The organism is Cytobacillus sp. QJM3NY_8, assembly GCF_056173585.1.
Window position 1 is genome coordinate 450,344 of sequence record NZ_CM149681.1, and the last position, 112,898, is coordinate 563,241.

The 112,898-nt window shown below is 42.3% G+C and carries 113 protein-coding genes, 20 tRNA genes, 3 rRNA genes, 4 pseudogenes, 2 riboswitches and 1 other annotated feature (1 of these 143 cut by a window edge); of the genes and pseudogenes, 109 read left to right on the top strand and 31 right to left on the bottom strand.

The genetic code is table 11. From position 1 onward, the window contains the following. Window positions 1–5: 5 nt before the first annotated feature. The 8 genes from AC0VZ9_RS02335 (at window position 6) to AC0VZ9_RS02370 (ending at window position 9,648) form a co-directional block, all read left to right on the top strand. Window positions 6–1,553 (top strand): helix-turn-helix domain-containing protein, encoded by a 1,548-nt coding sequence (locus AC0VZ9_RS02335; RefSeq protein WP_254179263.1) that lies wholly within the window; start codon window positions 6–8, stop codon window positions 1,551–1,553. Between the two features lie 168 nt (window positions 1,554–1,721). After that, window positions 1,722–2,669 (top strand): ABC transporter substrate-binding protein, encoded by a 948-nt coding sequence (locus AC0VZ9_RS02340; protein WP_009335886.1) that lies wholly within the window; start codon window positions 1,722–1,724, stop codon window positions 2,667–2,669. Between the two features lie 143 nt (window positions 2,670–2,812). Then, the gene (locus AC0VZ9_RS02345; protein ID WP_071156449.1) at window positions 2,813–4,639 is read left to right on the top strand and encodes an IucA/IucC family protein; all 1,827 of its coding nucleotides are present in this window, start codon (window positions 2,813–2,815) and stop codon (window positions 4,637–4,639) included. Next, complete coding sequence (locus AC0VZ9_RS02350) at window positions 4,611–6,317, top strand: IucA/IucC family protein (protein ID WP_009335883.1); 1,707 nt, start codon at window positions 4,611–4,613, stop codon at window positions 6,315–6,317. Before AC0VZ9_RS02345 ends, AC0VZ9_RS02350 begins: the two co-directional genes overlap by 29 nt. A gap of 20 nt (window positions 6,318–6,337) precedes the next feature. Further along, a complete protein-coding gene (locus AC0VZ9_RS02355; RefSeq protein WP_251264848.1) occupies window positions 6,338–7,573 on the top strand; it encodes an AMP-binding protein in 1,236 nt (411 codons plus the stop codon). Further along, the gene (gene asbD, locus AC0VZ9_RS02360; protein ID WP_251175340.1) at window positions 7,570–7,848 is read left to right on the top strand and encodes a petrobactin biosynthesis protein AsbD; all 279 of its coding nucleotides are present in this window, start codon (window positions 7,570–7,572) and stop codon (window positions 7,846–7,848) included. The genes AC0VZ9_RS02355 and asbD overlap by 4 nt, the downstream gene beginning before the upstream one ends. Further along, window positions 7,841–8,824 (top strand): DUF6005 family protein, encoded by a 984-nt coding sequence (locus tag AC0VZ9_RS02365; RefSeq protein ID WP_019380072.1) that lies wholly within the window; start codon window positions 7,841–7,843, stop codon window positions 8,822–8,824. The genes asbD and AC0VZ9_RS02365 overlap by 8 nt, the downstream gene beginning before the upstream one ends. Then, complete coding sequence (locus AC0VZ9_RS02370; RefSeq protein ID WP_251175339.1) at window positions 8,821–9,648, top strand: sugar phosphate isomerase/epimerase family protein; 828 nt, start codon at window positions 8,821–8,823, stop codon at window positions 9,646–9,648. Before AC0VZ9_RS02365 ends, AC0VZ9_RS02370 begins: the two co-directional genes overlap by 4 nt. Before the next feature lie 146 nt (window positions 9,649–9,794). Here AC0VZ9_RS02370 and AC0VZ9_RS02375 read toward each other — a convergent pair whose 3' ends face one another. Further along, the gene (locus AC0VZ9_RS02375) at window positions 9,795–10,013 is read right to left on the bottom strand and encodes a hypothetical protein (protein ID WP_009335878.1); all 219 of its coding nucleotides are present in this window, start codon (window positions 10,011–10,013) and stop codon (window positions 9,795–9,797) included. Between the two features lie 180 nt (window positions 10,014–10,193). Then, window positions 10,194–11,927 carry an ABC transporter ATP-binding protein gene (locus AC0VZ9_RS02380; RefSeq protein WP_251175338.1) on the bottom strand — a complete coding sequence of 578 codons (1,734 nt, stop codon included), beginning with the start codon at window positions 11,925–11,927 and terminating at the stop codon, window positions 10,194–10,196. A gap of 125 nt (window positions 11,928–12,052) precedes the next feature. On the opposite strand from AC0VZ9_RS02380, the gene AC0VZ9_RS02385 reads away from it, so the two are divergent. The 4 genes from AC0VZ9_RS02385 (at window position 12,053) to AC0VZ9_RS02400 (ending at window position 16,682) form a co-directional block, all read left to right on the top strand. Next, window positions 12,053–12,670 (top strand): DUF3298 and DUF4163 domain-containing protein, encoded by a 618-nt coding sequence (locus AC0VZ9_RS02385; RefSeq protein WP_251175337.1) that lies wholly within the window; start codon window positions 12,053–12,055, stop codon window positions 12,668–12,670. A gap of 162 nt (window positions 12,671–12,832) precedes the next feature. Continuing rightward, window positions 12,833–13,633 (top strand): MurR/RpiR family transcriptional regulator, encoded by an 801-nt coding sequence (locus tag AC0VZ9_RS02390; RefSeq protein ID WP_019380068.1) that lies wholly within the window; start codon window positions 12,833–12,835, stop codon window positions 13,631–13,633. Between the two features lie 132 nt (window positions 13,634–13,765). Further along, window positions 13,766–15,337 carry a PTS transporter subunit EIIC gene (locus AC0VZ9_RS02395; protein ID WP_019380067.1) on the top strand — a complete coding sequence of 524 codons (1,572 nt, stop codon included), beginning with the start codon at window positions 13,766–13,768 and terminating at the stop codon, window positions 15,335–15,337. After that, window positions 15,324–16,682 carry a 6-phospho-alpha-glucosidase gene (locus tag AC0VZ9_RS02400; RefSeq protein WP_009335872.1) on the top strand — a complete coding sequence of 453 codons (1,359 nt, stop codon included), beginning with the start codon at window positions 15,324–15,326 and terminating at the stop codon, window positions 16,680–16,682. Before AC0VZ9_RS02395 ends, AC0VZ9_RS02400 begins: the two co-directional genes overlap by 14 nt. A 272-nt stretch (window positions 16,683–16,954) precedes the next feature. On the opposite strand, the gene ahpF is transcribed toward AC0VZ9_RS02400, so the two are convergent. After that, window positions 16,955–18,484, bottom strand: a complete 1,530-nt coding sequence (ahpF, locus tag AC0VZ9_RS02405) for an alkyl hydroperoxide reductase subunit F (protein ID WP_217027920.1) — start codon at window positions 18,482–18,484, stop codon at window positions 16,955–16,957. Window positions 18,485–18,498: 14 nt separating this feature from the next. Then, window positions 18,499–19,062, bottom strand: coding sequence for an alkyl hydroperoxide reductase subunit C (gene ahpC, locus AC0VZ9_RS02410; protein ID WP_475396995.1), 564 nt, complete (start codon window positions 19,060–19,062; stop codon window positions 18,499–18,501). Window positions 19,063–19,669: 607 nt separating this feature from the next. On the opposite strand from ahpC, the gene AC0VZ9_RS02415 reads away from it, so the two are divergent. The 4 genes from AC0VZ9_RS02415 to AC0VZ9_RS02430 all read left to right on the top strand — a co-directional run bounded on the left by AC0VZ9_RS02415 (window position 19,670) and on the right by AC0VZ9_RS02430 (window position 22,891). Then, window positions 19,670–20,023: a PadR family transcriptional regulator gene (locus AC0VZ9_RS02415; protein WP_009335869.1), complete on the top strand. Its 354-nt coding sequence runs from the start codon at window positions 19,670–19,672 to the stop codon at window positions 20,021–20,023. Continuing rightward, window positions 20,004–20,786, top strand: coding sequence for a hypothetical protein (locus tag AC0VZ9_RS02420; protein WP_009335868.1), 783 nt, complete (start codon window positions 20,004–20,006; stop codon window positions 20,784–20,786). Before AC0VZ9_RS02415 ends, AC0VZ9_RS02420 begins: the two co-directional genes overlap by 20 nt. After that, complete coding sequence (locus AC0VZ9_RS02425) at window positions 20,779–21,120, top strand: zinc ribbon domain-containing protein YjdM (protein WP_009335867.1); 342 nt, start codon at window positions 20,779–20,781, stop codon at window positions 21,118–21,120. Before AC0VZ9_RS02420 ends, AC0VZ9_RS02425 begins: the two co-directional genes overlap by 8 nt. A 139-nt stretch (window positions 21,121–21,259) precedes the next feature. Continuing rightward, a complete protein-coding gene (locus AC0VZ9_RS02430; protein WP_475396996.1) occupies window positions 21,260–22,891 on the top strand; it encodes an ATP-binding protein in 1,632 nt (543 codons plus the stop codon). A gap of 46 nt (window positions 22,892–22,937) precedes the next feature. Here AC0VZ9_RS02430 and AC0VZ9_RS02435 read toward each other — a convergent pair whose 3' ends face one another. Then, window positions 22,938–23,771 carry an aldo/keto reductase gene (locus AC0VZ9_RS02435; RefSeq protein WP_217027925.1) on the bottom strand — a complete coding sequence of 278 codons (834 nt, stop codon included), beginning with the start codon at window positions 23,769–23,771 and terminating at the stop codon, window positions 22,938–22,940. A 16-nt stretch (window positions 23,772–23,787) separates the two neighbouring features. Then, window positions 23,788–24,996, bottom strand: a complete 1,209-nt coding sequence (locus AC0VZ9_RS02440) for an MFS transporter (protein WP_019380062.1) — start codon at window positions 24,994–24,996, stop codon at window positions 23,788–23,790. A gap of 288 nt (window positions 24,997–25,284) precedes the next feature. Between AC0VZ9_RS02440 and AC0VZ9_RS02445 the strand changes: the two genes are divergently transcribed. Beyond that, entirely contained in the window at window positions 25,285–25,614 is a 330-nt protein-coding gene (locus AC0VZ9_RS02445) for a winged helix-turn-helix transcriptional regulator (protein ID WP_009335863.1), read from the top strand. Window positions 25,615–25,666: 52 nt separating this feature from the next. Here AC0VZ9_RS02445 and AC0VZ9_RS02450 read toward each other — a convergent pair whose 3' ends face one another. After that, complete coding sequence (locus AC0VZ9_RS02450; RefSeq protein WP_009335862.1) at window positions 25,667–25,990, bottom strand: hypothetical protein; 324 nt, start codon at window positions 25,988–25,990, stop codon at window positions 25,667–25,669. Window positions 25,991–26,117: 127 nt separating this feature from the next. On the opposite strand from AC0VZ9_RS02450, the gene AC0VZ9_RS02455 reads away from it, so the two are divergent. The 31 genes from AC0VZ9_RS02455 to AC0VZ9_RS02605 all read left to right on the top strand — a co-directional run bounded on the left by AC0VZ9_RS02455 (window position 26,118) and on the right by AC0VZ9_RS02605 (window position 40,953). Further along, window positions 26,118–27,056: an alpha/beta hydrolase gene (locus AC0VZ9_RS02455; protein ID WP_009335861.1), complete on the top strand. Its 939-nt coding sequence runs from the start codon at window positions 26,118–26,120 to the stop codon at window positions 27,054–27,056. A gap of 341 nt (window positions 27,057–27,397) precedes the next feature. Then, window positions 27,398–28,947 (top strand): 16S ribosomal RNA (locus AC0VZ9_RS02460). A gap of 300 nt (window positions 28,948–29,247) precedes the next feature. Continuing rightward, a 23S ribosomal RNA gene (locus tag AC0VZ9_RS02465) occupies window positions 29,248–32,183 on the top strand. Window positions 32,184–32,386: 203 nt separating this feature from the next. Beyond that, a 5S ribosomal RNA gene (rrf, locus tag AC0VZ9_RS02470) occupies window positions 32,387–32,503 on the top strand. Together the 16S, 23S and 5S rRNA genes with 20 tRNA genes alongside form the textbook arrangement of a ribosomal RNA operon. 23 nt (window positions 32,504–32,526) lie before the next feature. Next, window positions 32,527–32,601: transfer RNA gene (locus AC0VZ9_RS02475), tRNA-Glu, on the top strand. Window positions 32,602–32,605: 4 nt separating this feature from the next. Next, a tRNA-Val gene (locus AC0VZ9_RS02480) sits at window positions 32,606–32,681 on the top strand. A gap of 174 nt (window positions 32,682–32,855) precedes the next feature. Then, a tRNA-Lys gene (locus tag AC0VZ9_RS02485) sits at window positions 32,856–32,931 on the top strand. A 15-nt stretch (window positions 32,932–32,946) separates the two neighbouring features. After that, a tRNA-Leu gene (locus AC0VZ9_RS02490) sits at window positions 32,947–33,031 on the top strand. 6 nt (window positions 33,032–33,037) lie between these two features. Then, window positions 33,038–33,112, top strand: a tRNA-Gly gene (locus AC0VZ9_RS02495). A 7-nt stretch (window positions 33,113–33,119) separates the two neighbouring features. Next, window positions 33,120–33,196 (top strand) — tRNA-Arg (locus tag AC0VZ9_RS02500). Between the two features lie 5 nt (window positions 33,197–33,201). Beyond that, window positions 33,202–33,278 (top strand) — tRNA-Pro (locus AC0VZ9_RS02505). A 21-nt stretch (window positions 33,279–33,299) separates the two neighbouring features. Then, window positions 33,300–33,375: transfer RNA gene (locus tag AC0VZ9_RS02510), tRNA-Ala, on the top strand. Between the two features lie 18 nt (window positions 33,376–33,393). Further along, window positions 33,394–33,470, top strand: a tRNA-Met gene (locus AC0VZ9_RS02515). A gap of 23 nt (window positions 33,471–33,493) precedes the next feature. Continuing rightward, window positions 33,494–33,586: transfer RNA gene (locus tag AC0VZ9_RS02520), tRNA-Ser, on the top strand. 185 nt (window positions 33,587–33,771) lie between these two features. Beyond that, a tRNA-Met gene (locus AC0VZ9_RS02525) sits at window positions 33,772–33,845 on the top strand. Window positions 33,846–33,848: 3 nt separating this feature from the next. Then, a tRNA-Asp gene (locus AC0VZ9_RS02530) sits at window positions 33,849–33,925 on the top strand. Between the two features lie 25 nt (window positions 33,926–33,950). After that, window positions 33,951–34,026, top strand: a tRNA-Phe gene (locus AC0VZ9_RS02535). 22 nt (window positions 34,027–34,048) lie between these two features. Beyond that, a tRNA-Tyr gene (locus AC0VZ9_RS02540) sits at window positions 34,049–34,132 on the top strand. A gap of 7 nt (window positions 34,133–34,139) precedes the next feature. After that, window positions 34,140–34,213: transfer RNA gene (locus AC0VZ9_RS02545), tRNA-Trp, on the top strand. A gap of 11 nt (window positions 34,214–34,224) precedes the next feature. After that, window positions 34,225–34,300, top strand: a tRNA-His gene (locus tag AC0VZ9_RS02550). Window positions 34,301–34,325: 25 nt separating this feature from the next. After that, a tRNA-Gln gene (locus AC0VZ9_RS02555) sits at window positions 34,326–34,400 on the top strand. A 7-nt stretch (window positions 34,401–34,407) separates the two neighbouring features. Continuing rightward, a tRNA-Cys gene (locus tag AC0VZ9_RS02560) sits at window positions 34,408–34,481 on the top strand. Window positions 34,482–34,495: 14 nt separating this feature from the next. Next, window positions 34,496–34,569, top strand: a tRNA-Gly gene (locus AC0VZ9_RS02565). A gap of 6 nt (window positions 34,570–34,575) precedes the next feature. After that, window positions 34,576–34,652 (top strand) — tRNA-Ile (locus AC0VZ9_RS02570). Window positions 34,653–35,353: 701 nt separating this feature from the next. Next, window positions 35,354–35,494 carry a cytochrome c oxidase subunit 2A gene (locus AC0VZ9_RS02575; RefSeq protein WP_139266893.1) on the top strand — a complete coding sequence of 47 codons (141 nt, stop codon included), beginning with the start codon at window positions 35,354–35,356 and terminating at the stop codon, window positions 35,492–35,494. Between the two features lie 12 nt (window positions 35,495–35,506). Then, window positions 35,507–35,971, top strand: a complete 465-nt coding sequence (locus tag AC0VZ9_RS02580; RefSeq protein WP_475396997.1) for a cytochrome c oxidase subunit II — start codon at window positions 35,507–35,509, stop codon at window positions 35,969–35,971. Window positions 35,972–35,985: 14 nt separating this feature from the next. Beyond that, window positions 35,986–37,680 (top strand): cbb3-type cytochrome c oxidase subunit I, encoded by a 1,695-nt coding sequence (locus AC0VZ9_RS02585; RefSeq protein WP_019381136.1) that lies wholly within the window; start codon window positions 35,986–35,988, stop codon window positions 37,678–37,680. A gap of 60 nt (window positions 37,681–37,740) precedes the next feature. Further along, the gene (locus tag AC0VZ9_RS02590) at window positions 37,741–38,373 is read left to right on the top strand and encodes an SCO family protein (RefSeq protein ID WP_009335536.1); all 633 of its coding nucleotides are present in this window, start codon (window positions 37,741–37,743) and stop codon (window positions 38,371–38,373) included. After that, window positions 38,370–38,930 carry a hypothetical protein gene (locus AC0VZ9_RS02595; RefSeq protein ID WP_009335535.1) on the top strand — a complete coding sequence of 187 codons (561 nt, stop codon included), beginning with the start codon at window positions 38,370–38,372 and terminating at the stop codon, window positions 38,928–38,930. Before AC0VZ9_RS02590 ends, AC0VZ9_RS02595 begins: the two co-directional genes overlap by 4 nt. A 133-nt stretch (window positions 38,931–39,063) precedes the next feature. Then, a complete protein-coding gene (locus AC0VZ9_RS02600) occupies window positions 39,064–39,852 on the top strand; it encodes a DUF2935 domain-containing protein (protein ID WP_009335534.1) in 789 nt (262 codons plus the stop codon). Between the two features lie 231 nt (window positions 39,853–40,083). Beyond that, the gene (locus AC0VZ9_RS02605) at window positions 40,084–40,953 is read left to right on the top strand and encodes a cation diffusion facilitator family transporter (protein ID WP_009335533.1); all 870 of its coding nucleotides are present in this window, start codon (window positions 40,084–40,086) and stop codon (window positions 40,951–40,953) included. A 38-nt stretch (window positions 40,954–40,991) separates the two neighbouring features. Here AC0VZ9_RS02605 and AC0VZ9_RS02610 read toward each other — a convergent pair whose 3' ends face one another. Next, on the bottom strand, window positions 40,992–41,411 hold the full coding sequence (locus AC0VZ9_RS02610) for a hypothetical protein (protein WP_019381135.1): 420 nt from the start codon (window positions 41,409–41,411) through the stop codon (window positions 40,992–40,994). A gap of 251 nt (window positions 41,412–41,662) precedes the next feature. Here AC0VZ9_RS02610 and AC0VZ9_RS02615 point away from each other — a divergent pair, with 251 nt between their 5' ends. Further along, window positions 41,663–42,880 (top strand): MFS transporter, encoded by a 1,218-nt coding sequence (locus AC0VZ9_RS02615; RefSeq protein ID WP_475396999.1) that lies wholly within the window; start codon window positions 41,663–41,665, stop codon window positions 42,878–42,880. Window positions 42,881–42,978: 98 nt separating this feature from the next. Continuing rightward, complete coding sequence (locus tag AC0VZ9_RS02620) at window positions 42,979–43,515, top strand: DUF3267 domain-containing protein (RefSeq protein WP_475397000.1); 537 nt, start codon at window positions 42,979–42,981, stop codon at window positions 43,513–43,515. A gap of 16 nt (window positions 43,516–43,531) precedes the next feature. Here AC0VZ9_RS02620 and AC0VZ9_RS02625 read toward each other — a convergent pair whose 3' ends face one another. Together AC0VZ9_RS02625 and AC0VZ9_RS02630 are read right to left on the bottom strand one after the other, a co-directional pair. Next, window positions 43,532–43,768: a hypothetical protein gene (locus tag AC0VZ9_RS02625; RefSeq protein WP_019381133.1), complete on the bottom strand. Its 237-nt coding sequence runs from the start codon at window positions 43,766–43,768 to the stop codon at window positions 43,532–43,534. A gap of 104 nt (window positions 43,769–43,872) precedes the next feature. Next, complete coding sequence (locus tag AC0VZ9_RS02630; protein ID WP_034297475.1) at window positions 43,873–45,507, bottom strand: bifunctional metallophosphatase/5'-nucleotidase; 1,635 nt, start codon at window positions 45,505–45,507, stop codon at window positions 43,873–43,875. A gap of 153 nt (window positions 45,508–45,660) precedes the next feature. On the opposite strand from AC0VZ9_RS02630, the gene AC0VZ9_RS02635 reads away from it, so the two are divergent. The 9 genes from AC0VZ9_RS02635 (at window position 45,661) to AC0VZ9_RS02675 (ending at window position 53,778) form a co-directional block, all read left to right on the top strand. Beyond that, window positions 45,661–45,945 (top strand): hypothetical protein, encoded by a 285-nt coding sequence (locus AC0VZ9_RS02635; RefSeq protein ID WP_475397001.1) that lies wholly within the window; start codon window positions 45,661–45,663, stop codon window positions 45,943–45,945. 187 nt (window positions 45,946–46,132) lie between these two features. Beyond that, window positions 46,133–46,247: riboswitch (TPP riboswitch) on the top strand. A gap of 126 nt (window positions 46,248–46,373) precedes the next feature. Beyond that, the gene (gene thiC, locus AC0VZ9_RS02640; RefSeq protein WP_009335527.1) at window positions 46,374–48,158 is read left to right on the top strand and encodes a phosphomethylpyrimidine synthase ThiC; all 1,785 of its coding nucleotides are present in this window, start codon (window positions 46,374–46,376) and stop codon (window positions 48,156–48,158) included. 29 nt (window positions 48,159–48,187) lie between these two features. Next, window positions 48,188–48,293: riboswitch (TPP riboswitch) on the top strand. 87 nt (window positions 48,294–48,380) lie between these two features. Beyond that, a complete protein-coding gene (tenI, locus tag AC0VZ9_RS02645) occupies window positions 48,381–48,992 on the top strand; it encodes a thiazole tautomerase TenI (RefSeq protein WP_009335526.1) in 612 nt (203 codons plus the stop codon). Next, window positions 48,989–50,128: a glycine oxidase ThiO gene (thiO, locus tag AC0VZ9_RS02650; RefSeq protein WP_009335525.1), complete on the top strand. Its 1,140-nt coding sequence runs from the start codon at window positions 48,989–48,991 to the stop codon at window positions 50,126–50,128. The genes tenI and thiO overlap by 4 nt, the downstream gene beginning before the upstream one ends. After that, entirely contained in the window at window positions 50,125–50,328 is a 204-nt protein-coding gene (thiS, locus tag AC0VZ9_RS02655) for a sulfur carrier protein ThiS (protein ID WP_009335524.1), read from the top strand. The genes thiO and thiS overlap by 4 nt, the downstream gene beginning before the upstream one ends. Window position 50,329: 1 nt before the next feature. Beyond that, window positions 50,330–51,097, top strand: a complete 768-nt coding sequence (locus tag AC0VZ9_RS02660; RefSeq protein WP_009335523.1) for a thiazole synthase — start codon at window positions 50,330–50,332, stop codon at window positions 51,095–51,097. After that, on the top strand, window positions 51,094–52,113 hold the full coding sequence (locus AC0VZ9_RS02665) for a MoeB/ThiF family adenylyltransferase (protein WP_034297471.1): 1,020 nt from the start codon (window positions 51,094–51,096) through the stop codon (window positions 52,111–52,113). Before AC0VZ9_RS02660 ends, AC0VZ9_RS02665 begins: the two co-directional genes overlap by 4 nt. 127 nt (window positions 52,114–52,240) lie before the next feature. After that, on the top strand, window positions 52,241–52,696 hold the full coding sequence (locus tag AC0VZ9_RS02670; protein ID WP_009335521.1) for a VOC family protein: 456 nt from the start codon (window positions 52,241–52,243) through the stop codon (window positions 52,694–52,696). A gap of 221 nt (window positions 52,697–52,917) precedes the next feature. Next, window positions 52,918–53,778, top strand: a complete 861-nt coding sequence (locus AC0VZ9_RS02675) for a transporter substrate-binding domain-containing protein (protein ID WP_034297468.1) — start codon at window positions 52,918–52,920, stop codon at window positions 53,776–53,778. A 142-nt stretch (window positions 53,779–53,920) separates the two neighbouring features. On the opposite strand, the gene AC0VZ9_RS02680 is transcribed toward AC0VZ9_RS02675, so the two are convergent. The 3 genes from AC0VZ9_RS02680 to AC0VZ9_RS02690 all read right to left on the bottom strand — a co-directional run bounded on the left by AC0VZ9_RS02680 (window position 53,921) and on the right by AC0VZ9_RS02690 (window position 58,504). Continuing rightward, a complete protein-coding gene (locus AC0VZ9_RS02680; RefSeq protein WP_009335519.1) occupies window positions 53,921–55,261 on the bottom strand; it encodes an aspartate aminotransferase family protein in 1,341 nt (446 codons plus the stop codon). Between the two features lie 31 nt (window positions 55,262–55,292). Further along, the gene (locus AC0VZ9_RS02685) at window positions 55,293–56,750 is read right to left on the bottom strand and encodes a CoA-acylating methylmalonate-semialdehyde dehydrogenase (protein WP_009335518.1); all 1,458 of its coding nucleotides are present in this window, start codon (window positions 56,748–56,750) and stop codon (window positions 55,293–55,295) included. Between the two features lie 146 nt (window positions 56,751–56,896). Next, a complete protein-coding gene (locus AC0VZ9_RS02690; protein WP_034297465.1) occupies window positions 56,897–58,504 on the bottom strand; it encodes a PucR family transcriptional regulator in 1,608 nt (535 codons plus the stop codon). Between the two features lie 463 nt (window positions 58,505–58,967). Here AC0VZ9_RS02690 and AC0VZ9_RS02695 point away from each other — a divergent pair, with 463 nt between their 5' ends. The 8 genes from AC0VZ9_RS02695 to panF all read left to right on the top strand — a co-directional run bounded on the left by AC0VZ9_RS02695 (window position 58,968) and on the right by panF (window position 67,300). Next, window positions 58,968–60,050, top strand: coding sequence for a tartrate dehydrogenase (locus tag AC0VZ9_RS02695; RefSeq protein WP_009335516.1), 1,083 nt, complete (start codon window positions 58,968–58,970; stop codon window positions 60,048–60,050). Between the two features lie 2 nt (window positions 60,051–60,052). Further along, complete coding sequence (locus AC0VZ9_RS02700) at window positions 60,053–60,793, top strand: SDR family NAD(P)-dependent oxidoreductase (RefSeq protein ID WP_009335515.1); 741 nt, start codon at window positions 60,053–60,055, stop codon at window positions 60,791–60,793. A 2-nt stretch (window positions 60,794–60,795) separates the two neighbouring features. Then, on the top strand, window positions 60,796–62,253 hold the full coding sequence (locus tag AC0VZ9_RS02705) for an aldehyde dehydrogenase family protein (RefSeq protein ID WP_009335514.1): 1,458 nt from the start codon (window positions 60,796–60,798) through the stop codon (window positions 62,251–62,253). Window positions 62,254–62,389: 136 nt separating this feature from the next. Further along, window positions 62,390–63,877 (top strand): amidase, encoded by a 1,488-nt coding sequence (locus tag AC0VZ9_RS02710; protein WP_009335513.1) that lies wholly within the window; start codon window positions 62,390–62,392, stop codon window positions 63,875–63,877. A 998-nt stretch (window positions 63,878–64,875) separates the two neighbouring features. Further along, entirely contained in the window at window positions 64,876–65,154 is a 279-nt protein-coding gene (locus tag AC0VZ9_RS02715) for a hypothetical protein (RefSeq protein ID WP_034297462.1), read from the top strand. Then, window positions 65,130–65,366 carry an amidohydrolase family protein gene (locus tag AC0VZ9_RS02720; protein WP_226280805.1) on the top strand — a complete coding sequence of 79 codons (237 nt, stop codon included), beginning with the start codon at window positions 65,130–65,132 and terminating at the stop codon, window positions 65,364–65,366. The genes AC0VZ9_RS02715 and AC0VZ9_RS02720 overlap by 25 nt, the downstream gene beginning before the upstream one ends. A 154-nt stretch (window positions 65,367–65,520) precedes the next feature. Beyond that, on the top strand, window positions 65,521–65,823 hold the full coding sequence (locus AC0VZ9_RS02725) for a YhdT family protein (RefSeq protein WP_009335512.1): 303 nt from the start codon (window positions 65,521–65,523) through the stop codon (window positions 65,821–65,823). Then, complete coding sequence (gene panF, locus AC0VZ9_RS02730) at window positions 65,810–67,300, top strand: sodium/pantothenate symporter (protein ID WP_083805730.1); 1,491 nt, start codon at window positions 65,810–65,812, stop codon at window positions 67,298–67,300. The genes AC0VZ9_RS02725 and panF overlap by 14 nt, the downstream gene beginning before the upstream one ends. A 531-nt stretch (window positions 67,301–67,831) precedes the next feature. On the opposite strand, the pseudogene AC0VZ9_RS02735 reads toward panF, so the two are convergent. Both AC0VZ9_RS02735 and AC0VZ9_RS02740 read right to left on the bottom strand, forming a co-directional pair. Then, window positions 67,832–68,992: pseudogene (locus tag AC0VZ9_RS02735) on the bottom strand (IS3 family transposase). A gap of 434 nt (window positions 68,993–69,426) precedes the next feature. Beyond that, complete coding sequence (locus AC0VZ9_RS02740; protein ID WP_009335508.1) at window positions 69,427–69,804, bottom strand: VOC family protein; 378 nt, start codon at window positions 69,802–69,804, stop codon at window positions 69,427–69,429. A 141-nt stretch (window positions 69,805–69,945) separates the two neighbouring features. Between AC0VZ9_RS02740 and AC0VZ9_RS02745 the strand changes: the two genes are divergently transcribed. Next, window positions 69,946–70,305 (top strand): hypothetical protein, encoded by a 360-nt coding sequence (locus AC0VZ9_RS02745; RefSeq protein ID WP_009335507.1) that lies wholly within the window; start codon window positions 69,946–69,948, stop codon window positions 70,303–70,305. Between the two features lie 26 nt (window positions 70,306–70,331). Here the strand turns inward: AC0VZ9_RS02745 and AC0VZ9_RS02750 are convergent, their stop codons facing one another. The 3 genes from AC0VZ9_RS02750 to AC0VZ9_RS02760 form a co-directional block, all read right to left on the bottom strand. Then, a complete protein-coding gene (locus AC0VZ9_RS02750; RefSeq protein ID WP_019381124.1) occupies window positions 70,332–70,463 on the bottom strand; it encodes a hypothetical protein in 132 nt (43 codons plus the stop codon). 468 nt (window positions 70,464–70,931) lie between these two features. Continuing rightward, window positions 70,932–72,650, bottom strand: coding sequence for a sensor histidine kinase (locus AC0VZ9_RS02755; protein ID WP_009335505.1), 1,719 nt, complete (start codon window positions 72,648–72,650; stop codon window positions 70,932–70,934). Continuing rightward, a complete protein-coding gene (locus AC0VZ9_RS02760) occupies window positions 72,637–73,353 on the bottom strand; it encodes a response regulator transcription factor (protein WP_009335504.1) in 717 nt (238 codons plus the stop codon). The genes AC0VZ9_RS02755 and AC0VZ9_RS02760 overlap by 14 nt, the downstream gene beginning before the upstream one ends. A gap of 151 nt (window positions 73,354–73,504) precedes the next feature. Here AC0VZ9_RS02760 and AC0VZ9_RS02765 point away from each other — a divergent pair, with 151 nt between their 5' ends. From AC0VZ9_RS02765 to AC0VZ9_RS02790, 6 genes and pseudogenes are all read left to right on the top strand, one after another. Further along, complete coding sequence (locus AC0VZ9_RS02765; RefSeq protein WP_071159671.1) at window positions 73,505–74,194, top strand: ABC transporter permease; 690 nt, start codon at window positions 73,505–73,507, stop codon at window positions 74,192–74,194. Continuing rightward, a complete protein-coding gene (locus AC0VZ9_RS02770; protein WP_034297459.1) occupies window positions 74,194–75,099 on the top strand; it encodes an ABC transporter ATP-binding protein in 906 nt (301 codons plus the stop codon). The genes AC0VZ9_RS02765 and AC0VZ9_RS02770 overlap by 1 nt, the downstream gene beginning before the upstream one ends. Before the next feature lie 16 nt (window positions 75,100–75,115). Then, a pseudogene (locus AC0VZ9_RS02775) lies at window positions 75,116–75,609 on the top strand (PH domain-containing protein). Beyond that, window positions 75,606–77,060, top strand: coding sequence for a PH domain-containing protein (locus tag AC0VZ9_RS02780; protein WP_009335500.1), 1,455 nt, complete (start codon window positions 75,606–75,608; stop codon window positions 77,058–77,060). The pseudogene AC0VZ9_RS02775 and the gene AC0VZ9_RS02780 overlap by 4 nt, the downstream one beginning before the upstream one ends. An 80-nt stretch (window positions 77,061–77,140) precedes the next feature. Next, entirely contained in the window at window positions 77,141–77,437 is a 297-nt protein-coding gene (locus AC0VZ9_RS02785; RefSeq protein ID WP_198286735.1) for a hypothetical protein, read from the top strand. Further along, on the top strand, window positions 77,347–78,243 hold the full coding sequence (locus AC0VZ9_RS02790) for a serine hydrolase (RefSeq protein WP_009335499.1): 897 nt from the start codon (window positions 77,347–77,349) through the stop codon (window positions 78,241–78,243). The genes AC0VZ9_RS02785 and AC0VZ9_RS02790 overlap by 91 nt, the downstream gene beginning before the upstream one ends. An 86-nt stretch (window positions 78,244–78,329) precedes the next feature. On the opposite strand, the gene AC0VZ9_RS02795 is transcribed toward AC0VZ9_RS02790, so the two are convergent. Continuing rightward, window positions 78,330–78,512, bottom strand: a complete 183-nt coding sequence (locus AC0VZ9_RS02795) for a hypothetical protein (protein ID WP_034297457.1) — start codon at window positions 78,510–78,512, stop codon at window positions 78,330–78,332. A 234-nt stretch (window positions 78,513–78,746) separates the two neighbouring features. Here AC0VZ9_RS02795 and AC0VZ9_RS02800 point away from each other — a divergent pair, with 234 nt between their 5' ends. From AC0VZ9_RS02800 to AC0VZ9_RS02850, 11 genes are all read left to right on the top strand, one after another. Next, window positions 78,747–79,415 carry a response regulator transcription factor gene (locus AC0VZ9_RS02800; RefSeq protein WP_009335498.1) on the top strand — a complete coding sequence of 223 codons (669 nt, stop codon included), beginning with the start codon at window positions 78,747–78,749 and terminating at the stop codon, window positions 79,413–79,415. Beyond that, window positions 79,412–80,773 (top strand): sensor histidine kinase, encoded by a 1,362-nt coding sequence (locus AC0VZ9_RS02805; protein WP_251156686.1) that lies wholly within the window; start codon window positions 79,412–79,414, stop codon window positions 80,771–80,773. Before AC0VZ9_RS02800 ends, AC0VZ9_RS02805 begins: the two co-directional genes overlap by 4 nt. 333 nt (window positions 80,774–81,106) lie before the next feature. Next, entirely contained in the window at window positions 81,107–82,018 is a 912-nt protein-coding gene (locus AC0VZ9_RS02810) for an ABC transporter ATP-binding protein (RefSeq protein ID WP_251156687.1), read from the top strand. Continuing rightward, window positions 82,015–82,725: an ABC transporter permease gene (locus AC0VZ9_RS02815; RefSeq protein WP_009335495.1), complete on the top strand. Its 711-nt coding sequence runs from the start codon at window positions 82,015–82,017 to the stop codon at window positions 82,723–82,725. The genes AC0VZ9_RS02810 and AC0VZ9_RS02815 overlap by 4 nt, the downstream gene beginning before the upstream one ends. Further along, window positions 82,726–83,457, top strand: a complete 732-nt coding sequence (locus tag AC0VZ9_RS02820) for an ABC transporter permease (RefSeq protein WP_009335494.1) — start codon at window positions 82,726–82,728, stop codon at window positions 83,455–83,457. Window positions 83,458–83,582: 125 nt separating this feature from the next. Next, window positions 83,583–84,248, top strand: coding sequence for a YknW family membrane protein (gene yknW, locus AC0VZ9_RS02825; RefSeq protein WP_019381114.1), 666 nt, complete (start codon window positions 83,583–83,585; stop codon window positions 84,246–84,248). Continuing rightward, window positions 84,249–85,367 carry an efflux RND transporter periplasmic adaptor subunit gene (locus AC0VZ9_RS02830; RefSeq protein WP_019381113.1) on the top strand — a complete coding sequence of 373 codons (1,119 nt, stop codon included), beginning with the start codon at window positions 84,249–84,251 and terminating at the stop codon, window positions 85,365–85,367. Next, the gene (locus AC0VZ9_RS02835; protein WP_019381112.1) at window positions 85,364–86,056 is read left to right on the top strand and encodes an ABC transporter ATP-binding protein; all 693 of its coding nucleotides are present in this window, start codon (window positions 85,364–85,366) and stop codon (window positions 86,054–86,056) included. The genes AC0VZ9_RS02830 and AC0VZ9_RS02835 overlap by 4 nt, the downstream gene beginning before the upstream one ends. Further along, window positions 86,053–87,246, top strand: a complete 1,194-nt coding sequence (locus tag AC0VZ9_RS02840; protein ID WP_192908093.1) for an ABC transporter permease — start codon at window positions 86,053–86,055, stop codon at window positions 87,244–87,246. Before AC0VZ9_RS02835 ends, AC0VZ9_RS02840 begins: the two co-directional genes overlap by 4 nt. A 453-nt stretch (window positions 87,247–87,699) precedes the next feature. Beyond that, window positions 87,700–88,218, top strand: coding sequence for a GNAT family N-acetyltransferase (locus tag AC0VZ9_RS02845; RefSeq protein ID WP_252245831.1), 519 nt, complete (start codon window positions 87,700–87,702; stop codon window positions 88,216–88,218). 58 nt (window positions 88,219–88,276) lie between these two features. Further along, the gene (locus AC0VZ9_RS02850; protein ID WP_009335488.1) at window positions 88,277–88,432 is read left to right on the top strand and encodes a DUF1540 domain-containing protein; all 156 of its coding nucleotides are present in this window, start codon (window positions 88,277–88,279) and stop codon (window positions 88,430–88,432) included. 74 nt (window positions 88,433–88,506) lie between these two features. Here the strand turns inward: AC0VZ9_RS02850 and AC0VZ9_RS02855 are convergent, their stop codons facing one another. Next, on the bottom strand, window positions 88,507–88,776 hold the full coding sequence (locus AC0VZ9_RS02855) for a hypothetical protein (protein WP_009335487.1): 270 nt from the start codon (window positions 88,774–88,776) through the stop codon (window positions 88,507–88,509). A 254-nt stretch (window positions 88,777–89,030) separates the two neighbouring features. Between AC0VZ9_RS02855 and AC0VZ9_RS02860 the strand changes: the two genes are divergently transcribed. The 5 genes from AC0VZ9_RS02860 to AC0VZ9_RS02880 all read left to right on the top strand — a co-directional run bounded on the left by AC0VZ9_RS02860 (window position 89,031) and on the right by AC0VZ9_RS02880 (window position 90,638). Next, window positions 89,031–89,483, top strand: a complete 453-nt coding sequence (locus AC0VZ9_RS02860; protein WP_019381108.1) for a GNAT family N-acetyltransferase — start codon at window positions 89,031–89,033, stop codon at window positions 89,481–89,483. 23 nt (window positions 89,484–89,506) lie between these two features. Continuing rightward, window positions 89,507–89,674, top strand: coding sequence for a hypothetical protein (locus AC0VZ9_RS02865; protein ID WP_009335485.1), 168 nt, complete (start codon window positions 89,507–89,509; stop codon window positions 89,672–89,674). Between the two features lie 6 nt (window positions 89,675–89,680). Next, complete coding sequence (locus tag AC0VZ9_RS02870; protein ID WP_019381107.1) at window positions 89,681–89,842, top strand: hypothetical protein; 162 nt, start codon at window positions 89,681–89,683, stop codon at window positions 89,840–89,842. Window positions 89,843–89,924: 82 nt separating this feature from the next. Further along, window positions 89,925–90,065, top strand: coding sequence for a hypothetical protein (locus AC0VZ9_RS02875; protein WP_019381106.1), 141 nt, complete (start codon window positions 89,925–89,927; stop codon window positions 90,063–90,065). A 144-nt stretch (window positions 90,066–90,209) separates the two neighbouring features. Then, window positions 90,210–90,638: a DUF2798 domain-containing protein gene (locus AC0VZ9_RS02880; RefSeq protein WP_306219733.1), complete on the top strand. Its 429-nt coding sequence runs from the start codon at window positions 90,210–90,212 to the stop codon at window positions 90,636–90,638. Window positions 90,639–90,733: 95 nt separating this feature from the next. On the opposite strand, the gene AC0VZ9_RS02885 is transcribed toward AC0VZ9_RS02880, so the two are convergent. The 4 genes from AC0VZ9_RS02885 to AC0VZ9_RS02900 form a co-directional block, all read right to left on the bottom strand. Then, window positions 90,734–91,033: a putative quinol monooxygenase gene (locus AC0VZ9_RS02885; RefSeq protein WP_009335484.1), complete on the bottom strand. Its 300-nt coding sequence runs from the start codon at window positions 91,031–91,033 to the stop codon at window positions 90,734–90,736. A 21-nt stretch (window positions 91,034–91,054) separates the two neighbouring features. Continuing rightward, window positions 91,055–91,690 (bottom strand): nitroreductase family protein, encoded by a 636-nt coding sequence (locus tag AC0VZ9_RS02890; RefSeq protein WP_019381105.1) that lies wholly within the window; start codon window positions 91,688–91,690, stop codon window positions 91,055–91,057. Between the two features lie 36 nt (window positions 91,691–91,726). Continuing rightward, entirely contained in the window at window positions 91,727–92,155 is a 429-nt protein-coding gene (locus tag AC0VZ9_RS02895) for a MarR family winged helix-turn-helix transcriptional regulator (protein ID WP_009335482.1), read from the bottom strand. Window positions 92,156–92,313: 158 nt separating this feature from the next. Further along, a complete protein-coding gene (locus AC0VZ9_RS02900; RefSeq protein WP_009335481.1) occupies window positions 92,314–92,949 on the bottom strand; it encodes a class I SAM-dependent DNA methyltransferase in 636 nt (211 codons plus the stop codon). Window positions 92,950–93,197: 248 nt separating this feature from the next. On the opposite strand from AC0VZ9_RS02900, the gene AC0VZ9_RS02905 reads away from it, so the two are divergent. Beyond that, window positions 93,198–94,124, top strand: a complete 927-nt coding sequence (locus AC0VZ9_RS02905) for a PLP-dependent cysteine synthase family protein (protein WP_009335480.1) — start codon at window positions 93,198–93,200, stop codon at window positions 94,122–94,124. Then, window positions 94,121–95,248, top strand: coding sequence for a bifunctional cystathionine gamma-lyase/homocysteine desulfhydrase (locus tag AC0VZ9_RS02910; RefSeq protein WP_475397002.1), 1,128 nt, complete (start codon window positions 94,121–94,123; stop codon window positions 95,246–95,248). The genes AC0VZ9_RS02905 and AC0VZ9_RS02910 overlap by 4 nt, the downstream gene beginning before the upstream one ends. A 62-nt stretch (window positions 95,249–95,310) precedes the next feature. On the opposite strand, the pseudogene AC0VZ9_RS02915 reads toward AC0VZ9_RS02910, so the two are convergent. After that, window positions 95,311–95,415, bottom strand: a pseudogene (locus AC0VZ9_RS02915) (DUF1259 domain-containing protein); the annotation flags it as partial. Between the two features lie 484 nt (window positions 95,416–95,899). Here AC0VZ9_RS02915 and AC0VZ9_RS02920 point away from each other — a divergent pair. Next, the gene (locus AC0VZ9_RS02920) at window positions 95,900–96,073 is read left to right on the top strand and encodes a hypothetical protein (protein WP_475397003.1); all 174 of its coding nucleotides are present in this window, start codon (window positions 95,900–95,902) and stop codon (window positions 96,071–96,073) included. A 31-nt stretch (window positions 96,074–96,104) separates the two neighbouring features. Here AC0VZ9_RS02920 and AC0VZ9_RS02925 read toward each other — a convergent pair whose 3' ends face one another. From AC0VZ9_RS02925 to AC0VZ9_RS02935, 3 genes are all read right to left on the bottom strand, one after another. Beyond that, window positions 96,105–96,401: a 4a-hydroxytetrahydrobiopterin dehydratase gene (locus AC0VZ9_RS02925; RefSeq protein WP_009335477.1), complete on the bottom strand. Its 297-nt coding sequence runs from the start codon at window positions 96,399–96,401 to the stop codon at window positions 96,105–96,107. Then, complete coding sequence (locus AC0VZ9_RS02930; protein ID WP_009335476.1) at window positions 96,398–98,131, bottom strand: aromatic amino acid hydroxylase; 1,734 nt, start codon at window positions 98,129–98,131, stop codon at window positions 96,398–96,400. Before AC0VZ9_RS02930 ends, AC0VZ9_RS02925 begins: the two co-directional genes overlap by 4 nt. 91 nt (window positions 98,132–98,222) lie before the next feature. After that, window positions 98,223–98,430, bottom strand: a binding site (T-box leader). Window positions 98,431–98,530: 100 nt separating this feature from the next. Next, the gene (locus AC0VZ9_RS02935; protein WP_009335475.1) at window positions 98,531–98,785 is read right to left on the bottom strand and encodes a YiaA/YiaB family inner membrane protein; all 255 of its coding nucleotides are present in this window, start codon (window positions 98,783–98,785) and stop codon (window positions 98,531–98,533) included. A 392-nt stretch (window positions 98,786–99,177) separates the two neighbouring features. On the opposite strand from AC0VZ9_RS02935, the gene AC0VZ9_RS02940 reads away from it, so the two are divergent. The 5 genes and pseudogenes from AC0VZ9_RS02940 (at window position 99,178) to AC0VZ9_RS02960 (ending at window position 102,858) form a co-directional block, all read left to right on the top strand. Beyond that, entirely contained in the window at window positions 99,178–99,417 is a 240-nt protein-coding gene (locus AC0VZ9_RS02940; RefSeq protein ID WP_034297449.1) for a hypothetical protein, read from the top strand. Then, complete coding sequence (locus tag AC0VZ9_RS02945; protein WP_009335474.1) at window positions 99,392–100,162, top strand: class I SAM-dependent methyltransferase; 771 nt, start codon at window positions 99,392–99,394, stop codon at window positions 100,160–100,162. Before AC0VZ9_RS02940 ends, AC0VZ9_RS02945 begins: the two co-directional genes overlap by 26 nt. A gap of 417 nt (window positions 100,163–100,579) precedes the next feature. Beyond that, window positions 100,580–101,236: pseudogene (locus AC0VZ9_RS02950) on the top strand (DUF2268 domain-containing putative Zn-dependent protease). A 15-nt stretch (window positions 101,237–101,251) separates the two neighbouring features. Next, entirely contained in the window at window positions 101,252–101,593 is a 342-nt protein-coding gene (locus tag AC0VZ9_RS02955) for a hypothetical protein (RefSeq protein ID WP_009335472.1), read from the top strand. Window positions 101,594–102,150: 557 nt separating this feature from the next. Then, window positions 102,151–102,858 carry a DNA alkylation repair protein gene (locus AC0VZ9_RS02960; protein ID WP_009335471.1) on the top strand — a complete coding sequence of 236 codons (708 nt, stop codon included), beginning with the start codon at window positions 102,151–102,153 and terminating at the stop codon, window positions 102,856–102,858. 47 nt (window positions 102,859–102,905) lie between these two features. On the opposite strand, the gene AC0VZ9_RS02965 is transcribed toward AC0VZ9_RS02960, so the two are convergent. Beyond that, window positions 102,906–103,517, bottom strand: coding sequence for a cupin domain-containing protein (locus AC0VZ9_RS02965; protein ID WP_475397004.1), 612 nt, complete (start codon window positions 103,515–103,517; stop codon window positions 102,906–102,908). Window positions 103,518–104,001: 484 nt separating this feature from the next. Here AC0VZ9_RS02965 and AC0VZ9_RS02970 point away from each other — a divergent pair, with 484 nt between their 5' ends. Then, window positions 104,002–105,456 (top strand): serine hydrolase domain-containing protein, encoded by a 1,455-nt coding sequence (locus tag AC0VZ9_RS02970; RefSeq protein ID WP_009335469.1) that lies wholly within the window; start codon window positions 104,002–104,004, stop codon window positions 105,454–105,456. A 38-nt stretch (window positions 105,457–105,494) separates the two neighbouring features. Here the strand turns inward: AC0VZ9_RS02970 and AC0VZ9_RS02975 are convergent, their stop codons facing one another. Further along, window positions 105,495–105,971: a VanZ family protein gene (locus AC0VZ9_RS02975; protein ID WP_034297444.1), complete on the bottom strand. Its 477-nt coding sequence runs from the start codon at window positions 105,969–105,971 to the stop codon at window positions 105,495–105,497. Between the two features lie 119 nt (window positions 105,972–106,090). Here AC0VZ9_RS02975 and AC0VZ9_RS02980 point away from each other — a divergent pair, with 119 nt between their 5' ends. From AC0VZ9_RS02980 to AC0VZ9_RS03025, 10 genes are all read left to right on the top strand, one after another. Next, window positions 106,091–106,459, top strand: a complete 369-nt coding sequence (locus AC0VZ9_RS02980) for a hypothetical protein (RefSeq protein WP_475397005.1) — start codon at window positions 106,091–106,093, stop codon at window positions 106,457–106,459. 53 nt (window positions 106,460–106,512) lie between these two features. Beyond that, a complete protein-coding gene (locus AC0VZ9_RS02985) occupies window positions 106,513–106,905 on the top strand; it encodes a hypothetical protein (RefSeq protein ID WP_019381088.1) in 393 nt (130 codons plus the stop codon). A 10-nt stretch (window positions 106,906–106,915) separates the two neighbouring features. Then, window positions 106,916–107,146: a hypothetical protein gene (locus AC0VZ9_RS02990; protein WP_251156691.1), complete on the top strand. Its 231-nt coding sequence runs from the start codon at window positions 106,916–106,918 to the stop codon at window positions 107,144–107,146. A 163-nt stretch (window positions 107,147–107,309) separates the two neighbouring features. Continuing rightward, window positions 107,310–107,501: a hypothetical protein gene (locus AC0VZ9_RS02995; protein ID WP_009335464.1), complete on the top strand. Its 192-nt coding sequence runs from the start codon at window positions 107,310–107,312 to the stop codon at window positions 107,499–107,501. Window positions 107,502–107,523: 22 nt separating this feature from the next. Beyond that, on the top strand, window positions 107,524–107,961 hold the full coding sequence (locus AC0VZ9_RS03000; protein ID WP_009335463.1) for a YfmQ family protein: 438 nt from the start codon (window positions 107,524–107,526) through the stop codon (window positions 107,959–107,961). Window positions 107,962–108,144: 183 nt separating this feature from the next. Then, on the top strand, window positions 108,145–108,603 hold the full coding sequence (locus AC0VZ9_RS03005; protein WP_251156692.1) for a LytTR family DNA-binding domain-containing protein: 459 nt from the start codon (window positions 108,145–108,147) through the stop codon (window positions 108,601–108,603). Further along, window positions 108,600–109,013, top strand: a complete 414-nt coding sequence (locus tag AC0VZ9_RS03010; protein ID WP_019381084.1) for a DUF3021 domain-containing protein — start codon at window positions 108,600–108,602, stop codon at window positions 109,011–109,013. The genes AC0VZ9_RS03005 and AC0VZ9_RS03010 overlap by 4 nt, the downstream gene beginning before the upstream one ends. 18 nt (window positions 109,014–109,031) lie before the next feature. Then, window positions 109,032–109,943, top strand: coding sequence for an ABC transporter ATP-binding protein (locus tag AC0VZ9_RS03015; protein ID WP_217026175.1), 912 nt, complete (start codon window positions 109,032–109,034; stop codon window positions 109,941–109,943). Then, window positions 109,940–110,680: an ABC transporter permease gene (locus AC0VZ9_RS03020; protein WP_251156693.1), complete on the top strand. Its 741-nt coding sequence runs from the start codon at window positions 109,940–109,942 to the stop codon at window positions 110,678–110,680. Before AC0VZ9_RS03015 ends, AC0VZ9_RS03020 begins: the two co-directional genes overlap by 4 nt. Before the next feature lie 108 nt (window positions 110,681–110,788). Next, window positions 110,789–111,229 (top strand): GNAT family N-acetyltransferase, encoded by a 441-nt coding sequence (locus AC0VZ9_RS03025; RefSeq protein ID WP_251156694.1) that lies wholly within the window; start codon window positions 110,789–110,791, stop codon window positions 111,227–111,229. 330 nt (window positions 111,230–111,559) lie between these two features. Here the strand turns inward: AC0VZ9_RS03025 and pdxR are convergent, their stop codons facing one another. After that, window positions 111,560–112,898 carry the 3' portion of a MocR-like pyridoxine biosynthesis transcription factor PdxR gene (gene pdxR / locus AC0VZ9_RS03030; RefSeq protein WP_251156695.1) on the bottom strand. It continues 95 nt past the right edge of the window, so only the last 1,339 of its 1,434 coding nucleotides appear in the window; its start codon lies beyond the right edge, outside the window — the gene reads right to left on this strand; it ends in the stop codon at window positions 111,560–111,562.

Genomic DNA, 112,898 nt, shown 5'->3' on the forward strand with positions numbered 1-112,898 from the left:
TGTATATGCTGAGCGGCAAACAATTTGAACCGTATAAAATTGCAGTTTCAAGCTTGAGAGGGGGATTGTCGAAAACCATCAATGAAAATAGCAATGATTTTACACTTATATATATTTCAGCAGGGAAAGGCACAATCGAAACTCGCAATCGCCGGCTGAAGGTAGAGGCGGGGAAGAGCTGCTTTTTCTCGGAAACCGGCATAATTACTTCCGCATCTGCAGACCTGTTAACGGTTTATATACTCACCTGGTCAAAGGATAAAGATGTGTTTTCCAGGTTTCTTTCCGGGATACTGGCTAATCAGGAGCCATCAAAGATGGTGCCCTTGTGGGAAGAGCTGAGGAAATGGAACAAAGATAAATCGATATCGGCTGAGTGCCGATTTCAGTCCCAGCTGTGGAATATGATGTCAATTCTGACAGACAGGACAGAAGTAGACGGGATTGAAGAGGCAGTGGACCTGATCAGAAATAATCTGTCCCAGCCGGTTACGGTGGCAGAGCTGGCATCTAAAGCAAACATGAGCCCAGTATCGTTTACCAGGGCCTTTCGAAAACGAACCGGGATGGCACCGAAGGAATTCCTGAATGGAGAAAGAATGAGAGCAGCCAAACAGCTTATGCTGCAGAAGAAAGGGATTACGGCAAAAGAAGTGGCGCAGCAAATCGGTATGCAGGATGAGTTTTATTTCAGCCGTCTTTTTAAAATGAAAGCAGGCTTGCCGCCATCTGTATTTATGAAAAGGGCTAAGGAAAGAATTGCGGTAGTCAGTCAGCTCTTTTTGCAGGACCATCTCCTTTCGCTGGGTGTACAGCCTGTTGCAGCGCCATCCTATCCAACTGTTTATCCTGCCAGCAATGGAGTGCCGAGCTATCTTCAAAAAGAATTGGAGGGCACCATGCTCCTTAATGCAGAAAAGCCCTTTCAGCCAGAGGCTATTCTCATAACACAGCCTGATCGAATCATAAAGACGCCTCTGCATAATTATCAGCTCCAAAATGTGCTTCTTTCACAGCAGGAGAAGGTCCATCATATTCAGCTGCAGCCGGATTGGCGGCAGTATCTTTACGAAATCGCTTCTATGATAGGATGTACAAGCCGGGCAGAATGCATAGAAAAAGACATCCGCTGCCTTGAATGTAAAGTAAGAGATAAGCTATGTCCAATAACGAAAAAAGGCAGATGGGCAGTCATTTGGATCCGCCCGGAGGAAATCCGTCTTTATGGACAGGGCGGGCATGCTCTGCTCAATCTGTTCTTTCAGAATTTGGGTTTCGAGCCTCATCCTGATTTGCATTTTGAAGGATACCGGATTGCTGGCCTGAAGGATGTGGCTGATCTTAATCCCGATAAGCTACTCATCTTATGGAGCCATGAAAGAGATGTTTGGAGAACTGCGCATACTCCCGAATGGAATAAGATCCGTGCTGTCCAAACAGGTGAGGTATATTATCCTGACAGCCATGAGTGGGATCCTTGGGGACCGCTTGGGAGAAAGAAAATGCTGGAGGCGTTTCCGGACGATTTGCTGAAAGCAAAACTTAAGGCTTAATTAATGCGAACAAGGGTCCAGCTGTTTTTTCCGCTGGACCCTATTTTTAGTGGATTGCAGGTTTTGTATGTTTTGTCCATGCAAGAAGTTGCAAAAGTCCATGTTAAGCCGCTGTGATAATGATTATCATTGAGAATGAATTTCATTATTGCTTAGGAGGAATCATCCATGAAGAAGTTTTGTGCTCCATGGAGCATTGTTTTCATGTTATTTTTAATAATTTTAACAGGATGCGGTAAAGGTGAAGAGGCCTCTACAGAAGCATCTGAAAAGAAAGAGAAAGAAAAGACAGAGGAAACCAGAACGGTTGAACATCTTTTCGGAAAAGCAGAAGTGCCCGCAGAACCGAAAAAAGTAGTTTTGCTTTCACATGTTTCCTGGGAAGGATCACTTGTATCGGTAGGGGTAAAGCCCTATGCGGTAATGGCATATGATAATGAGTTCCCGCCGCATTTAACGAAGGAGCTTGAAGGTGTTAAGGCGCTCCCTTATGCTGATGAAATGAATTCAGAAGAAATCGTGAAGCTTGATCCGGATCTTCTTATCATCAGTGATCGCTATAAGCCGCTCTATGATCAGCTTTCTGAAACTATCCCAACAGTTGTTGTTGAAGTGGGCGGTGACTGGAAGGAAGATCACCTGAAAGTTGCAGAAGCTGTAGGCAAGCTTGATGAAGGAAAGAAAGTCATTGAAGACCTGGAGAAGAAAGCAGAGGATATCGGAACACGTGTACGTGAGAAAACAGGAGAAGAAACTTTCATGGCAGTGGCAATCAATAAAAAAGATATTCGTGTTTTTGGACTGACAAACCATGCAACCAACTCATTATTATTTGATGATTTGAAATTAACACCTGCTGAGAACCTTCCAGAGGATTTTGGCGAGAATATTTCAATTGAAGGGCTAGCAAAATATAATCCTGACAATATTATTGACCTTACTTTCTTTAACAGCGGTGAATTTTACGATTCAGTGACTCAGGGTGAAGTTTGGAAAAGCCTGAAGGCTGTTCAAAATGACAAGGTACATACTCTTTCCACTACATGGGGGTTCTGGGATCCGATTGAGCGTCAAAAGGGCTTGAAAGAAATTGAATCGCTTCTATTAAGCGAATAACTTACAGCGGGAGGCCGGGACGCATTTGCACCCGTTCTCTCCAGTATCTTGATTCTTTTATTGGAAAAGAATCAAATTTTTTAACTGTTATTGAGAATGGTTATCAATTACTAGGTCTAAAGACTCGGTGAAAGGATGGAATTATGCATCATTCAGCCAAACAAATTGCAGAAAATGCAACGTTTCAAGCTTTTATTAATAGTTATTTGCGGGAAGTGGACAGCGGGCATTGGATGGAAAGCAGGGAGTGGATTGAGGAACAACAGGTATCCATCCCTCTTTCAGGGGTGGCGGTAGCAGAAATCGAATTATCTGGCCAGTCCGTTAAATTCGCTGTCGAAGTCCTTTATCGTTCACGTACAGGAAGACATATAATCGGCCATGCACTTAAATATTGTTCAAATCGGCGGGAATGGATTCACCAGGATAGACTTCCGATGATGATTACACTAATCCATGAGATGCATTTGATGGCCAAAGCTAATGGCTGTCATGAGCTTGCATCCCATTTTGATGAACTTGTGCTAAGGATGATTGAGAGCTACCAGACAATGGCGGCATATATTGAAGCGAGAATGAATGATGAGGACAGCCTGTATTCAGAGGATTGTACTTTCATTGAAGCAGAACAATCGCTCCTGTTTGGGCACTGGCTTCACCCTACACCGAAAAGCAGACAAGGAATGACTGGATGGCAGCAGCCAAGCTATGCGCCAGAATTAAAAGGACAGTTTCAGCTCCATTATTTCCAATTTGACAGGGAGATGGTAAAAGAATCCTCTAATGACAAGGAAACTGCAAGTCAAATTATTCTTCAATCGATAAAAAAATCACTGCCGCACCTTACTGTTCCGGAAAAGGAATGCCTCATTCCAATGCACCCTCTACAGGCCCAATGGCTTCTGCAGCAGGACTATGTCAGAGAGGCAATAGAGAAGGGGCTTATAAAGGACCTTGGCAGTATGGGGCCTTATTATTCAGCTACTTCTTCGATCAGGACAGTTTACAATACTGAAGAGGAGTGGATGTATAAGTTTTCGGTCCCGGTAAAAATAACAAATTCGCTAAGGAAAAATCGCTTCCATGAGTTAAGGGCAGGCACGGCTATGGCGGAATTAATCAAGAAAATCCGATTTACAGAAGAACACCCGGTTTTCAGGATGATTGATGATCCGGCCTATATTACTGCCATATTCCCTGGTCAGAAGGAATCAGGCTTTGAAGTTATACTGCGATCCAATCCATTTCAGGGAAAAAAACAGAGAGGAATTACTTCCATTGCGGCATTGGTTCAGGATCCTTTGCCTGGCATGCGTTCAAGGCTGCGCCGAACCATTGAGAGAATAGCATTGGAAGAATCTCGTAATATCCAAGATGTCAGCATGGAATGGTTCCGGAAATATTGGAAATGTGCAATAGAGCCTCTCATTCGTTTATATGATGAACATGGGATGGCATTAGAGGCTCATCAGCAAAATAGCGTTCTGGATCTTTCTTCCGGCTACCCGGAAACTTATTTTTACAGGGATAATCAAGGATATTATCTATCAAATCTTCATAGAGAGAAACTTTGCAAACTGCTGCCTGAATTGGAAGAATGCCAGGAATTATTCTATGAGGATGCTCTCATTCAGGAAAGGTTTACGTATTATCTGTTCATGAATCAGCTTTTTTCAGTCATTTCAAGACTTGGGCAGGATGATCTTATCAGTGAGGACCGTTTAATCAAATGGTGCCGAAACCAGCTGAGCTCTCTGGAAAAAGGATTGTTTGGACAGGGGAAAGGTTTCATTCGGCATATTCTTCAATCTGAGAAATTATCTTATAAAGCCAATCTTTTAACCCGATTTCATGATGTTGATGAGCTGATGGCAAAGAACGAACAAGCGGTATACACCTATTTGCCCAATCCATTCGCCGCCATGAAGAAGGAGGAAAACTATGCTGAAGCTGCATCCGCAATTGTCTAAAACAATTGAAAGAAGAGTACTCAGACAGTTCATGGAGGCTATTATTTTTGAAGGATTAATGGATTATGCCAAATCGGCTGAACGGCCAGAAGATCCGCTCTTACATTTTACGATTTTCGGAAATCGGAGAACATACTGCTGTGAGGGGAAAATTACTTCGTTTGACCGTGTGCGTTTAATAGAAGGAAGCATTCGCTCAGTCCACCCTGATGGCTCACGAACAGAAACCGTGATTGAGGAATTGGCTGAAGACCTTATTGCAGATCCGGAAAAAAGGAATCAGCTCATTAATGAGCTGGAACAAACCATTCTGCTGAGTGAGTGGAATGAAACTCATCTAATGCATTCTATGTCCAGGAGAAATTTCAGCTATGAAGAATTGGAATCAGAGATATGGGAAGGGCACCCCTACCATCCCTGCTTTAAGGCGAGAAGCGGATTTTCACTTGGGGATCATGCGGCATATGGGCCGGAAGCAAGACAGTCATTCGAGCTGCAATGGGCAGCTGTCAGACGTGAATATGCCAGAATCGAACTGCTTGAGGATGAAACAAGTTTCTGGGAACGGGAACTTGGCCCTTCCATGTTTGGACAATTACTTGCTGATTTGCAGCATATTGGCAAAACCTTTGAAGAATACACATTTCTGCCCATTCACCCCTGGCAGGTGAAGTTAGCAAATGCTGATGCAGACATAGTGCTTCTGGGGAGCAGCGGAGATTCTTATCGGTCAACACAGTCCGTCCGTACGCTATGGAATATGACAAATCCAGAAAAAGCTCATGTGAAACTATCGATGAATATGGTGAACACATCATCGCTAAGAACTCTGGACACACACGCGGTTTGTGCCGCACCCCATATTTCCAAATGGATAGCAGATACAGTGGAAGGAGATCCATTTTTAAAAGATGAAGCTTCATTGGTCATTCTTAAGGAATACGCAGGGATTTCTTATCATCCCGAGGAGGAAGAACCTTGCGCAAAGTTCGGAGCTATATGGAGAGAGAGCATCCGGCTTTATATGGAAGAAGATGAAGCGGCGGTGCCTTGTACGGCATTGCCATTAATGGAGAGGGACGGATTTCCGTTTATTGACGAATGGCTGAAACGCTATGGAATTGAAAAATGGCTGAAAAGGCTCGTGGAAGTATGTGTGGTTCCTGTCTGGCATTTGCTGGCCGCGCATGGAATTGCCGTTGAGGCGCATGCCCAGAATATGATTCTTCTTCATAAGGACGGCTGGCCAACACGTGTTGCACTGAGGGATTTCCATGACAGTGTTGAGTATTGCCATGACTTTTTGGAGGAGCCAAACCGTATTCCGGAGTTTGCGGGCATTCATGAACAATTTAAAAAAGGCAGGGAAGATCAGTATTATTGGATGTCTTCTATTGAATCGCTTAGAGAACTGGCAATGGATACATTATTTGTTTTTCATCTGTCTGAACTGTCCTATGTACTTGAAGAGCAATATGGCTTCAGTGAGAAGCGATTTTGGAAGCTGACAGGAGAAGCTTTAACGGAGCACCTGAGCTGTTATCCGGAATTGATATTCCGAAATTATTTGCTGCAGCATACTGCACCGGTAATTTATGCGGAATCACTGCTGAAGAGAAAAGTTCAAAAAGATGAGGCTGGCGGGTTTCGCCATTATGTCAAAAACTCTTTAAGATAACCATCAAAAGGAGAATTGAGATGTTTTTTGTAAATGATCATTACTATACATTAGATAACCTTGAGCAGCAATATACAGAATTTGAAAACACTCCTCATTTAAGAGATTGCGGAAATAGAAGATTAGCTGTTTGTATTCCGGATGTGTTTCAGTGGCTCGCTCTTTGTTTATTTGTACGCAGAAAAGGGGGATCCATTGTTCCGATCCATCCTTCCATGCCGAAAGAAGGGGCAATCCGAATAGCTTCATCGGCTGGAAGTCATAGCTTGCTTTACGGAAATACTCATACACCGATCGAACTGTCAAAACAAAAGAATGCCCGTGAAGGTGTCCTGGTCCAAATGAGTTCGGGTACGACTGGTGCACCAAAATGCATTGAACGCAGCTGGGATTCCATCGAGCTTGAACTGGAAAGCTATGTTTCTGTATTGCCGGCAGATCATCAGACCACATCTATTGTTGCCTGTCCGGTTACTCATTCATATGGGTTGATCTGCGGCGTATTTGCAAGCTTAAGGCGCGGTTCGGAACCGGTCATTCTGACAAATATGAACCCGAAGTATGTGCTTAGCAAAATTAAGGAATATCCGAAGCATATTCTCTATGGGGCTCCTGCGCTTTTGCATACATTAACACATCTGGTTCGTGATGGCGGACAGTTCGATTGTGTGATGACATCGGGCACTTTAATGCCATCGGGCTGGCTGGAATCTTTAAAAAGTGTTTCAAACCGGGTTCTTCAGCAGTATGGATGTTCGGAGGCAGGGTGTGTGGCCATTCACCCGGATGTATGTGACCCCCGTGAGATGGGCTATCCGCTTCCCCATGTAAAAGTGGAGGCTGGAAGTAAGGAAAACCCTGATGAAATTATCATCCGTGATTCTGAGAAAACCATCTTTACTAAGGACCTTGGCTTTATGGAAGACGGTGTCCTGTCATTTCTTGCAAGAATGGATGACACCATTAATGTAGCGGGATTGAACGTATATCCGCAGGAGGTGGAAGATGTCCTGATGGCAGAACCAAGAATTGCAGAAGCAGTGGTTTATAAAAAAATCCACCCGCTTTCCGGAGAAAGAGTCTGTGCGCAGTATGTATGCACCCAGCCTATAGAGGAGCAGGAACTGCGGGAGTGGTGCAGGGAATATCTCGCTCCTTACCAAATCCCGATGGAATTTATCCAGACAGAAGAAATAGAAAAGCTCCCGAATGGCAAGATCAGCAGAAAAAGGCTGGGAGAAGGAGTGCTGGCATGACAAGAGAAGAAATTTTACAGGCTTTACAAGATATTATGCAGCATCAAATAGAACTGCCTTCGATGGCGGCCTTTCATGAGGGTGCCCGTTTAAATGAAGATTTATATATGGATTCCATCATGATCCTGCAGCTTATCCTTCATTTGGAAGTGGATCTTGGCTTTGATATCCCGGATGAAATGCTGGTGCCTAAAGATTTCAGGACTGTAGGAAGCCTGGCCGACTTTCTGAATCACCTGCAGAAGCCTGTCACAGCGGAGGCTTCTTATGATTAAAGTCCATTGTTTTGTGAGCTGTGTATGTGAGGCAGTCAAAAAGACGCAAGGGGCCGATCACAGACCTTATTATTTCGGAGTATGGGATGCTGATTTCGATGTATTGGATAATGGAGTTCTGACCTATCATTCCAAACGGATCGACCATGATTTTTTCCACCAATGGTATGAAATGCTGTATGGAATTAAGCTATATAGATGGTATGACGAAAAACGCAGCAAACAGGAAAACATAAACAAGCTTCTGGGCCTGCTTGAGAACAAGAAGCACCACCAGTATGTAATGGTGATGCTTGATTTGTCCAAGCTGCCTGAAAGGGAGAATAAGTTTCATCAAAGTCCATTTCCGCATTATGTGATGCTGGAATTGACAGGAAACGAAGAGGAATGGTTTATGTATGATCCGGACTTCCGCTGGGAAGGAATTTTGCCGAAGGAGAGGATTTTGGCAGCTATTGAGGATCCCTCTGCTGAAGGGGGATATTTCTTTGATGCAGCCAATATCATTCCCCCATCTGCTGAAACAGTGGAGGCATATTTTAATACATGCATTAAGCTTGACTGCAACCCAATGACTGATGCAGTTGGAAAGATTGTCGGTCTATATACATCCGGAAGCGATAACTACCCTTTATCAGGATTGACATTCGCATTAAGGGAACTCCCTGTCCTCGCCATCCGAAAATACGCCTATGAACATGCTTTTGCGTTTTTCTGGGATTCACTTGGGTATGAAGAGGAAGGCTTTGAAGCCTGGTGTAATGAAATTGAGAAGCTCGTAAAAGGATATACGGTTATCCAATATCGGGCGATGAAGCTTGCCATGACAGGAAACCTGGGTTTGAAAAATGAAATCTCTTTAAAACTGGATGAACTAAATATCCTGGAATTTAAAATTAAGCAGGGATTGCAGAAAAGCTTTGAAGCCTGGATTAAACTGCAGGAATCCCAAAATATGAAGGAGGCAACTCTATGAAGCTATCTCTCTGCACCATCTCATTCCGGCATCATCTTCAGTCCATTGACCAAATCGCACACTATGCCCAGACAAATGGATTCCAGGGGATAGAAATATGGGGTGTACATGCCAAAAACCTGGCGGAAGATATTCATTATGGAAGTGAGTGGCTTAGCTCCTATAATCTTGAAACGACCATGCTGAGCGACTATCTGCCTCTTGATGCTCCTCTTCCAGTTTTAATGACAGAAATGCAAAAATTATGTGCAATGGCACATAGGTGGGGAACGAAGAAAATAAGAACGTTTGCCGGGACAAAAGGCAGTGCGGATATCAGCAGGCTGGAAAGAATCGAACTGGTTTCGCGCATGAAAATGCTCTGCAAAATGGCTGAAGCCGAGGGACAGATGCTTCTGGTTGAAACTCATCCTAATACACTGACAGATAACCCATCCTCCACACTTCAGCTCATTGAGGAAACAGACCATTCAGCGTTAAGGGTTAATTTTGATGTGCTTCATATATGGGAATCAGGAGTGGATCCGATCTTTGCGCTAAAACAGCTGCGTCCATATATATCGCACTTTCATTTTAAAAATATCCAGTCCCGTTCCCAGCTTGGCGTGTTTGCTCCTAATAATGTCTATGCAGCAGCGGGCAGCAGGGAAGGCATGGTTTCATTATTTGAAGGAGCTGTAGATTACAGGATGTTTTTAAGAGAGGCTTCGAATTTGATGGAAATGGATGCATCTTTGGAATGGTTTGGACCAAATGTGAAAGACATTCTGACAAAAGACAGCAAGGAAATTATGAGAGTTCTTCAGGCTGAGAAAGCTTTATAACAGCCAGAAAAAAGTCATTCAAACGTTTGATTGTTTTAAGCTGCAGTATGATTTCTGCTTAAATGAACAGATGCAGGGAGCAGTATCCTGTACTCGTAAATTACATGGAAGGAGAACAATCAAAAAAAGCTTTAAGGATGTCTTAATCACCTTAAAGCTTTTTCGATTGCTTCTGCTGCTGATTCTATGTGGCGGAAATTTTTCTTTATATTAGTTTCTGTGTAGGTAATTTCAAAAGAATGATTGTTTTTCAAATAACATACAGATAAAACCTGCTGCTTGTCATTTGAAAAGGTCTGAGTGATTTCAGAGTCACAATAATATTTCAATGTTTCAAGCATGTTAAGTGTGTGATCTATTGACATAGTCTTCAGCCTCCTTTTGGATTGGCATGACTAACTGAGATCTTAATTCCATTATAAGGAATTCACCTTCTTGTTTATATGGATAATTTGTCACATTTTATCACAGGTTTTCGGTTTTAAGAGGGGTCTGGAATCAAAATCTGCAGTAAAATGGCCAGTCTTTGATAGACTGGCTACTTCTTATGCAAGCTGCTGCTCGGCAAATTCACGGTATAGATCATGTGATTGAGTCAATTCGGAATGTGTGCCAATGCCTGTGACCTGGCCTTTTTCGATGAAAATAATTTGGTCTGCGTCGACAATTGTGGAAAGGCGGTGTGCGATGACGAAAGTTGTCCGGCCTTCCATTAAGCGGGTAAGGGCCTGCTGGACGATACCTTCAGATTGGCTGTCCAGACTGGCAGTGGCTTCGTCCATCATCAATATTTTAGGGTCGCGCAGGAAAGCCCGTGCTATAGCAATACGCTGCCTTTGTCCCCCGGATAGCTTCACACCCCGCTCACCAACTTCTGTATCAAGCCCTTTCGGAAAGTCGGCAATGAATTGATCGGCGTATGCCATTTTCGCCACTTCCCATAACTTCTCATCCGCAATGCTTTTGGAATCTTCGAGTCCATAGCATAAATTTTCACGGATTGTACCTGCCATCATGGCGCTTTCCTGTGAAACATAGCCGATCTGGCTGCGCCAGGATTTAAGGGATATCTGCTGGATGGGTGTATCGCCAATTTTGATTTCACCAGCAGCTGGTTCGTAAAATCGTTCAAGCAAACCAAACAGGGTTGTTTTTCCGCTTCCGCTTGGACCCGCCAGTGCAATCATCTGACCTGGCTGGGCTTCAAGAGAGATATTTTCCAGAACACTCTCTTCTGCGCTATAGGAGAAGGAGACATTGTTGATTGTAATCGGCTTGCTGCTGATATCCATTTCGATGCCGTCTTGTCCGTCTTCCAAAGGCTCCTCTAAAATATCAATGATCCGTTCTGTTGCGCCTATTGCTTTTTGCAGCTGAGTAAAAAACATCGCAAATGAGGTAATTGGCATAATAATCTGGAACAAATACAGCAAAAAGGCTACAAGAGAACCCGTTGACATCGTTCCGCTAGCCACCCGCATGCCTCCATAGGCGATGATCATGACAATAACAACCATCATGATCAGGTACATAGTGGGACCAATCATCGCAAAAATGCGGGCTTCCCGCAAGCCGTAGCCAAGCAGTTTGTCGATCCCATCCAATCCCTTTTCTTCTTCATTTTGCTCTGCAGTAGAAGACTTCATTAAGCGGATTTCACCGAGTGTTTGGGTAATGTTTCCGGTAAAGATAGCAGTTTCATCTTGAAGGCCACGGGATATTTTGGCCATCTTTCGGCCAAGTGGAATCATAATTGCCAGTGTAATAGGAACAGAAGTAAGCATCAGCAGTGTCATTTTCCAGTCCATCACAAGCAGGATAATAATTGCACCGATAATACTGATAATACCGGTAATAAATTGCGGAAAGTGATTGGTAATCAGCTCCCTGACAATGCTGGTATCATTAACTACACGGCTGACAGTCTGGCCGCTGGATTGCTTGTCAAAATAACTGACCGGCAGCCGTATGAGCTTCATCCACATCCGGTCCCGAAGCCGCGCCACCACTTTTTGGCCGACATAGCTGAGCAGGTAGATGGAGATCCCGCTGATGATGGCCTGGACGATAAAGGCTGCACCAATTCCGATCATGAGCGGAACGCTTAAAGATTCAACAGAAAAACCGTCCACCAGATTTTTGGTCAGCAGCGGTACGAGAAGGCCAGTCAAGGTTGTTAAAATGCTGGCTGTTAAACCAATGATGAGGGCAGCCTTTGGTATTTTTGTCGATAGTATGAGTGAAATGAATGGTTTTAGGCTGGTTTGCTTTTTATCCAATTTGTGTGCTCCTGTCTCTTATATATCGATATCATTATATACCATTGAAACTTCCATTACCTGTTATGCACCTTAACGCCTATCCGATGAATAGAATGTTAAAAACCCAAAAAGGATGGATAGCCGTGGCAATCAACTTTCCAGTAGGCATCAAAACGGTGACAATCAGCAGCGGGCCGACTAAAGTGGTTTATTATCCCCGTGTGAAAGGAATGCAAAATAAGCAGCTGCAGCAATTTATTAACAGTACAATTGTCCGACAAAACCAGCAGATCATTAACGAGCAGACAGGCAATATGGATACAACCGTGGTTGATTTGTATGGATACTATGAGATTAAAAATAATCAGCGTGATGTACTGAGTTTGTCCTTGAACAATTATGTATATCACTATCATGCTGCCCATGGAATGACAGTTATAAAATCGCTGACATTTGACCTTCAGAAGAGAAGGCAGGTGGAGCTTAAGGATTTATTCAAGCCGGGAAGTGACTATGTAAAAAGAATATCCGAGCTGATTAAGGTGCAAATCAAGGAGCGTGATATACCGCTCTTAGTAGACTTTAAAGCAATCAGGCCAGATCAGGACTTTTATATAGCGGATAAAGCACTGATCATCTATTTCCAGCTGTATGAAATAACGCCTTATGCTTATGGATTCCCGATGTTTCCGATTTCCGTTTATGCACTGCAGGATATTATTGATGAAAATGGGCCGCTGGGGAGGATGGCGGTGAATTAAAGTTAAAAGGAAAGCTGCTTTAATGCGGCATTCCTTTTTTGCTGTAGAAAGGTAAATTCTTTTGATGTCGCCTATATAATAGTAGGATATTAATAATAGAAGCAATGTAAATAGAACCAGCCGGTCATAATAAGAAAAATGAGATGTAAAGAGGATGAATCAATGGATAATGCAGAGAAGATATATTTAGATTATACAATTGATAAAGACTTGAATCAGTCAGAGAAAGAGATTCTTTCTTTTTTAATTAAAAGCAAGATAGATGACCAGCATTTAAGTATACGGAAAGCAGCGGATGAGCTGTTTGTTTCAACTACATCCATCATTCGTTTGTGTAAAAAGCTGGGGTTTAGCGGATACAGTGAGTTTGTATATAATCTTGGTCTGAAAGTGAAGAAGGTGCATAGTTCAGATGCTGAATCAGTAGAAGAGATCCATCGTCCATTGGAAGCGAGCATCAATGAATTTATAAAAAATATCAGAACTACATTTGATTACATAGATGAGGAAAGCATCCAGGAATTTTTAAATGAAATTGAAAAGCATAAGATGATTTATTTTTATGGAGCAGGCTTTTCTACGCTGTTCTCCAATTATCTTGCTAAGAAATTGGAGCTTTTCGGGTATTATGTTTCAAATACATCGACTAGTGACAGCAGGGCGATTTTCTTTAATAATATCCAGAAGTATCGGCTGATGATTGTCTTTTCGCGATCTGGAGAGACAAGCAAGGTAATTGAAAAAGTCCAAATTGCTAAGGAAAAGGGGTTAAAGACCGTCCTGTTCACAGGAAATGATAAAAGCACGACAGCGAAATTGGCCGATATTGTGTTTACTATTCTCGATCCGACAATTGAATCCCAGCGTGAATTTGAGATCACATCGTTTGAGTCTAATATGTTTATGTTCATTGATATTATCCTGATTTTAGCGATTAAAAAGGGGATTATCAAAGAGTATTAAGCCCTGTAACATGTTACTTTATTTAGTGACATTGTACAGATTCCTTCATTCCCATTCCTTCCGCTAATAATCCAAGCTATACTGTGGATGTGAAATGATAGCGTTTACTTTTATTTAGAAAGGAAGACATCTATGAAACAAGTGGTGAATGGTCTCCAGCTATTTGGAAAATCCTTGTTTGCCCCGATTTTAATATTGCCGATCATTGGTCTTTTCATTGCGTTTGGCAATGTGTTTGGAAACGGGAACCTGGCACAGTACGTCCCGCTTCTTGAAAATCCGATAATACAAAATATCGGAAAGTTTATCTCTTCTTCGGCAGTTTCGATACTTCAGAATCTCGCATTGATCTTTGCGGTCGGCATTCCGATCGGGTTAGCAAAGAAAGATAAAGGTTATGCAGCATTAACAGGTCTAGTAACCTTTGTCATTTTTATTAATGCGATGCATCAGGTCCTGAATCTTTCAGAGCGTTTAGTTCCTGCAGAGGAGATGCAAATTTCCGGACAGGCAATGGTATTGAATGTTCAAGTTTTAGAGATGGGTGTGTTCGCAGGTATTTTAATCGGAGCTTTAGTTGGTGTTCTTCATAATAAATATTGCGATACAGAATTCAAAGGTGTTTTTTCCATCTATTCAGGTCATCGTTTTGTAGCTATTTTAGCAATACCAAGTGCAATGGTTCTAGGGGCGCTTGCAGCCGAGTTTTGGCCGATTGTTCAAAATGGAATTACAGCGCTGGCTAATGGTATCCGAAGCTTAGGGGACTTTGGTTTCCTTATCTATGGCTTCCTGGAAAGAATCCTGATTCCGACAGGACTACATCACCTTGTTTATACACCGTTCTTATATACAGAACTGGGCGGAACGACAACTGTTGCAGGAGAAGTTGTCCATGGGGCAAGGAATATTTATTTTGCTGAAATGGCTGACCCAAGTGTGGCTGTATTAAGCAGCACAGTAAACTGGGATGCACGCGGCCTGGCAAAGATGTTCGGATTAATTGGTGCAGCTTTAGCTATGTACGTTACGGCTGATAAAAATAAAAAAGCGATGGCAAAAGCGATTCTCCTGCCGGCAGCCGTCACTTCATTCCTGCTTGGGGTAACGGAGCCAATTGAATTCGCGTTCCTATTTACTGCTCCAATCCTGTTTTTTATCCATGCAGTTCTGGCTGGTACAGGAATGATGCTCTTAAATGTCTTTGGTGTTCATGCAATCGGCGCGAATGGCGTTATTGATTTCCTGCTTTATAATTTGCCGCTTGGTACAGAAAAGTCCAATTGGCCTATGTTCATTGTCGTAGGTCTGATTATGTTTGCTGCCTATTTTATCATCTTCAGATTCCTGATCCTGAAATTAAACCTGAAAACACCTGGCCGTGAAGAAGGTACAGAGGAAACTGTCCAGCCAGCAGAAGTTCAGACAAAAGGGAATGCAGCAGCAGGGTCTCCTCTAGGTGAAACGATTGTAACTGCACTTGGCGGAAGCGGAAATATTGAAAATGTAGATAATTGTTATACAAGATTAAGACTTGTTTTAAAGGATCCAAATGCAGTAGATGAACAGCTGTTAAAAGAAACTGGATCAAAAGGAGTCATCAAGTCAGGCAACAATGTTCAAGTTGTATATGGTCTGAACGTAAAGTCTGTTCGAGATCAAGTTGATCAAAAACTGGGAGGACTAAATTATGAAAATGTATAAATTAGCGATTGCGGGCGGCGGAAGCACGTATACACCAGGAATTGTGAGAAGCTTAATGGATAGATTAGAAGATTTGCCATTATCCGAGATTAGATTTTACGATATTGATGGAGAGCGCCAATCGAAAGTAGCAGTCGCTGCTAAAGCGGTTATTGCAGAATATACAGATTCTATTAAAATAACCGAGACAACTGATCCGGAAACAGCATTTGAAGATGCAGACTTTGTATTTGCGCAAATGCGTGTCGGCAAATATGCGATGAGGGAGCTTGATGAGAAAATACCTCTGTCACATAATGTAGTAGGTCAGGAAACGTGCGGGCCTGGCGGATTGGCGTATGGTTTAAGAACGATTTTCCCTATGGTAGAACTTATTGATGATGTAGAAAAATATGCGAAGGAATCGTGCTGGATTGTCAACTATTCAAATCCTGCTTCAATCGTAGCAGAAGGTGTGCGGAAGCTGCGCCCTAATGCAAAGGTTATTAACATCTGCGATATGCCTGTAGCAACGATGCGCAACATGGCGGGCATCCTTGGAGTGGAGAGAGAAGACCTTGTGGTAGATTACTTTGGATTAAATCACTTTGGCTGGTTCACCAAAGTAGAAGTGGACGGAGAAGACCGCCTTCCGGAGCTTCGTGAGCATATCAGCAAATGGGGACTGCTGACAGAGGACATCTCTAAAATTGATTATCGCCATGCTGATTCTTCCTGGATTAAGACATTTAAAAATATTAAGCCGATCATGGATTTCTTCCCGGATTATATTCCTAATCCATACCTGCAGTATTACCTGTTGCCGGATTATATTGTGGAGAATTCAAATAAAGAGCATACCCGTGCCAATGAGGTTATGGAAGGAAGAGAAAAGTCTTTGTTTGAAACAATTAGAAAATTTGAAGAGACTGGCATCTTGGATGATGCGTTTCATGTGGGTGTACACGGAATTTTTATTGTAGATGTTACTGTATCCATTGCACAGAATCTGGCAAAACGATATCTTGTAATGGTAGAAAACAATGGAACAATTCCTAACCTGCCGGCAGATGCCATGATCGAAGTGCCTGCACTTATTACCAATAAAGGACCTGTTCCTGAGTATGTCGGGGAAATTCCATATTTCCACAAAGCCATGATTGAACAGCAATTGGCATCCGAAAAAATTTTGGTGGAAGCCATAACAGAGGGGTCTTATGAAAAAGCATTACAGGCATTCACGCTTAACAAGACAATTCCATCTGCCATTGTTGCTAAAAAGGTTTTAGATGATCTGATTGAAGCCAACAAGGAGTATTGGCCAACACTTGAGAAGAAATATAAAGAAGGCTCATTGGTACACTGATAGAATGGAAGGGCACAGGCTATGTCTGTGCTCTTTTTCTATTTCAATCAAACATTTGATTGAAAAGGTGGAAGTTGTTATAGGCGGTGCTTTTCAACTTAGTGTTGTTCATTCGGACAGGAGAAGAAGAAAACCGAGTTGGTGAGTCCGAACACAGTGCTTATTCGGACAGGGGAAGGGGAACTAAGAAAGAATGAGTCTGAACCAAATTCCATGGTGCTCAAAAATAAACCGCTTCCTGCCAAAGGCAGGAAGCGGTTTTAGGTTAAAAATTAATTACGGATCAGATAGTCAAACGCACCCAAAGCTGCCGTTGCACCAGATCCCATGGAGATGATGATTTGCTTGTAGGCACTGTCTGTACAGTCTCCTGCAGCAAATACACCAGGGATGTTTGTGGCACCGTGCTTGTCCACGACGATTTCGCCGAAGCGAGTACGCTCGATCTGGTCGCCTAACCAATCTGTGTTAGGAACCAGGCCGATTTGGACGAATACACCTTGCAGTTCAACATGGTGTTGTTTTTCTGTCTCACGATCCATGTATGAAATACCGTTTACTTTATCAGTTCCGGTAATTTCAGTTGTCTGAGCATTTGTGACAACCGTTACGTTTGGAAGGCTGTTCAGACGTTCCTGCAGAACGGCATCTGCTTTCAATTCAGAATTGAATTCGATAACCGTTACATGGTTAACAATCCCTGCAAGGTCAATGGCTGCTTCAACACCCGAGTTGCCTCCGCCGATAACAGCTACGTCTTTGCCTTCAAATAATGGGCCATCACAGTGAGGGCAGTAAGCAACCCCTTTGTTTTTGAACTCTGCTTCACCTGGCACGTTGACATTTCTCCAGCGTGCACCAGTTGAAAGGATGACTGATTTACTTTTCAGTACAGCACCATTTTCAAGTTCAATTTCAACAAGGTCCTTCTTTTCAAGTCTCTTTGCACGCTGCAGATTCATGACATCGATGCCATAATCTTTCACATGTTCCTCAAGGCTTGCAACAAGTTTAGGGCCTTCTGTATGCTTCACACTAATAAAGTTTTCGATGCCTAAAGTATCCATTACCTGGCCGCCAAAGCGTTCAGCAACGATGCCGGTGCGGATGCCTTTGCGTGCAGCATAGATTGCCGCGCTTGATCCCGCAGGGCCGCCGCCAATGACAAGCACATCATAAGGATCCTTATCTGCAAACTCTGATGCGTCAGGGCCTGTTCCCATTTTCGCCAGAATTTCTTCAAGGGACATACGGCCGCTGCCGAATGATTCGCCATTTAGAAGAACTGTCGGCACTGCCATGATTTCTTTAGCATCTACTTCTTCTTTGTAAGCAGCACCATCGATCATTGTGTGTGAAATATTAGGGTTAAGAACACTCATGACGTTAAGAGCCTGTACTACATCAGGGCAGTTGTGGCAGCTTAAGCTGACATAAGTTTCAAAACGATATTCGCCCTCAATCTTCTTCACCTGGTCGATGACTTTCTGGTCAACCTTAGGTGCCCTACCGCTAACTTGAAGCAGAGCAAGCACTAAGGAAGTAAATTCATGTCCAAGAGGAATGCCGGCAAAGGTAATGCCAGTATCTTCACCTGGACGATTTACACTAAAGCTTGGCGTCCTTTGTAATTCAGTGCGCTCAACTTTAATGCGGGAGGACATATTGGCTAGCTCATCTACTAAAGCCAGCATGTCGCTGGATACTTTATCTGATCCAGCGCTGACTTTTAGAAGGATGTCGCCCTCCATCATCTGAAGATATTGAGCTAATTGTGCTTTTATATCTGCATCAAGTAACATGATTATCGTGCTCCTTAGATTTTACCTACTAGATCAAGGCTTGGCTTAAGTGTTTCAGATCCTTCTTTCCACTTAGCCGGGCAAACTTCACCTGGGTTGTTGCGTACATATTGAGCTGCTTTAAGCTTGCTTACAACCTGGCTTGCGTCACGGCCAATTCCGCCAGCGTTGATTTCAACAGTTTGGATGATGCCATCTGGATCGATGATGAATGTTCCGCGTTCAGCCAATCCATCTTCTTCGTTCAGAACTTCGAAGTTGCGGGAAATTCTTTGGTTAGGGTCACCAACCATAACGTATTCAATCTTGTTGATTGTTTCTGAGTTATCGTGCCATGCTTTATGAGTGAAGTGAGTATCAGTTGATACAGAATAAACTTCTGCTCCCATATCTTTTAAAGTTGCATATTCATTTTGAAGATCTTCTAATTCAGTAGGACATACGAATGTGAAGTCTGCTGGGTAGAAGCATACTACGCTCCACTTTCCTTTGAAGTTTTCTTCAGTAACATCGATGAAATCACCATTATGGTAAGCTTTTGCTGCAAATGGTAGTACTTCTGAACCGATTAATGCCATGATAAAATTCCTCCTTAAATGGTTGAGTGATATGATTATTAATTAAATAGCGAACTATTTAATAATAATTCTAATTCGGTAATAATTATCATATACGATATATTTTTTGTCAAGGGATAAGCTGTGAAAATTTGCTCCTTTTCGGCTGAAGGGCGAAAACTTTAAGTGGCAAGATAAGACTCCGATGTTTAATTGCGCTTTTTTTAGGGTGAAATCAGTACGGCATGGAACTTTTAAAGCAGCCTTAAGCTCCTTAATTACAGTATAACTCTTCCTTATTTTGAATACCCTTTTTTTGCCTCAATCAATCTCAACTAATATGAGATTTAAGTTTATAATTGAGAATGTGTTTAAAAACGGCGGCCGATGATCAGGTGCTGGTCCACATTCACTTATTATTCCCTCTTTGGGTAAAAACAATCGATATGGCAGTAAAAATAGTTCAATCAAACGTTTGATTGATTAGAGTAAAAAATTACCTGGTTTTTACAAGAATACCTTGCATTACAATATAGTGAGAGGTATAGTAAGAGTATATCTTGTATTGCAAGGTAGTTAACTGCAGGTTATTATCTTGTAATACAAGGTAGTGGAGGGAGTAAGGTCAATGTCAGATACCACGCAAATGTTAAAAGGAATTCTGGACGGTTGTTTATTAGCCATAATTAAAGAAGGGGAGATTTATGGGTATGAATTGGCGGCGAAATTGGAGTCATATGGATTTCACTCATTGAGCGAAGGCACTATTTATCCGCTGCTTCTGCGTATGCAAAAAGAAGGACTGATCAGTGCTACTTTGCGAAAGTCAACAGCTGGACCTAAACGAAAATATTACACATTAACTGAAAAAGGCGAGCAGGAGCTGGAGTTATTTATCGGGCGCTGGGAACAGGTAAGTTCATCTGTTGACAATGTATTAAATAAAAAGGGGGATATGAAGAATGGTCTCAAAGGAGTCTGAACAGTTTTTGTCAGAGCTTCGTTTTTACCTGATGTCAAAAGGAAAAAACGATGATGAAATAAATGAAATAACAGAAGAGCTTGAAGTGCATTTAATGGAAGCTGAAGCCGATGGGAAAGATGTGTCTCATATTATCGGGGATAGCCCAAAGCAATATATGAAAAGCATCGGGGAATCAATGAGTACCGATTACCGTCAGATTGCGGGGCTGGTGCCGCTGATGGTCCTTTTGCTGGGTGCTTATATCAGCATTGGTCCTGCAATTGAAGGGAAATTCTCATTATCCAAAGGTACACTTTGGATCGCTGTTATCACAGGAGTAATTGCAGTCGGAGCTTATGGTCTTCTGATTTTCAGAGTGCTTCCTAAATTTCTTCATTCCAAGTGGGGAGCGGTTCTTCTTTTAGTAACCAGCATGGCTGTTACAGGCTCAATGGTCTTAATTTTACTATGGAATCAGAAACAGGGATTTGAACCGATTTTTACTGCAACACCATATCAGAATAATGTTATTGTGGCAATTTGTGCGGTCATATTTATCGTATCTGCTATTTATACAAAAACATGGTTTACGATTATATTACCCGTTTTTTTGTCTGCGGGATCCATTGCCAATCGGTTTATTCCTCAGGACGTGAATGAAGATTCAACATATATCTTATATACTGTTATAGCATTCATTATTATAGCGGCTGTCATGATATTCGTATTCATGGCTAAAAGGAAAAAAATGCTGAACAATGGAGGAAAACGAAATGTCTAGCTTGCCTAATTGCCCGAAATGCAGTTCAGAGTATACGTACGAGGACGGGATGCTCTTTGTATGTCCGGTATGTGCACATGAGTGGACAGCTGAATCCGAAATCAATAGTTTCGAGGACGAAAAGTTGATTAAGGATTCTAATGGAAATGTACTTACTGATGGAGATACGGTATCAGTCATTAAAGATCTTAAAGTGAAAGGCACTTCTTCTGTTATTAAGATTGGAACCAAGGTTAAAAACATTCGCATCGTGGATGGGGATCATGATATTGAATGTAAGATCGATGGCTTTGGCGCCATGAAGCTTAAGTCGGAGTTTGTGAAGAAAGTGTAACGAAAAAGGCCTATCCTTTCAGGATTGGCCTTTTAAAATATCCTTTTGGGGGTACTAAAATAGTAGTGGAAAGGTCACCATCTCTGGTTTATGATAAAGAAAGAATATTAAGAATTTCTCAAAATAGGTGGGAGCCTCCTTGATACTATTAGACTACATTGTCAATCTCTCTATTTTTTCATTATTGGTCAGTGTGCCTTTAATTCTCCGCTCGTTTATCAGTCATAAACCGCTCAAGGACCTGCATCTTTTGGGCGGCATTTATGCAGGAATTATTTCTGTCATTCTTGTGGGGTTATCTTTTAACGAGCAGGGTTATTCCTATGATATTCGTTATGCCATTCTGATTTTGGTATTTTCCTATTTAGGGCCAGGGGCAGGGATTATTACCGCAATTATTGCTCTTGTCACAAGGCTTGCAATCAGTGAGAATTGGCTGCCTGCCATAATAGGGTTATTGCTTATTTTGATTGCTTTTACAGTCATACATAAATATTGCCGCCAACATAAGGCAGTTAGAAAAACGGCCATATTATATGGTGTGTATTGTGCCATTTATATTATAACGGTACCGATAATTTTTAATGTTTTTAGGGACAGCCCGATTTTTCACCTGCAATATATTCTGTTTGTGGGGCTTGGTGTCATTGTTGGGAGTTTGCTGATTGAATCCTATGAACGATTGATTCGAATCATCACAGAAAAAAAGCGGATGGAAAAGACGCTGGAAGAAAGTGAATCTAAATACCGGCTAATCGCTGAAAATACATCAGACCTAATCGCAGTTATGGACAGGGATCGCAGTTTAAGTTATTTATCTCCGTCTCATGAGCTTGTATTAGGATATGAAGTAGCAGAATTGCAAAATATGGAAGTTGATTTTGTTATTCATCCAGATGAAGCGGAGTATTTTCAGGCAGGCATGCAAAGGATATTCGAAAATAATGAGAGTATGGCAATGGAGTTCCGCCTAAAACACAGAGGAGGCCATTGGATTGAATTTGAGTCACGGTGTATGCCGGTTGAGGGTGAAAATGGTGTTATCGAGCATGTTGTCATGATTAGCAGAGATATTTCTGAGCGAAAAAAAGCAGAGGAATTTCTTTTGCAGTCTGAGAAACTATCGATTGTCGGGGAGCTTGCAGCCGGGGTTGCCCATGAAATCAGAAACCCGCTTACAACCATCAAAGGGTTTCTGCAGCTTTATAAGAGCGGCAATAGCCAAATTAATGCATTGCTGCTTAGCGAACTGGAGCGCATTGAAAATATCACCACTGAAATGCTTTCGCTTGGAAAACCGCAGGCCATTCAAATGGACACGGCTAAGTTAACGGATATTATAGAGAATACAGTCGAGTTATTATCCCCCCAGGCAAATATGAACGGTATCCAGTTCAAGCTGAATTTTGCAGGTGGTGACTTTTTGATATCATGTGAAAAAAATCAAATCAAGCAGGTTTTTTTGAATATCTTAAAAAACGCCATGGAGGCTATGGAAAAAGGAGGGGATATTGAGATTTCCCTCAAGGATAATAATGAAGGGGAATGTATTGTCTCCTTTCAGGATCAGGGATGCGGAATACCTGACGAATTTCTGCCGAGACTGGGAGAACCTTTTTATACACTAAAAGAAAAAGGGACTGGTCTGGGACTTATGATTTGCCATAAAATCATTAAGCAGCACCATGGCAGCATCGTATATAAAAGCAAGATTGGTGAAGGTACTTTAATAGAGATTACATTGCCGCTTTTAAGGCAGAAAATTCGTTAAACAAATAAGAAAAGACGAGGAGTCTGCTGCTCCTCGCCTCTTTTATTTAGAAATCAAAGTTGTCAGGATCTGGTCCAACGCGTAAATGTTCATCTAAAGAATCAATCAATTCCATGTCCTGCTGAGATAGTTCAAAATCGAATAAATCTGCATTTTCTTTGATGCGATGAGGCTTTGTTGACTTAGGGATGACAATAATGCTGTTTTGCAGGTGCCACCTTAGGACAATTTGTGCAATGGATTTTCCATGTTTTTCAGCCAGTTCCTTAAGGATCTCATTTTCAAATAATCCGCCCTGCATTAGTGGAGCCCACGCTTCAATGTGCATATCATGTTTGGCGGCAAAGGCGCGGAGTTCAGTTTGAGCCAATTTAGGGTGCAATTCAATTTGATTAATCATTGGTTTGATCTCAGCTGTTTTCAATAGATTTTCTAAATGGCGGATCTGAAAGTTGCTGACGCCAATCGTTTTGATTTTACCTTCTTTATATAAGTCTTCCAATGCTCTCCAAGTTTCTGTGTATTTCCCCTCAACAGGCCAATGGATCAAATAAAGGTCAAGATATTCAAGTCCCATTTTCTCCAATGAGGTGTTAAACGCCTTAAGTGTTGCTTCATAGCCCTGGTCGGAATTCCAGACTTTTGAAGTGATAAAGAGTTCCTCTCTATTAATGCCAGACTGGCGGATGGCTTCTCCCACCCATTCCTCGTTGCCATAGATGGATGCTGTGTCGATGCTTCTATATCCAATTTCAATTGCCGCTTTTACAGCGGTTATTAGTTCTTCTTCCTTTTCTACTTTAAATACGCCAAGGCCAACCATGGGCATTTTAACTCCGTTTGCAAGTGCTGCAGTACTTGATAAAGATAGATTATTCATATAAGACACTCCTTAATTAGTTAGTTTGTTTGTTTTGTTTCTCAAGTTTTTTTAGCCATCCCGTCAGAAATACGGCCCCAAGCACCATTACTCCGCCTATCCACGGTGTGTGAATTAAGCCAATCGAGTCGACGATCAGTCCGCCTGCAAATGAGCCGATAGCAATTCCGATGTTAAAGGCAGCGATATTTAATGCAGAAGCAACATTGACAGCAGAAGGAACATATTTCTCTGCCAGGTTCACCACGAGAATTTGAAGGCCGGGCACATTCATGAAAGCAAATAAGCCCATTAGGAAAATAGCAGCAAGACCAAGAATTTTAAAAGGTGCTGCAAAGGTAAGCAGGACAAGAATAAAGGCTTGCAGAGCGAACATCCAAAACAATGCTTTTAATGGATCCCTGTCTGAAGCTTTTCCGCCAAGAACATTGCCTATTGCCACGGCCACTCCGTAAGCGAGCAGAATGATACTGACCCATTTTGGGCTAAACCCTGTTACATCTTCGAGAAGCGGAGTCAGGTAGGTAAAAGCAACGAATGTTCCGCCGTATCCCAATGCGGTAATGCTAAAAGCTAAAAGCAGTTTTCCGCTGCTTAGAATTTTCAGCTGTTCACTAAACTTAGAAGCTGGTGCTTGCTTAAGGTTTTTGGGAACAAGTATGGCACTGGCGATAATTCCAATTACCCCAAGCAGTGCAACTCCCAAAAATGTGGCTCTCCAGCCAAATGTCTGCCCGATAAACGTTCCGAGCGGTACACCTGTCACGGTTGCAACAGTCAAACCAGTGAACATAAAGGCTATCGCACTGGCGCGTTTGTTCTCTGGAACTAAATCAGCGGCTATGGTCGAGCCTATTGAGAAAAAGATTCCGTGTGAAAATGCTGTAATGAAACGTGCAGCCAGCAAAAGGGAAAAAGAGGTAGACAGGGCTGCGACAGAATTTCCGATGATAAACAAAACCATTAATGACATGAGAAGAAACTTTCTGTTCATTTTACTTGTCAAAGCAGTTAGTACAGGTGCTCCAATGGCAACTCCCATGGCATAGCCCGAAATCAATAAACCTGCTAATGTAATGGAAATTCCTAAATCACCTGAAATGGTCGACAGCAGCCCAACAGGCACAAACTCTGTGGTGCCAATACCGAATGCACTGATTGCGAGTGCAAGCAGGGCAGGAGTGCCGCCTTTTTCTTTTTGTGCATTTATAGCAATAGAACTCATTGGCAATGAATCCTCCTTATATTTAAAGTATGGGATGGAGCAAAGACATTATAGCCAGGCGCCTTGGCCATACAGTCTTGATGAAAGATATTATGGAGCATGCCAAACATGGTGAACAGTACGTACTTTAAAGTAATGCAGGTACTAAAAAGTAACCTATGGTCAATTTCACCATTTTGTTTTATGCTTCCCTATGCTATTATGGATGGCATGATTCGAAATGAATAGTACGCACTTTAAAGTAATGTAGGTACTTTTTAGTGCCTACCAAACAGAGGGGGAAGGAAGTTGGCTTACAATATTCCGGTAGAAGCTACATTAGATGTGATTGGCGGGAAGTGGAAAGTTGTAATCATGTGTCATTTAATTAAAGGTGAAAAGCGTACTAGCGAGCTTAAGCGGCTTATGCCTGGGATTACACAAAAAATGCTGACTCAGCAGCTGCGCGAACTTGAAGCGGATGGCGTTGTAAACCGTGCTGTTTTTGATCAAGTTCCTCCTAAGGTTGTCTATTCATTAACAGATTATGGATGGTCACTTCGCCCAATCCTGGATGCAATGTGCAATTGGGGGGAAGGACATATTGAATTAACAGGCGGAGAGCTTGTAGAACAATAAAAAACAAGGACTCGTATGCTTAAGGCAAACGAGTCTTTTTTATGTGGCGGAGCTATTTACTCTTTATTTGTTCGCGGATGCTCTCAAGCTCCTCAAGCGATAATGAGCCAAGTGATTTCTTTATTTCTTCCTCGATTTGTTTCTTATTAGTTTCCCTGTATTGGTCCCACCATTCCCGAAGGCCTTCCGTATTTGCAAGCAAATACTCGATATCGATTTCTTCCACCTCATCATCCGACAGATAATTCAATACAGCAGCTAACATTCGATTCAGCTTGCTGACCTCATTTTCACTTTTTTCATTTGCACTTGATGATTCTGCAGTATCTTTTTTGCTCTCATCATCTCTGCCTTCTGCAGCTGCTTTCTTTGGCATGAATTCACCCCTTTCTATTGCAAATAAGATTTGCAATTAGTATTGCCTTAAAAAATTTAATAAAAAACTGAACGTTTTATATTAGTAAGCGTCTTATATGTAAAGTCGCTGCATAGGGGTGCTGATAATGAAAGAACGTGAGATTGATTTTAAAACAGATGTAAACCTCAAGGGAACAGTGAGCCTTCCGAAGAAGTCAGAAGGGAAATTTCCTCTTGTTGTTATATTTCATGGCTCAGGTCCAGTTGACCGGGATGGCAATGCAAAGGTTATGCAGATGAATGCTTATAAGTTGCTTGCTGAGTTTTTTGCTTCCATTGGGGTGGCAGTTCTCAGATATGATAAGCGGGGAGCAGGAATAAGCGGCGGTGATTTTTATGAAACAGGAATGTGGGATTTAGTTAATGATGGGATAGCCGCCGTGAAGGCGGCACGAGAGCTGCCGGAAATCAATCCTGAAAGAATCTTCCTGCTGGGTCATAGCGAAGGATGCTCCTTAATTCCTCCTATTAATAGGCAGGCAGATGCTGCGGGAATAATCCTGCTTGCCGGTAACGCGGATAATGTCAGAAAGGCTTCTGAATTACAAGCAAGACTGCTGGAAGAGGAAGTTAATGAGATGAAGGGAGTTAATGGTGTTCTTCTTCGTGCTTTAAACGTTCATAAAACTGCTGTCTCCAAACAAAAGAAGGTTTTCGATGAATTGATGGGATCGGAGAAGACGGTGATGAAAAAAGGATTTACAAAGATTAATGCAAAATGGGCACGAGAGCATTTTCAATATAATATAAAAGAAGATTTGGCCGCGATTACATGTCCAGTTCTTGCAATTACCGGGAAGAAAGATGTTCAAGTAAATCCTGATCATGTGCATCTTTTTGCTGAAAAAGTGAATGGCCGGGCTGAGAGCTATAATGTGCCGAAGATGAACCATCTCCTTAGGGACCAGGAAGAAGAAGCTTCCATAGTTAAGCTGAAGTCAATTTATAAAGGGAGTCTTTCAAAGCCATTGAGCGCTGAAATGCTGAACATAATTGAAAATTGGGCTAAAAGCTATATTCTATAAAGAAGAGAAGCTGCATGTGCGCAGTGTAGAGAAATTTATTGTTCATGCAAATTTTTTTATAAAGTATTGACTTCGGCGTCTATATTATTGTAAGATAGTTTTTGTCGCTTAGAGGTATTCACAAATCGGCGGCAAATATAAGCTTTTAAACTGTTTGAACATCAAACAGAAAAAAATAAAAAAGATTGTTGACTTCTTAAAGTGAAGATGGTAAGATTAATTTCGTTGTCACTTCGAAAGAAGTTAGCACATTAGTTCTTTGAAAACTAAACAAAACAGAAACGTCAACGTTAATTCTTTAGTCTTTTTTGAAAAGACAACTTATGAGCTTAATCAACTCTTATATGGAGAGTTTGATCCTGGCTCAGGACGAACGCTGGCGGCGTGCCTAATACATGCAAGTTGAGCGGACAGATGGGAGCTTGCTCCCTGAAGTCAGCGGCGGACGGGTGAGTAACACGTGGGCAACCTGCCTGTAAGACTGGGATAACTCCGGGAAACCGGGGCTAATACCGGATAATTCTTTCCCTCACATGAGGGAAAGCTGAAAGATGGTTTCGGCTATCACTTACAGATGGGCCCGCGGCGCATTAGCTAGTTGGTGAGGTAACGGCTCACCAAGGCAACGATGCGTAGCCGACCTGAGAGGGTGATCGGCCACACTGGGACTGAGACACGGCCCAGACTCCTACGGGAGGCAGCAGTAGGGAATCTTCCGCAATGGACGAAAGTCTGACGGAGCAACGCCGCGTGAGTGATGAAGGTTTTCGGATCGTAAAACTCTGTTGTTAGGGAAGAACAAGTACCGGAGTAACTGCCGGTACCTTGACGGTACCTAACCAGAAAGCCACGGCTAACTACGTGCCAGCAGCCGCGGTAATACGTAGGTGGCAAGCGTTGTCCGGAATTATTGGGCGTAAAGCGCGCGCAGGCGGTTCCTTAAGTCTGATGTGAAAGCCCCCGGCTCAACCGGGGAGGGTCATTGGAAACTGGGGAACTTGAGTGCAGAAGAGAAGAGTGGAATTCCACGTGTAGCGGTGAAATGCGTAGAGATGTGGAGGAACACCAGTGGCGAAGGCGACTCTTTGGTCTGTAACTGACGCTGAGGCGCGAAAGCGTGGGGAGCAAACAGGATTAGATACCCTGGTAGTCCACGCCGTAAACGATGAGTGCTAAGTGTTAGAGGGTTTCCGCCCTTTAGTGCTGCAGCAAACGCATTAAGCACTCCGCCTGGGGAGTACGGCCGCAAGGCTGAAACTCAAAGGAATTGACGGGGGCCCGCACAAGCGGTGGAGCATGTGGTTTAATTCGAAGCAACGCGAAGAACCTTACCAGGTCTTGACATCTCCTGACAACCCTAGAGATAGGGCGTTCCCCTTCGGGGGACAGGATGACAGGTGGTGCATGGTTGTCGTCAGCTCGTGTCGTGAGATGTTGGGTTAAGTCCCGCAACGAGCGCAACCCTTGATCTTAGTTGCCAGCATTCAGTTGGGCACTCTAAGGTGACTGCCGGTGACAAACCGGAGGAAGGTGGGGATGACGTCAAATCATCATGCCCCTTATGACCTGGGCTACACACGTGCTACAATGGATGGTACAAAGGGCTGCGAGACCGCGAGGTTAAGCGAATCCCATAAAACCATTCTCAGTTCGGATTGCAGGCTGCAACTCGCCTGCATGAAGCCGGAATCGCTAGTAATCGCGGATCAGCATGCCGCGGTGAATACGTTCCCGGGCCTTGTACACACCGCCCGTCACACCACGAGAGTTTGTAACACCCGAAGTCGGTGGGGTAACCTTTTGGAGCCAGCCGCCTAAGGTGGGACAGATGATTGGGGTGAAGTCGTAACAAGGTAGCCGTATCGGAAGGTGCGGCTGGATCACCTCCTTTCTAAGGATATTTACATGAAACGTGACGCTTTCTGTTTTTGTTTAGTTTTGAGGGAACTAATCTCTCAAGATATCGTTCTTTGAAAACTAGATAATGTTAATGAAGAAGCAATAACCGAGTGATCGCCATCTTAGTTTTTTTCTCTTATTTTGAAAATAAGTAAGAGCACAAACCATGAGGACGATGAGCGGCAAGGAGATCAAGGAAGCGACCGAGTGAGCACCGGAGCGTACTTCAGTACGTGAGGAGCGGAGCGAGAGAGCTGACGCAGAGATCCGCAGTCGATCAGCGGCCGAAGTAGGTTAAGTTAGAAAGGGCGCACGGTGAATGCCTTGGCACTAGGAGCCGATGAAGGACGGTACTAACACCGATATGCTTCGGGGAGCTGTAAGTAAGCTTTGATCCGGAGATTTCCGAATGGGGAAACCCCCTATCCGTAATGGGATAGGATCTTTACCTGAATACATAGGGTATAGAAGGCAGACCCGGGGAACTGAAACATCTAAGTACCCGGAGGAAGAGAAAGCAAACGCGATTCCCTGAGTAGCGGCGAGCGAAACGGGATTAGCCCAAACCAAGAGGCTTGCCTCTTGGGGTTGTAGGACACTCTACACGGAGTTACAAAGGAACGAGGTAAATGAACAGGTCTGGAAAGGCCGGCCAGAGAAGGTAAAAGCCCTGTAGTTGAAACTTCGTTCCCTCCAGAGTGGATCCTGAGTACGGCGGGACACGAGAAATCCCGTCGGAAGCAGGGAGGACCATCTCCCAAGGCTAAATACTCCCTAGTGACCGATAGTGAACCAGTACCGTGAGGGAAAGGTGAAAAGCACCCCGGAAGGGGAGTGAAAGAGATCCTGAAACCGTGTGCCTACAAGTAGTTAGAGCCCGTTAATGGGTGATAGCGTGCCTTTTGTAGAATGAACCGGCGAGTTACGATTACATGCGAGGTTAAGTTGATGAGACGGAGCCGCAGCGAAAGCGAGTCTGAATAGGGCGAATGAGTATGTGGTCGTAGACCCGAAACCAGGTGATCTACCCATGTCCAGGGTGAAGTCCAGGTAACACTGGATGGAGGCCCGAACCCACGCACGTTGAAAAGTGCGGGGATGAGGTGTGGGTAGCGGAGAAATTCCAATCGAACTTGGAGATAGCTGGTTCTCTCCGAAATAGCTTTAGGGCTAGCCTCATGTAGTAAGAGTCTTGGAGGTAGAGCACTGTTTGGACTAGGGGCCCCCATCGGGTTACCGAATTCAGACAAACTCCGAATGCCAAAGACTTATCCATGGGAGTCAGACTGCGAGTGATAAGATCCGTAGTCAAGAGGGAAACAGCCCAGACCACCAGCTAAGGTCCCAAAGTATACGTTAAGTGGAAAAGGATGTGGAGTTGCTTAGACAACCAGGATGTTGGCTTAGAAGCAGCCACCATTTAAAGAGTGCGTAATAGCTCACTGGTCGAGTGACTCCGCGCCGAAAATGTACCGGGGCTAAACGTATCACCGAAGCTGTGGATTGACATCTTACGATGTCAGTGGTAGGAGAGCGTTCTAAGGGCGTTGAAGCCAGACCGCAAGGACTGGTGGAGCGCTTAGAAGTGAGAATGCCGGTATGAGTAGCGAAAGATGGGTGAGAATCCCATCCACCGAATGCCTAAGGTTTCCTGAGGAAGGCTCGTCCGCTCAGGGTTAGTCGGGACCTAAGCCGAGGCTGAAAAGCGTAGGCGATGGACAACAGGTTGATATTCCTGTACCACCTCTTTACCGTTTGAGCAATGGGGGGACGCAGGAGGATAGGGTAAGCGCGCTGCTGGATTAGCGCGTCCAAGCAGTTAGGCCGGTAACGAGGCAAATCCCGTTACCACACAGGCTGAGCTGTGACGGCGAGGGAAATTTAGTACCGAAGTTCCTGATTCCACACTGCCAAGAAAAGCCTCTAGCGAGGGAAAAGGTGCCCGTACCGCAAACCGACACAGGTAGGCGAGGAGAGAATCCTAAGGTGAGCGAGAGAACTCTCGTTAAGGAACTCGGCAAAATGACCCCGTAACTTCGGGAGAAGGGGTGCTCATTAGGGTGAATAGCCCTGATGAGCCGCAGTGAATAGGCCCAGGCGACTGTTTAGCAAAAACACAGGTCTCTGCGAAGCCGCAAGGCGAAGTATAGGGGCTGACGCCTGCCCGGTGCTGGAAGGTTAAGAGGAGAGGTTAGCGCAAGCGAAGCTTTGAATCGAAGCCCCAGTAAACGGCGGCCGTAACTATAACGGTCCTAAGGTAGCGAAATTCCTTGTCGGGTAAGTTCCGACCCGCACGAAAGGCGTAACGATCTGGGCACTGTCTCAACGAGAGACTCGGTGAAATTATAGTACCTGTGAAGATGCAGGTTACCCGCGACAGGACGGAAAGACCCCGTGGAGCTTTACTGTAGCCTGATATTGAATTTTGGTACAGCTTGTACAGGATAGGTAGGAGCCTGAGAAGCCGGAGCGCCAGCTTCGGTGGAGGCGTCGGTGGGATACTACCCTGGCTGTATTGAAATTCTAACCCGCGCCCCTTATCGGGGCGGGAGACAGTGTCAGGTGGGCAGTTTGACTGGGGCGGTCGCCTCCTAAAAAGTAACGGAGGCGCCCAAAGGTTCCCTCAGAATGGTTGGAAATCATTCGCAGAGTGTAAAGGCACAAGGGAGCTTGACTGCGAGACCTACAAGTCGAGCAGGGACGAAAGTCGGGCTTAGTGATCCGGTGGTTCCGCATGGAAGGGCCATCGCTCAACGGATAAAAGCTACCCCGGGGATAACAGGCTTATCTCCCCCAAGAGTCCACATCGACGGGGAGGTTTGGCACCTCGATGTCGGCTCATCGCATCCTGGGGCTGTAGTCGGTCCCAAGGGTTGGGCTGTTCGCCCATTAAAGCGGTACGCGAGCTGGGTTCAGAACGTCGTGAGACAGTTCGGTCCCTATCCGTCGTGGGCGCAGGAAATTTGAGAGGAGCTGTCCTTAGTACGAGAGGACCGGGATGGACGCACCGCTGGTGTACCAGTTGTCTTGCCAAAGGCATCGCTGGGTAGCTATGTGCGGAAGGGATAAGTGCTGAAAGCATCTAAGCATGAAGCCCCCCTCGAGATGAGATTTCCCATAGCGTCAAGCTAGTAAGATCCCTGAAAGATGATCAGGTTGATAGGTCAGAGGTGGAAGCGTGGCGACATGTGGAGCTGACTGATACTAATCGATCGAGGACTTAACCAAAACGAAAAGCGGAGGCGACTGTTCAACTTCGAGAGACGTTGGAGAGCCGGCCATTCAAATCCTGGTTTTGGGATTTGGAGGGACGGATCGAAACGGCCGAGAAGTTAGGAGCCGAAGCTAGACAAGTCATTGGTGAATACTCGGCAAATGCTTCTTCATGCATTATCTAGTTTTGAGGGAACGAAGTTTCTTCAACCAAATAGTCCGGTGGCGATAGCGAGAAGGTCACACCCGTTCCCATACCGAACACGGAAGTTAAGCTTCTCAGCGCCGATGGTAGTTAGGGGCTGTCCCCTTGTGAGAGTAGGACGCTGCCGGGCACCCTAATTGGGTAATTATATATGGCCCCTTGGTCAAGCGGTTAAGACACCGCCCTTTCACGGCGGTAACACGGGTTCGAATCCCGTAGGGGTCACCATTTTGGAGGATTAGCTCAGCTGGGAGAGCATCTGCCTTACAAGCAGAGGGTCGGCGGTTCGATCCCGTCATCCTCCACCATAACTTTTGAAAAAGCTATTTGCTACTCTTAAGGTATGAGCCATTAGCTCAGTCGGTAGAGCAGATTGCAGCATCAGTGAGACTCTTCACCCGAATAGCAATCTGTGACAAAGCGGTTTAGCTTTGGAACATCTGACTGTACTTATCAGAATTTAGGAAATCTCATAAAAGTATGAGCCATTAGCTCAGTCGGTAGAGCATCTGACTTTTAATCAGAGGGTCGAAGGTTCGAGTCCTTCATGGCTCACCATTTTAATTTCATATTGCGGGTGTGGCGGAATTGGCAGACGCACCAGACTTAGGATCTGGCGCCGCAAGGCGTGGGGGTTCGACTCCCTTCACCCGCACCATTTTAAGCGGAAGTAGTTCAGTGGTAGAACATCACCTTGCCAAGGTGGGGGTCGCGGGTTCGAATCCCGTCTTCCGCTCCATTATTTTGCGCCCGTAGCTCAATTGGATAGAGCGTTTGACTACGGATCAAAAGGTTAGGGGTTCGACTCCTCTCGGGCGCGCCATATTACGGGGAGTAGCTCAGCTTGGTAGAGCACTTGGTTTGGGACCAAGGGGTCGCAGGTTCGAATCCTGTCTTCCCGACCAGGGACACTTCTTTTATTACATGGGGCCTTAGCTCAGCTGGGAGAGCGCCTGCTTTGCACGCAGGAGGTCAGCGGTTCGATCCCGCTAGGCTCCACCATAAATATTTAGTCACATTGGCGGTGTAGCTCAGCTGGCTAGAGCGTACGGTTCATACCCGTGAGGTCGGGGGTTCGATCCCCTCCGCCGCTACCAATATGCTTATTTTGTATCATATCGGAGGAATACCCAAGTCCGGCTGAAGGGATCGGTCTTGAAAACCGACAGGCGGGTCAAACCGCGCAGGGGTTCGAATCCCCTTTCCTCCTCCATATTTTATTTAATAATACTATCGCGGGGTGGAGCACGACCGAATAATCTTCGAAGGAATTACTTCAGCGCACCGATTGAGTTGCTGCTTGGATAATCTTTCTGAAATCGGGGCGGTACTTCATTGAATAAGCTGCGAGATGAAATGCTAGATGTGAGCATAGAATAATCACATTAATAATACTATCGCGGGGTGGAGCAGTCCGGTAGCTCGTCGGGCTCATAACCCGAAGGTCGTAGGTTCAAATCCTGCCCCCGCAATCTGGTCCGGTAGTTCAGTTGGTTAGAATGCCTGCCTGTCACGCAGGAGGTCGCGGGTTCGAGTCCCGTCCGGACCGCCATTTTTACAAAAAGTAAATAATATGTGGCTCAGTAGCTCAGTCGGTAGAGCAAAGGACTGAAAATCCTTGTGTCGGCGGTTCGATTCCGTCCTGAGCCACCATTTCCTAAGTCTTATCAGACGTGGAGGGGTAGCGAAGTGGCTAAACGCGGCGGACTGTAAATCCGCTCCTTCGGGTTCGGCAGTTCGAATCTGCCCCCCTCCACCATTTATATAGGGGTATAGTTTAATGGTAAAACGAAGGTCTCCAAAACCTTTGATGTGGGTTCGATTCCTGCTACCCCTGCCAGTAGGATAGTGGCGGTTGTGGCGAAGTGGTTAACGCATCGGATTGTGGCTCCGACACTCGTGGGTTCGATTCCCATCAATCGCCCCATTATTCTTTTTGACAGCAATATTATTGGGCTATAGCCAAGCGGTAAGGCACCGGACTTTGACTCCGTCACTCGCAGGTTCGAATCCTGCTAGCCCAGCCATTTTTAAGGCAGCATAGCCAAGTGGTAAGGCAGAGGTCTGCAAAACCTCCATCCCCGGTTCAAATCCGGGTGTTGCCTCCAAACCATAATCATATGCGGGTGTAGTTTAGTGGTAAAACCTCAGCCTTCCAAGCTGATGATGAGGGTTCGATTCCCTTCACCCGCTCCAACATATGGGCCTATAGCTCAGCTGGTTAGAGCGCACGCCTGATAAGCGTGAGGTCGATGGTTCGAGTCCATTTAGGCCCACCATTATACATACCATTTTCAAACTAATTCCAATAGGAGTTAGTTTTTTTGTATTGGAGAAATATAAAACGGTTATTGGACCGATTTATATTTCTATGGTAAAATCCCGTCCCTTGAGGTATTTGGTAATTATACTAATACATATGGAGTTTATCCATACTGTGTTTTTTCACCTTTTCTCTACGATATTCAATCTCTCGTTAGGTTAGTATCGGCCGCTTGATTTTCATTCTGTTTTATCTTCCAACTCTTTTCCTCTATTATTCAGTTCCTTAACTTTATCATCTGAAAATATTTCAAGAATGCTCCAGCTGTTAATGAAAAAGCCAAAATTACAAAACATCCAAAATATCCCCCAGTTTTCCTTAAATTTTATTAACCTGCCGATTAGTTTAAGACGATAGTTTACATACTTCATCAAAATTCTAACTTAAAATCTCAAATCCTTATGTTCTTTACATTAATCTTTTAAAGCTTGAGATTCATTACAAATCAGGTGAATTAACTTTTTGTGAATTATTTGTGAATCGTTATGCTTGCCAGTACAAAATTCATTGGAAGAAAGCCTTGATATTACTGTGCTTTTGTTAGTATTTCAGCATTTTTGCCTGCGAAGATATATGAAAAAAGTGTGATTCATTTCACTTTTATGAAAACCCTTCTCAACTATGATGTAGGTAACAAAGCTAAGGAGCTGATGGAAGGTGGAAACGCGAAAAGTGGTCCAGAGCAGTTCAAAGGAACATAACTCTCTAAGGGGTACGTTCTTTTCAGTTACAGTTGTGGGGCTTGGGATCTTTGTTACTTATTTAATTGTGTATGGCCTGTACATGGCCAGATTATAGGGGGGATATAAAATGATGCATCGGTCGGAGAAGGTATGGCTGATATTAAGCTTTGGAATGATTATTGGATTCATGCTGATTACGGGCTATCAGACATTCGCCCTGGAGATGGGGCCGCCAAGCTATGGAGAGCGAATTGATCCTCAAAAAGTGGATGAAACAGCGCCGTTCGATAATCCTGGGATTAAGAAGATAGGCGAGAATGAGTATGAAGTAGTTATGATTCTTCAGGTATTCAGCTTTACCCCAAATGAAATTGAAGTGCCTGCAGGATCGACAGTTCATTTTACCATGACATCTAAAGATGTCGTGCATGGCTTTCAAGTCGCTGACACGAACCTAAATGCAATGGTTGTGCCTGGCTATGTACAAAAGATCATACAGAAATTTGAAAAGCCAGGTGAATATTTGGTTCTTTGCAATGAGTACTGCGGTGCGGGTCATCAGATGATGAGCACCACCATTACGGTGAAATAAAGGGGGGATAAACAGTGGAAACAGTTATTAAGCAAACAGGAAAAACACAAGCATTTAAGGATAAAGCAAATAAAGTTATGGGAATTAGCCTGGAGGATGCAAAAATAACGAAATCATATTTATCTGTTGCTTTCTTAGCCATCCTGCTTGGCGGAATACTTGGACTATTGCAAGGGCTGAATCGGGCTGGAATGCTGGAATTGCCGGCATGGCTGAACTATTATCAGGTTCTTACAGCTCACGGTCTGCTGCTGGTAGTCGTACTGTCGGCTTTCTTCACAATTGGTTACTTTTATGCTGGATTATCTCATACTCTGGGAGGCCTGCTTCCTAAGGTAAGAAAGATGGCTTGGATCGGCTTCTGGATGAAGATTTTCGGATTTGTCCTAGCTGTGATTCCGATTTTAATGAATGAAGCATCTGTTATGTATACGTTCTATCCGCCAATGGCTGCTTCACCCATTTTCTATATCGGTTTAGTCTTCATTGTATTGGGTGTATGGATGTGCGCCTTTGGTGCCTTTATTAATGTGGCTAGCTGGCGAAAGAGGAATCCCGGCCAGCATATCCCTATTCTTTCTTTCTTTGCAACCGGTGTATTTGTTCTCTTATTCTTTGGAAGCATACCTGTAGCCATTGAGGTTTTTACCATTATCCCTTGGGCTTTTGGATGGGTGGAGACAATAAATGTCATGGTTGCACGCACGCTGTTCTGGGCGTTCGGCCATACGCTGGTAAACATCTGGTATTTAACAGCGGTCTCTGCCTGGTATGTCATAGTGCCGAAGATTATTGGCGGCCGTAGGTGGAATGACCTTTTAACAAGAATTGTGGTTATTGCACTTGTAATTATGAATATTACCGGCGGCTTCCATCATCAGATTATTGATCCTGGTATTTCTGAACCTGTGAAATACATGCACGTGTTTATGAGTTTGGCAATTGGCTTCCCTTCATTAATGACTGCTTATGCTATGTTTGCAGTATTTGAGCGTACAGCGAGAAAGAAAGGCGGAAGAGGTCTTGTCGGCTGGTATAAGAAACTTCCTTGGGGAGATGTTCGATTCCTCGCGCCATTTATCGCGATGGCTGCTTTTATTCCTGCCGGAGCCGGCGGAATAGTACAAAGCACAAACCAATTGAACCAGGTAGTTCATAACACAATGTGGATTGTCGGTCATTTCCACTTAACACTTGGCATGTCTGTGGTCATGACGTTCTTCGGTATCAGCTACTGGCTTATTCCTTATGTATCAAAAAGAATGCTGACACCGCAGATTAATAAACTTGGGGTTATACAAACGATCATATGGACGCTCGGTATGATCATCATGTCCGGTGCGATGCACTGGGTGGGTCTGCTGGGTTCTCCAAGAAGAACTTCTTATTCAACATACTTTGACAATGCAACTGCTTTAAGCTGGGATCCTTATCTGTTCTTCCTGGCTATCGGTGGTACCCTTCTGATGATCGGTGTACTTATGCAGGTATATGCTGTATTCTACCTCATGTTCTTTGCGCCAAAAGGAAACACAGAATTCCCTGTTGCGGAAGTGGAAGAGGATGAAGCGCCAACACCTAGATGGACAGAGCGCTGGGGATTATGGATTGTGTGTATGATTGTCCTTGTCGGCATGGCTTATGTCATTCCATTGGTCGATTTTATTGTCAATGCTCCTCCAGGTTCACCTCCTTATAAAACCTGGTAAGGAAAGAGAGATAGCTCGGATGCAGGGCTGTCTCTTTCTTTTAAAAGGAAGTGATGAATCATGTTTCCAAAAAATAAAACGGCTTTTTCCAGCTTGGCTGTACTGGTGTTTGGCGTGCTCCTTTTTTACATTGGCACAGATGGCTTTCAGGCTTTCACTGCTGAAAAAGCCAGGGTTAATCAGTTAATGGATGAAAAGCCTCAGTTCCCGGATGTAACACTTGAAGATAATAACGGGAGGACCTATTCTTTCACAGAATTTGAAGGGAAGTATGTGTTTATTACCTTTTTATATACTTCATGCGGTACTGTTTGTCCTGAACTGGAGGTTAATATGTCTGAAGTATATAAACGGATTCCAGAAGAGTATATTGGCCATGATATTCAATTCCTGAGCATTAGTTTTGATCCAAAGCGGGATACTCCGGAAACATTGGATACTTACCGCAAGGCTTTTGGCAGTGACGGGGAAACGTGGAGAATGGCGAGGATACCGAAACAGCAGGAGCTTAAATCTTTGCTTGATCGATTTGGTGTCATAGTCATTCCTGATGAATACGGAAATTTTGCCCATAACTCTGCCTTTTATCTGGTGAATCCAAAAGGACACTTAGTTGAAGTCATGGATTACACCTTAATAGAAGCAGCGGCTGAACGGGTGACGGAGATTCTCGAGAGCGGAGGGAAAGAATGATGAAGTCATCAGTTTACGGATTACTCCTGCTTCTTGGATTGATGCTCCCGCCTGCAGCTGATTTTCTGGAGTCCATCATGATTACCCATATGCATATGCAAATGCCTTTACTGGTGATCTCTGGCATATTCATGGCAAAGTTCTTTCAGAATCGCTTCACGGGATTTTTCTCAAAATGGAATGAAAACGGAGTGCCGGGTATATTGCTGTTTTCAATCATTATGGTGTATTGGTCTCTGCCAAGGACAATGGATGAAGCATTGACGCTTACGAGTGTAGAAGTCTTTAAATTTATCTCCCTTCCATTTTTGGCCGGTGTGCCATTGCGGGACAGCTGGCCAAAGCTAAGTTCATTTTGGAAGCATGCTCTCATTATTTTCTTTACTATCTTATTTTTAGCTCTGGGATGGCTATATATCTGGTCCCCTGTACAGCTTTGCAATAACTATTTGGTCATCGAGCAGATTACGCTGGGCTGGGGCTTTATTTCAACCGCGTTTGCCATGGTTGTATACTTGATTTATAGCTATGTTATGGATTTTTCAAAATATGAGTAAAAGAATGACTGCTGCCGTTCTTGGGAGCAGTTTTTACATTTATCAGCTTGTTTATCAGCTTCAATAAAATAGAATAATGGCAGGAAATCATAAATATATATGAGAAGGAGTGAGTAATTGGGGAGGGGATGACATGGCGGATCCAATAGTCGTTAGATCGCTGGATGAGATTAAATTTTGGTCCAGGATTATGAAAGAACATGCACTATTTTTAAGTTTGGGGTTTACCTATGAACAGAAACAATTAATTGCCGAAGCACAGCAATTTATCGCTCTATTTGAAAGAATCGAGGAAAAGCTGGCCAGATTTACAATCAACTCAGAACTTAGACAGGTTCAAGCATTTAATAACGAGGTTTATCAAGCAGCTGCTGCCATCTGGAGCTATAAGAGGAAAGTGCTGGGGCTGACATTAAGATGCGAAATCCGTTCAAATAATTTTCCTTTATTAATTGACCATATCAGCAGAGAAGCTGCATACTTTGCAAATCGATTAAAAGACCTCAACTCAGGGATACTCGCACCAAAACCGGAAGCCATTATAGAAGAAAATGTCTTCTTTCTAAGGATCATGGCTGACCATGCTAAGTTTATTGGCCATTTACTAGATCCTTCGGAAAGAAAGCTGGTAGAACAGGCAAGAGAGTTTAGCCATGATTTTGACCAATTGGTCTTTCAAGCTGTTGATCTTGACTCTATGCAGCCTGAATCAGAAACGAAACCAATACTTAGCCATTTTTTAAATGAGAATAAAATATCAGTTGCTTCGTTAAGGGACTTTAAGAAAACAGCCAGAGAATTAATAGAGGCATGCCGGATCAAAAGCAATATTCATCCTCTTCTGGCTGACCATACGTTTAGAGAAGCTGAGAGATTTTTGGAAATTATCGATTTGTTTGAGGCGAGTCTTAAGAAGGCATAGTTTTGCTTGGAAGATGGGCTGTTTCTTTCATGCTGTACAAATTCTGTTTCTTCTTTATGCACATTAAGATGATTCAAATCAAGCCAGCCTTTTATGGGGCTGGCTTAAATTTTCACTAGTACAACTTAATTGCACTTTGCTTATTTATTTAATAAAAGACAAAAAGATTGCTCTAGACCCACCCGAATTCCGCCTGGTAATATAATCAAGGGTAAAGTAGGAGGCTGGGGCATGGAAGAGGAAAAGTATCATAACCTTAAGTTAGGCGAGCGTGCTGCTTTTATTAGTATTGCAGCTTATATATGTCTTTCTGTACTAAAATTAACAATTGGATATGTGAGTGACTCTGCTGCTTTGAAAGCGGATGGATTGAATAATACAACAGATATAATTGCTTCAATTGCAGTGCTTATAGGGCTGAGGATTTCTCAGCGTCCGCCGGATAAAAATCATGGGTATGGCCATTGGAAGAGTGAAACCATTGCTTCCATGGTAGCATCCTTCATTATGGCTGCAGTAGGTCTTCAAGTTCTGCTTAATGCTGTTTCATCCATGTTTGATGGGGTTAATGAATCTCCTGATATAATTGCGGCATATACGGGAGTTTTTTCTGGAGCTGCAATGTACTTTGTATACCGATATAATAAAAAATTAGCTATTAAAATTAACAGCAAGGCCGTAATGGCAGCGGCAAAGGACAATATTTCAGACGCATGGGTGAGTATAGGCACTGCCGTCGGAATTTTTGGTTCGCAGCTGAACATGCCTTGGCTTGATCCATTAACAGCCATAGTTGTCGGGTTTTTAATATGCAAAACGGCTTGGGATATTTTTGTACAAGCCTCCCATGAGCTTTCTGATGGATTTGATGAAAAAAAGATTAAGCATTATCAGGATGTCATCAAAAATGTAGACGGGGTAAAAGGCATTAAAGATATTAAAGGCAGAAGCTATGGAAACAATGAAGTGATCGATGTGGTCATTTTGGTTAATTCCAAGCTTGATATTAAGGAAGCCCATGATATTGCGACACATGTGGAGAAAGTGATGATGAGGGATTATGGGGTTTATGATGTTCACGTCCATGTGGAACCGAATTAATAAAGAAATGCGTCTCTTAATGAGGCGCATTTCTTTTTCTAGCTGAACATTTTATCCAATTCCCGTAAATGATCATAGGAATTTACCAGTTGTTCAGGTACTATTTTTCTTCCATAATCCCATGAGTTTTTTTCTATTTCAGACATGAGCTGTTCTTTTTCGTCATCTTCTCCGTACAGTAGCGTTCTTATGTCATGTTTGTTTTTCTTGAAGTCCAGATAATACCCGATTTCATGGAATAGCATTAATTTAACCAGGTTCTCATCTGTTTCTTTAATTTTAAAATTAATTTTTGCAATGTAGCCGTTCACTTTCAGGTAGTTAAATTTAATTGTATTCGTTGAGACATTGTAGCTCATGGGTGCAGTAAGTGTATTGCAGAACTCATAGTTAATATCCAATTGGAACCCATCCAAGGTGTTTTTTATAATCTTTTCGATATCCCATATGTAAAGCACGTTTTCTGTTGAGCTCCTTTCTATTAATAGTTTAAGTTGATTATACAGACATTCATGAAAATCGTGATATGTTTTTCTGAAAAATAGGAACAAGCTACCATGATCTATATTGTTAGAACATATTACCGAGCTGGCTGCTGCAGGCATTTTTCAATATGTTAAGCTAAATGATAGATTTTCAATATTAGATTAAGAGCTTAACTTTATAGAAATCATGCCGGTTTGCAACGACTTTAGATAGGGGGATAGTGATGAATCGTTCATTTTACGCTCTTCTAGTAAGCCAGACAGCAACGAATCTTGGGTTTGCCCTGTACACGATGGCTGTTGTGCTGCATTTGTATAATGAAACAGGGAGCACAGCACTTTCTGCAGCCGTCACATTGATTAGTGTAATATCGAGAATGATCAGTAATATACTGCTTCCATCCATTTCGGATAGATTTCAGCCAGTAAATCTATTGAAGTTTTCCCAGATAAGCCAGATCGTTCTGATTGCTGGATTAATGATATTATTCTTGCAGCAAATGAAGGATTTTATGTTAATGGCTATTTTCTTAGTGTTGGCCCTTATATCCTTTTTCAATGGCTTTTTCTCGCCTATTAAAATGTCCATGGTAAAAGCTGTTGTTCCTAAAAAGCAAAGAGTCAAAGCGAATAGCCTGCTCTCAAGTGTTGACCAGACTTTCTTGTTTGCAGGGTGGACCTTTGGCGGTATCCTGTTAGCTTTCCTTGGCAAACAATCCACATTGATCATTACGCTCATTCTGCTTGTTATTTCTATTCTAAGCTTGTTTTTGATAAAAAAAAGCGAATCACCTGCTGTGAACTCAAACTTCCGGATGCTGTCCAGTCTAACGGCTGGCTGGAAATTACTCTTCCAGGATAAAGGGCTTCGAGTCCTGATCCTAATGGATTTAATAGAAGCTTGGGCAGGAACGATTTGGATTGGTGCAGTTACGTTAACCTATGTGGAGGATGCCCTTGGAAAGGGGGAGTCTTGGTGGGGCTATATCAACGGAGGATATTACTTAGGCACTATTGCTGGAGGAATCCTCATTTATCGGCTTTCTTATTTACTGCAAGGCCGTTTGATTATTTTTATGCTGATTGGATCCAGTGCTTTCGGGATTCTTACCTTGGGGTATGGTTTTATTTCGAATCCTTTCTTAGCGCTGCTATTTGTAATATTGATGGGACCTGCCTATCAGCTGCGGGATCTTGCGCAAACCACTATGTATCAAAATAGTGCAGATGAAACAATGCTCACGAAAATTCTTGCTGCTAAATCTGTCTTAAACGAATTGATTTTCGTTTTCTCCATTTTGGGCATAGGGGTCTTAACTGATCTAATCGGTGTTCGGCTTATTTACATTTTATCAGGAATATTATTAATCATTTCGTCCATTTTTGGTTTTATTCAGCTGAAGCTTCAAGGTAAAGGTAATGCATTAGAAGCGGAGGGCTAAAGGCAATGGGGAGCTGCCGGCAATAGCCATTTTTTGAAACTTTGCTGTTTGTGATCCGTAAATATAGGTAATCGACCAATTCCTCGCGGGGTGAAAATTTGGAAAATAAAAAACAAACGGTTGTTTCCATTTCAATGAAGAAATTGCAGGTTTATTTATTCATAGCAACGATTGCGCTGGTATTTGGGGTGCTCTTTTTACATGCCGTAATATATGGCGGAGGAGAAATGTCTTTTGATCTTATAGGTATGCTATTATTTTTAGCTGGTATGGCCGTTATCGTTATCTTGCATGAAGCCATCCATTTGGCAGGTTTCCGCTATATTGGCGGTGTCCCATGGAGCGAAATGTCCTGGGGAGTCAATTTGAAATTGGGTGTGGCCTATGCTCATGCTAAACAGCCAGTGACGGTTCAGCAAATGAAAAAGGTTTTAATGCTGCCATTCATTCCGACTGGCTTATTGCCCCTTGTTCTTGGAATTGTACTGAATATGCCTGGATTATCGATATTAGGGGCGATATTGACAGTTGGATGTTTTGGAGACCTTGTTTTGTATAAAAAGCTCTTAAAATTTCCAAATGATGCTCTTGTCATTGACCATCCGACTAAACCGCAATTTACGGTTTATGAATAGGCTTCAATTCATATGTTTAAGAACTTTTATGTTTTTTGTCCCACACAATAAATAGCTGGGTGAAAAAGAAAGCAACCAGGGCCGCCAGTGATGATATTAGAAGGTTTCTCATTGAATCCAGTCCATAAAGCTGGATCCCTATCAATTTGGATGTATTTGTACACAATCTCCAGTTTTCAAAAACAATGGCTGTCTTATGAAAAAATGGAAAAAAGACGCCGAACAGCATGAGAAAATAAATATACTTTTTCATTATCCTATTCCTTTCTTTCTGATCCTAATAGAAGGATATGATGTCGATCCTGCTGTTAGTATTAAATGAACAAGAAAAAAGGACAGTCCCCGAGCTGTCCTTTTTCAGTCTATTCTTTTTATGCGTCCCTCAATCGCGGAGCTGAATGGCTGTGCTGAATTCTGTATATAGTCCACTAGTGCATCTATATCACTTGGTCCGGTCACTCTGTTCGTCCCTTTTCGGAATACTGTAAAATTGTCTCCGCCATCAGCGAGATAGGTATTTACAGTGACCGAATAGATCTTGTCCGAATCCAATTTTGTTCCGTCAGGAAGATAAATATCTTTTACTTTTTCACCGGAAGGCTGGCTGTCATACCAGGAATAAGAGAAGCCGGAAATCTGAAGAATTCTTGTTGAATTTGGCTGCCATTGCTGATTAAGGACATCACGAATTTGGCTGCCTGTTAGGTTCATTTTGACAAGGTGATTGCTGAAGGGGAGGACGACATATAAGTTTCCCCATGTAACTCTGCCGGCGTCAATGTTTGCCCGGATTCCTCCCGGATTGATGAAAGCGAAATCTGTGTTCATCACTGCCCGCTGGGAATCGGCAATAAGATTGCCCAGGGCTGATTCACCGCTTCTGTTTTGTTCGGCTGTGATTGGAATGGCAGCAGTGCCAATATATCTGTTCACCGAGGGTTCAACTTTTCTTTCATAGCTCTCGATCATCCTGGTTATGTCGCTTGCGGGCTGGATATTCTCTTGAAAAACATTCACAATTTCAGCGTGTTTGCGGACAATATCCTTTGTCTGGGGATCTATTTCTATATCTACATCAGAAAAGGCAGTGCCATATGAGTAGGCCTGCACAAGAAGCTTTCCATCTACCACACTGTTCAGATAGGCATGACTATGGCCTCCGAAAATAATGTCCACTTCGTCATCCGCCTGATGGGCCAACTCTATTAACGGGCCTCTTGCATGCTCACCATTTGGTTCTGATTTTCCAGGAACATGCGCTAGTACCACAATGGCTCTTACTCCTTGTTTTTTAAGTTCTCGGGCATACTTGTTGATGGCTTCAGCTTCATCGGTGAAGATCAGATCTTTCACACTGTTTGGCGCGGTAATAGCCGATGTTTCTTTCGTGATGACTCCGATAAATCCAATTGGGATCCCGCTAACGTTTACTATTTTATATGGAGGAAGAAAGGGCTTGCCTGACTTTTGACTGATGACATTGGCTGCAATCCATGGGAAATGGGAACCGGAATAAACTTTTGCCGCTGAAGGGCTGCTGCCACTTAGCAGGCGAAGCAGTTCATCAGATCCTCGATCAAATTCATGATTACCGATAGTTCCGATATCAAACCCCATCTTATTCAAAAATTCAATAGTCGGTTCATCCCGCAGAAGAGCGGATACTGGCGGGCTAGCTCCAATCATGTCGCCAGCATGCAGCAAAAGGGTGTTTTTATTTTCAGAAGCACGCTGCCGCAAATAGGCAGCGAGGTAATCAGCGCGTCCTGCCGGTCTGCCGTTAACCTGCCGAGTGACATTCAGCTGCCCATGGAAATCATTAATGCCCAGCAATTGAATTTGCTTGTATGGTGCTTCTGTACGTTCTTCAACATGGCCGTGATATTCTTCCGAAAGACCCTGCTGATTCCCTTGTTCTTTTTCTGCAGGCTGTCCGCTGAATAGAGGCATTCCCAGGAAGCTAAATAAAATAAGGGTGAAAAGTACTCTCATCATTCATCCTCCAGTATTTGTGGCAGGGATAGTATTTGCAGATATCAGGGATTTAATCGGATGGTGGGCTATTAAGGATCAGAAAAGTTTGGCCTCCTGCTAAAAGGGTAAGGTCTTAAAGAAACATAATACTGCAAAAGGAGATGACAATACATGAATTATAAGAAGCTATGGCTATCAGTTCCATTGAGTGCAGGATTATTGTTGGCAGGATGCGGAACGGATGAACAGGATCCGCCGCCGGAAACGGAAGATGTGGAATTGGAAGATAATCAGATGGAAGAAAACAATAATGAAGATAATGAAATGCAGGATCCTGGCACATCAGAAGAATCTGATATGGAGGAGCCCGGCATGAATGAAGAATCACCACAAGATGAAGAGAGTATGGATGAAAGTGATATGGATATGAATGATGAGGAGTCTGAGGGGAACTAACCCGCATAATTCACGGAAAACGTCTGCCGCTGACAGGCGTTTTTGATATTCATTCAGAAGTAAAAAAATTGAATTAAGGAAAACGGGGTAAGGAGCAGAATAAAGGCAAAATTTTTCATCTGACAGAATTCTGAAATAATTCCTTTCATTTGTTTCCGCAATTCTGTATACTAAAATTGAATTTAATAGCAATAACTAGGGGTGCCCAATAGCTTGGGCTGAGAAAGAAACGCGCTAAAGTTTCTTGACTCTTTGGACCTGATCTGGATCATACCAGCGTGGGGAAGTTAGAATGTGCAAAAATTTCTTTGTGCAAAGACATCTTCGGTTAAGCCGGTCCATCTTTATGTGGACCGGCTTTTTTACATATCTGGCACTTCCTTGGTTCCAGGTCTCGTCCTTATATTTTTATAAGGGAGAGATGATCAATGACGGCAAGTTCATTAAATCAAAAGAGCATTTCCATTATGTCGTGCTTTACTGGCAGCAAAAAAGTCTATGTGGAGGGATCCAGGCCTGATATAAAGGTTCCAATGCGTGAGATAGAGTTAAGTCCCACTTCCGGAACTTTTGGAGAGGAAATCAATGAGCCGGTTCGAGTATATGATACGAGCGGACCTTATACGGATCCTCAATATACGGCAGATCTAAAAAAAGGGCTTCCTGCTCTGAGAAGCCGGTGGATTCATGAACGCGGGGATGTTGAAGAGTATGATGGGCGGAAAATAAAGCCCGAGGATAATGGGTACCGCGATGAACATGATCCGCGTGCTAATCATAAAGTTTTTCCTGGCTTATCCCGCAAGCCATTGAGAGCAAAAAAAGGAAAGAATGTTACCCAGCTTCACTATGCAAAAAAGGGGATCATTACTCCTGAGATGGAGTATATAGCCATTCGGGAAAATATGGATCCGGAATTTGTGCGGTCTGAAGTAGCAAGAGGGCGGGCAATCATTCCTTCCAATATCAATCATCCTGAGACAGAGCCGATGATCATCGGAAGGAATTTCCACGTAAAAATTAATGCGAACATTGGAAATTCTGCTGTTTCATCCTCTATTGAGGAAGAGGTAGAAAAAATGACCTGGGCTACTCGATGGGGAGCAGACACGATCATGGATCTATCTACAGGCAAAAATATTCATACCACACGTGAATGGATTATCAGGAACTCTGCCGTTCCGGTCGGCACCGTTCCCATTTATCAGGCACTTGAAAAGGTTAATGGCATTGCCGAGGATCTTACGTGGGAAGTTTACAGAGATACCTTAATCGAACAAGCTGAGCAGGGGGTTGACTACTTTACCATTCATGCAGGTGTCCTTTTGAGGTATGTTCCGCTGTCGGCAAAACGCTTAACCGGAATTGTATCGAGGGGCGGATCCATTATGGCCCAATGGTGTTTGCATCATCATAAAGAAAACTTTTTATATACACATTTTGAAGAAATCTGCGAGATCATGAAAGCCTATGATGTGGCCTTCTCACTCGGGGATGGGCTGCGCCCGGGATCGATTGCAGATGCCAATGACGAGGCTCAATTTGCAGAGCTCGAGACACTTGGGGAGTTGACGAAAATTGCATGGGAACACGATGTACAGGTAATGGTGGAGGGACCTGGCCATGTTCCAATGCATTTAATTAAAGAGAATATGGATAAACAATTGGAGATCTGCAAGGAAGCGCCATTTTATACACTTGGGCCCCTAACAACAGATATAGCTCCAGGATATGACCACATTACCTCTGCAATCGGGGCTGCCATGATAGGCTGGTATGGTACGGCAATGCTTTGCTATGTTACTCCTAAAGAACATTTGGGTTTGCCAAATAGAGATGATGTACGCGAGGGTGTCATTACTTATAAAATTGCAGCGCATGCTGCAGATCTGGCAAAGGGCCACCCGGGAGCACAAAAAAGAGATGATGCCCTGTCAAAAGCCCGGTTTGAATTCCGCTGGAGGGATCAATTCAATCTGTCGCTTGATCCTGAACGCGCATTGGAATACCATGATGAGACATTGCCGGCTGAAGGGGCTAAAACAGCTCACTTCTGTTCCATGTGCGGGCCAAAATTCTGCAGCATGAGAATTTCGCAGGATATCCGGAATTATGCAAAAGAGAATAAGCTTGACACGGACGAAGCGATACAGAAGGGCTTGGAAGAAAAAGCTGAGGAATTTAAAAAAACCGGGGGAAGTATTTATCAGTAAAAATAGTATTTTAGTAATTTAATAGTAATTATATCTGCTGGGGGTGCCGTTTGCAGGCTGAGATTAAAGCAAAAGCTTTAAAACCCTTGGAACCTGATCTGGCATACCAGCGTAGGGAAGTGGAGTATCGGGGCTATATTCATAAGCCCCGTACAGCCACTTTCTATTTAGAAGGTGGTTTTTAATTTGCTAAAAGCATAAAAAAACAGGGGAGTTATCGCTATGAGGAAACAGCTGCATGTTATATCAGATGGAAAGCTATCTCTAGAGGCTTTTGCTGAGATAGCAGGTGAAGTGGAACCCTTTGCAGACAGGTTCCACTTGAGGGAAAAGCATCGAACCTCAAGGGAGCTATATGAAGGAGTTAAGCTGCTTTGTAATGAGGGAATCCCCATTCATAAAATTGTTATAAATGATCGGGTGGATGTTGCATGGGCATGTAAAACAGGTGTCCATCTTGCTTTTCACAGCCTTCCAGTCCGTGTTGTCAAAACGCATTTTCTAGATATGCCCATCGGATGTTCCGTACATTCTCCTGAAGAAGCAGAAGAGGCTGCAAAACAGGGGGCTGATTATATCCTGTTTGGGCACATATTTGAAACCGACTCCAAGAAGGGAATCCCGCCAAGGGGCACTGGGTCACTGGAGGCTCTTAAAAAGGCAGTAGAAATTCCGGTAATGGCAATTGGAGGCATTAAACCAGAGAAAGTCCCTGAGGTCTTGGAGGCGGGGGCAGATGGCATTGCTGTAATGTCAGGGATTTTGCAGGCAAAGGACCCTGCAGAGGCAGCGAAGCTCTTTTCAAAAAAGTTAAATGAGGAGGGGGAAAAATGAGGAAAATTTATGACGCCGTTATAGTTGGCGGTGGCATTAACGGAAGCTCCATTGCTTTTCAATTGGCTAAAAGAGGGTATAAAGTGGCCGTTTTGGATAAGGGTAAAATAGCCGGCAAGGCTTCCGGAGCGGCAGCTGGAATTTTAGGAGCCCAAACGGAACTGGCAGAAGACGGCCCGCTATTTCAGCTGGCATGCAAAAGCCGCTCCATGTACCGGATCCTGATTCCTGAACTGGAAGATTTATCACAAGTGCATATTGGCTATCAAAATAAGGGTGTATATAAAGTGGCGGCTAATAAAGAGGAGGAGCAGACATTAAAAAGATTGATAGAAAGCCAGCAAAAAGCGGGTGAGCAGGCCGAATGGTTTTCGATTGATGACCTGATTAAACGTGAGCCATCCGTATCAAACAAATTGCTGGGTGCCATGTATATACCGAATGACGGACAGGTTCAGGCATATGAATTGTCCCTTGCCTTTGCAAAAGCTTCAATGGCCCTCGGTGCAGAAATTTATGAGTATACACACGTATCAGATTTTATTTTAAAAGATGAAAAGGTTCATGGGGTCAAAACCAGCCAGGGAGAATTCCTGGCAGAATCCGTTATCGTGGCTTCCGGGGCCTGGAGCAGGGAGGTTCTTGAAAGAGCGGGCCTTTCGCTGCCCATTATTCCGGTTAAAGGCGAGTGCTTCTCGGTGATACCTGAAAAACCGCTTGTACAAGGGACGATCTTTTCACATGGATGCTATATCGTTCCGAAGCAATCTGGGAGATTAGTAGTTGGAGCGACCGTTAAGGTCAATTCATTTGATGAGAAGGTGACCCTTGAGGGGATATCCACGCTGATGGAAAAGGCGCAAAACCTTGTTCCGGATATAGCGAAGGCTGAATGGGAGCGGGCCTGGACAGGAATTCGTCCGCAATCGGCTGATGGCCAGCCTTTTTTAGGAGAACATCCTGTTTATAGAGGGTTATATATTGCGGCCGGCCATTTTCGGAATGGAATCCTCCTTGCCCCGGCAACAGGCGTACTGATGGCAGACATCCTCGAAGGAAAAACGGAGCAGCCAAATCCGTTTGAGCTTTCCCGCCTTGAATCTTTAGTCCATACGTCAAATGGGGTGCTTTTATGAAAGTTGTCATTAACGGAGATGCTATGGAGCTTCCGGACACAGTTAATCGCGTTTCCCTTCTGCTCGAGCATTTCAATTTGGAGCAAAAGGTAGTCATTGTTGAACTAAACCAGCATATTTTGGATAAATCCACGCATGCTGAAACCATTCTGACAGATGGGGATCGAATCGAAATTGTACACTTTGTAGGAGGCGGATGATTTGTTGAAAATTGGACCTTATGAATTTAACTCCAGGCTGCTGCTGGGAACAGGGAAATATCCAAGCTTTGATGTGCAAAGGGAAGCTGTAGAAGCTTCGGCAACAGAGGTGCTTACCTTTGCTGTACGCCGTATGAACATTTTTGAAGCGGGCCAGCCCAACTTTTTGGAAAAGCTGGATTTAAAGAAATATAAATTACTCCCTAATACGGCAGGAGCAAGTACAGCTGAGGAGGCTGTCCGAATAGCAAGGTTATCCAAAGCTTCCGGGCTCTGCGACATGATTAAAGTTGAGGTTATTGGATGCAGCAAAACGCTTCTTCCTGATCCAATAGAAACAATAAAAGCAGCGGAGATTCTATTAGACGAGGGTTTTATTGTTCTGCCCTACACTTCTGATGATGTCGTCCTTGCTCGAAAACTTGAAGAACTAGGCTGCCATGCGGTCATGCCATGTGCTTCTCCAATTGGTTCAGGGCAGGGAATCATTAATCCTATTAATCTTCAATTTATTACAGAGCAGGCAACTGTGCCGATTATTGTGGATGCTGGAATTGGAAGCCCGGCAGATGCGGCATTGGCAATGGGGCTGGGAGCAGATGGAGTGTTATTAAATACGGCTGTCTCCTCTGCCGATGATCCTGTTAAAATGGCAAAAGCAATGAAACTCGCCATTGAAGCAGGGAGGCTGGGCTATGAAGCAGGCCGGATGCCCCAAAAACGTTATGCGTCAGCAAGCAGCCCGGCGGAAGGAATGATTTTTAGTTGAATGAGCGATACTCCCGCCAGATGTTATTTCCTCCGATTGGCAAAGAGGGACAGAAAAAGCTGAGGGAAAAACACGCTTTGATTGTAGGGGCTGGTGCATTAGGGGCTGCGAATGCAGAAACCCTCACAAGGGCAGGTGTCGGCAAATTAACCATTGCCGACCGGGATTATGTGGAGTGGAGCAACCTGCAGCGCCAGCAGCTTTATTGTGAAGAGGATGCTGCACGAAAAGTGCCAAAGGCGATAGCGGCGGCTAACCGCCTAAAAGTCATCAATTCTGAGGTGCAAGTTATCCCCCGGGTTATGGATGTAGGAGTACAGGAAATTGAAGAGCTGGTTAAGGGTGTTGATTTAATCATTGACTCAACAGATAATTTTGACATTCGCTTTCTGATCAATGATATATCTCAAAAGCACTGGATTCCCTGGATATATGGAGGCTGTGTGGGGAGCTATGGTTTAAGCTATACCATCTTGCCTGGGGTGACACCGTGCCTGAATTGCCTGATGGACAAATTGCCATTGGGGGGAATTACCTGCGATACGGCTGGTGTTATTCAGCCTGCTATTCAAATGGCTGCGGCTCACCAGTCTGCTGAAGCATTAAAGATATTGGCAGAAGGCTTTGAATCCTTACGCGGGACACTTGTTTCTTTTGATGTATGGAAAAATCATTTTAGTTCTGTTAATGTTTCTACATTAAAGAATCCGCAGTGCTTATCGTGCGGGACTGATCCAGTTTATCCCTTCCTGGACTACAGAAATCAGACAAAAACAGCCCTGCTTTGCGGGAGGGATACCGTTCAAATCCGGCCTTCAGTCCTTCAAGATATGGATGTTGCTTATCTGGAAAAATCCCTGGTCTCTCAAGGTATCAATGTAGAGAGCAATCCTTATTTGCTCTCATTTTCGATCGATCAGGCCAGAGTGGTTGTATTTAAGGATGGAAGAGTGCTGATTCACGGGGTAAGAGACATTATCGGGGCGAAGAATCTGTATCATCGTTTCCTGGGATAATGAGTTATGCCTGTCGCTAAGAGTGACAGGCTTTATTGACTATTAGGCAAATAGTAATTACTTTAAATATCAAACTCAAAATTAAGCTAAAATGAAGGTGAAGAGCATCTAAACAGGAGTTGATGGCATGAAGCATAAAATCCAAAAAATCACACCAAACCTATGGTTCAATACAGAAGCCGAAGAGGCAGCAAACTTTTATACTTCTATTTTTAAGAACTCAGCTATCAGCAAGATAACCCGCTATGGAAATGAAAGGCACGAACTTAGCGGCATGACAGAGGGAAAGGTTATGACTGTGAAATTTCAGCTGGAAGGACAGGAGTTTACTGCTCTTAATGGCGGGCCAAAATTCAGGTTTAACGAGGCAATTTCATTTATAGTCAATTGTGAGAATCAAGAAGAAATAGACTACTATTGGGAAAAGCTTTCTGAAGGCGGGGATGTAAAGGCACAGGCTTGCGGCTGGCTTAAGGATCAGTTTGGGGTATCCTGGCAAATTGTACCTGCAGAGTTAAGCGAAATGATCAGCAGCCATGATTCTGAAAAAACCGAGTGTACTTTAGCGAACGGATTATTTTGACTATCTGGACATTGATCTTTAAAGGCAGTGTACTTAGAACCTTTATTTTGATAGGAGACAAATCACTTATTAAAAAAACCACTGACCAATTGATGAAATTGTAATATTTGGTTAAGTTTTTGATTTTTGAAGGGTATTCTATTTGTTTTGTCGTATTTCTAGGAAGTTAATAGACGATATTGAATAAAAAAAAACTAACTATAAAAAATGGAGGGAAGTACGTGTTTAAGAATTGGAGGAAAGTTTTATTGGCTGGAATTATCAGTATATCCTTGGTAGGTACTGGGTATGTCGGTCACGATTTGATTTCCACACCAAACGTATCGGCCGAATCCGCATCGAAAAATGCACCAGGCTATCAGAAAAACGCTGCGGCTACGCAGTTAGATGAAATTATCGAGAGAGGATACATTCGGATAGGTATGACAGGGGACTACAAGCCTTTTACATATTTGAACCCTAAGACAAATGAGTACGAAGGCTATGACGTAGACGCTGCCAAAGAACTTGGCAAAGATCTTGGCGTGGAGGTACAGTTTGTTTCAACTACATGGCCTGACATGTTGAAAGACCTGCAGGCAGATAAATTTGATATCGCTGTCGGAGGCGTAACTCGAAATACAGCCAGACAAAAAAACGCTTATGTATCCCAAGGTTACATTTCTTTCGGTAAGGTACCTTTGATACGTGCGGAAGACAAAGATAAATACCTTACAATTGAAGATATCAACAAACCTTCCGTGCGTATTGGCGTAAATCCAGGTGGAACAAATGAATCGTTTGTCCGTCAATATCTGAGTAATGCTAACGTAACCGTTGTTCAAAACAACCTGGATATCCCAGGTTTGGTTGCGGATGGAACTTATGATGTTATGATCACAGACACTGTGGAAGCAATGCTATATGCCAGAAAAGATGAAAGACTATATGCCGCTTTAACTGACAAGCCTTTCACCAACAGTGAAAAGGGCTATATGATCCCGCGCGGTGATTTCATTTATGCTAGTTATCTGGAAATGTGGATGGATGAAATGAAGCTACAGGGTAAATTCGACGCGCTTTACAAAAAGTGGATTGAATAGGTCGATTTAAGATTCATAGACAACCGTCCCTGATTTTAATCAAGAATTTGGTGCATGGATATTATTATACACAAAAAAGGGAGGCTCATAGTCGAAATATCGATAATGTACCTCCCTAACTATTTATTAAAATAGCTTTAATTTAAATAGAACGTAAGCTTTCTTTCAGTGTTTTGACGATAAAGGTGAAGTCGTCTTCAGTAATACTTAGAGGAGGAGCAAGTTGCAAGATGTTATTGTAGCCTGCAACAGTGTCCCCATTTTTGCCAATAATTAGTTTTCTCTCCTTGCAGGCACTTATTACTTTATTAAGGATTTCAACACTTGCCGGTTTTTTCGATTCTTTATCCTCAACCAACTCAATGCCGATAAGAAGTCCTTTTCCTCGAACATCGCCTACAAATGGTAAATCTTTTACTTCTTCAAGTTCTTTTAATAATCGTTCCCCCAAAAACTGTGAGCGTTCAATTAGTTTTTCATCCTCAAAAATTTCTAGGTTCTTTAATGCAAGCGCACAAGCCGCTGGGTTACCTCCGAATGTATTTACATGGCGGAGGCGATCATATTGTTCATTGCCGCTGTAAGCCTCATAAATCTCTCTTTTAACCGCTGTAGCAGAAAGTGGCAGGTAGGCACTTGTGATCCCTTTAGCCATCGTAATAATATCCGGCTTTACATCATAATGCATAAAACCAAATGGTTTACCTGTTCGCCCAAATCCACAAATTACTTCGTCGCAAATTAGAAGGGCGCCGTGTTTTTCGCAAATCTCTTTAACCTTTTTCATATAGTTCTGAGGAGGAATTAAGCAACCGCCCCCTGTAATAATTGGCTCCATAATCATGGCTGCTACAGTCTGGCTTAATTCCCATGTCATTACCTTGTCAACTTCCTGAGCGCTTTCAAGGGTATGCTCATCAATCGGATTTCGATATACATCTGGTGGGTTCACATGGATAAAGCCCGGAGCTAGTGGCTCATATTTATATTTCCTTTCAGCTTGACCTGTTGCTGCAAGAGCTCCCATTGAATTTCCGTGATAAGCACGATAGCGGGAAATGAATTTATACCGTCCATGGTCTCCTTTCTGCTGATGGTACTGACGCGCAATTTTAAATGCTGTTTCATTTGCTTCAGACCCACTATTTGAGAAAAATAATACGTAGTCATCGCCAAGCCATTCGTTAAGTTTTTCAGCCAACTTAATGGCAGGAATATGGCTTTGAGCCATTGGAAAGTATGGCATTTTTAGAAGCTGCTCATAAGCAGCTTCTGCCAGTTCCTTTCTGCCATAACCGGCATTTACACACCAGAGGCCAGATAATCCATCCAAATACTTGTTCCCTTCAATGTCTACTACCCAGGCACCTTTTGCTTCTTTAATAATTAGGTTTCCTGAAACAGGAGCAGAACCTCTCATTGCGTGCCAGATATAACGCTCATCCTTTTTCTGCAGATCTTTACCTTGTTCCGTAGCTAGCATTCTTATTTCCTCATTTCATTATAATTGTTTATTAATAACGAGCGGTCAACATTTTTTTACGGGTATAAAATTCTACCCCATCGCGGCCGTTGGCGTGAAGGTCACCGTAAAATGAATTTTTATAACCTGAGAATGGGAAGAATGCCATTGGAGCCGGTACACCTAAATTTATACCGAGCATACCTGCATCAATTTCTTCACGGAATGTGCGAATTACACTCGCGCTGTCTGTATATAGACATGCACCGTTAGCAAACTCGGATTGGTTTGTAATCATAATTGCCTCTTCAAGGGTTTCTGCACGGACAATTGACAATACAGGGGCGAATATCTCATCTTTCCAGATTTTCATATCTGTTGTCACATGGTCAAAGATGGTTGGGCCCACGAAATAGCCATCTTCCTGTTCTCCTTCTTCTCTCCCATCACGGACAAGGAGGGCTCCTTCATTTTCCCCGATCTCAATATATTGAATGGTCCGTTCCTTATGTTCTTGACGAATAACTGGGCCAAGGAATACATCTTCATCCAGCCCATTTCCTATTTTAATTTCATCAGCTTTTTGTTTTAGTCGGTTAACTAACTCGTCCGCTATCTCTCCAACGGCTACTATAACAGATGCAGCCATACAGCGTTCACCGGCTGATCCAAAGGCAGCTCCAATGATATTGGTAACTGCATTATTCAGGTCAGCATCCGGCATAACAATCGAGTGGTTTTTCGCTCCAGCCAATGCCTGTACTCTCTTTCCATTCGCTGCAGCTGTTTTGTAAATATATTCTGCAACAGGCTGTGAACCAACAAAAGAAACAGCTTTTACATCCTCATGTTCAAGGATGCCATTTACAACATCATGGCCACCATGAACAATATTTAGGACCCCATCCGGAAGACCAGCTTCTTTAAACAACTCAGCTAAGCGATTGGCCAGAATCGGGGTGCGTTCAGACGGTTTTAACACAAAGGTATTTCCGCAAGCGATGGCTAGTGGGTACATCCAACAAGGCACCATCATTGGGAAGTTAAATGGAGTAATGCCGCCAACCACTCCAATTGGGTAACGGTACATACCGGACTCAATACCAGTTGCAATATCAGGAAGTTGATCGCCCATCATTAGTGTAGGGGCACCGGCAGCGAATTCAACACATTCAATTCCGCGCTGCACCTCTCCATATGCTTCTTTGTAACTCTTACCATTTTCAAGTGTAACTAGTCTTGCCAGCTCATCCCAGTTTTCAACCAGTAATTGCTGATAACGAAAGAGTATCCGCGCACGTTGAGGAACTGGTACCTTTTTCCAAGTTTGGAATGCTTTATTTGCAACCGCGACCGCATGATTAACATCTTCACGTGTGGAGATTGGCAATTTTGCAATAATTTCACCTGTAGCTGGATTTGGGATTTCACTTACATTCATACTTTCTGATAACGTCCATTGACCGCCAATAAAATTTTTTAGTGTCTTTACTTCATTAGTTACAACCATAATTCTGCCTCCTCTTGATCCGAATATTATGAAAATTTACTAATCTAATTATATTAACGGAATAAATCGTTTTCATTAGACAGAATGTAAAATATTTTTGTAGGAATACGTTACGTTCAGAAAAAATCCGATGTTTTTTCTTACAGCTAGTCTTTTTCTTTAGGTGTTTGCTTAGCACCATCCAGATACTCATAAGCCGCAACCGCTAATTCAAACGCTTGTCTTTTTGGCGGTTCCATAAAGTCCTCTCCTATTAGCTCATATAACTTTTCAAGCCGGTGATAAAGTGTTTGCCTCACAATAAAAAGATGCTTCGCTGTTTCTTTTTTTGAACCATTGAATTTTAAATATAACCTTAATGTATTCATAAGCTTTGTGTTATTTTGGCGATCAAATATTATTACAGGCTTTAAATAATCAGACACAAATTCATATAAAATTCCTTGATCATAGGCAGCATTAATGATTCTGTATATATGTAAATCTTCATAAAAATAGCTAGTTTTTTCATTTCGTACCTTTTCCCTGATAATAGAGGCCTCTTTTGCAAGTTCGTAGCTTTTTTTTATTTCCGTTAAATGGTGAACGGGTTTACCAACACTAATTTGTAAGTGAGGATAAGAATGTTTGGTTAAATATTTTGTTTTTATTATCCTTTCGATTGCAATACCAACTCTTTGTTTATAATTACTTTGACTCCCATTATCTATCAAAATTAATACAAGAGAATTTTCCATCATGGCAGGTAATAGGTGGAATCCCTGATTTTGAAAAATATTACGTAAAAATAGTTTTAAATAAGTTATGTTTGAATCATCAGGATCAAGATCGACCTTGATGAGAACTACAATCGCTCTTTCCAGCTTTATACCAGGCGTAATCTCTTCAAGGTATCTCTTTATTTGTTCTTCATTGTGTTCTCCGTTCAGCCATTTTTGGATCCAATCCGTTTGCTTTGCCTTTCTTCTTTCTTCTGTCCATAATTCACGTAAAATTATTTGAGCAAGCGCTGTTACTGTTCTGTCTAGGAGCAATTTTTCAAACTCTGTTACCGAATCCGCTTTATCTATAATGATTAACTCGGCATAATCCTGATTCAATACATTAATTTTTTGCCGTGTGATAAATTCCTTTTTCCCTAAACTGCTTTCTTTAACTAATCGAAGGAGGCTGTGATTTTCCTTTTCTGATTTGTTGGAAACAATACTATCGTGACCATCATTTGATAAGTAAATGACGGGCAGTTGTAATTGTTTTTGCAACATATTCAAAACCGCCATTTTAGGGTCTGCTTCAAGCAAAACTTCATTTAGTTTTCGTGAATACTCCTCTAAATCCGTTACCATTTGATAATTTCTTTTAATAATTAATGTATGAATTTCTTCAGTGATATCAACAAACCTTACTTCTCTATTAAAAACAATAATCGGGAAATTGAAACGATCAGCCAATTTGATTAAATCGCTTGAAATTTCACTCACATATTCACCTAACTCCACACAAAGTCCAGATACCTGACATTCAATTAACTGCTTTACAAGTGAAAGCAATGATCCTTCGATATCTTTCCAGCCTATACCAGTTGTTAGTATTAATTCATTTCCGTTTAATAGATTACTTACATTAGTAATTTCCATAACATGAACCCATTTTACAGTTCTTGTTACTCCTTTTTTTCCAGCAACAATTTTTGCAGTTTGGAAACTTTTCTGTTTTAATATCTCATCTACAGATAGTTTGACTTCTTTTTTCATCCCCATAAGCCCCCGCTTCATTCCAAAATGAGCCTTAATGTTTCTGATTTGAAATTTTAATTCCGCTACTAAAAGGTAAGCCAATCATTAGAAAGACGAATAGTGTTACCCGCATAAATAATCTTAATTATACAATCAGTGAAATTTTACAGCACTAGCATAGCATAGAACCCCCTAGATATCTGAATATTTTAACATTATGTCGTATTATTTTCTAATTTATTATATTTTTTGTCCAATGAGAATTAAGCGTTTTCATGATAAGATAAAAAAGAAATTCAGAAAATATAGATTAGTAAAATAACTATAAAGGCTGACCGCGCATCCTGTTCGAAACTTCTATATATTCAATCCAAACCCCATTCTATAAATTGGTAACGAAATTGGTTAAATGTATTGAAGGAAGTTATCAAAAGTTAATAGTGAGTGTATAAGTTTATCAATTATGAAAAGGAGTGAAGTTATGACAAGTCATCGGATTGCTGTTTTACCTGGAGATGGAATCGGACCGGAAGTAATGAAGGAAGCTGTTAAGGTACTGGAGCTGCTCAAAAAGCTGGATCCTTCATTAAAAATCGAATTTGATACATTTGATTGGAGTAGCGAGTATTACCTTAGGCATGGAAAAATGATGCCAGAAGACGCCTTGGATACATTAAAAGAATACGATGCGATTTTATTCGGAGCAATTGGCGATAAGCGGGTGCCTGATGATGTGACTGTATGGGAGCTGATCATGCCTATTCGGAAAAAATTTAAGCAGTACATTAATTTAAGGCCAGTTAAATTATTAAAGGGAGTTTCTTGCAGATTCACAGATGAAGATATTGATTTTGTTATTGTCCGTGAAAACGCTGAAGGTGAATATTCCAATAGCGGCGGAAGATTGTATCAGGGTCTAGATCAGGAAATTGCTGTTCAAAATACTATTATTACGCGAACTGGTACGGAAAAAGCTGCAAGATTTGCTTTTGAATATGCTAAAAAGCATGGAAAAGGGACGGTCACTAGCGCCACAAAATCCAATGCGATCATCCATTCAATGAAACTATGGGATGAGGCAGTCCGTGAGGTTGGACAAAAATTCCAAGCTATTAATCTGCAAAGCTATTATATTGATGCACTGGCAGCCTATTTCGTTTCAAAACCAGAGGAATTTGAAGTTGTTGTTGCTTCCAATTTGTTTGGGGATATTTTAAGTGACTTAGGCTCTGCTGTTGTAGGAGGGCTTGGGCTGTCTCCATCTGCAAACTTAAATCCTGAAGGGGAATTCCCTTCCATGTTTGAACCTGTCCATGGTTCAGCACCTGACATTGCCGGCAAAGGCATTGCCAATCCGATTGCACAAATCTGGTCGGCGGCACTAATGCTTGAACATTTAGGGAGAAAGGATTTAGCTGCCGTCATAATGGAATCGATTGAACAAGTTCTTGTACAAAAAGAAGTACAAACACCTGACTTGGGCGGCAATGCAACGACAAGCGAGATGGGATCAGCAATACGAGATGCTATTCAACAATTATTATTAGTGAAAGAAGGACGATAAAAATGAGATTAGAAAATGAAGTAGTTGTTGTTACGGGTGCCGAGGGCGGTATGGGAAAAGAAACCGTGAAACGATTTTTAGAGGAAGGAGCTTTCGTTGCAGCTGTTGACCTAAATGTGGATGGTGTAGAGGAAAGTGATCGTCTCCTGCCAATTGCTGCAGATTTAACAAAGGAAGAGGATGTTGCGAACGTTTTTTCAGCAGCATTTGAGAAATTTGATCGTATTGACGGACTTGTTAATATTGCAGGCATTGCACAGCCGGCAACACCGATTGAAGAAGTGAGCTTGGCAGATTGGGAGAAAATTATGAGTGTAAACGCAACAGCTCCATTTTTAACATGCCGTGCAGCTGTTCCTTATATGAAGAAACAAGGGAAAGGAGTGATTGTAAATATCGCTTCTATATCCATGGTGAGACCTCGTCCAGGTTTGAATGCTTATATTGCTTCAAAAGGAGCCGCCGTTTCTTTTTCGCAAGCATTGGCCATTGAATTAGCCGAGTATGGAATCCGGGTAAATGTGGTCAATCCAGGTCCGGCAGATACGAATATGCTTGGGCAATTTACAGCGAAGGATGTGGATATTGAAGCCACGAAGGATACTGTTTTCAAAAATAGTGTTCCATTGGGAAGATTAATTAATCCGAATGATATTGCCAATTCTCTAGTGTATCTGTGTTCGAAGGAAGCAGCCATTGTAACAGGTTCTATTATTAATGTAGATGGCGGAAGGGGGATTTAACAGTGAAGGCGGTCGATGTGCAAGTTCAAGGATGTTACATAGGCGGAGAATGGAAGATTCCTGAAAAAGAGAGATTGATAGAAGTGAAGAATCCAGGGGACGGCTCTGTTTTAGCTATTGTGCCAAGAGGGGATAAAGAAGAAATTGACCTTGCTGTAAAAGCAGCGAAAAAAGCATTTCTTTCAAATGAGTGGAAAACGTTTAATCCGTTTAGTCGCGGCAAATTGCTTTATCAGGCTGCGGAAATCATCCGCGAAAATAAAGAAGAATTAGCAAAGTTAGAGACGTTAGATGTCGGAAAGCCACTGGCTCAGTCTGCTGTGGATGTAGAGATTGCTGCACGATATTTTGAATATTACGCAGGTGTCGCAGATAAAATTCTTGGAGAAACGATTCCAGTAGAACCGGGAATTATTGATTACACAGTTCGCGAACCCATTGGGATTGTTGGCCATATTATCCCATGGAATTACCCGCTTCAAATCGCAGCAAGAAGCATTGCCGTATCTATTGCAACTGGAAACGCAACTGTCCTGAAGCCTGCAGAGGATACACCTTTAACGACACTAAAACTTGTTGAATTAATGGAGCCATTAGGGCTGCCGAAGGGGATTCTGAATGTTGTCACAGGGTACGGATATGAAGCCGGTGCTGCGCTTTCGTCTCATCCTGATATTAACCATATTACTTTTACAGGTTCAGTAGAAACTGGAAAAAGAGTGATGGAGTCCGCTGCACAAAATGTTGTTCCTGTTACGCTTGAACTTGGAGGCAAATCGCCGAATATCGTCTTTGCTGATTGTCATGAGGAGCAGGCGCTTGAGTGGGTTCTTAAGTCTATCGTGCAAAATGCGGGTCAGACTTGTTCTGCAGGATCCCGCTTGGTAATTGAAAAGTCAATTAAGGAAGCATTTGTGGACAAGCTTGCAGCCTTGATGGAAAAACTCTCGATTGGTCCTGGAATTGATAATCATGATCTAGGTCCGGTGCTATCGAAAAAGCAATTTGAGCGCATCCAAAGTTTTATTAATCTGGCAAAGCAAGACGGAATTAGGATTGCGACAGGCGGAGAGCGTGAGTCAGTAGAGGGATGTGAATCAGGCTACTTCCTTCAGCCAACCATCTTGGATAATGTTCCTGCAAGCCATCACCTTGCACAGGAGGAAATCTTCGGTCCTGTATTGACAGTAACTACCTTCGAAACAGAAGAAGAAGCAATCGAAATCGCCAATGGAACACCGTACGGACTCGTTGCAGGCGTATGGACTGAAAATGGAAGCCGTGCTCATCGTGTTGCCAGCCAGCTCCAATGCGGCCAAGTATTCATCAACCACTACGGGGCAGGGGGAGGCATCGCCCAGCCATTCGGCGGATACAAAAAAAGCGGCTTTGGACGGGAAAAAGGGCTAGAGGCACTTCGGAATTATACACAAGTGAAGAATGTGGCGGTAAAGTTTTAAAGGGAATACCCCAATCGCCCGGCAGGAATACAAGATAACTTCTATGCGCGCAAAAACGCAAAGAAGCTGATGAGGAAGTTAGGTTCAAACACTGTATAAATATCCAATCCGAACAAATATGAAGGAGTGAAACTTTGTGAAATTAGTGATGAACTGGGATGAATGGGCTAACCTTGATGCTATCGGTCTCGCCGAATTGGTACGTAAGGGGCAGATTACCCCGGGGGAGGTGGCTCAACAGGTTACCCTCGCTATCGACGCCCTAAATCCTGAGGTTAACGCCATTATTGAGGTCTTTGATGATGCGGTCAATGATCCCATGAAGGACGGAACGAATCCTGATGGGGTTTTCGCGGGAGTACCATATCTGATGAAGGATATAGGGCCCACTCTTAAAGGGCGCCTGCAGGAGATGGGTTCTCTGCTGATGCGCGGAAATCGTTCTGCAGCGGATAGCTTTCTGACCAAGCGCATCCGCCAGGCCGGTCTCAATATTATCGGACGGACGACAACGCCAGAGTATGGGCTCTGCAGTTCAGCCGAAAATCCAGCGGTCTATGTTACACGAAATCCGTGGAACCTTGACTATACAACCTGCGGCTCTTCAGCGGGCACGGCAGCTGCGGTTGCAGCCGGCATCATTCCTATATCACATGCGACTGATGGTGGCGGTTCGATTCGAATTCCCGCGGGAGTAAACGGAAATATCGGTCTAAAGCCGTCCCGCGGCGTCTTTTCGGTAGCTCCCAACGGTTCGGACTTGATGGGCTCGGTCTCCGCTCAGGGCTGCAACTCACGCACCATACGTGACACTGCTGCCTTTGTGGATAGTTGCAGAGGTGGAGCACCTGGCGAGTTCATGCCATATTGGATGCCATCGCAGCCTTACTCCGAGCTCATCCGCCGGGATCCAGGAAGACTTCGTATCGCCGTTTCACATCAGTGGGGCGATTACCGGGCTACACCGCAAATTGTTGCTGAATTGGAGCGGGCGGCAAGCTTCCTAGAGACACTTGGACATCACGTAGAGTGGGTAACCCCAGACATTGACTTTCATGCCGCCTACGCTGCGCAAACCGATTGCTATATCATGAATTTTTCACAAGTGATTTCGGGTCTCTTGGAGCAAAAAGGCTTGGAACGGCCACCAGCCGATCTTGTTGAACCGATGTGCATTCGGGTCTGGGAAGAGGGCCGTTTCGCATCCTATACGCAACGCGCCAATATGCAAGCGGTGTTCAACGATACTTCCCGTAGGCTAGGCACCTTCTTTGGTGACTGGGATATCATCCTGACCCCAACGATGGCCCTGCCTACGCCAAAGGTTGGAACGACGGAGTATCTGACTATCAGCGGTAATCCATCAGTCTATGACTGGTTCGAGAACCTATGGCGAATATTCGCTTATACTCCAATCGCCAACCTCTGTGGTCTTCCGGGCATCTCATTGCCGATGGCAGAGCTCGAGAACGGGCTGCCGCTTGGAATACACGCGCTCACACGGCAAGGAGATGATGGGTTGCTTCTTCAACTCGGAGCCCAGATTGAGCGCGCCCTGAATGGAAAATGGAACCGTGGGCGGCGACCTGATGTCCACGTAGCATCGATTTTAACGACGATTTAATGGTGGTATCGCGGGCGGCGACTCGACGCCGCTCGCCTTAAACAGGATCCAGGAGACGATAGCAGGAAAGACAGGGATGGACTACCAGGCGTAAGACTTACTAACCAATCATTCCTGTTACTCTATGTAAAGTTAAAAAGTGAATGATGACCCATAGTAAATTACCTTATTCCCACCTCTTCTGTTTAGTCTGAAAAGTAATAATTTTGTGAATAATCATGGAGCATGTGCCGGTATAATCGTGGACTTGCATTAGTTACATATTTAACGATAAGTGAAGCTACCATTGGTAACTTGTTCCCCTCGTTACCACAAGCCTTACAAGATCTGAACATTGGTATTGTTTCAGTGATGTTTAACTGTTTAATCATGATTAGCGTAAGTCTACTTACTCGTAAGTTTACAATCCAAGACAGAATAGAGGAAAGAAGAAAAAATTGAACCCAGAATTGTTTAAAGGAATTGCTGTGCGAGGGCTTTTTTGCGGAATGTATGCCATGATTACTGTTTTCATCAGTAATATGATAAATAACCGGATGACTGTAGAAGTTCATGTTGTATCTATGGAAAGATAACTGCATTTGGGGAGCCTAAAGGGGCTGAAGTAGATGAATGACAAAGGCAAAGGAAACTTCCTGCCTCTAGCCTTACGTAGGTATTAACTACATTCAATACTTATTAAAAAACAGGAATCATTTCTCATTCAGCGTTAAGACTTCCAAAGGAATATGTTTATTTAGAAGTCCAGGTTTTTAACCGGACAAGGGCGAAGGGAACAAAAATTAGGCAGACTAAATACCCCAGGATTTTAACCTATTTCTAATAAAGTTTGGACATTACGATTTAAATAAGAGGGGATAAAGAATGAGTTTTGATTTTTCGCATGTAGATATTGCTTTTATTAATGGTTAGGTTCTTACAGTGAATGATAATGATGGGATTGCAGAAGCGGTTGGAATTAAAAAAATAAGATTGTATATGTAGGTACAACAGGAGAGTTGAATTCTATAATTAGTAAAGACACAAAAGTATTTGATTTAAAAGGAAAAACATTAATGCCTGGTATTATCGATTCTCACTTCCGTCCTATTTTAAATGGACTCATAGGAGATTCTATTGATTCAGCTATCATAAACATCGGCCTCTCTCGAAGTAAAAGTATAATAGAAATTCTGAATTTGTTGGAAACCGCGATAAAAAACAAAAATCTGGTGAATGGATCTCAGCTTTGGGGTATGAACCAACGTCTTTATTGGAAAGCAGGCATCCAACATTAGAAGAACTAGATGCGATAGCACCCAATAATCCGATTCACTGTAACAGTGCATACGCCAGTTATGAAGAAGATATAAAAGAGAGTATAGAAGTTGGAAAATTAGCAGATATCATAGTATTGGACCGAGATATATTGTCTTGTTCAAAAGAAAGATTTAATGAAGTTAAAGTCGAAATGACAATGATAGACGGGGATTTTGAGTATATTCGATGAGAAGAAAGTATTAAGGCTTAAGGTGATTAGTCAATAAAAAAGTAAAGCTGTTTATTAATTAAAAAGCAGACTGACTTTAACCACCCATTTACAATTGACTATAGGACCCATAATGTACTACTTTATCCAAAACTTAGGGGAGGGGAAATGATAAATGCCATTAAAATTTACAAAAAAGGAAAGAGAAAAACAGATAAAAAAAGAGGCCATTATATGTACAGTCATGTATATTGTGTTTTTTATCTGGTGGTTAGTAACGGGGGTTGGTTTGGGAAGTAAAGATCCATCTGAGTATATATATATTCTAGGATTTCCTATGTGGTTCATACTAAGTTGTATTGTAAGCTTTGTACTTTTCTGTATTGCAACCGTAGTTGTAGTAAAGTTTTATTTTAAGGATTTTGATCTCGAAGAAACACTTGAAGAAAAGGAGGAGAGGCAAAGTGACATCATATAGCCTGATTATCCTTTCTGTATTAATTATATATATGGTTCTAACCCTTATAATTGGGATAGTTTCAAGTAAAAGACAAGCTAAGGCACAAGCTGGGAAAGGATTTATCAACAATTATTTTGTAGGTGGAAGATCAATGGGAGGGATAGTTCTGGCAATGACGTTGGTCGCGACATTTGCAAGTGCATCCAGCTTTATCGGTGGTCCAGGGATTGCATACTCAAAAGGATTAGTATGGGTATATATTTCGGTTATTCAAATACCTACAGCATTTATTGTGCTGGGCATTCTTGGAAAAAAATTCGCCATGATTTCCAGAAAAACAAATGCAGTAACAGTTACAGACTATTTACGATCCAGGTATAAGTCGCCTACAGTTGTTATCATCTCATCAATTGCTATAGTCCTATTCTTTATAGCAATGATGATGTCTCAGTTTATTGGTGGGGCGATATTACTTGAAACCATTACAGGATTACCATATGTATGGGGCTTGATTATATTTTCCATTATTGTTATCGCATACACCTCAATAGGAGGGTTTAATGCAGTTGCAATCACTGATACAATACAAGCATTTGTAATGGTGGTAGGATGTTTCTTGATTCTATTTACTGTAATAAAAGTAGCAGGAGGATATACACCGTTAATAGAGACTTTAAACACTGTCAACCCTACATGGAGTTCGCTATCCTCTGATGGTAATACTCCATTGCCATATATACTATCTTTTTGGGTATTGGTTGGTATTGGAGTACTGGGTCTACCTCAGACTGCGGTTAGAGGAATGGCTTTTAAAGATACAAAATCATTACATCAGGCAATGATTTATGGAACAGTTGTAGTTGGAACTTTGATGATAGTCATGACTATTGTTGGTGTATTTGCACCAGCTGTTTTAGATCCTTCAGAATTCAAAAATACAGACTATGTAATACCAATGATTGTACTTAAGTATATGAATCCAGTAGTCGCGGGACTGTTTATTGCAGCACCACTTTCCGCAATTATGTCTACAGTATCATCCCTATTACTACTAGCTTCTGCTGCAATTGTCAAAGATATTTATATGAATTATTTTGTAAGCAGAGAAACCGAAGAAAAAGGATCAGCATTTGAGGAGAAAATTGGTAAACTCACCATCTTTTCTACTGTTTTAGTTGGAGCAATCACAGTTTTTCTTACCTTAAATCCTCCTGAATTAATTGTTTGGATAAATTTGTTTGCTATGGGTGGGCTAGAATGTGCATTTCTTTGCCCGATTATATTTGGACTTTATTGGAAAAAGGCAAATGCAACAGGTGCAATTTTTTCATCCGTTATCGGAGTTGCAATGTTTTTAATCTTGAGTACCACAGGCGTGACAATACTTGGTACTAGCCCAATAGTAATTTCAATACTTACTTCGGTAATTGCGTTTATTATTGGCAGTTTGTTAGGGAAAAAATCTGATAGAGAAACTCTCGAATTATTCTATTAGTTTGATTATAACAAGCGAAAAGTGTTAATAAAAACCTCAAAAGAGCAGGTTGGGCCATGTCCCTTGACATGGAGCCTTGTACGAACTGTATGGCTATCGCCTACATACTGTAGGTTCCTGTCTTGAAAGATGAATGAATTATCCCTTTAAAAGTGATGAAGTCAGCATCCGGATATTACGTAGGAAGGCAATACGTGGAAGATGGGGTGTGGTTTTCAAAAGATCGAATCAAATGAGGGCCAGTCTTTAGTAGACTGGCCCTTTTTCATTAATATTCAGAAATCCGGACAAATTTTGAGGAGTCATTATGACTATTAAGTCATTACATTGAACGCTTACATTAATAGATAGGCTAATGGTGTTACAACAATTAAACTTAAAATTGTACGTTCTAGCCAAATAACAAGAAGTTTGGGGATACTGATACTACGTCAAAAAAATAGACACAGATTTTTCTACCGCGCTTTCGCTTGGTGGCCTTCATAAAAAAGTTTAAATAAAGAGCGATTTAAACTTTTTTATGAAGGAAAATCATGCTGCCGAATTTCCATACATTCGCTCAAATTCATTCGGTGTATTGTACCCCAGGGTTGAATGGATCCGCTTGGAATTGTAGAAAAACTCAATGTACTCAAATAACGATTTCTTCGCGTCCTCTCTTGTTTTATACATTGTTTGATACACTAGCTCACGTTTAAGAATACCGTGAAAGGATTCGATACAGGCGTTATCGTAACAGTTTCCTTTTCGGCTCATGCTGCTTATCATATTGTACTTAAATAATAGTTTCTGATATTCAGAGGAGGCATACTGAACACCGCGGTATGAATGGTGTATAACACCTTTCCCAGGTTTCTGACGTTTATAAGCCGTTTTTAAAGCAGAGATAACCAATTCCTTTGTCATAGTTTTGTTCATAGCCCAACCAATTATTTTACGAGAATAAAGGTCCAATACAGTTGCCAAATACAACCAGCCCTCATTGGTCGGAATATATGTGATATCCGCAACCCATAACTGGTTTGGTTTACTTGCTTTAAACTGTCGATCTAGGACATTTTCACTTACTGGATGTTGATGTTTAGAATTAGTTGTAGCCTTAAATTTATTGACCGTACAGGACCTCCATTGACTCTTTGTCATAATACGTGAAACCGTACGCTCACTAACTTCCACACCACGTTTATTTAGCGTTTTAGCGATTTTGACACTGCCGTAACGCTGATTGAATTCTAGGTGGGTCTGTAGAATCTCTTGTGATAATTTCTCATGTTGCTTCTGCTTATCACTTTTCGGTCGCTTTAACCATTTGAAGTATCCACTTTTGGAAACCCCCAGAACGCTGCACATCTTCTCCACTCGGAATTGGGAGCGATTTTCATGAATGAATTTATATTTTTACCGAGGGCTTTTCGCGAAGTAGTACATAGCCTTTTTTAAGATTTCATTCTCCTCCTTGAGATCACGAATTTCCTTCTGTAAAGCTCTAAACTCAGCTTCTTCAGAAGAGAACGATTGGACAGCCTTAATCTCTGGTTGTTGGCCATATTTCTTCACCCAGCCATGTAAAGTATTCTCGTTCACATCCACCTCTCTAGCTACTTGAGCTACAGACTTTTGGTTTTCTCTGATGTACTTTACTGTTTCAATTTTAAATGCTTCATCGTACCGTTTGCCATTATTTCTTGCCATAAGACACACCTCGTTATAGTTGATATTTTTATTATATCAATCTGTGTCTACTTTTTAGTCTAGCATCAAATAGTAAACCAGCAACCTTTGATTTCCTTGGCTTTAGACACTATTGTGGGAAAAGTAAAAAGGGGAAATTTCAGGTGAAACGGAAATCGAATAGGAAGAAAATCCAAGGTAAACTAAAAGAGTCTAAAGAATGGCTGAAGAAGAATAGAAATAAGAATATTCATATAATCATGGACAGATTTAGACGCTCGCTTATTGGTTATTACAACTACTATTGCACTGATAATATCCTAAATGTCAGCGAGTAATGAAGGCATTGCTCCAAATGGAGAAAAAAATTGATTTGAATACTTTGAAGAAAGCATTTGAAGGCTAAGAGAAAAAGACCTGTCCACTCCGCATTTGAAGGACAGGTCTTCTTAGGATTACTTATCCTCTCTCAATAAGTAGTTATTTCCATCCTGGTCTTTAAACGTAAACATAGTTCCAAAAGGCATTTTTAGCATATCTTCAACTTCCACGCCATTTTGTTTCATTTGTTCATAGGCAGCTTCAATATCAGATGTGCTGAAAAGAATGGATGGGTGGGCAACTGCAGAAGGGTTTTGCTGTTTCATGGCTTCCTTAGAATAAAGAACTAAAGTTGTAAATTCATCATTGCTTGGACCAACTTCAATCCAGGCAGCATTTTGTCCCATAGGCTGCTCGAGCTTTAGAACAAATCCCATTTTGTTCAGCCAAAAATCCTTTGCCTGTTCCTGGTCCTCAACGTATACTGTGATTTTTCCAATTTTATTGATCATAAAAAAAACTCCTTTGTTTCCATTCTTATATAAGGATTTTATCAGTCCATGCCGGCAAAAACAATTTCAGTATTGGAAAGGTTCGCGTGAATTCACCCCTAATTGGAGATAATTACTGTAAACATTGAGAGGAGAGGGGTTATGAACATAGATTCCATACGGTTCACCGATCCTCCTGTCCATCATCAATTTCCGCCATTATATGAGAATTTGGGTCTTCCCGAGGTTTCTTCCTTTATTGAGCAAAAGTATGAATTTGATTTTACTGCAGGAAAAACAAAAAGAACTGGGCATGGAAGTATTCGAGTGTATAAGCAATCTGGTGAATTCAAGGTAATAATCTCTGAAAAATTGACCGGATTCGGGCCAAAAAGGCTTGAAAAGCTTGCGAGTCTGCTTATGGAGGAGGTTAAAGAACGATTTATCAGCAATATTGAAGATGAAACTAAACCACGAAAAGTATACCACATGCATTTTGGCCGTAATGACAGGGATAAATAGGGACAGTTTAACTGTCCCATATGTCCTTACTTGGTGTTGTCTCTTTGGGCTTTTAAAGCGACTCTTTCAAGACCATTTTCTCTGTCATCCGCAAATTCTGTATCCTTAGGAAGTGCATTATTCTTATGATCTGATTGGTTTTTCTTATTCTTTGCCATGAGTTTCACCCCCTTTATATTCATTAAGGCGTCTGCGTTTTTAGTTTGCATTCTTTTTATGAGGCTATGCCTTGCGCTGGGATTTTTATTAGTATTAGCCTGGGACTAAAATGAGACATTATCTAGTTCAATCAAACGTTTGATTGAATTGAATTAGAAAGAAAAAAGAGTGCACTTTGGCATTCTTTTTATATAATTTTGAACATCGATAACAGTCTAGCTCCAGTGCCTGCCCCCTCGAGGTCACAAGCATGAATTTGTTGCGGCTCCTAGGGACTCGGGGTAAGAAGCCGTTTCCTTTCAAAAGGGAGAACGCCTTCCTGCAGGACCGTCTTATGCCTGAGGCCGCAGGACAGGAAAGGCTTCGAAAGCATAAACATCGCACGACCGAAAGCGGAAGCTTTTGGAAGGACGTGCCGATCTTAGTCTGCGTTCCTTCATGGGCAAGGAGCTTCCGCTTTTCTTATGTTAATTGACTGGCAGCATAATCCGGATGAGGGTGCCGTTTTGCGGCTCGCTTTGAACATTGATGGTACCTCCATGGAGGTGGACAAGCTGTTTGGTGATGGCCATGCCCAGTCCCGATCCGCTTCCTGTTTCTCCTGTATGGGTTCCTCTATAGTAGCGGCTGAAGAGCTTTCCGAGTGTGACGCTGTCCATGCCGATGCCATCATCCTTAATGTTAATGACAATCAGATGTTCTTCTATGGAAGAGAGGCTAACGGAAATGGCTGTGCCTGGCGGGTTATATTTAATCGCGTTGGCTATGATATTATCCAAAATCCGCTGAAACCATTTGGGGTCAATGGAAGCCGTAATGGATTCAGGGTGCGGAGTGAAATGGAATGTTCTGTCCTGATAGACTGGATCATTAATGTAATGAATGATGATTCGGCGAATGAATTCGTTTAAGTCGGTCCGCATTTTGGCAATTGGGAGAGCATTGTTCTTGAGACGGTAAGTTAAAGTTAAGTCCTCCAGCAGGTCCATCATGTAATCCGATTTTTCAGCCATAATGAGGGCGAACTCCTTTGTTTCCTTTTCGGACCATGTGTAATCATTGGAGGCAAGCATTTGAGCATATCCGGAAATAGAGGATAGCGGAGTTTTTAAATCATGGGAAAGACCGCTGATCCATTCTTCTCTAGTATTGGCCATCATCCGCTGCTGCTTCTCATTTTGCTGAAGAGTTTCGGTAAGCTGTGTTAAGGTTGTAATCAATTCTTTATAAATACGGAACTTTCTTTTCAATTTTCCTTTTCTGCTGAGTGTTACCGGATTGCCATGGACATCTGCCGGCTCCTGATACAGCCCGCTCCCCAGGTTTTGAATCCATTTCATTAATGTCAGCAGAGGTACACCGAATTTGCGTGCATACCAGAGAGTTCCGCCCAGAAGCAGCAGAAATGCCATGACAAAAATGATAATGAGACTTCTATTTAGGCTTTCAAATAAACTTTTTTCCAGAGTGGATGCCTTATTGTCAGCAGGAATCCCTAACAGGATGGCACTTTCTGTGTTTTGGTCAAAGTATACTGCTGGTGTGCTGCCTTCCGTATCCTGCTCTGCGAATAGCTTTCTGACTGAGTATTTGTTCGGCTGATTTTTGGCTCCATACTCATCCACTACATTGCCTTCAGGAGCAATAAGCTGGACCCAGGCATTTCTCCTGGATATTTCGTCCTCTGCGTTTTCAGAAAGGTTCAGCTTCTGTTGTTTCCAATCCACACGCCGGGATATTTGATTCAGAAGTTTAGTCTCAGCCTTGGCTTTTCCAAAAAGGACAAAATGCGGTTTAGTGCCGATCTTCCAATATGTATAATGGGCTTCACTGCTTTCCCCATAAGTAATGGCGGCGATTTCACTTTTCTTTAACTTTTTAGGAGCTTTATCCGGCATATTGAAAGTGCCCAGAACATCCCCGGTTTCATTAATGGCAAGGAGCCATCCATTCTGTTCCTTTGCCAGGCTTTTCAATTCCTCTTTAAAAAAGGCCTTCCCGTCTTTAAAGCTAACATGGTCAGATACAAAATAATCTTCAGCTTTGGAGAGATCCTGTTTGGATTCGAAATCCATCATTGAAAAACCAAGAAAAGCCCAAAAAGAAATCAGAATGATAAAAAAGAGCACAAAAACGGTAATTAATTGGACAAAAAATTGAAAGATGAATCGTCTATGGATGTTCATGAATACTGCCTTCCGGAACAAATTTATAGCCAAGTCCCCTTACTGTAATAATGTGGCAGGGGCTGCTTGGATTGCTTTCAATTTTCTCCCGGAGCTTTCGGATGTGCACCATGACCGTGTTATCCTCACCGAATCCTTCTTCTCCCCATACATGCTCATATAGCTGGCTTTTGCTGAAAAGCTGATTGGGATGTTTGCTTAAGAATAGGAGAAGCTGGTAGACTTGCGCTGGCAGGTCTATCCTTTTTCCAGAAACAGTAACTTCCCCTGCTGAAGTATTGATCTTAATTCTGCCAAAATCATAGATTGTCTGTACGGGAACAGGCTGACTTCCTTTATGTCGGCGCAAGTGTGCTTTAATTCGCGCAGCCACTTCAAGCGGATTAAAGGGCTTGGTAATATAATCATCTGCTCCTAAGGCAAATCCTGAAAGTTTATCAAGGTCGGTGGATCGTGCAGTAAGAAAGAAGATGGGAGCATCAGTCGTTTCCCTTATTAAAGGGCAAATATCAAAACCGCTGCGATCAGGGAGCATCACATCCAATAGAATAAGATCATAGGTATAGGACCTGCAGCGCTCTAATGCTTGTGCAGCAGTAGAGGCTGTATCGATATTTCTGAATTGTTCACGCTGCAAAATCGTGCATAGCATGTGCAAAATGGCTTGTTCGTCATCAACAAGCAGTAATCTTGAATCTTGCATGGTTATTCTCCTAATCTAGTTTGTTCAAACCTATCATATCACTCCATTTCCAAAAATATAGGAATTAAGGAAAAATTAAGGTAGTATTTCAGAGTGGTTAAGATTGACGGTATATACTTTACTCAGAATCACGCTGAAGGGAGCATGGAAAATGTTTGTGATGTGCAAGAGAGAGTTTATAAGTCTTTTTAAAGGAATTAAATCCATTATTATGATTGCCATATTATTTGCAGTATCGTATTATGCAGCGAAGTTTTCCAGTGTACTATCATCTGGGGTGGAACTGACGGCAGGTGAGGCTGAGGATATCCACACGATCGGTCTTTTAAGTGTCATTTTGCTGCTTGGACAATTATTTGTGTTCGGTTTGTCCCACGACACAATAAACAGAGAAATCCATGAGCGTACAATGAGGTTTCTGGTGACAAGGGCATCACGCTCTACTATATTATTCGGTAAATTCCTTGGAATATGGTTATTCTGGCTGTTCTGCATTGTGGTGTCTTTTTTGCTGATCAGTATCTATTCCAAGAAGTTTGATCTGTTTATTTTTTCTCAGACGATGAGTCTGGTGACTTACCAGACAGCTTTAGCTGTCCTATTATCCGTGCTTATCCCCAGACCTGGATATACCATGTTTTTAGGCAATATTCTGGGGCTGGTGCTTCCTGCTTTTGGATTTTGGGCAGCTTTGTCTCCAAATGGCTGGGTAAACTGGATGAAATACTTTATTCCTTTTTACTATTTGGAGCGGGACGATTTTACTTTTTTAGTCATACTGGGATTGGCAGGTATTATGCTGCTGGCTGCAAATACTGTTTTTAGAAGGAGGGAATGCTGATGAATGCCATCGAAGCGAAACAGCTTTCAAAAGCCTATGGTGCCCATCAGGTGGTCATGGGAATGGATTTAACCGTAAGGAAAGGCGAGATATTTGGGTTTCTCGGACGTAACGGTGCAGGTAAATCCACCTTTATTAATATGCTGACAGGCATCATTTCCTCCAGCAGCGGAACATACTCACTTCTTGGGGTTGAGGGTCCTGATAGCAAGGTGATGAAAAGAGTGGGGGTTATGCCGGATTATTCATCTCTCTATGGGTCATGGACCGCTCTGGATCATTTGCGCTTTTTCTCAGAGCTATCGGGCGCCAGGGCTTCAAAAGAGAAATGTCTGGAGGTTCTGAGAAGTGTTGATCTTTTATTACATGCCAATAAGAAAGCAGGCAAGCTCTCCTTTGGCATGAAAAAGAAACTGGGGATTGCTCAGGCTATTATTCATGATCCGGAACTGATATTTCTTGACGAGCCTACATCAGGCATGGATGCGGAATCTGTTATTCTCATTCACCGTCTCATTAAAGAACTTCAAAAACAGGGGAAGACGGTTTTTATGACTTCGCATAATCTGGATGAAGTGGAGAAGATTTGCTCAAGGATTGCCATTATGCGGGATGGAGTCATTGATAAGATTGGAACGATGGAAGAGCTGCGGGCCTTTTACCGGTCAACCATAACAGTCAAAATAAAACATTCCACCGTGCCAAAGCAGGAACAAGCTAAGCTGAAGCAATGGCTTGAGTCAGCTGGCAGTCTGCTTGAACACGGGGATGCTTATACAGTGATTACAATCAGCGATGAGAATAAGATTGCTGAAATAATAAGGGCTTTCACACAATGCAAGGCGGATGTTCTGCGGGTGGAAGTTGAAGAGCCATCGCTCGAAGAAATCTTTTTAAATGAATAATAGATGGGAGATTTATATGCAAGTAAATATAAAGGAACCTCAAAACAGGGTATCACAGAACGCCATCCGGGTATGGATCATCAGTGAGGCGATCCAAAATATCATCGGATTTGCGGTTCTCGGTTTGTTGTTTTATCTGGATGATCGATTTTCTTGGAAAGAATGGATCGGGTGGATCCTGATCATTTTATTGGCTATATCGATACCAGCGGCAATTTGGTCTTTCCTATCACCATACATTCGGTACAAAAGCTGGCGTTACGATGTGGATGAAGAATATGTCCAGCTGAAGTCAGGGGTGTAGCAGGAAAAGCATCTGCTGATCCCCATGACGAAAATACAATCGGTTGAAACTGTGCAAGGTCCCCTTATGAGGAAATACGGCCTATATTCCGTAGCATGGGGACGATGGGGTCCTCTCATGTAATACCGGCATTGCCAAAAGAGGAGGCTGTCTCATTAAGAAATAAGATAGCCAAACTTGCCAAAGTAAAGGAAGAGGACGAATGAAGCAAGCCAGAAGATATCATCCGCTTCTTATATTGTTTGGACTCATTCAATTACTAAGAAATTCAGCCTTTATTGCCCTCTTTTTATTTGTGATGAAAGCCGGCTCCCAATCCTTTCTGATTGTATGGGGACGGAAGCTTTTCCTTCCTTTTATTGCCTTGGCTGCTTTGTATGTTCTCATAGATTGGCTATCAAATAAGTATGAAGTGGACGATGCTTATATCCATTTATCCAAGGGAATCTTTGTCCGCTCCAAGAGAACTGTACCATTTACTAAAGTCCAAAATATCCAGAGACATACGTCTCTGCTTCACCGGCTATTTGGATTCACATCCCTTACCTTTGAAACAGGAATGGATGGAAGTGAGTCTGCGGTGGAGTTTAAGGTAATTTCCTTAAAAGAAGCGAACTGGCTGGAAGAGATGGTTTCAGCGAAAACGGAAGCGGAAATGCCGGAAGAGAGTGTAAAAACACTGCATTTTTCTCCCGGAAAGAAAGATCTTGTAAAAGCGGCCTTTACATCGCTAAGCTTTTTTGTACTGCTGTCTTTAATAGCTTCTATTTATACAAAAGTATCTGACTTTATTGATCTGGAAGAAAGAGGAATGGGCTTTTTGAAGGGGTTCCTTGACTCCTGGCAGGTGCAGGCTGCTGCAATCATCTTTTTTCTGATTATATCAGTACTGGCAGGTTTCTTGCGGACCTATATCAAGTATGGGAAATATGAAATATTCTCTGACGAAACCCGCATTTATATCCGCAAGGGATTCTTAGAAGAGACCTCCTTTTCTATTTCAAAAGATCGAGTCCAGGCAATAGAGATCAAGCAGAATATGATGAAACGTTTGACCGGGGTAGCTGAAGTGAAATTGGTGACTGCAGGTGATGTTGCGGAAGGAGATGAAAAGGAAGGCGTAAATTCGCTATTTCCTTTTCTGCCAGTTGATCGGGCCTGCAAGATAGCGGAGGAGATATTGCCGGCTTATGAAATTTTACAGAAGATGCATCCGCTTCCGAAAAATGCCCTATGGGCAAGCTTATTAAAGCCAAGCTTGTTATGGATTTTATCAACAGCTGCCCTGGTTTATTTCAAGCCTGAATTTCTGGGTATTGAAGAAACCTGGCTGGCAGGTTCTATCCTGCTCTTTTCCTTAATTGTCTTTGTACGAATCGCTGGGTATACAAATGCCCGTTATTTGATCAATGGCCCTTTTATTCAATTCAAAACCGGCATTGTTGGCACGAGGTTATTTATCTCTAAAAGAAGCAAGGTTATTGAGGCAGAAGTAACGGCAACACGATGGCAAAAGCTGTTTGGGCTTGCCTCCATACAGACAGTGAATCGAGGTAAGCCTGTTCAGTATGCCAGTGTGGAGAATGTGCCAGCCGATGTGGCTCCATCTTTCTATTCCTGGTATAAGAGCCGCAGGGAGGAAGTTCAAATTAAATAGAACTTTTTACCATTACAATGAAACCTCCGTGATTACCTTTCGTATTTAAATAGTACAACGTAATCATGGAGGTTTTCTTTTTGAAGATGATGTGGGTAATCACTGGAATAGTTCTTATTTTGGCAGCAGCAGCTTTGGCCTTATTCATGTATCTAAAGGGGAAAAGCAGCGGTGATCCTGAGTCAGTCATCGGGTATGTGCAGGAACACAGACATACAGACAATATGGCCTTGGTCGGCATAATGATGAAGAGTGGGTTAAAATCAATGAGGATGTACCGCTTCCTTTGGCCAGCACGGTTAAAATTATGGTGGCAATTGAATATGCGCGTCAGGCGGCGGAGGGAGAAATTGACCCCCAGGAAAAAGTCGATTTAAAGACTTTGGAAACGTACTATGTTCCTAATACAGATGGCGGAGCCCACCAGGCGTGGATTAATGGTCTTTCAGAAGAGGAGGAGAATGTTCCTCTAAGCGAAGTAGTAAATGGGATGATCGCTTACAGTTCGAATGCAAACACCGATTACCTGCTGAATGTCCTGGGAATTGAAAAGGTGAATAGACTTGCTGATGATTTGAAGCTTGCCAGTCATGAAAAGATGTATCCGATTGTCAGTGCCCTTTTTATCCCAATGGAGCTGATGGAGGAAAAGGGATTCACAAAAGAAGAGGCGCTTAAGGAATTGAAGGGCATGAGTCTTGAGGAGTATCGAAGCAGAGCTATAGACATCCATCAGAAATGGGAAAGCCATCCGCCACTCGAAAAGGGTAAGAAGGAAATATTAAGGATTCTCGATATGGATTTTCAAAGAGTATGGTCCGACAGGCTTCCGCGTGCTTCTGCTGGTGATTATGCAGAGCTTATGAGTCTATTAAACAGTAAAAGCTATTTTTCCAAGAAAGTCCATTCTTATCTGGACCCAGTTATGGAGCAGCTGCTGAAAAATCCCCGCAACCGGGAGTGGCTTCAGCATGCAGGGCAAAAGGGAGGATCAACAGCCTTTGTTTTTACCATCAGCATGTATGCAACCGGTAAAGAGGGCAATTGTACAGAAATGGCTTTCCTTGCAAATGATCTGAGCAATGCGGAGTTTAAGGAGCTTTCAAGGAATATGAACAGTTTTCAGCTTCAATTTCTGACAAACAGCGAATTCCGGAACTATGTAAAGGAGAAGCTGAATTAAGAGCTTAGAAAAAAGCATTCGCTGATAATGGCGAATGTTTTTTTACATAGTAAAAGCCCCGCTAAAAAGCGGGGCTAGGTAATGCTTTATCTCCTCTGGCTGACCCACCAGTCGATGTGATCCAGGTTGAAGACATACAAATTGCCGTAAGGTCTGAGATGCGGGATGTCTTTATTCTGAATCAGATGATGGATTTTTTCCTCTGTGAGAGGATAGCCAATAGATGCTAAATAAGTGAGCAATTCCTCAATTCGGTAAACTTTTCTCACTTCATCACCTCCCGCTAAAACTCTTTTTGGAAGAATTCTTAGTGGCAGGCAATAAGGTATTGAAAAGCTTAGTTAGTATGTACCCTGTTTATTAAGAAGTAATCATGGCGGGAAAAATGAATCCTATCAATAGTAAGTATCGTAGAATAGCAGGAAGTATTTGTTAGATTCGGGAACTTATAAGATGATGTTCAAAAGCAGAATTAGTAAAAGATAAATTAAAGGGTGGAGAGTATGGTTCGAATTTTATACATAGAAGACGAAAGCGATATTGGCAGCTGGCTGAAAAATGATTTAGAGGAAAGAGGCTATGAGGTGATCTGGCTGCAGTCTGGAGAAGGTATGGAAAATTATCTTTCTGATGCCGATATTGCCATTTTGGATGTGATGCTTCCGGGGCTTGACGGGTTTTCAATCGGGAAGCGGATTAAGAAAGTAAAGAATGACATGCCAGTACTTATGCTATCGGCAAGGACGGCGGTGGAGGATAAGCTGGAGGGCCTGAGCTTTGCTGATGATTATCTGACAAAGCCATTCCAGCCGGATGAGCTTGCTGCGAGGATTGAAGTGCTGTTAAGGCGATTTCAAAAGAATGATCAGGTGCTGGAGCTTCACCACTTACAGGTACATACAAAGGATTTGCGGATTATCAATCGGGATACAGACAATGAAATTCAATTGACAGGCAAGCAGTATCAGCTGTTTCAGCACTTCATTCGCCATCTGAATCAGATACTGACAAAAGAGCAGCTTTATGAAGGCGTTTGGGGAGAACAATATATGGAGGGCGACAAAACCCTGATGGTTCATATTCGCTATCTTCGTGAAAAACTCGAGAAGAACCCTTCCCGTCCTGAGATTATTGAGACTATCCGCGGAATCGGCTACAGGGTGAAGGTATGAAAAGGTTTTTCCAATCGCTGCAGGCGAAGTATATGACGATTATTCTGGTTGCCTTATTTCTGTTTCAGGCAGCTTACTTACTCATTGCTATGCTGGCTATGGGTCTCCAAGAGGACATCTCAGGAGAAAAAAGCAAGAATGAATCCGATCCCAATCATATTGAAGAAAAATGGCATGCGGATGCAAAAAAACTGGAGAGGGCATCACAGGAAGCCATTCTTAGTCATTTCTCCAAATGGAAAAAGAAATATCCTGATGCTTCGATGTTTTGGGTAGATGAACATGGAAACCTGATGGAACAGCTGGATGTGAAGGGGGATCTGCCTGCTAATTGGACTCCTGCCTTTACAGCGAAGTTTATTAAAGAACGGTATGGCGGAGACCCGTTTACAGTTATAAGTTTTATTGGCGGGGATGAAAAGAACGGTTTTATCGTTCTTGAAATACCGAGGAATTTATTTCTTCCACCGATAGTGGAGGTAACAGAGAAATATGGACTTCTCTTAGGAGCCGGTCTGCTTTTGATCATTACCCTGTTTATCATCGTCTCCTTTTTATTTTTCCGTGGGATCCGCAAAAGACTGCTTCATCTCCAGGAGGCGATGGAAAGACGGGATATGGATAATCTCCCGATTGGCATTGATGTGCAAAAGAATGATGAAATCGGCCAGCTGGAACAGACCTTTAATGAGATGATCTTAGAGCTCAAGGAAAGCAAGCAGCGCGAGCAGGAGGAAGAACAGCTGCGGAGGGAGCTGATCGCCAATCTGTCCCATGACCTGCGGACGCCTTTGACGAAAATCAATGCGCAAACATACTCGATTGCAAAGGAGAAGCTGTCTTCAGAAGGAAAACAGGCGGTCAAAGCGCTGGAAACCTCGATTGTTAAAATTGATAGATTGATTGAGAACCTAATGAGCTACACGCTTTTGATGGCGAGCAAGCATAAGCAGGAGCTGACCGAGCTGGATGCTGTCCGGTTTGTTCGTGAAAGTATGGCATCATGGTATCCGGTTTTTGAGAAAGAAAGTTTTGAAGTGATCATCGAGTTAGAGCCATTTCAAGAGAAATGGCAGGCAGACCCGGTGTGGCTGAGCCGTATTTTTGATAACATCCTGCAAAATGTGCTGCGGCATGCGAAGGATGGGCTTTACCTTGAAGTGGCGACTGAATCCACCGATGAGTATGATGCGATTGTTTTTATCGATCATGGGAAGGGGCTTAAAAACAGCTCCAATGAAAAAGGGGCCGGAATTGGGTTATCCATCGTTGATATGATGGTGAAGGGCATGAAACTGGAGTGGGATATCGATTCCGGTGACGAGGGCACAAGCATAAAAATCTTAAGAAAACATTAGGAGCTGCCTTATCAGGAGCTCCCTTTTTGTTTTAGATTCCATAATGTGATCAATTGGTAAATGCCAAAGAAAACTGCCAGAATAACGAGGATAATCCAGGCATAAATGTGTGGAATAAAGAAATATACGAGTAAGCAGGCAGGCAGGAACACAGCGTAGCCAATGTTAAAAAGCCTTTTAAACGTCATAAGGTTATCTTCTCCCCAAGGTGCTTACTGTATTAGACGATTGAGGAGGAAAAAAGTGTCATTTTAAACTTTAAACAAATTTTAAACTTCCCCCTACCTTTGTTTTAACCTTGACTGGCTAAGATGGAAAGTGAGGTGAGAGGGAATGGAGTATATCGTAAGAACGGAAAATTTATCAAAGCATTTTGGTCAGGAGAAAGCTGTGTCAGGTCTGGAAATGAAAATACCCAAAGGGGAAATCTACGGATTTCTGGGTCCGAATGGTGCGGGGAAAACGACAACGATCCGGATGCTTTTGGGGCTGATGAAGCCTGATTCCGGCAGAATTGAAATTTTTCAAAAAGATTTAAAGAAAGAAAGACTAAATATATTAGGACGGGTAGGCTCGCTTGTAGAATCACCGTCATATTACCCGCATTTAACGGCAAAAGAAAATCTGGAAGCAATGAGAAAAATACTTGGTGTGCCGAAACAGAGAATCGCTGAGGTGCTGGAGATTGTCCGGCTAACAGATGCCGGTGATAAGAAAGTAAAGGGCTTCTCACTCGGCATGAAGCAGCGGCTTGGAATCGCTGCTTCGCTGCTGAATAACCCGGAATTGCTGATTCTGGATGAGCCGACAAACGGTTTAGATCCTTCGGGGATTATTGAAATCCGTAATCTGATAAAAAGCCTGCCATCTGAATGCGGGATGACCGTGTTAATCTCCAGTCACTTACTTTCAGAGATTGATCAGATGGCAACAACAGTAGGTATTGTCACGAAAGGGAAGATGATTTTTCAGGATTCAATTGAAGCGATGCGCACGTATGCAAAGCAATCCGTTTTAATAAAGGTCAGCGAGAGCGACAAAGCCTGGCGCTCCCTGTTGGGAAGAGGAATGAAGGCTGGTTTGGATAGTGGTATCATTTCGCTGCCGCAGCAATCGGATGAGCAAGTGGCTGAGGCTGTTCGCGGACTTGTAGCAGATGGATTTTCCGTTTACCGGGTTGAAGAAGAAAAGCGATCATTGGAAGACATTTTCCTTCAGATGACGAGGGAGGAGCAGGCCGGATGATGGGAAAATTGCTGGCAGCTGAATTTATGAAGATTAAGCGGAAAGGAATCTGGTTCCTGACCGTACTGGGTCCAGTTGGGGTAGTAGCCATGCAGATGGTCAATTACGGGGTGCGCAAGGATTATTTGTTCGGGCAGAATGATGACCGGTGGGGATATTATTTGGACAATATCCATTCGTTTACACCGCTTGCGATTGTACTGGGCATTGTAATCCTGACCTCTTTTATGTCGAGCATTGAAAATGAAACGAACGCCTGGAAACAGCTGATTGCATTGCCAGTTTCAAAGATGAGCGTGTATTTATCGAAGTTCACGGTGCTAATGGTTCTGCTCCTGGTTTCTTCTGTGCTTTTGATGCTGTTTACAATCGCTTTTGGATTGTTTCTGGATTTGGGCGGGGAGATTCCGTATTCCGGTCTGCTGAAATATAGCTTTTACCCTTTTTTTGCGGCATTACCTGTTTTGGCGCTGCAGCTTTGGGTAGCGACTGTGAGTGTAAACCAGGGGGTGCCCATAACTATGGGGATTTTGGGTGTGATTCTGACATATGCTGGTTTTACTTTGCCGGATTGGCTGATTTGGAAATGGCCGCTGCTGCTGAATGAGTGGAATGAACCGCTCATCAACGTCCTGCTTGGAATTGGAGCCGGCGTTTTATTATACACAGCCGGCATGATTGATTTTGCGAGAAGGGATGTGAAATAGATGCTGTCTATTTTGAAGTCGGAGTGGTTTAAACTGCGAAAATCAAAGATCTTCGGCATTCTTTTAGTGGGGCCGCTGATTGGGCTTGGTGCCGGGATTGGGGCAAATACAGCTGAAACGGCGGGAGTGATGAATGAATGGTACATGCTTTTGATTTATATGAATTTGCCTTATTCGATCCTCTTTTTGCCGTTAGTTACAGGGGTTCTGGCAAGCCTTGTCTGCCGGTATGAGCATCAGGCCGGAGGCTGGAAGCAGCTTTTGGCGCTGCCTGTCACAAGGGGAAAAGTGTTTGCAGCTAAGTATGCGCTAATCCTGCTATTGGTTTTGCTTATCCAGTTATTTTATTTAGCTGCCATTTTTGGAGCAGGATTGTATAAAGGTGTGCCCGATCCGTTTCCGGCAGCGATTATCTGGAAAAGCATATTGGGAGGCTGGGTGGCGACTTTCCCCTTAGTCGCTCTGCAGCTGTGGATGTCCGTCTGGTTCAAAAGCTTTGCGGCACCTTTTGCGGTCAACGTCGTTTTTACGCTGCCATCCATTCTGGCGATGAATTCCGAGAAAGTGGGTCCCTATTATCCATGGGCACAGCCATTTGCAATGATGTATCCTGCGGCAGGTACGGGTGATATTTTCTTTATACCATGGGAACAGCTTTTGACTGTAATCGGCGGATTCTTTTTATTGTTTTATCTGGGCGGCTATTTTTATTTTCAGCGGAAGGCTGTGTAGACAGGATACCAGGGGAGAGATCTCCTGGTATTTATATGGGTAAAAATGTATCCGTTTGAAACTTTTTCTATTTTATTCCGTAAAGCTATAGTGGAATCATTTTAAATAGAATAGGAGTGTTCTTAATGGAACAAGAAGTAAAAACAAGCAGTGCAAAACCAAGTATGCTTGGGATGATTTGGAGTCCTGGGGAGCAGTTTGACCGCATCCGCCAGAACCCGAAGATTTGGGTGCCGCTGATTTTGGTCAGTATTCTATATGCTGCAGGAATGTTTTTGATGGCCGTGTCGATGGATGCTTCTTACCTTGGGCTTGAGGGCATGAGTGAGGCCGAGGCAGAGATGGTAATGATGTTTTCGAGGGTGGGTGTGGCGATAACAGGAATTTTCACACCTGTAGTGGTTGCCCTCATTTCCGGTGGTATTTATATGATTTTCATTAAAATTGCTGGATCAGATGCAACGTTCAAACAGATATTTTCCATGAATATTTATATTCTTGTTATTGGCGGGATCGGCCTTTTGGTCAATATGGCATTAAGAGCAGCTATCGGAGGAAATCCGGAAATATTTATTACTAGTTTAGCAGGACTGATGAACAGCGAGAAACCAGGAGTCCTGGGTTCTATCGAGTTATTCAGCATCTGGCAGTCTGTTGTAACGGCTATTGGCCTTCATCGGGTTGGAGGATTATCAAAAGGCTGGGCTTGGGGCATTGCGATTGCCTTCTTCATCATCGGCATTGTCTTCACTTTAATCAGCAATACCCTTTCAGGAATGACTGGTGTCTAAATGAAAAAGAAAGTTTGGATAGCAATCGGAGTTACGGCTGTGTTTTTGCTGCTGGCTGGCGTTAGCGTATACAGGCAGGCGTTTGCGAAAGGGCCGGAAGTAAAAACCTCCCATCCAGTTCAGGAAGAAATTAAAGAGCAGATCATGATTCCGGGAACGGCAAAGCTTGTGAATGAGCAGAAAATATATGCATCTCCTGAAAAAGGCGAAATTAAGGAATTCCTGGTGGAAGAAGGGGATTCTGTTAAAAAAGGAGAGGTGCTGGCCAAATTTGATGACCAGGCATTGGAGCTTGAATTGGAAAAAGTCAAGCTTCAGGCTGAATCAGGCTATATAAAAATCAACCAGCTGGAAAAAGAGGAAGACCAGCTGAGGGATAAGGAAAAAGAGCTGCGCAAACAAGCTGGTGAAAAGGAAGCAGATAAACAGATACAGCCTGAAAGGGATCAGTTGAAACTGGAAAAGCGATTGGCGAATCTGGAATTAAGCCAGGTGCTTTTGCAGAAGAAAGATATTGAAAAACGCCTTGGAGAATTAGAGGTAAAAAGCACAATAGATGGAGTGGTGCTTCAGGTGAACAAGGCAGCCACCTCTGATCCGGCTACGGCAGGAAAACCTGTCATTTATGTTGGCGATTTAAAAGCAGTCGGCGCATCAGGCTTACTTTCAGAATTCGATTCATTAAAGGTGAAGGAGGGACAAAAGGTGACTCTCCGTTCCGATGCAATTCCTGAAAAGGAATGGAAAGGCGAAGTCAGCGAAGTAGCTGATATGCCAGAAGAGAATCAGGGAATGAACCCTGCCGAAAAAAGTGCGCCACAGTATCGGGTGGAGGTTACAGTGAAGGAATTGTCCCTGAGATCAGGCTTTCAGCTCATAATGGAAATCGAAACGGATAAGAAGAAGGCACTGACTGTTCCGGCAAACTCGGTTATAACTGGAGACAGCAGCGTATATGTATTCGTGGTCAGGGATCAGAAAAGCTATAAACAGGAAGTGGAGACAGGTGTCGCTTCCGGGAATAAAATCGAGATAACAAGCGGCCTCAATGAGAAGGATTTGATTATTACTAATCCATCAGATCAGCTGAAAGATGGCATGGAAGTGGATGCGAAATGATTGATCTTACTGGCATAATCAAGTCTTATCAGGCGGGAAAAGAAAGAATTGAAGTTTTAAAAGGGATTAATCTTAGCATTGAGCAAGGTGATTCTGTGGCGATTATGGGGCCATCCGGATCGGGAAAGTCGACGCTTATGAATATTATTGGATGCCTCGATTTGCCGACAGAAGGAATATATGAACTGGATGGTGAGGACATATCCCATTACTCGGAAGCAGAGCTGGCAAAGGTCAGAAATCAATCGATCGGGTTTGTGTTTCAGCAGTTTCACCTGCTTCCGAGACTGACGGCTATTCAAAATGTAGAGCTGCCAATGATTTATAGCGGCCTTGCCAAAAAGGAACGATTGGAAAGGGCGGAAGCCGCGCTGGTCAAAGTGGGTCTTGCTGATCGGATGGAGCATCTGCCAAATGCCCTATCAGGAGGGCAGAAGCAGCGGGTTGCCATTGCCAGAGCGATTGTGAACGAACCGAAAATCATATTGGCGGATGAACCAACAGGTGCTCTTGATACGAAAACAAGCGCCTCCATTATGGAACTGTTCAGTGAGCTGAACCATGAAGGGTCAACGATTGTAATGGTTACACATGAACCTGAGGTTGCAGAGTATGCCCATCACACGATTATGGTGAGGGATGGGCTGATTGTGTCAGCAGAACCTTCCCGCAGGGGGGCGCCTACATGAGTTTTGTAGAAAATATCAAAATGGCGCTTAGTTCATTGAAGGCGCATAAAATGAGATCGATTTTAACGATGATTGGGATCATTATTGGTGTTGGGGCTGTCATTATTGTAGTCGCAATCGGCCAGGGCGGAGAAGCGATGCTGAAGACGCAGCTGACAGGTCCCGGCAATACAGTGGAGCTGTTTTATCAGCCTTCTGACGAGGAAATTCAGGCAAACCCAAACATATTTAATGAAGCTCCTTTTGATGGGGAAGATATCAATGCATTGGAGCAGATTCCGGAGATTAAGAGAGTAGTTGCTTCAAGCTCACAGTTTTCACAGGCTTCTTTTGGGGAAAAGAAGGCAGAAACATCGACAACAGGAGTAAGTCCAGCCTATTTTGAGCTGAACAATGTTGATATGGAGAAAGGGCGGTCCTTTACGGCTGCAGATTTCCTTGGCGGACGCAGGGTGGGGCTTGTCAGCTATTCCATGCAGGAGGAGCTCTTTGATGGCAAGTCGCCGGTTGGCGAAGTGATCCGGATTGGGAACCAGCCGATTGAGATCATTGGCGTCATGGAAAAGCCGACAGGACTTTTTTCATTCGGTGCTCTGGAGATCTATGTGCCTACTAAAACATGGCAGGCTATTTATGGAAAGAGTGACTATACCCAAGTGACGCTTCAGGCAGAATCCGCTGATCAGCTTCAGACGGCCGGAAAGAAGGCCGCCAACTTACTTAACAAGATGCATAATACAGAAGAATCTTATATGGTCATCAACATGGAAGAAATGGCAGAAGGAATCGGCCAGATTACAAAGGTCATGACTTTAATCATCGGCAGTATCGCCGGCATCTCGCTGTTTGTCGGCGGAATTGGCGTCATGAATATCATGCTCGTATCTGTAACGGAAAGAACGAGGGAAATCGGCATCCGTAAAGCACTCGGAGCGACCAGGGGGCAAATCATGGGACAGTTTCTAATCGAATCTGTCACGCTGACTTTAATTGGAGGAGTGCTGGGAATCCTGCTTGGCTGGGGTTCGGCATCCCTGATTTCTTTCTTTGCCGGATGGCCATCGCTCATTTCCTGGCAGGTCGTCGCAGGAGCCCTTTTCTTCTCAATGGCGATTGGCATTATTTTTGGACTGCTGCCGGCCAATAAAGCTTCGAGGCTGAGTCCGATTGAATCTTTGCGGTACGAGTGATTTTTAAAAAAGCTATCTCCGGCTGAGGCCGGGGATAGTTTTTTGTATGAGGTGAACATAATGATTCAATTAAATATGATTTTTGTTATGTTTTTATTAACTTTGCTAGCGCGATATATGATATTTGGCGCATTTGAACCTGCTCCTAGGATAAGGGATACCAGATTTTTTAGGGATATCTGTTTGGAAAACCTGCGCCAATTGCAGAAAAGGGTAGAAAAGTCCTGTCTCCGTGATGAATTTTGTAGGAATGGACCACTTTTCTTCGAAATAAAGGTGCCTCGGGCAATTTGGATAGCTGAGAAATATGTGCGCATAAGATTTTTTATGTGCGGATAGACGTTATTTCTGTGCGGATAAAAAAATTTATGTGCGTTCAGCATTTTTAAAGGAAATCTGGCTGAAATCAGCGAACATACATTAGGATGAAAACAGCTGAATAGGGGTTATGAAATGGAGCTTAAAACAGAGAGGCTACTAATCCGTAAGTTCAAGTCAGAAGACTGGCAGGCAGTCTATGAGTACACTTCAAATCCTGAAGTAATGAAATACATTCCAGGAGGTATTTTTACAGAAGAAGCTGCTAAAGAGTTTATCTGCGAGAATACCGAAAAAGCAGAGCATTTTCCCGTTCTTTTAAAAAATGGAGATGTTCTAATTGGCCATCTAGCTTTCCATAAATATTTTGGCGATCATACATATGAAATTGGCTGGGTGTTCAATCCGAAGTTTTATAATAAAGGCTATGCATCAGAAGCAGCATATGCCGTGCTGAAATATGGCTTTGAAGAACTTGGGCTTCACCGGATTATTGCAACCTGCCAGCCTGAGAATCCGGCTTCTTATCGGGTGATGGAGAAAATTGGCATGAGGCGGGAAGGCTGCTTCAAAAAGTGCATTCCTCATGGCGATGAGTGGTGGGATGAATATTATTATGCGATTTTGAAAGAAGAGTGGAACATAGATAACTGAACAAGCAAGTATATCACCATCCTGATTGGAAGAAAATAATGTCCAGGAGGTGATATACATGGCTAAAGATGTTCTTTGTGAAGTAAATAACTGTACTTATTGGGAAAAGGGAAATAAGTGTGGTGCAGAAGCTATTTACGTTGTCAGCCATAAAGGCAAGCAGGCGTCCAACAGCAAAGAGACAGACTGTAAAACGTTCGAACCAGAAGTTTAAGGCAAGGGGTAACCGATTTGGTTACCTTCTTTATCTATTATTGATAATAATTATCAGTTTCATTCAAAAAAATTTTACCATGCTGATTCTTTTGTTTTTCGAAGAGGCGTCAGTTTTTTCATGTTCTTAAAGATTTTATAATGGGCAGTGCCTACTTTTTCTTCTACATAATCCAATGAATAATCACCCGATGGATCAGATAGTTCCCCAATCGCACGTGATAGGTCATCAATCACGGTTCTGTATGATTCATTCTTCTTATGGTCTTCCTTTGAATTCATTTCTACCATAATGTCGTGAGCAAGGCTTTGAATTCTTCGTAAACGAATTTGCTTCGCTGGCATATTATCGCATCCTCCCCTTTTTTTACTGAATCAATATATTATATATGGCCTTTCCATAGAAAAAATAACTGAAATCCCAAGTGCGCATTTACTGGAATATTATAGTATAATGAGTGGGTGTTTATTTTTCTGACAATTTAGTAAAAGGAGGCGTTCATAATGCTAAATAAAACTTTCGTTACCATGGATAAAAATAAGGGGAGAACGCCTAATTAAAATCGCGTTTCCCCAAAATGTGAAAAGGGGAAATTTATATGAATACCGGCAAAGTGAGAATTGAAGAAGTAACAGCAGACAATTGGTATGATTGCTGTTTATTGGAGCTTTCAGAGGAACAAAAAGCCTACATGGAGCCGAATGCTGTTTCCATTGCGCAATCTAAATTTGAAACAGCGCTGAAACCGTATGTGATTTACTTGGAGGATAAAGCTGTCGGCTTCTTAATGTTTAATGCATGTATAGAGGAATTGGATGCTTACTGGATTTATCGGATTATGGTTGATAAGGCGCACCAATGCAAGGGAATAGGCAAAAAAGCGACTGAACTGATGATAGCGGAGATGATGAAACTGCCGAATGCGAAAAAACTTGCAGTAGGCTACCATCCTGAGAATCTTGGGGCACACAAGCTTTATGCAAGTTTGGGGTTTGCGGATCATGGCCACCGTTTTGGGAAGGAAATGGCGGTTGTGAAAGATTTAGGCTAGAGAAAGAGGAGGGAAGAAGCAGAATGAAATTGGGAATGGCCCTGTTTATAGGAGGGCTGATTTTGCTAATGTCCGGCATCTTTCTGTCGGCCTATTGGGCAGCTGCCGGCAGTTTCATGGGGATCTTCGGAGGGATGATAATGGGAAGCTCTTCTTATTTCCTTGCGAAAACAGGGCAGAAGGCAGGTTAAGAGATAATGGAACTTATGATTTTTTTATTTGTTTTCTTTATTTTTTTGGCAATCAGTTCAGTAATGAATGTTTTATTTAAGATGACTGAAAAGAAGCATTGGGGCATTTCATTGCTGCTGAGCCTGGTGTTAGCTGTCATTTCCATTGCCATTTTGGGGATTAAATAGTGATTGAAACCGGGTACTTTTGTGTATAAAAATGCTTGGAAAACACAAACTTTAGGTATCCTAATACGAAAAGGTGATGAAAATGGATAAACAATATCATTTTGCCAAATTGTCCGACGGAGATCTGCAGCAGGTGCATAACCTGGAAAAGCAGTTAAGTGAGGAAAAGGGAGAAGAAGTCATTCTTATTGCTTATCATGATCAAAAAGAGAACAATAAATAAAAAAGATTAGAAATCCTCAGTGTGTAGAGATATTGGTAAGTTTTTTATCGGCCAAAAATATATGTCGAAAGATACGTCTGCCATCTGAAATTTAGTTTTATTTTCGGAGGGGAATTATGTATAACGAGGACAGGCTGCCTCAAAATGCAAAGAAGGCATATTATTTTTGTTGATCATTTCTGTCATTTCGGTAAACGCGATTGCACCGATTATTGTGGAAGTGGAACGCGGCTTCAGAAAAGAAACTATTTGGAAACCTTAAAGATTATTCCGTTTATGTGGGTGATCGTGGTCTTGCTTGTAAGGTTAGTGGCGGGACCATTAGCTGGCAGAATTATGCAAAGATTTTCAGGGCAAACGGACGGATTTAATGCCCGGATTTTATTGAATACTTCATTGAATGTGACCATTCTTTCTATTTTTTTAACCATACTAGGCACCTGGGTTGGTTCGAAACAAATAAGCCTGGAGCCGTTTCGAAATTTTTTCCACAGCTGGTTACGGAATTTCGGTGTTGCATTCTGGATTGAGCTATTGATTGCCCGGCCTATTGCAAGACTTGCAATGAAATAAATCCATGCCAGACAAACCAGCCAGGCAGGGATTGTAAATAAAATCGTTAAAAAACGCTTGGGATTTTATATCTCAAGCGTTTTCTTGCATATAATTTACTTTTTATCTGCAGGCTGTGCGTTAAACAATTTCACCTGAGGAGGTGCAGCAAAATATTGAGGGGCTTTCGCTGTAAAGGAGGTAAAATGTTCCGTCTGGTTGTGAAACTTTACAGCGTCCATATCCTCCCATAATTCCACCATCGTATAGGACCCCTCTTTTTCTGTATCTTTTAAAAGGTCATAAGAGATATTGCCTTCTTCTGCTCTAGAGGCATCGATAAGCGGACGGATTTCGGCAAGAAAGTCATTTTCTTTATCAGTTTGTACTTGGAAGCCAGCATGAATAATGATCATGTTTGATTTCTCCTTTATGAGTTATTTCCACTCCGTGATATCTTCAACAGGCAGGCGGACAGATTTATAGCCCTGATCAGCGGCTTTGCCGATTGAGATAAGCATGACAGGATAGTAGCGTTCCTTGTCAAGATGGAATGCATCAGCTATGCGGTCTTTTTCATAGCCTCCAATTGGATTTGTATCATAGCCATGGGCACGTGCTGCAAGCATTAGCTGCATGGATACGAGACCAGCATCAATCAGGTTCATTTCTTTCTTTTGCTCGAATGTCATGTTTTCCATTAAGCCCTTGATGGATGGCACCTGTTTGTCTCTTACATCAGCAGGCATATATCCTTTTTCAACAGCTGTATCATAAATTTTTTCAATGAATGTTTCACTCTTCATATCAACAAAGACGGCAATGACAGCTGCTGATGTCTCTACTTGCCTTTGGTTGAATTTTGCAAGCGGTGCCAGTGTTTCTTTGCCTTCTTTTGAATCGATCACCACAAAGCGCCATGGCTGCAGGTTAACGGATGAAGGAGCCAAAGACGCTTCTTCCAGGATTTCTGCCATTTCTTCTCTGCTTATTTTGACCGTTGGGTCATAATTACGGATGGAACGGCGTCCTGTGATGATTTCCTTAAAGTCATTGATAACGGTTTTATTCATGATGAACTCTCCTTTATGTTTTTCTGAATGTGAAAATTACAATTTATCTATATTTTCCTGGATGCGTGTGAGCATATTTAATAGTGTGCTTCGCTCAAGTTCCGAAAAGCCGTTCAGGATTTTGGAAATAAATCGCTGCTTTTCTTCGCAGTAAGCAGCAATCTTCGTTTTGCCTTCCTCTGTGAGGCTGACATAAGTAAAGCGATTATCTTCAGGATTTTTCCTGCGGATTACCATGCCTTTTTCTTCAAGCTGCTTAAGGTGTCTTGTGACAGCAGCATGATCAATATTCACTTTTTTCTGAAGCTCCCGCTGCGTAATTTCTTCCGCTTCAAAAAGCTCCCGAAGAATCTCAAGCCGTGACTGGCTGATGCCTGTACAGCGTTCAAACTTCGGCATTGTCTGCTTACTGAGCTCAAACAGCCGGGCGGCAATTAATTCTTCTTCCTTTGAACATTTGAACACAGCATCCCCGCCTTTTGTATAATTGATAGGTCAATGATTGATACGTCAATTAATATAACCCAAAATATTTTAGAAGTCAAACTGGATGTTTAGGCAGAGAAAATCCTGCTGAATAATTTATGGGTCAGCAGGGTTTTCAGTAATTGAGCTTCGTTTTTCTAAAGTTTCTCTGCTTCCATAAGCCACACAAACCGATTCAGCTGCTTAAACCTAACAGAGAATCCATTGGATTGAAACATGCTTTCTAATATAGGGATGGTTGTATAGTATTCTGTTTCCAGGTCTTGAGCCAGGCTGAGGAAATGTTTATTTTTAGCCTCCTTGATAAAAGTCTGTTTTTCGTCCTCGCTACCAAAGACAGTATCGGCAAAGACAACTTTCCCGCCAGTTGAAAGGAGGGCGCTGTATTTAGTTATGGCATTGGCTTTTTCGCTGTCTTCTAAATGATGGAATGCGTAGGAGCTGACGAAGGCATCTATGGGGCCAATCAATTGAAAGTTTAAGAAATCACCATCTAATAATGTAAGATGAGGCATTTTATTGCTTGCTATTTTCCTCATGGCAGCAGAAGGTTCCACTCCGACTACTGAACAGCCTTTCTCCAGGAGTCTTTGAGTTAAGTTTCCCGTACCTGTACCGAATTCCACCACATTTCCATTAACAATATCGGCAACTTCATTAAGAATGTGTTCATAATTCAAAAACACCTCTTGATATTCAAGGTCTTTACCCGTTACTGCCTGATCATAGGAATCTGCCCAGTGGTCAAACAAATCTACAAATTCACGGCCCATTGTAAAATCACTCCTTTTAATTCTTATAATACTTATTGGTATAGTATGAATAAGTATCCCGCTTGGCAACTTTGTAACTTGCCTTTATTTTCAGTTGCCAGCTGATTTTTTAGCTGATAATTGACAAAAAAATATTTAAAACATACTATACAAGTAGGAATAATAAGAATTAAAGGGAACATAAGAAACATCCAAAAAACGCAATGGAGAAGAGTAACCATTCTTTCTGAAAAACAGAGGTGCTGACGATGAATTATTACAGCAGTGTGAAGGAACTGATTGGGCATACCCCTCTTGTGAAAATCAAACACTACGCTGTTCCGCATGGAGTAAATGTTTTCGCTAAGCTTGAATATTTTAACCCCGGCGGCAGTGTAAAGGATCGGTTAGGACAAAAGCTGATTCAGACAGCGATTGAGGATGGGCTGCTTCCGGAAGATGGGGCTGTAATTGAACCGACTGCAGGGAATACCGGGATCGGCTTAGCGCTGGCTGCTATTGGAACGAAGATCAAAATCATCTGTGTCGTACCTCAAAAATTCAGCGTTGAAAAACAGGAACTAATGAAGGCGTTAGGGGCAGAAGTTATTAATACGCCGACTGAAGAGGGCATGGAAGGCGCTATTAAGAAGGCTGAGGAACTGCTGCTAAAGATTCCTAATTCCTATAGTCCTCAGCAATTCAGCAATGAAAATAACCCGCAAACGTATTATGAAACATTGGGACCTGAGATTTTCCAAGCGTTAGATGGGAAGATCGATATTTTTGCAGCAGGAGCAGGGACTGGCGGTACATTCATGGGCTGCGCCAGATATTTTAAAGAAAAGAATCCAAAGATAAAGACAGTTATCGTTGAACCTGAAGGATCCATTTTAAATGGCGGAAAGGCAGGGCCGCACCGAACAGAGGGAATCGGGATGGAGTTTTTGCCGCCGTATATGGAAATAGGTTTATTTGACGCCATTCATACCATTTCAGATAAAGATGCCTTTAAACGAGTTAAGGAGCTGGCGTTATTGCAAGGATACTTAGTTGGAAGTTCGTCAGGAGCTGCTTTCGAAGCAGTATTGAGAGAAGCTGAAAATGCTCCGACTGGCACGAATATTCTCACGATTTTTCCTGACAGCAGTGAGCGGTATTTAAGTAAATCTATTTATGAGGAGGATAAACAATGAGAAAGAAAACACAAATGATTCACGGCGGCATCTCCAGGGATGAACATACAGGTGCCGTCTCCATTCCGGTCCACCATGCCAGTACCTTTAAACAAGATGGTGTGGGCAATTTCATTTATGAGTATGCAAGAACCGGAAATCCGACAAGGCATGCACTGGAGGAATTAATAAAGGATTTGGAAGGCGGATACCGCGGGTTTGCTTTCGGTTCCGGCATGGCGGCTATCTCTTCTGTAATGCACTTATTTTCAACAGGAGATCATGTTATTTTCACAGATGATGTATATGGCGGGTCCTATCGATTAGTGACAAAGGTTTTGACGAAATATAATGTAGATGTAACCTTTGTGGATACAAGTGATTTGGCTGCTGTGGAAGCGGCGATCCAGGAAAATACAAAAGCCATTTATGTTGAAACGCCAACAAATCCATTGCTGAAGATTACAGACTTGGCCGGTATCTCCAAACTGGCAAAATCAAAGAATCTGCTAATGATTGTAGATAACACCTTCAGTACACCATATTGGCAAAATCCGATAGAACTGGGTGCTGATATAGTCCTCCATAGTGCCACCAAATATATAGGCGGACATAGTGATGTGGTTGCTGGGCTGGTTGTGGTGAATTCCGAACAGCTTGCTAGAGATATGCACTTCATCCAAAATTCAACCGGTGCTGTTCTGGGACCGCAGGACAGCTGGCTATTAATCAGGGGTATTCGGACACTGGCCATTCGGATGGAGGAAATTGAAGAAAATGCGAAAAGGGTGGCACATTTTCTTGCCAATCATCCACAGGTTTCAAAGATTTATTATCCAGGATTTAAAGATCATAAAGGCCATGACATTCACTTGCAGCAGGCACGGGGCTTTGGCGGAATGATTTCCTTTGATGCCGGAACCGGTGAAAAGGCAGAAGAGGTCCTTAAAAAAGTAAAATACTTTACCCTGGCAGAAAGTTTAGGCGCGGTGGAAAGTCTAATTTCCCTTCCAGCCAAAATGACACATGCATCGATACCGAGAGATCGCCGTCTGGAATTGGGAATAACAGACGGCCTGACCCGCATATCGGTTGGTCTGGAAGATGCCGAAGACTTGATTGAGGATTTGGAGTCAGCGCTATAAGGAAAAGCCCCATTTAGTTCAAATTCTAAATGGGGCTTGCGTATTTTTTTATTTGAAAATGATTAACTTCTTAACGCTCTTCTGACTTTCCTTGCAAAATTGATTGGATGATCAACATCCTGGATAGTCACATAAATGAGGCTGGGCTGATCAAATAGCCACTCATTGTCCTGCCCCATTTATATTAAAACAAATTTTAAGTTATATATATGGTTAATGTGGTAATATAAGGTAAATAAAGGGGAGGTGATGTCACATCAAGCTTGCCCATGAAAAGGGTTTAATACCTAAGTTATTCAGCCTAAGTCTGATTTACATTTTAAGTGTAATCCCCATCAGCATCATTTGCGTTAACTTCATTCATAAATTCTACTTTTATCCTCAATTCTTCTTAGCATTTAGCACCTATAAACTTTCTTATGTGATCTTTAGTACAGGATTTTTTCTTTTGTTCGCTGTGGCTGGGACTTTTCTGTATTCCAGGGAAATGAATTCTTCAAAACGGCTGACTTTAACAGCTGTTCTCTTGTTCGGACTGTCTCTTTTCATATTCTATATGTCTTTTGATGTGTATGCCTATTTGGATGAAAACGGGATTCATATTAATTTGCATCCACTATAAAGGCAGTTGAAAGCTATCAGTGGGAAGAGGTGAAATCGGTCACTCAGCTAAACAAGAGGGGGCTGCCGGCTCAGCTTGAAATTGCATTAGAGGATGACAAGAAGATTTTGCTGAATCTTCATTCAGACTGGTATGCAAAGAGAAGGGCGTTTTACGAAGTGCTTCGGGAATATGAGATTCCGCTTGATACAATGGAAAAATAGGTGCCTGTCACCTCAACAGGCACTTATTTTCCTAATGATGGTCTGCAAGATAAAGGTCATCAATCTGCCTGGCTAGCTTAAAATCCAGACCTGTCAGCCCATTCTCACTCCAGGAAGTGAGGGAGATGATCACCATTTTGTATTGAATGGTGATAAAAGGATGATGGTTTTCTTTTTCGGCAAGCGATGCTATTTTATTTACGAATGCGATTCCATCGAGGTATTCTTTGAAACGGTAACGTCGTTCAATCCATTTGCTGTCTTTTCTTTTCCAGTCCGACAGCGTGGATAGTTGCCGGGCTATTTCTTCTTCACTTAATCTTTTCATACTGTGACATGCCTCCTGCCAAAAATGACATCGAGTCCGTTTTGAATCAGCCGGACATAGCGTTCTTCCCTGCTTAACTTTTCAAGCTGGTCCAGGAGCAGTTTTTTCAAAGGGGATTCTTTGTCATGCTTTTCAAGCAGTTCCAATACTTCCAGCTGAAGCAGCCATTCTTCCGGGAACTCGTCGAGAATTTTTCCGATAACACTGTGAAGAAGGACATCCTGAGAGAAATTTGTGTCTCGGATTTGCCTTACTTCCGCATATAGCTCTTCCAGAGGCGTAAGGGTTGTTCCTTCTTTTGGACTTTCTTCTTCGTTTATAACAGATTCCCCGTGGTATGCAGCGTAATCTGCTGCGATGGGCCGTGCAGAAACAATCTGACTGCCTACAGCTAAATCATATGTGCCCCAAGTGGGATGGAACAAGATTTCTTCTCTCTTTTTGACGAGACATTCTTCAAGTGATATTAAAACAAGGGTATCATGATTAAATAATAGATTCTTCACATGGCCGGAAATTTCTACTCCGCTTTCGAATGTGATTTGCATCATTTTATTTATTTCGATGCCAAGTTTTTTCAGGCTCTGTTCAGATTGATTCTCCAGCTTAATGCCTCCAGCAAGTTTTCCGATAGGCGCTCCAAAGCCGTCATTGTGAATATCAGGACCATGATGATTAATTTGTTCATTTTGAATCGAAAGGGCACTTGGACCTGAGGTTTTGACATAGATGGCTTCCCCTTCTGCATCCTTCATGATATCGGTGAAAAGACCAGTAATCTGAATTCCGGAATTGAACTCGATGTGCGCAACCTTGCTTGAAGCGATCGCTTTTTCGATAGCCACTGTACCGCCTTGCCTGAAGGCCATCGACTCGCCGAACCTCGTCACTTCCTCAATCAATTGTTCAAAGCTTTCGCAAACAAATAGCTGAGTCTGCATAGATGTAACGTCATAGCTGGTGTTAATCGCATCTTCAATTGTGAACAGGCGTTTCTTCACCTGATCGGACAGGCTATGTTTACTTTCTCCTACAGATGACAGCAGTCCTGCACCGAAGATCTTGGGCTTCTGCAGATCGCCAATCAGTCCAAATTCAACTGTCCACCAAAAAATCCGGGAGATTTGCTCAGCTTCAGAAAGTCCTTTTACGAGATGCTGTTTTTCCTTTAACCGCTGTTTGGCTGCTTCAATTTCTTCTTCTGTTGAAGCAGGACTTTCCATGACAATCGATAAATGCCTGATTGCTTCAAACACCTCATGTTCTTCTTTTGTCGCAAAAGCGTTGGCGCCGATATTCCCTATTAATTTAACAAACTCTGAGTAGGTTTCATCAAATAAAATCGGTGCATGCCCCGCCGCTTCATGGAGAATGTCAGGAGCGGGTGTGTATTCGATATTGGTCTTCTGGCGTATATCCGTTGCGATAGGAAGGATGCCATGCGCTTGAAAATCAAAAAACGCTGTGCCCGGAATCAATCCGTCGACAATGACAGCCCCCCAGCCGATTTTATCTAAATGATCGTTCATTTCACTTACCCGTGGAATGCTGTCGATGGAAATGCCGGATGACTTCAGACCTGAAGTGAATGCATCATGGGCTATGTCCTCAAGGAAATGATGATTTTGCCTCATCACATATCTCCAAACCGCATGGTCAATGGGACTGTAAGCATTGTAATGCTGCTGGGCTGTAAAATGGCGTAAGTGCAGGGGAATCGATTTCTTCATTTGGTATGTCTCCTTTTATTAGTTTTCATGCTTAAACGCTTTTGAGTGCGAAAGTAAATGGATATAAAAAGTCCCTGCTGAATTTTCATTCAGCAGGGACGAATTTATTCGCGGTACCACCCTGATTGTAAGTATAGAACTTACCACTTCACAGAATAACGGCTAAACCGTCTTATTTCAGAAAAGAAATAAGAAGCTCCAGAAACGTAATTCATGATCTCCTTTGTACTGGTTTTCAGCACCACCAGCTCTCTGTAACAGGGAGGATACCACTACTTCAATTCCTTCAAAGCATTTAAGTATTAGGATGCTTTATATCTTAAACGCTTTTAAGTATTAAAGTCAACACATTTTATTTAATAAAAAGAAAAAGCCCAGAAGCATTTCTGAGCTTGTGTATTATTGTTCAATTTTAGCTGATCTGCGCTCCTGCTCTGCCATGATTTCCGCATCTTCGGCATTGTCCCGTGTTACTTTCTGAGTCAGAATGGATCCAACTGCCACCAGGAGCATGACCGCAATATAATACCCTTTTTCATTAAGCTCCATATCAGCATTGTAAAGCCCAATCAGAAACAGGCCAACGCCGGCGATCAGTGTAAAGTATGCTAAAAATGTAAAAGCTGGCGTGTTTCTCCTTCTATACTTTTGCATGTGTTTCAATCCCCTTTTTCCGTAACAAATTTTCTCGGTTTCCCCTTGCAGTGCTGTAAGGTTTACATCTAATACAGCAGATGTAACATTTTATTCTTTATGACTTAAAATTATCCTTTTTTGTAAAAAAATGCAACATAAAATCATGTGAGTTTTCTACTGTTTTTAATTTTCGTTGAAAATTCACCTATTTAGAAGATATGTTTGTGTAAAAAGGTTTAAATAAAGAGAGAATCTAAAGCTGGTATTTTTTTATTGGCTGAAAGGAGGTAAAGATTTGTTAGCGAATATAGTGTTCCGGGACTGATTCTGTTTTACTTTTACTGCTGATAGCAAGTGGAATATTTTTTGTTTACCGGCTGTTTAAGAAATAACCGATATGAGGTGGCAAAGTGCGCTATATTTTATTAATCGCAGTAATAGGTTTGCTGATTTATATACTTTTTCGGATGTTTAAGTCCAGAAGAGACGTATCAGGCAATAACTTTACCCCAATTGATGACTTGGATAATGGGCTGATCAGGAAAAGCAGCAAGGAACCTCATAAAATTGAAGCTAGAGTGAAACTTCATTTGAAGATAGAAAGGAGAATTAAATCTGGATACTATGAAATTTACAGAAGAATACAATGATCCGATTTTATATGATAAAGAGAATAACTCCTACCAGGAAGATGTTTCCTATCTGCTGAAATGGGCTTCAAAAACGGGTGGGCCAATTATTGATTTAGCCTGCGGGACAGGGAGAGCGGCCATTCCGCTGGCAAGTAAAGGGCATCGTTTGATTGGAGTAGATGCCCATAGCGGAATGTTAAACCTTGCAAGGGAGAAATCAGCTGGGCTGGGCCTGCAAATTGAATGGGTGGAACAGGATTGCCGAGGTCTCAGTCTGAATGTGAAGAGTCCGTTCATGTTCTCAGTCGGAAATTCTTTTCAGCATTTTTTAACGAATGAAGATCAGGATGATTTCTTATCATCTGTTAATAAACATCTGGAACGCGGCGGCATCTTTGTCTTTGGATCAAGGTTTCCGAGTGTGGAAGAGCTGCTGCAGCCTGCAGAAGAAGAATATTGGAAAACGTATATAGACCCTGTCAGTCAAAACAAAGTGGATGTATATACAATCAGTACGTACGACTCACTAAGTCAGATTCAGCATTATATCACTATAAGAAAATTTTACGATAGTGAAGGAATGCAGACCAATGAAAAAAGAACAAGTATAAACCTGCGGTATGTTTTTCCAAGAGAAATGGAGCGGCTTCTATTGAATAACGGAATGGAGATTGTCCATGTATTTAGTGATTGGCAGGAGACACCTGTCAGATCTGATAGCTATGAGATGGTTTATGTTTGCAGAAAGATGAGAGAAATCTAGGGATTATACTGCCTGTCCTCTTAAAAATGAGGGCAGGATTTTTTATGGGTGTTACCTAGTGGATGTCCAAATTATGGTAATATTAATTTAAAAGATATATTTAGGCAAGGGATGGTTGGTATGAAGAGAGTTTTGCGGTTTTCAAAAATTATGCTGATGCTGACGATACTGTTCACATTGGCTGCCTGTTCCGAAGAGGAAAAGTCGAGCAAAGAAAAACAAGTTGAAGAAAAGATTGCTTATTCATTTGAACATCCGGAGACAAAACAAAAATACAAAGTCGTACACGCTTATAAGCTATATACTTCTCTGATTGATCAGCTCGAAAAAAACCAAGAAGATGCCGGTGAAGTTTATCAGAATAATATAATAAAAAAAGTCTACAACACATGCTTTGAGGGCGGGGAATACCTCCACATGGTAGATAACCTGCTGAAATGGTCCCCTGAAAACTCTGATTCAATTAAGAAAGTTCTGAACGAAATCGATGAAGAAAAAACAAATGTTGCCATTAAGGATGCACTTCTAAAATCCTCAGATTTTTTACCTTCGGAGGAAGAAACAGCAGTTTGCGTTTTTCCTTCACATCCCGGAAATGAGAATACAATGGTTGCAGCAGGAGCTGGAAAGATTATTGTTTTTTACAATGAATTTTACACAGAAGATATGATTAGGGCCGGCATAGCTCATGAATATCATCACAGTATATGGACTGAACAACACTTAGAAAAATATATATCTTTTTCTGTGCTGGATAACCTCATTTTTGAAGGTAAAGCTGTGATGTTTGAAAAGCTCGTTTATCCTAATATCACCTTTTCTTAAGTGGACCCAAGTTTTAATAAAACCTTCTGGGCAAAAGTTGAAGGAGATTTAGATACATATGATCTAAATCGTTCTCTGGAGATTTTAATGGGCGGTCAGGCCCTTCCACGTCATTATGGCTACAGTGAAGGCTACAAAATGGTAGATTCTTATCTCAAACTGCATCCGGATACTACTCCGGAAGAGTGGACAGCCTTGAGTGCGGAAGAGATTTTTCAAGAGGGGCAGTATTTAAAAAATTATCAGTAGCGCTGAGGAGGAGTAATGGTGAAAAGAATGCCGTTTGAAAGACCTGCAGAGCATTATGATGAAAGACTGTTATCCATTGATGAGCAGATATGCACTTTGCTGAAGCGGCGGAAGGAATTATCTGATAACCCAGGGTATCCGCACCTTGATGTGATTTCGAAATGGGCAAAAGTGAATGGCCTTTATGAGGATTATTTAAGGTCACTATTTGGCTTGCTGGAAAATGATGAGCATTTCCGCCCGCAGGTCGAGCCCGTTAATTTTCAAAAGTATATACCGATTTTGAAGTCAGTTGAGAAAGAAAAAGCTATTTACTCAGTGAACTTTATTAGGCATATGAAAATGCAAGTGTCGTGAATTTTAATATCGATTGGGAACCTGACGAAGAAAATAGAAGAGATCGGCTTCACCGGCATAGTTTCTGGGAGTTAGAGATTGGTGAAGGATATGATACAAGAATAACGGGTGGAAGTGGAACAGACGGACATCTTAACCACAATTTTGTTGTATCCCCGCCTCTGCCTGAACAAATATCTGGGCTGGAGTTTTTTTTCAAAGAGTATAAAACTCCTTTCAAGAAGAAGCCCACAGACCTGGAGATATGGATGCGTTTATGAAGCATCAGGAGATGTCTCCTCGTTAATGAATTTAATTAGCATCACTTCTTCGGTTGTATTGTTCTTATAACTTATACGTGAGTCTATTGGTTTCCCTGTTCTTCACCATCCTGCTCTTCTTGAAAGTGACGAAATTAATCCGTTTGTTAAAAGAAAATTGATGACGGCTGCTGGAAAGCTCGGCTTAACCACAATATATAGCTTGGTGACAAGAGCTTTTTAAGGAGAAATTGGCTTAAAGTAAATGAATACAGCTGATAATGTAATGGCGGCTGTTGTTTGAAGGGGTGAGAGAGATTGAATTATGAAGAAATCATGAAAAGGCTTGAGGAGCTTGGCTCTGATCAGACGAAGCGGATCTTTATGAATCACGGGGCGAAGGAGCCTTTTTTTGGCGTGAAGGTTGGAGATTTGAAAAAGCTGGTGAAGCATGTAAAGAAGAATCATGAGCTGGCACTGCAATTATATAAATCAGGAAATCATGATGCGATGTATTTGGCAGGACTATCTGTTAATCCGAAGCTAATGACAAAGGAGACTTTACAGGATTGGGCTGAGAAGGCTTATTGGTATATGCCTGCGGAATATACAGTTGCCCAGGTGGCCGCTGAAAGTGATTATGCTCTTGAATTGGCCCGGGAGTGGATTAAATCGGAGGAAGAAATGGTTTCAGTCTGCGGCTGGAGCACTTACTCCAATTATGTATCAATCACATCGGATAATGAGCTGGATGTCAGTGAAATAAAAGCATTATTGACTAAAGTTAAAAATACCATTCATGAAGAAAAAAACCGAGTAAGGTATGTGATGAACGGTTTTGTCATCTCTGTGGGGTCATATGTATCGGAGCTGAATGTGGAAGCGAAGGATGTCGCTGATCACATCGGAAAAGTGCATGTGGATGTCGGAAACTCCGCCTGTAAAGTTCCTTTGGCAAAGGAATATATTGAAAAGGTGGAGTCGAAAGGCCGGGTTGGGGTTAAGCGGAAGACTTGCATATGCTAAGAGAATCTAAGAAGACAGGCATGGTAATATCCATGCCTGTGAAACCCTCAATAATAATACATATGTTGAGGGAAATATTGTTGAGTGTATTGATATTGCTGGTTTGGTTCCGGGCTTTGAGTATTTCTGCTGCAGTCTTTTGTCGGGCCGATAAAGGTTGAAGGCTGGACAGGTGATACGGTCTTCTGCCATTGCTTTTCATCCATACAATAAGTGTGCGCCATTATATTTGAAGGCGTTAATTTGAGAATGTCTGATCCCAGGATGACTTCCGGAGTAGGAGCATTAAAGATGGCCAGCAGATGAGTGCTGTCGGTATTGGCTATCTCATAATGCCACCAGCCCTGAGGGACATTGGCTACTTGCCCAGGTGTAATGTAATAGTTCTGGATTTGTTTTGTAAATGGATTAAGTAATGAAACAGTCGCTGCACCTGAAATACAATAAACCAATTCTGCAGCGTTTTGGTGATAATGGGGTTCTATCACATTATTTTTGCTTAGATAGATGTCCAGAAGTGAGACATCTTCCAGCGTGTTTAATTGCTGAATGCCCAATACATTTATTAAATTTCTGTTATCTTTTTTCATTAGATTGCTTTTGTTCACATCAAAAAAGTAATTTAAAGACGGAGAGCTGTAATCCAAATATATAACCATTTCTGCTCAGTCCTTTTGGGAAATGAATTTCTCAGATAAAGTATGCATATGCCTACAATCGGTGCATGTACCTAAATAACGTGGTTGTGTTTGAAAAAGAAGGAGAGCAATAAATGAAGAAAAAAGGCATAAGGTTCTCGACTGGTATGAAAGGTAAAATCACCATTACTAAAAAGAGACCAAAAGTTCTATAGGCTTAAGAAAACTAATCGCTACAGTATTCATTATTTGTTTGCCGGCCCCATGTGTACCTCTATCATTCTATATAACCTGCATTATTTTCCAAATTATCTTTCTTGATGAAAGAGTCCGATCTTCTTCTGCGTCTCAAGTCCTATTTGAAAATAAAGCTGAGGCTCATTATAGATATTTCCAAATACAGGTAAGATGAGATCAAGAAAGGGAATGTGACTATAGATATTTTTTAGCATCCCGACAACGGGACAAACCGTTGATTAAGAACATTGGTAGAGGGAGAGGTTATATGGCAGTATTGCCGTCCAGTTCTTTAAAGATAATATTGGTTCTTTTCTTGCTCACTTCATTTAGTCATGATTTGCTTGAAAATTCTGCTTCAGCTGAGGAAGACATCGAAGCAAAAATAGAGAAGGCAATTAAGGATTACCTGGAAGAATATCAAGTTCCAGGAGCTTCAGTTGCCATCGTTCATAATAATGAGCTGTTTTTTTCACGGTCATGGGGCGTTACTGGAGAATCAGAGGAGGAGGTTACAGAACAAACTCCTTTCACGATTGGCTCCATAAGCAAATCATTAACGGGAATGGCCATAATGAAATTAGCTGATAATGGAACCATCCGCCTGGATGCCAGCATTCAAGAATATCTTCCCTGGTTTACACTGAAAAATGGGAAAGCTGCCGAAATAACAGTGAAGCAATTGCTCACGCAGACAAGCGGGTTGAGTACCTACGAAGGGCTTGCACTATCTGATAAAGAGTTAATAGGCAGTAAGGCTATTAAGAATCAAGTCAAGAAAATGTCAGAAGTTGAACTGACTGCTGAACCTGGTGAGAAACATCAATACAGCAATGCTAATTTCTTAATTCTGGGTGCAATGATTGAAGAACTAACAGGAATGCCTTATGCAGAGTATATGGAACAGCAGGTTTTTGAGCCTTTAGGAATGAAAAATGCTGCAGCCAATAAAGAGGGAGCTTATAAGAAAGGATACCTTAGCGGTTATCAAGCCTGGTTTGGATTTCCTGTGAAAAGTTCTGTAGCCTACGATAATGCCGGGGCACCATACGGATACATTACGGCCAGTTCTGCAGATATGGTCCAATTTGTAAAATTATTGAGCGGGAAAGGGCCAGATCATTTTATCAGTGACAAAACATTGGATTTATTTATGACTCCTCAGGTACAAACAGGTGAGGACCGATATTATGGTTTAGGAATACGCATATCAGGCCCGGATACTTCCAGAGAAATGATCTGGCATTCTGGTTCTACACCTGATTCGCATGCAGAAGTCTTTTATATCCCGGTAACTGGCTGGGGCGGCGTGATTCTGACAAATAAGAATCATATTTTAGAGGAAGATGGGCTTTATTATCTTAAGAATCATATTATTAGTCTTTTAAATGGCGATGAGACAGAACAAGTACCTAATCATAGTTTGGCGATACAATCCATTCTGCTGGGATGCGTCCTGCTGCTAATAATACTTTCAATCTATTTATGGAAAAGATTCAGAACACGGAAGTTTCTAAAAAAGGGAACGGGACTTTTCTTAGGGCTGATTTTTATTGGCCTGTCAGCTGGACTAATCCCTGTTTTCACAGCTAGTACATCTTCACCTTGGCATTCCATCTCTGTCTTTGCACCTGATATTGCCTTTTTAACGATTTTGGCTGTAATTCTACTAGCAATAAATGGGCTGCTGCTATTTAGATTAATTTTTAATAAAGCAAGGTAATGGAAATGCCTGTCTACATCCGTTAGACAGGCAATTTTTTATATGTTCACTGCATTTTTCCTTATTTTCCGGGCGGTCATCGCTTTCCATAATCCAAACCCTATTAACGCTCCAATGATATTTAGAATAAAGTCATCAATATCTAAACTTCCTCTTCTTGTGACCAGCTGTATAATTTCCACACTAAGAATCATGACAGTCATGGCAACTGCAAATGATTTAAGTCTGTTTAGGGTTCTTATAAAATAGGGCAGAAAAATTCCCATTGGCAAAAATGCAGCCACATTGCCGGCAAGGTTTTTTATAGGAATGATTAAATTAATACTTCCATTTGAAATAGCTAGTACATACCCATTAATTGTTTTAAAAGGCACAAAGTTTGAGGAAAGCTTCATATATTCCATTAACGGCATGTCTGACCAAAATCCTCTCGATATAAAGAAGTGTAATACTGTTAAGGCACTTAGGTAAGAAAGAAAGCTAATTCCCATGATCAATCTTATGATCTTTTTCATTATTATCCCCGCTTAAAAATAGTCTTTGATAATAATAACATAATTTTTCCAAATTTCACCCAATAAACTTAACTGCCTGCTATTATAATAAAACTAATGCAATGCATAAGGGGGATGTTATGAAAAAGGGTTGGATTAGAATGATGGCTATGGCATTCATTATTATAAATGCAATAACCTATTATGAATTCTTTTTTGTTCCAAAGAATTCACTTGAACTGTATCAGGAGATTGCCTTAGCAGAAAACTACGAAAGGGCTCGAAAAATTGTTCTGGAGGGATTTGAAAGCAATTTCAAGGAAGAGGATTTTGAATACATAAGTAGACGGGATACCTTGCCTGATCGAATAAGCCAGTTTACTCTATTGGAATATGAGGGCAAGACCTTTGTGATCATGACATCCCCGGGCACTGAAAAGTTAAAAGTACTTGCCGTGGAAGAACTGCCAGATGAATTGAGGGAGTATTTTATGAAATTGCCTCAATAGATTAATAGTCATATTTTAGTAGATAGGGACATCTTTTATACAGAGGTGTTATTTTGAAAAAGAAACTAATATGGCTGTGTATAGTTATAGTCTTGATTTTTACGTTTTATGAAGTAATGTTAAAAACCAAAAAGGTTCGTTATACGGGTGAAAACGGGGATTGGTCAGTTGAAATTAATGCTAAGCTGGCTGGTCTTGAAGGAAGTCACTCCATAAAGATCCGCTATAAAGGGTCAGGTACCGTTGAGCGCGCAGATTATAGAATTTTCCCGGATGATTATGAAGGGGGATATCCGGATTTTGATAATAAAGGAAACTATTATTGGGCATGCAGTGACTGTGGTTATTATGACCAGAAAGATGAACTTCTTTTTTTCATTGTATGGGAGGAAAGAGGAAAAGCAGGTGAAAAGGCGGGTTTTATAGATTTAAAGAGGAGCCGATAGGAGGAAATTAATGCTGTGGGTACTGACGCAAAATAAGAGAAGCTTAGTCAATGTGAAAGAGGTAACTGTTAAAGGAAAAACCGTGGAAGGAATAATCAGCAGGAGTTTCTTTGTATATTGGAGCAGGGTCCTGGGTGAATATGACTCTCATGAAAGAGCAATGGATGTGGTCAAACAGATTCATAAAAAATTAGAGGGTGAAGCAAGAGGTTCAACGGCCTTTTCTGTGCCTGATATGTAGAGTTCAATAATATTTGCCGTACCTATTAAGATGGGAGCGGCATTTTTTTTGGTGAAAAGTGGATGGTTAATTTTATATCGAATTGGATGGTTATCTATTGACTGGTTTACGGTATTATTTAGTTATAGAAGTTTATTAAAATGTAAAAGAAGAGGTGCACAGCATGGGAATAATGCTTGGGCTGGTTCTAATTATCTTAATTTTTGCTGTGGTTTCGACTTTGCTGCTTACAGGCAAGGCTGATGAAAACTATGGAAGTTCAACAAAACGGAACACAACCAATTTAACCTTAATATATGTGGTAATTATTTTTATCGGATTAGCTTCTCTTGGAGTTTATATTTGGCGGTTCTAAATACAAATGGAGGTGAAAAAAGATGACATGGGCAGTAGTGGTTCCTATTATTCTCGTTAGTCTGCTGAAAATCGTGCTGACCTGTATGCCGACCGGCACGGTTAATTGGCTGATCCGTAAATTTGAAACTCATTCCAAGCTTGATGAAAAAGAGGTTACAGTCACAATTGGTGATAATAGGCTGAAAGATGAGGAGAAATTTCAGTTTATCAATCAGTTCAATGAAGGAATATTTATTAAGAAACACTATATCCACCCGGGCAACGAACAGCTTTTTTTACGGCCGGAGATCAGTGGAACACCTATAGTTATTGAGTTTCTGGAAAGAGATGACAAGCTGTTCGTATATAGCTATAAGGACCGAATTGATGTGGTCAAACAGTGCAGAAAAAAGGTCATCGCATACAGCTTGATTTCTGATAGCCTGCAAAGCAGTTCACTGGCAATCAAGGCCAGTTAAACTAAGAGCATCAAATAGACGCCTAGATCCTTCGTGATTTAGGCTTTTTTATGTCTGCAGGAGGGAGGGGAATTACTGCAGCTTACCCTGCTGATCATGCGTGTTGCCTTAATTCTGGTGACAATTGGAAATTAGCCATCTATACTGAATCTATAAAGCTGATGGAAAGGAGGGGCGCCCTTCATGAAAATCCTGCTTAACATCGACCCGCGCAACGAGGAAACCTCCGTGACAATTCATTGCAAAGAAATCACCCCGGATATCCAGGAAATCCTAGAGTACCTTAGGAAGAATGAAACCGGCCTGATTGTCGGAAAGGATGGAGAGAACCAGCACTTAATAAAGCCTGATGAAGTTCAATTTTTCCGTTCAGAAGGCGACACAGTGACAGCCGCCACCCCTGAAGGAATTTTTAAAGTAAAGCAAAAACTTTATGAACTTGAACAATCCCTCCCTCCCCACCGGTTTATCAGGATATCCAAATCAGTCATAGCGAACCTTTACGCCATGAGCCATTTTGAGCCATCCTTTAACGGGACACTCTGTGTGCACTTTAAATCGGGGGAGAAGGAGTATGCTTCACGCCATTATGTCGGACGGATAAAGGAAATTTTGAGAATGAACAGGAGGGAGACGAAGTGAGGACATTTTTGTACAGAAGCATGATCGGCATATTCTTTGGGGGATTCATTTCTACAGCGGCAACTATAGCCTTAACTTATTTCGGCGGTCAACCCACGTTAGATGGGCAAACATTTATCATAAATGCATTGGGCTTTATTATCAGCGGCTGGCTGTTTACGGTTACTCCGCTTTATTTTGAAATCCGCTCACTTCGCCTGCCCATGCAGACTGCCCTGCACTATCTTACCGTCACGATTGTTTATTTCACATTAGGGCTTTGGATTGGCTGGATTCCGATCGGAGTAAAGAACTTTTTCATCTACCTTGCAATCTCACTATTGGTTTACGCGATTGCCTGGATCGGCTTTTATCTTTACTTTAAAAACGAATCGAAGAAGATGAATGAGGATCTGGAATGTATCGAATAGAAGTGAAGGAGGATTCGGATGGAAAGTGTCATTTCTGTAAAAAATTTATCTAAAAATTATGGTGCCACCCGGGCAGTAAACAATCTTTCCTTTACTGTTTATAAAGGGGAAATCTTCGGAATTATAGGGCCGAACGGAGCAGGAAAAACAACAACACTTGAAATACTTGAGGGGATCTCTGTTCCGAGCGGAGGGGAGGTTGAAGTGCTTGGCCTTGTTCCAAGCAAGCAGCTGCGTGAATTAAACAAAAAAATCGGCGTGCAGTTTCAAGCCACATCCATTCAGAAGAAAATGAAAGTAAAAGAAGCGCTGGACCTCTTTTCTTCCTTTTACGAAGGCCCGGCGCAAAAAGATTATTTAATAGACTTGCTGGGCTTAAAAGAAAAATTGAACGTAACGTTTGATGACCTATCCGGGGGCTGGAAACAGCGGGTAACGCTCGCCTTAGCCACCCTGCATGAACCTGAAATTCTTTTCCTCGATGAACCGAGTATGGGGCTGGACCCTTCTGCAAGGCGGGAAATGTGGTCATTAATACGGCTGTTAAGGGACCGGGGCAGCACCATTGTCGTGACCACGCACTATATGGAAGAAGCTGAGCAGCTTTGTGATCGGGTGGCAATGATCTATAGCGGCCAATTGAAAGCACTGAATACACCGCATGAATTGTTGAATGAAGGGGCTGCTGACTGTCTGGCCTTTACGAGTGCCGGCCTTAGCCGTGAATATTTACTCTCCCTTCCTGGTGTTGAACGAGTGGAAAATAACCTGGACGAATTCAAAGTGTACTGCGATGATCAGCAGACAACAGCTTTTCACATTTTCACTCATTGCCAGGAAAAGGGGATACGTCTGGCAGACTTTAAGTTTGAGAAGGGCTCACTCGATGATTTATTTGTCCAGTACTTAGAAAAGGAGAAAATCGGATGAATGCTATTGTAAAGCTCGCCAGCCTTGAAACGAAAATGTTTTTTAGGGACCGGTTAAGCATGTTCTGGACGTTCCTGTTTCCAGTTGTCATGATTTGGCTGTTCGGTTCCATGTTTGTAGGAGACAACATGAGCCAAAAGGCTTTTGCAGAATACTTTGTTCCTTCATGGATTGGCGTCAACATAGTAACCACTTCCTTTTTTACACTGGGAACCGTTTTAACCAATTACCGGGAAACGGGTGTTTTAAGGAGGTATCAGTCAACTCCGCTTCAGCCATGGAAAATCCTCGCCGCCCATACCTTTCAAGGGACCGTCATCTTTGCCATATCTGCCTTGCTGCTTATGATCTTTGGGATGCTTCTGTATGACCTGACTCTGCCGGCTTATATTGGCAGTACGCTGCTTTCTCTGCTGATCAGCATCCTGGCCTTTTTCCCGTTTGCTTTATTCCTGACATCCTTAGCTAAAAATGCACAGTCTGCAGCAGCCATCAGTTCCTTATTCCTAAACCTGATGCTGTTCCTCTCAGGTGCGACCTTTCCTCTTGAGATGATGCCATCAGTCCTTCAATACGCAGCTAAAATCCTTCCGCTTTATTATGTGATTCAATTGCTGAGGGGTACCTGGACGGAAGCGCCGATTACGGAATATGGATTTGAAGCTGCTGTTCTGATTGGGATTGCGATTGTGTCTGTTGTACTTGCTGTGCGATTCTTTCGATGGAGAGGAAAGTAAGCCCTAAGAGATTGGGGCTTTTTCATTGCATAAAGACATATTGAGTTTACAAATATTTGTTAATATTTATATAATTACTTAATTCATGTTATAAAGGTGGTTATGAATATGGAAATCTATGAAGCTTCAATGGAGGATCTGGAAGGAGTTTCTGCATTATTTAATTTATATCGCGTATTTTACAAACAAGCACCCGATTTGGAAGCAGCAGCCGATTACGTAAAAGAACGATTAGAGAAGAAGGATTCTGTCATATATGTGGTGAAGAAGGAAGGAAAGTATCTTGGATTTACTCAGCTTTATCCAACTTTTTCATCTATATCTATGAAAAGAGCCTGGATCCTGAATGATTTGTATGTGGATGCAGAGGCAAGGAAAGAGGGAATAGGGGAAAAGCTCATAGACAAAGCGAAAGAGCTCGCTGCTGAAACAGGTGCGGTAAGTATCAGCCTCAGTACGGCTCCTGATAATTTTTCTGCACAAAGACTCTATGAAAAAATCGGGTTTAAGCGGGATGAGCAATTTTACCATTATGAATTGAGTATTTAATGGATTCTTTAAAAAGGAATGGATTTTCCATACCCTTGGATCCATTTAAATATCAAATGAATAATATTTATGGTTTTTTATAAATTTTTCTGTTTGTATTATCTGGATTTAAGTAATTTGCAATAGGTTCTGAAGGCTCTCTCTTTGCAGGGGGCCCAATACCACAGACTCTTTGAGTTCTTTAGATCTGTGACATCGTAATGTATAACCCTGTGGATATGTGAATTAGATAAGCAGATATGCTGATTTTTCAATGATGGAAGATTCAATTTGTTGTAGAATTTTGCATTACCTTAATGAAAAAACGCCTGAAAACCAGGCGTATTTTCATTATTCTAGAGTTTTCAGAGCCTCAGCAAACCGCTTAATACCTTCATGGATTCTTTCTTCATTTTCCCTGCCAAACGTAAAACGCACGAATCCCTTCTCAGAGCCCATGGTGGTTCCGGGAACGTAGATGACACCCCGTTTAATTGATTCTTCAAGCAGCTGATTTTCATTATGCTCTTTTTTGATTCTGCACCAAAGATGGATTCCGCCTTGCGGAGTGCTGAATTCCACTTGGTCTTTCAGGAAATGATTCAGGCTTGAAACAATGGAGTTTCTCCGCTGTTCCAAATGTCTGGTTAGAAATTTTAAATGTGACTCAAAGCCTGCGGACTCAATAAAATCATTCGCAATCCATTGCGAATAGCTTCCATGACCGAAATCCACCTGCTGCTTAGCATCTGATAACCGCTCAATTACTGATCTCGGACCGATGATCCAGCCGATTCTGAGGCCGGAAGCGACAATTTTGGTCAGGGAGCTTATATATAAAACAATGCCGTTACGGTCGAGGGATTTGAGTGTCTTCATTTTTCCGCCGGTAAAGGGTGTTAGGCTGTAAGGATCATCTTCCACCAGCGGAATTCCGTATTCAGAGGACAATTCAAGGATTTTTCTGCGCCTGTCTTCAGGAAGCAATGTGCCTGTTGGGTTCTGAAAAATGGGATTTAAAAAGATCATCTTAATTCGATGCTTTTTATATAAAGCTATAATATCATCAGGATTTATTCCATCCTTGCCTGTTTTTAAATAATAAGTTTTGACTCCGGCTGATTTAAAGATTGGCAGGCTGTAGTGGTAAGAGGGATCCTCGATGGCAACAGAGTCCCCGGGCTTTAAGAGGCATTGGACGACAAGGTGCAGGGCCTGTTGGGCACCGGAAGTAATAAGTATGGAAGAAGGGCTGGTCTCGATGTCCCGGAACTTTTTTACATGGTCAGTCAGTGTTTTTCTCAGGATTTCATTTCCTTGAGGGTGATCGTACCCCAGTGTCCCGATAAAAGAGCGATTGGAAGTAATCTCTCTTAGCGAAGCCAAAGGAAAGAGGTCCTGAGAGAGTTCCCCGCTGGCCAGGTTGATCAGTTTTGTCTCTGCCAGTTCTTTATGAATCCTTTGTGTGACTGGCAAATTGGGCAAAAAGGAGCCTGCTTCTATATACCGGTTCCAGCTTGGAATGCGCCTTTTGGCCATTCCCCAAATATCTTTGCTGACCATCGTACCGCTTCCCCGATTTCGTTCAACAATCCCGTTTGACTCCAGTTCATCATATGCAGCAACAACCGTGCTTCTATTGATATTAAACTGTTTTGCTAACCCTCTTTCTGAAGGCAGCGGTTTGTCG

What these genes read in the sequence shown, in the direction of transcription:
- AC0VZ9_RS02335 (WP_254179263.1), top strand. Translation starts at nt 6, where the DNA reads ATGCTGAGCGGCAAACAATTTGAACCGTATAAAATTGCAGTTTCAAGC.
- AC0VZ9_RS02340 (WP_009335886.1), top strand. Translation starts at nt 1,722, where the DNA reads ATGAAGAAGTTTTGTGCTCCATGGAGCATTGTTTTCATGTTATTTTTA.
- AC0VZ9_RS02345 (WP_071156449.1), top strand. Translation starts at nt 2,813, where the DNA reads ATGCATCATTCAGCCAAACAAATTGCAGAAAATGCAACGTTTCAAGCT.
- AC0VZ9_RS02350 (WP_009335883.1), top strand. Translation starts at nt 4,611, where the DNA reads ATGCTGAAGCTGCATCCGCAATTGTCTAAAACAATTGAAAGAAGAGTA.
- AC0VZ9_RS02355 (WP_251264848.1), top strand. Translation starts at nt 6,338, where the DNA reads ATGTTTTTTGTAAATGATCATTACTATACATTAGATAACCTTGAGCAG.
- asbD (WP_251175340.1), top strand. Translation starts at nt 7,570, where the DNA reads ATGACAAGAGAAGAAATTTTACAGGCTTTACAAGATATTATGCAGCAT.
- AC0VZ9_RS02365 (WP_019380072.1), top strand. Translation starts at nt 7,841, where the DNA reads ATGATTAAAGTCCATTGTTTTGTGAGCTGTGTATGTGAGGCAGTCAAA.
- AC0VZ9_RS02370 (WP_251175339.1), top strand. Translation starts at nt 8,821, where the DNA reads ATGAAGCTATCTCTCTGCACCATCTCATTCCGGCATCATCTTCAGTCC.
- AC0VZ9_RS02375 (WP_009335878.1), bottom strand. Translation starts at nt 10,013, where the DNA reads ATGTCAATAGATCACACACTTAACATGCTTGAAACATTGAAATATTAT.
- AC0VZ9_RS02390 (WP_019380068.1), top strand. Translation starts at nt 12,833, where the DNA reads ATGGATAATGCAGAGAAGATATATTTAGATTATACAATTGATAAAGAC.
- AC0VZ9_RS02395 (WP_019380067.1), top strand. Translation starts at nt 13,766, where the DNA reads ATGAAACAAGTGGTGAATGGTCTCCAGCTATTTGGAAAATCCTTGTTT.
- AC0VZ9_RS02400 (WP_009335872.1), top strand. Translation starts at nt 15,324, where the DNA reads ATGAAAATGTATAAATTAGCGATTGCGGGCGGCGGAAGCACGTATACA.
- ahpF (WP_217027920.1), bottom strand. Translation starts at nt 18,484, where the DNA reads ATGTTACTTGATGCAGATATAAAAGCACAATTAGCTCAATATCTTCAG.
- ahpC (WP_475396995.1), bottom strand. Translation starts at nt 19,062, where the DNA reads ATGGCATTAATCGGTTCAGAAGTACTACCATTTGCAGCAAAAGCTTAC.
- AC0VZ9_RS02415 (WP_009335869.1), top strand. Translation starts at nt 19,670, where the DNA reads ATGTCAGATACCACGCAAATGTTAAAAGGAATTCTGGACGGTTGTTTA.
- AC0VZ9_RS02420 (WP_009335868.1), top strand. Translation starts at nt 20,004, where the DNA reads ATGGTCTCAAAGGAGTCTGAACAGTTTTTGTCAGAGCTTCGTTTTTAC.
- AC0VZ9_RS02425 (WP_009335867.1), top strand. Translation starts at nt 20,779, where the DNA reads ATGTCTAGCTTGCCTAATTGCCCGAAATGCAGTTCAGAGTATACGTAC.
- AC0VZ9_RS02435 (WP_217027925.1), bottom strand. Translation starts at nt 23,771, where the DNA reads ATGAATAATCTATCTTTATCAAGTACTGCAGCACTTGCAAACGGAGTT.
- AC0VZ9_RS02440 (WP_019380062.1), bottom strand. Translation starts at nt 24,996, where the DNA reads ATGAGTTCTATTGCTATAAATGCACAAAAAGAAAAAGGCGGCACTCCT.
- AC0VZ9_RS02450 (WP_009335862.1), bottom strand. Translation starts at nt 25,990, where the DNA reads ATGCCAAAGAAAGCAGCTGCAGAAGGCAGAGATGATGAGAGCAAAAAA.
- AC0VZ9_RS02455 (WP_009335861.1), top strand. Translation starts at nt 26,118, where the DNA reads ATGAAAGAACGTGAGATTGATTTTAAAACAGATGTAAACCTCAAGGGA.
- AC0VZ9_RS02580 (WP_475396997.1), top strand. Translation starts at nt 35,507, where the DNA reads ATGATGCATCGGTCGGAGAAGGTATGGCTGATATTAAGCTTTGGAATG.
- AC0VZ9_RS02590 (WP_009335536.1), top strand. Translation starts at nt 37,741, where the DNA reads ATGTTTCCAAAAAATAAAACGGCTTTTTCCAGCTTGGCTGTACTGGTG.
- AC0VZ9_RS02595 (WP_009335535.1), top strand. Translation starts at nt 38,370, where the DNA reads ATGATGAAGTCATCAGTTTACGGATTACTCCTGCTTCTTGGATTGATG.
- AC0VZ9_RS02600 (WP_009335534.1), top strand. Translation starts at nt 39,064, where the DNA reads ATGGCGGATCCAATAGTCGTTAGATCGCTGGATGAGATTAAATTTTGG.
- AC0VZ9_RS02605 (WP_009335533.1), top strand. Translation starts at nt 40,084, where the DNA reads ATGGAAGAGGAAAAGTATCATAACCTTAAGTTAGGCGAGCGTGCTGCT.
- AC0VZ9_RS02615 (WP_475396999.1), top strand. Translation starts at nt 41,663, where the DNA reads ATGAATCGTTCATTTTACGCTCTTCTAGTAAGCCAGACAGCAACGAAT.
- AC0VZ9_RS02625 (WP_019381133.1), bottom strand. Translation starts at nt 43,768, where the DNA reads ATGAAAAAGTATATTTATTTTCTCATGCTGTTCGGCGTCTTTTTTCCA.
- AC0VZ9_RS02630 (WP_034297475.1), bottom strand. Translation starts at nt 45,507, where the DNA reads ATGAGAGTACTTTTCACCCTTATTTTATTTAGCTTCCTGGGAATGCCT.
- AC0VZ9_RS02635 (WP_475397001.1), top strand. Translation starts at nt 45,661, where the DNA reads ATGAATTATAAGAAGCTATGGCTATCAGTTCCATTGAGTGCAGGATTA.
- thiC (WP_009335527.1), top strand. Translation starts at nt 46,374, where the DNA reads ATGACGGCAAGTTCATTAAATCAAAAGAGCATTTCCATTATGTCGTGC.
- tenI (WP_009335526.1), top strand. Translation starts at nt 48,381, where the DNA reads ATGAGGAAACAGCTGCATGTTATATCAGATGGAAAGCTATCTCTAGAG.
- thiO (WP_009335525.1), top strand. Translation starts at nt 48,989, where the DNA reads ATGAGGAAAATTTATGACGCCGTTATAGTTGGCGGTGGCATTAACGGA.
- thiS (WP_009335524.1), top strand. Translation starts at nt 50,125, where the DNA reads ATGAAAGTTGTCATTAACGGAGATGCTATGGAGCTTCCGGACACAGTT.
- AC0VZ9_RS02670 (WP_009335521.1), top strand. Translation starts at nt 52,241, where the DNA reads ATGAAGCATAAAATCCAAAAAATCACACCAAACCTATGGTTCAATACA.
- AC0VZ9_RS02680 (WP_009335519.1), bottom strand. Translation starts at nt 55,261, where the DNA reads ATGCTAGCTACGGAACAAGGTAAAGATCTGCAGAAAAAGGATGAGCGT.
- AC0VZ9_RS02685 (WP_009335518.1), bottom strand. Translation starts at nt 56,750, where the DNA reads ATGGTTGTAACTAATGAAGTAAAGACACTAAAAAATTTTATTGGCGGT.
- AC0VZ9_RS02690 (WP_034297465.1), bottom strand. Translation starts at nt 58,504, where the DNA reads ATGAAAAAAGAAGTCAAACTATCTGTAGATGAGATATTAAAACAGAAA.
- AC0VZ9_RS02695 (WP_009335516.1), top strand. Translation starts at nt 58,968, where the DNA reads ATGACAAGTCATCGGATTGCTGTTTTACCTGGAGATGGAATCGGACCG.
- AC0VZ9_RS02700 (WP_009335515.1), top strand. Translation starts at nt 60,053, where the DNA reads ATGAGATTAGAAAATGAAGTAGTTGTTGTTACGGGTGCCGAGGGCGGT.
- AC0VZ9_RS02725 (WP_009335512.1), top strand. Translation starts at nt 65,521, where the DNA reads ATGCCATTAAAATTTACAAAAAAGGAAAGAGAAAAACAGATAAAAAAA.
- AC0VZ9_RS02740 (WP_009335508.1), bottom strand. Translation starts at nt 69,804, where the DNA reads ATGATCAATAAAATTGGAAAAATCACAGTATACGTTGAGGACCAGGAA.
- AC0VZ9_RS02745 (WP_009335507.1), top strand. Translation starts at nt 69,946, where the DNA reads ATGAACATAGATTCCATACGGTTCACCGATCCTCCTGTCCATCATCAA.
- AC0VZ9_RS02750 (WP_019381124.1), bottom strand. Translation starts at nt 70,463, where the DNA reads ATGGCAAAGAATAAGAAAAACCAATCAGATCATAAGAATAATGCACTT.
- AC0VZ9_RS02755 (WP_009335505.1), bottom strand. Translation starts at nt 72,650, where the DNA reads ATGAACATCCATAGACGATTCATCTTTCAATTTTTTGTCCAATTAATT.
- AC0VZ9_RS02760 (WP_009335504.1), bottom strand. Translation starts at nt 73,353, where the DNA reads ATGCAAGATTCAAGATTACTGCTTGTTGATGACGAACAAGCCATTTTG.
- AC0VZ9_RS02765 (WP_071159671.1), top strand. Translation starts at nt 73,505, where the DNA reads ATGTTTGTGATGTGCAAGAGAGAGTTTATAAGTCTTTTTAAAGGAATT.
- AC0VZ9_RS02770 (WP_034297459.1), top strand. Translation starts at nt 74,194, where the DNA reads ATGAATGCCATCGAAGCGAAACAGCTTTCAAAAGCCTATGGTGCCCAT.
- AC0VZ9_RS02780 (WP_009335500.1), top strand. Translation starts at nt 75,606, where the DNA reads ATGAAGCAAGCCAGAAGATATCATCCGCTTCTTATATTGTTTGGACTC.
- AC0VZ9_RS02800 (WP_009335498.1), top strand. Translation starts at nt 78,747, where the DNA reads ATGGTTCGAATTTTATACATAGAAGACGAAAGCGATATTGGCAGCTGG.
- AC0VZ9_RS02805 (WP_251156686.1), top strand. Translation starts at nt 79,412, where the DNA reads ATGAAAAGGTTTTTCCAATCGCTGCAGGCGAAGTATATGACGATTATT.
- AC0VZ9_RS02810 (WP_251156687.1), top strand. Translation starts at nt 81,107, where the DNA reads ATGGAGTATATCGTAAGAACGGAAAATTTATCAAAGCATTTTGGTCAG.
- AC0VZ9_RS02815 (WP_009335495.1), top strand. Translation starts at nt 82,015, where the DNA reads ATGATGGGAAAATTGCTGGCAGCTGAATTTATGAAGATTAAGCGGAAA.
- AC0VZ9_RS02820 (WP_009335494.1), top strand. Translation starts at nt 82,726, where the DNA reads ATGCTGTCTATTTTGAAGTCGGAGTGGTTTAAACTGCGAAAATCAAAG.
- yknW (WP_019381114.1), top strand. Translation starts at nt 83,583, where the DNA reads ATGGAACAAGAAGTAAAAACAAGCAGTGCAAAACCAAGTATGCTTGGG.
- AC0VZ9_RS02830 (WP_019381113.1), top strand. Translation starts at nt 84,249, where the DNA reads ATGAAAAAGAAAGTTTGGATAGCAATCGGAGTTACGGCTGTGTTTTTG.
- AC0VZ9_RS02835 (WP_019381112.1), top strand. Translation starts at nt 85,364, where the DNA reads ATGATTGATCTTACTGGCATAATCAAGTCTTATCAGGCGGGAAAAGAA.
- AC0VZ9_RS02840 (WP_192908093.1), top strand. Translation starts at nt 86,053, where the DNA reads ATGAGTTTTGTAGAAAATATCAAAATGGCGCTTAGTTCATTGAAGGCG.
- AC0VZ9_RS02845 (WP_252245831.1), top strand. Translation starts at nt 87,700, where the DNA reads ATGGAGCTTAAAACAGAGAGGCTACTAATCCGTAAGTTCAAGTCAGAA.
- AC0VZ9_RS02850 (WP_009335488.1), top strand. Translation starts at nt 88,277, where the DNA reads ATGGCTAAAGATGTTCTTTGTGAAGTAAATAACTGTACTTATTGGGAA.
- AC0VZ9_RS02855 (WP_009335487.1), bottom strand. Translation starts at nt 88,776, where the DNA reads ATGCCAGCGAAGCAAATTCGTTTACGAAGAATTCAAAGCCTTGCTCAC.
- AC0VZ9_RS02860 (WP_019381108.1), top strand. Translation starts at nt 89,031, where the DNA reads ATGAATACCGGCAAAGTGAGAATTGAAGAAGTAACAGCAGACAATTGG.
- AC0VZ9_RS02865 (WP_009335485.1), top strand. Translation starts at nt 89,507, where the DNA reads ATGAAATTGGGAATGGCCCTGTTTATAGGAGGGCTGATTTTGCTAATG.
- AC0VZ9_RS02870 (WP_019381107.1), top strand. Translation starts at nt 89,681, where the DNA reads ATGGAACTTATGATTTTTTTATTTGTTTTCTTTATTTTTTTGGCAATC.
- AC0VZ9_RS02875 (WP_019381106.1), top strand. Translation starts at nt 89,925, where the DNA reads ATGGATAAACAATATCATTTTGCCAAATTGTCCGACGGAGATCTGCAG.
- AC0VZ9_RS02880 (WP_306219733.1), top strand. Translation starts at nt 90,210, where the DNA reads ATGCAAAGAAGGCATATTATTTTTGTTGATCATTTCTGTCATTTCGGT.
- AC0VZ9_RS02885 (WP_009335484.1), bottom strand. Translation starts at nt 91,033, where the DNA reads ATGATCATTATTCATGCTGGCTTCCAAGTACAAACTGATAAAGAAAAT.
- AC0VZ9_RS02890 (WP_019381105.1), bottom strand. Translation starts at nt 91,690, where the DNA reads ATGAATAAAACCGTTATCAATGACTTTAAGGAAATCATCACAGGACGC.
- AC0VZ9_RS02900 (WP_009335481.1), bottom strand. Translation starts at nt 92,949, where the DNA reads ATGGGCCGTGAATTTGTAGATTTGTTTGACCACTGGGCAGATTCCTAT.
- AC0VZ9_RS02905 (WP_009335480.1), top strand. Translation starts at nt 93,198, where the DNA reads ATGAATTATTACAGCAGTGTGAAGGAACTGATTGGGCATACCCCTCTT.
- AC0VZ9_RS02910 (WP_475397002.1), top strand. Translation starts at nt 94,121, where the DNA reads ATGAGAAAGAAAACACAAATGATTCACGGCGGCATCTCCAGGGATGAA.
- AC0VZ9_RS02925 (WP_009335477.1), bottom strand. Translation starts at nt 96,401, where the DNA reads ATGAAAAGATTAAGTGAAGAAGAAATAGCCCGGCAACTATCCACGCTG.
- AC0VZ9_RS02930 (WP_009335476.1), bottom strand. Translation starts at nt 98,131, where the DNA reads ATGAAGAAATCGATTCCCCTGCACTTACGCCATTTTACAGCCCAGCAG.
- AC0VZ9_RS02935 (WP_009335475.1), bottom strand. Translation starts at nt 98,785, where the DNA reads ATGCAAAAGTATAGAAGGAGAAACACGCCAGCTTTTACATTTTTAGCA.
- AC0VZ9_RS02945 (WP_009335474.1), top strand. Translation starts at nt 99,392, where the DNA reads ATGAAATTTACAGAAGAATACAATGATCCGATTTTATATGATAAAGAG.
- AC0VZ9_RS02955 (WP_009335472.1), top strand. Translation starts at nt 101,252, where the DNA reads ATGGTGAAAAGAATGCCGTTTGAAAGACCTGCAGAGCATTATGATGAA.
- AC0VZ9_RS02965 (WP_475397004.1), bottom strand. Translation starts at nt 103,517, where the DNA reads ATGGTTATATATTTGGATTACAGCTCTCCGTCTTTAAATTACTTTTTT.
- AC0VZ9_RS02970 (WP_009335469.1), top strand. Translation starts at nt 104,002, where the DNA reads ATGGCAGTATTGCCGTCCAGTTCTTTAAAGATAATATTGGTTCTTTTC.
- AC0VZ9_RS02975 (WP_034297444.1), bottom strand. Translation starts at nt 105,971, where the DNA reads ATGAAAAAGATCATAAGATTGATCATGGGAATTAGCTTTCTTTCTTAC.
- AC0VZ9_RS02980 (WP_475397005.1), top strand. Translation starts at nt 106,091, where the DNA reads ATGAAAAAGGGTTGGATTAGAATGATGGCTATGGCATTCATTATTATA.
- AC0VZ9_RS02990 (WP_251156691.1), top strand. Translation starts at nt 106,916, where the DNA reads ATGCTGTGGGTACTGACGCAAAATAAGAGAAGCTTAGTCAATGTGAAA.
- AC0VZ9_RS02995 (WP_009335464.1), top strand. Translation starts at nt 107,310, where the DNA reads ATGGGAATAATGCTTGGGCTGGTTCTAATTATCTTAATTTTTGCTGTG.
- AC0VZ9_RS03000 (WP_009335463.1), top strand. Translation starts at nt 107,524, where the DNA reads ATGACATGGGCAGTAGTGGTTCCTATTATTCTCGTTAGTCTGCTGAAA.
- AC0VZ9_RS03005 (WP_251156692.1), top strand. Translation starts at nt 108,145, where the DNA reads ATGAAAATCCTGCTTAACATCGACCCGCGCAACGAGGAAACCTCCGTG.
- AC0VZ9_RS03015 (WP_217026175.1), top strand. Translation starts at nt 109,032, where the DNA reads ATGGAAAGTGTCATTTCTGTAAAAAATTTATCTAAAAATTATGGTGCC.
- AC0VZ9_RS03020 (WP_251156693.1), top strand. Translation starts at nt 109,940, where the DNA reads ATGAATGCTATTGTAAAGCTCGCCAGCCTTGAAACGAAAATGTTTTTT.
- AC0VZ9_RS03025 (WP_251156694.1), top strand. Translation starts at nt 110,789, where the DNA reads ATGGAAATCTATGAAGCTTCAATGGAGGATCTGGAAGGAGTTTCTGCA.